The sequence below is a fragment of the Martelella mangrovi genome, assembly GCF_040545495.1.
GTDB classification, from domain to species: Bacteria; Pseudomonadota; Alphaproteobacteria; order Rhizobiales; family Rhizobiaceae; genus Martelella; species Martelella mangrovi.
In genome coordinates this window covers 1-82,759 of sequence record NZ_JBEPLY010000017.1, presented here as the reverse complement: position 1 = coordinate 82,759, position 82,759 = coordinate 1, and the positions used below count along the sequence as shown (strand labels likewise).

At 58.7% G+C, this 82,759-nt stretch carries 97 protein-coding genes, 2 tRNA genes and 3 pseudogenes; 56 read left to right on the top strand and 46 right to left on the bottom strand.

Annotation, left to right across the window (positions count from 1 at the left end):
- Positions 1-106: 106 nt before the first annotated feature.
- The 15 genes from ABID12_RS19200 to ABID12_RS19130 form a co-directional block, all read right to left on the bottom strand.
- Complete coding sequence (locus ABID12_RS19200) at positions 107-496, bottom strand: hypothetical protein (RefSeq protein ID WP_354435705.1); 390 nt, start codon at positions 494-496, stop codon at positions 107-109.
- 1,017 nt (positions 497-1,513) lie between these two features.
- Positions 1,514-1,594 carry a DUF4123 domain-containing protein gene (locus ABID12_RS19195; protein WP_354435707.1) on the bottom strand — a complete coding sequence of 27 codons (81 nt, stop codon included), beginning with the start codon at positions 1,592-1,594 and terminating at the stop codon, positions 1,514-1,516.
- The gene (locus tag ABID12_RS19190; protein WP_354435704.1) at positions 1,564-2,316 is read right to left on the bottom strand and encodes a DUF4123 domain-containing protein; all 753 of its coding nucleotides are present in this window, start codon (positions 2,314-2,316) and stop codon (positions 1,564-1,566) included. The genes ABID12_RS19195 and ABID12_RS19190 overlap by 31 nt, the downstream gene beginning before the upstream one ends.
- A 254-nt stretch (positions 2,317-2,570) precedes the next feature.
- Positions 2,571-2,759 (bottom strand): hypothetical protein, encoded by a 189-nt coding sequence (locus ABID12_RS19185; protein ID WP_354435703.1) that lies wholly within the window; start codon positions 2,757-2,759, stop codon positions 2,571-2,573.
- A gap of 13 nt (positions 2,760-2,772) precedes the next feature.
- Positions 2,773-3,282, bottom strand: coding sequence for a hypothetical protein (locus ABID12_RS19180; RefSeq protein ID WP_354435702.1), 510 nt, complete (start codon positions 3,280-3,282; stop codon positions 2,773-2,775).
- An 84-nt stretch (positions 3,283-3,366) separates the two neighbouring features.
- Complete coding sequence (locus tag ABID12_RS19175; RefSeq protein WP_354435701.1) at positions 3,367-4,074, bottom strand: metallopeptidase domain-containing protein; 708 nt, start codon at positions 4,072-4,074, stop codon at positions 3,367-3,369.
- Positions 4,075-4,083: 9 nt separating this feature from the next.
- Positions 4,084-4,332: a hypothetical protein gene (locus ABID12_RS19170; RefSeq protein ID WP_354435700.1), complete on the bottom strand. Its 249-nt coding sequence runs from the start codon at positions 4,330-4,332 to the stop codon at positions 4,084-4,086.
- The gene (locus ABID12_RS19165; protein ID WP_354435699.1) at positions 4,329-5,075 is read right to left on the bottom strand and encodes a hypothetical protein; all 747 of its coding nucleotides are present in this window, start codon (positions 5,073-5,075) and stop codon (positions 4,329-4,331) included. Before ABID12_RS19165 ends, ABID12_RS19170 begins: the two co-directional genes overlap by 4 nt.
- A gap of 50 nt (positions 5,076-5,125) precedes the next feature.
- Entirely contained in the window at positions 5,126-5,932 is an 807-nt protein-coding gene (locus ABID12_RS19160) for a DUF4123 domain-containing protein (protein WP_354435698.1), read from the bottom strand.
- A 90-nt stretch (positions 5,933-6,022) separates the two neighbouring features.
- Positions 6,023-6,295 carry a PAAR domain-containing protein gene (locus ABID12_RS19155; protein WP_354435697.1) on the bottom strand — a complete coding sequence of 91 codons (273 nt, stop codon included), beginning with the start codon at positions 6,293-6,295 and terminating at the stop codon, positions 6,023-6,025.
- Positions 6,292-6,978 (bottom strand): bacteriophage T4 gp5 trimerization domain-containing protein, encoded by a 687-nt coding sequence (locus ABID12_RS19150; RefSeq protein WP_354435696.1) that lies wholly within the window; start codon positions 6,976-6,978, stop codon positions 6,292-6,294. The genes ABID12_RS19155 and ABID12_RS19150 overlap by 4 nt, the downstream gene beginning before the upstream one ends.
- Positions 6,860-8,422, bottom strand: a complete 1,563-nt coding sequence (gene tssI, locus ABID12_RS19145) for a type VI secretion system tip protein TssI/VgrG (protein WP_354435695.1) — start codon at positions 8,420-8,422, stop codon at positions 6,860-6,862. Before tssI (ABID12_RS19145) ends, ABID12_RS19150 begins: the two co-directional genes overlap by 119 nt.
- Positions 8,423-8,457: 35 nt before the next feature.
- On the bottom strand, positions 8,458-8,859 hold the full coding sequence (locus ABID12_RS19140) for a hypothetical protein (protein WP_354435694.1): 402 nt from the start codon (positions 8,857-8,859) through the stop codon (positions 8,458-8,460).
- Between the two features lie 130 nt (positions 8,860-8,989).
- The gene (locus tag ABID12_RS19135; protein WP_354435693.1) at positions 8,990-9,505 is read right to left on the bottom strand and encodes an Hcp family type VI secretion system effector; all 516 of its coding nucleotides are present in this window, start codon (positions 9,503-9,505) and stop codon (positions 8,990-8,992) included.
- Between the two features lie 1,073 nt (positions 9,506-10,578).
- Positions 10,579-11,536, bottom strand: a protein-coding gene (locus ABID12_RS19130) for an IS630 family transposase (RefSeq protein ID WP_354435692.1) whose coding sequence is annotated in 2 segments (ribosomal slippage) — positions 10,579-11,193 and positions 11,195-11,536 — 957 coding nt in all. Because the reading frame shifts where the segments join, the coding sequence is not laid out codon by codon here.
- Between the two features lie 1,147 nt (positions 11,537-12,683).
- Here ABID12_RS19130 and ABID12_RS19125 point away from each other — a divergent pair.
- From ABID12_RS19125 to ABID12_RS19065, 13 genes and pseudogenes are all read left to right on the top strand, one after another.
- The gene (locus tag ABID12_RS19125) at positions 12,684-13,199 is read left to right on the top strand and encodes an Hcp family type VI secretion system effector (RefSeq protein ID WP_354435691.1); all 516 of its coding nucleotides are present in this window, start codon (positions 12,684-12,686) and stop codon (positions 13,197-13,199) included.
- Positions 13,200-13,340: 141 nt separating this feature from the next.
- The gene (tssI, locus tag ABID12_RS19120) at positions 13,341-15,548 is read left to right on the top strand and encodes a type VI secretion system tip protein TssI/VgrG (RefSeq protein ID WP_354435690.1); all 2,208 of its coding nucleotides are present in this window, start codon (positions 13,341-13,343) and stop codon (positions 15,546-15,548) included.
- A gap of 11 nt (positions 15,549-15,559) precedes the next feature.
- Complete coding sequence (locus tag ABID12_RS19115) at positions 15,560-16,681, top strand: DUF2169 family type VI secretion system accessory protein (RefSeq protein ID WP_354435689.1); 1,122 nt, start codon at positions 15,560-15,562, stop codon at positions 16,679-16,681.
- Positions 16,678-18,102: a DUF4150 domain-containing protein gene (locus tag ABID12_RS19110; RefSeq protein ID WP_354435688.1), complete on the top strand. Its 1,425-nt coding sequence runs from the start codon at positions 16,678-16,680 to the stop codon at positions 18,100-18,102. Before ABID12_RS19115 ends, ABID12_RS19110 begins: the two co-directional genes overlap by 4 nt.
- Before the next feature lie 86 nt (positions 18,103-18,188).
- A complete protein-coding gene (locus ABID12_RS19105) occupies positions 18,189-19,136 on the top strand; it encodes a hypothetical protein (protein WP_354435687.1) in 948 nt (315 codons plus the stop codon).
- A 53-nt stretch (positions 19,137-19,189) separates the two neighbouring features.
- Positions 19,190-19,963: pseudogene (locus tag ABID12_RS19100) on the top strand (DUF2169 domain-containing protein); the annotation flags it as partial.
- A 13-nt stretch (positions 19,964-19,976) separates the two neighbouring features.
- Positions 19,977-20,957: a type VI immunity family protein gene (locus tag ABID12_RS19095; RefSeq protein WP_354435686.1), complete on the top strand. Its 981-nt coding sequence runs from the start codon at positions 19,977-19,979 to the stop codon at positions 20,955-20,957.
- Positions 20,936-21,958 carry a type VI immunity family protein gene (locus tag ABID12_RS19090; RefSeq protein ID WP_354435685.1) on the top strand — a complete coding sequence of 341 codons (1,023 nt, stop codon included), beginning with the start codon at positions 20,936-20,938 and terminating at the stop codon, positions 21,956-21,958. The genes ABID12_RS19095 and ABID12_RS19090 overlap by 22 nt, the downstream gene beginning before the upstream one ends.
- On the top strand, positions 21,937-22,239 hold the full coding sequence (locus ABID12_RS19085) for a hypothetical protein (RefSeq protein WP_354435684.1): 303 nt from the start codon (positions 21,937-21,939) through the stop codon (positions 22,237-22,239). Before ABID12_RS19090 ends, ABID12_RS19085 begins: the two co-directional genes overlap by 22 nt.
- Positions 22,240-22,433: 194 nt before the next feature.
- Positions 22,434-22,925 carry a DUF2169 domain-containing protein gene (locus ABID12_RS19080; RefSeq protein ID WP_354435683.1) on the top strand — a complete coding sequence of 164 codons (492 nt, stop codon included), beginning with the start codon at positions 22,434-22,436 and terminating at the stop codon, positions 22,923-22,925.
- Complete coding sequence (locus tag ABID12_RS19075; protein ID WP_354435682.1) at positions 22,922-24,361, top strand: DUF4150 domain-containing protein; 1,440 nt, start codon at positions 22,922-22,924, stop codon at positions 24,359-24,361. Before ABID12_RS19080 ends, ABID12_RS19075 begins: the two co-directional genes overlap by 4 nt.
- The gene (locus ABID12_RS19070; RefSeq protein ID WP_354435681.1) at positions 24,358-25,530 is read left to right on the top strand and encodes a hypothetical protein; all 1,173 of its coding nucleotides are present in this window, start codon (positions 24,358-24,360) and stop codon (positions 25,528-25,530) included. Before ABID12_RS19075 ends, ABID12_RS19070 begins: the two co-directional genes overlap by 4 nt.
- Before the next feature lie 36 nt (positions 25,531-25,566).
- Complete coding sequence (locus ABID12_RS19065; RefSeq protein ID WP_354435680.1) at positions 25,567-26,007, top strand: polymorphic toxin type 15 domain-containing protein; 441 nt, start codon at positions 25,567-25,569, stop codon at positions 26,005-26,007.
- Here ABID12_RS19065 and ABID12_RS19060 read toward each other — a convergent pair.
- The 3 genes and pseudogenes from ABID12_RS19060 to ABID12_RS19050 form a co-directional block, all read right to left on the bottom strand.
- A pseudogene (locus tag ABID12_RS19060) lies at positions 26,004-26,512 on the bottom strand (IS5 family transposase); the annotation flags it as partial. The gene ABID12_RS19065 and the pseudogene ABID12_RS19060 overlap by 4 nt on opposite strands.
- A gap of 57 nt (positions 26,513-26,569) precedes the next feature.
- Positions 26,570-26,773: pseudogene (locus ABID12_RS20880) on the bottom strand (transposase); the annotation flags it as partial.
- Between the two features lie 142 nt (positions 26,774-26,915).
- Positions 26,916-27,989 carry a tyrosine-type recombinase/integrase gene (locus ABID12_RS19050; RefSeq protein ID WP_354435678.1) on the bottom strand — a complete coding sequence of 358 codons (1,074 nt, stop codon included), beginning with the start codon at positions 27,987-27,989 and terminating at the stop codon, positions 26,916-26,918.
- 96 nt (positions 27,990-28,085) lie between these two features.
- On the opposite strand from ABID12_RS19050, the gene dusA reads away from it, so the two are divergent.
- Positions 28,086-29,105, top strand: a complete 1,020-nt coding sequence (gene dusA / locus ABID12_RS19045; protein ID WP_354435677.1) for a tRNA dihydrouridine(20/20a) synthase DusA — start codon at positions 28,086-28,088, stop codon at positions 29,103-29,105.
- Between the two features lie 20 nt (positions 29,106-29,125).
- Here dusA and alaS read toward each other — a convergent pair whose 3' ends face one another.
- The 3 genes from alaS to ABID12_RS19030 all read right to left on the bottom strand — a co-directional run bounded on the left by alaS (position 29,126) and on the right by ABID12_RS19030 (position 34,856).
- Complete coding sequence (gene alaS / locus ABID12_RS19040) at positions 29,126-31,780, bottom strand: alanine--tRNA ligase (RefSeq protein WP_354435676.1); 2,655 nt, start codon at positions 31,778-31,780, stop codon at positions 29,126-29,128.
- A gap of 169 nt (positions 31,781-31,949) precedes the next feature.
- Entirely contained in the window at positions 31,950-33,032 is a 1,083-nt protein-coding gene (gene recA, locus ABID12_RS19035) for a recombinase RecA (protein WP_319520176.1), read from the bottom strand.
- Positions 33,033-33,191: 159 nt separating this feature from the next.
- On the bottom strand, positions 33,192-34,856 hold the full coding sequence (locus tag ABID12_RS19030) for a SulP family inorganic anion transporter (protein ID WP_354435675.1): 1,665 nt from the start codon (positions 34,854-34,856) through the stop codon (positions 33,192-33,194).
- Positions 34,857-35,021: 165 nt separating this feature from the next.
- Here ABID12_RS19030 and ABID12_RS19025 point away from each other — a divergent pair, with 165 nt between their 5' ends.
- Entirely contained in the window at positions 35,022-35,876 is an 855-nt protein-coding gene (locus tag ABID12_RS19025) for an AraC family transcriptional regulator (RefSeq protein WP_354435674.1), read from the top strand.
- A 13-nt stretch (positions 35,877-35,889) separates the two neighbouring features.
- Here ABID12_RS19025 and ABID12_RS19020 read toward each other — a convergent pair whose 3' ends face one another.
- Positions 35,890-36,747: a MurR/RpiR family transcriptional regulator gene (locus ABID12_RS19020; RefSeq protein WP_354435673.1), complete on the bottom strand. Its 858-nt coding sequence runs from the start codon at positions 36,745-36,747 to the stop codon at positions 35,890-35,892.
- A 264-nt stretch (positions 36,748-37,011) separates the two neighbouring features.
- Between ABID12_RS19020 and murQ the strand changes: the two genes are divergently transcribed.
- From murQ to ABID12_RS18980, 8 genes are all read left to right on the top strand, one after another.
- Complete coding sequence (gene murQ, locus ABID12_RS19015) at positions 37,012-37,944, top strand: N-acetylmuramic acid 6-phosphate etherase (protein ID WP_354435672.1); 933 nt, start codon at positions 37,012-37,014, stop codon at positions 37,942-37,944.
- A 62-nt stretch (positions 37,945-38,006) separates the two neighbouring features.
- The gene (locus ABID12_RS19010; protein ID WP_354435671.1) at positions 38,007-39,530 is read left to right on the top strand and encodes an ABC transporter substrate-binding protein; all 1,524 of its coding nucleotides are present in this window, start codon (positions 38,007-38,009) and stop codon (positions 39,528-39,530) included.
- Between the two features lie 33 nt (positions 39,531-39,563).
- Positions 39,564-40,523: an ABC transporter permease gene (locus ABID12_RS19005; RefSeq protein ID WP_354435670.1), complete on the top strand. Its 960-nt coding sequence runs from the start codon at positions 39,564-39,566 to the stop codon at positions 40,521-40,523.
- A complete protein-coding gene (locus ABID12_RS19000) occupies positions 40,523-41,362 on the top strand; it encodes an ABC transporter permease (protein WP_354435669.1) in 840 nt (279 codons plus the stop codon). The genes ABID12_RS19005 and ABID12_RS19000 overlap by 1 nt, the downstream gene beginning before the upstream one ends.
- Positions 41,359-43,107, top strand: a complete 1,749-nt coding sequence (locus ABID12_RS18995) for an ABC transporter ATP-binding protein (RefSeq protein ID WP_354435668.1) — start codon at positions 41,359-41,361, stop codon at positions 43,105-43,107. Before ABID12_RS19000 ends, ABID12_RS18995 begins: the two co-directional genes overlap by 4 nt.
- Positions 43,107-44,120, top strand: coding sequence for a serine hydrolase domain-containing protein (locus tag ABID12_RS18990; RefSeq protein ID WP_354435667.1), 1,014 nt, complete (start codon positions 43,107-43,109; stop codon positions 44,118-44,120). Before ABID12_RS18995 ends, ABID12_RS18990 begins: the two co-directional genes overlap by 1 nt.
- Positions 44,120-45,247: an anhydro-N-acetylmuramic acid kinase gene (locus tag ABID12_RS18985; protein WP_354435666.1), complete on the top strand. Its 1,128-nt coding sequence runs from the start codon at positions 44,120-44,122 to the stop codon at positions 45,245-45,247. Before ABID12_RS18990 ends, ABID12_RS18985 begins: the two co-directional genes overlap by 1 nt.
- Positions 45,248-45,715: 468 nt before the next feature.
- A complete protein-coding gene (locus ABID12_RS18980) occupies positions 45,716-45,889 on the top strand; it encodes a hypothetical protein (RefSeq protein WP_181190721.1) in 174 nt (57 codons plus the stop codon).
- Between the two features lie 287 nt (positions 45,890-46,176).
- Here the strand turns inward: ABID12_RS18980 and ABID12_RS18975 are convergent, their stop codons facing one another.
- From ABID12_RS18975 to ABID12_RS18960, 4 genes are all read right to left on the bottom strand, one after another.
- The gene (locus ABID12_RS18975; protein ID WP_354435665.1) at positions 46,177-46,590 is read right to left on the bottom strand and encodes a GNAT family N-acetyltransferase; all 414 of its coding nucleotides are present in this window, start codon (positions 46,588-46,590) and stop codon (positions 46,177-46,179) included.
- A 156-nt stretch (positions 46,591-46,746) separates the two neighbouring features.
- Positions 46,747-46,821, bottom strand: a tRNA-Asn gene (locus tag ABID12_RS18970).
- A 180-nt stretch (positions 46,822-47,001) separates the two neighbouring features.
- Complete coding sequence (locus tag ABID12_RS18965; RefSeq protein ID WP_354435664.1) at positions 47,002-47,670, bottom strand: hypothetical protein; 669 nt, start codon at positions 47,668-47,670, stop codon at positions 47,002-47,004.
- A gap of 49 nt (positions 47,671-47,719) precedes the next feature.
- Positions 47,720-49,645, bottom strand: a complete 1,926-nt coding sequence (locus tag ABID12_RS18960; RefSeq protein ID WP_354435663.1) for a mechanosensitive ion channel family protein — start codon at positions 49,643-49,645, stop codon at positions 47,720-47,722.
- A 472-nt stretch (positions 49,646-50,117) separates the two neighbouring features.
- Here ABID12_RS18960 and ABID12_RS18955 point away from each other — a divergent pair, with 472 nt between their 5' ends.
- Positions 50,118-50,981, top strand: coding sequence for an aldo/keto reductase (locus ABID12_RS18955; RefSeq protein WP_354435662.1), 864 nt, complete (start codon positions 50,118-50,120; stop codon positions 50,979-50,981).
- 273 nt (positions 50,982-51,254) lie between these two features.
- Here the strand turns inward: ABID12_RS18955 and ABID12_RS18950 are convergent, their stop codons facing one another.
- The 17 genes from ABID12_RS18950 to ABID12_RS18870 form a co-directional block, all read right to left on the bottom strand.
- The gene (locus tag ABID12_RS18950; RefSeq protein WP_354435661.1) at positions 51,255-52,511 is read right to left on the bottom strand and encodes a hypothetical protein; all 1,257 of its coding nucleotides are present in this window, start codon (positions 52,509-52,511) and stop codon (positions 51,255-51,257) included.
- Between the two features lie 8 nt (positions 52,512-52,519).
- Positions 52,520-52,759, bottom strand: coding sequence for a hypothetical protein (locus tag ABID12_RS18945; protein WP_319520162.1), 240 nt, complete (start codon positions 52,757-52,759; stop codon positions 52,520-52,522).
- Positions 52,756-53,307, bottom strand: a complete 552-nt coding sequence (locus ABID12_RS18940; protein WP_354435660.1) for a hypothetical protein — start codon at positions 53,305-53,307, stop codon at positions 52,756-52,758. The genes ABID12_RS18945 and ABID12_RS18940 overlap by 4 nt, the downstream gene beginning before the upstream one ends.
- On the bottom strand, positions 53,304-53,735 hold the full coding sequence (locus tag ABID12_RS18935; protein ID WP_354435659.1) for a hypothetical protein: 432 nt from the start codon (positions 53,733-53,735) through the stop codon (positions 53,304-53,306). Before ABID12_RS18935 ends, ABID12_RS18940 begins: the two co-directional genes overlap by 4 nt.
- Positions 53,732-54,145, bottom strand: a complete 414-nt coding sequence (locus ABID12_RS18930) for an ASCH domain-containing protein (protein WP_354435658.1) — start codon at positions 54,143-54,145, stop codon at positions 53,732-53,734. The genes ABID12_RS18935 and ABID12_RS18930 overlap by 4 nt, the downstream gene beginning before the upstream one ends.
- Positions 54,138-55,070, bottom strand: a complete 933-nt coding sequence (locus ABID12_RS18925; protein ID WP_354435657.1) for a hypothetical protein — start codon at positions 55,068-55,070, stop codon at positions 54,138-54,140. Before ABID12_RS18925 ends, ABID12_RS18930 begins: the two co-directional genes overlap by 8 nt.
- 9 nt (positions 55,071-55,079) lie before the next feature.
- A complete protein-coding gene (locus ABID12_RS18920; RefSeq protein WP_354435656.1) occupies positions 55,080-55,322 on the bottom strand; it encodes a hypothetical protein in 243 nt (80 codons plus the stop codon).
- A complete protein-coding gene (locus ABID12_RS18915) occupies positions 55,319-55,573 on the bottom strand; it encodes a hypothetical protein (protein ID WP_354435655.1) in 255 nt (84 codons plus the stop codon). The genes ABID12_RS18920 and ABID12_RS18915 overlap by 4 nt, the downstream gene beginning before the upstream one ends.
- Positions 55,570-55,824 carry a hypothetical protein gene (locus ABID12_RS18910; protein WP_354435654.1) on the bottom strand — a complete coding sequence of 85 codons (255 nt, stop codon included), beginning with the start codon at positions 55,822-55,824 and terminating at the stop codon, positions 55,570-55,572. Before ABID12_RS18910 ends, ABID12_RS18915 begins: the two co-directional genes overlap by 4 nt.
- Entirely contained in the window at positions 55,821-56,492 is a 672-nt protein-coding gene (locus tag ABID12_RS18905; RefSeq protein WP_354435653.1) for an HNH endonuclease, read from the bottom strand. The genes ABID12_RS18910 and ABID12_RS18905 overlap by 4 nt, the downstream gene beginning before the upstream one ends.
- Positions 56,489-56,848 carry a hypothetical protein gene (locus ABID12_RS18900; RefSeq protein ID WP_354435652.1) on the bottom strand — a complete coding sequence of 120 codons (360 nt, stop codon included), beginning with the start codon at positions 56,846-56,848 and terminating at the stop codon, positions 56,489-56,491. Before ABID12_RS18900 ends, ABID12_RS18905 begins: the two co-directional genes overlap by 4 nt.
- Positions 56,845-57,066 carry a hypothetical protein gene (locus ABID12_RS18895; RefSeq protein WP_354435651.1) on the bottom strand — a complete coding sequence of 74 codons (222 nt, stop codon included), beginning with the start codon at positions 57,064-57,066 and terminating at the stop codon, positions 56,845-56,847. Before ABID12_RS18895 ends, ABID12_RS18900 begins: the two co-directional genes overlap by 4 nt.
- Positions 57,059-57,613, bottom strand: coding sequence for a phosphohydrolase (locus tag ABID12_RS18890; RefSeq protein ID WP_354435650.1), 555 nt, complete (start codon positions 57,611-57,613; stop codon positions 57,059-57,061). The genes ABID12_RS18895 and ABID12_RS18890 overlap by 8 nt, the downstream gene beginning before the upstream one ends.
- Positions 57,614-57,616: 3 nt before the next feature.
- The gene (locus ABID12_RS18885) at positions 57,617-57,772 is read right to left on the bottom strand and encodes a hypothetical protein (protein WP_354435649.1); all 156 of its coding nucleotides are present in this window, start codon (positions 57,770-57,772) and stop codon (positions 57,617-57,619) included.
- Positions 57,769-58,359: a hypothetical protein gene (locus tag ABID12_RS18880; protein ID WP_354435648.1), complete on the bottom strand. Its 591-nt coding sequence runs from the start codon at positions 58,357-58,359 to the stop codon at positions 57,769-57,771. The genes ABID12_RS18885 and ABID12_RS18880 overlap by 4 nt, the downstream gene beginning before the upstream one ends.
- Complete coding sequence (locus ABID12_RS18875; RefSeq protein ID WP_354435647.1) at positions 58,356-58,802, bottom strand: hypothetical protein; 447 nt, start codon at positions 58,800-58,802, stop codon at positions 58,356-58,358. Before ABID12_RS18875 ends, ABID12_RS18880 begins: the two co-directional genes overlap by 4 nt.
- Before the next feature lie 66 nt (positions 58,803-58,868).
- Positions 58,869-59,099, bottom strand: a complete 231-nt coding sequence (locus ABID12_RS18870; protein WP_354435646.1) for an Acb2/Tad1 domain-containing protein — start codon at positions 59,097-59,099, stop codon at positions 58,869-58,871.
- A 291-nt stretch (positions 59,100-59,390) separates the two neighbouring features.
- On the opposite strand from ABID12_RS18870, the gene ABID12_RS18865 reads away from it, so the two are divergent.
- Positions 59,391-59,708 carry a hypothetical protein gene (locus ABID12_RS18865; protein ID WP_354435645.1) on the top strand — a complete coding sequence of 106 codons (318 nt, stop codon included), beginning with the start codon at positions 59,391-59,393 and terminating at the stop codon, positions 59,706-59,708.
- On the opposite strand, the gene ABID12_RS18860 is transcribed toward ABID12_RS18865, so the two are convergent.
- Positions 59,705-60,052 (bottom strand): helix-turn-helix domain-containing protein, encoded by a 348-nt coding sequence (locus ABID12_RS18860; RefSeq protein WP_354435644.1) that lies wholly within the window; start codon positions 60,050-60,052, stop codon positions 59,705-59,707. The two genes, ABID12_RS18865 and ABID12_RS18860, sit on opposite strands and share 4 nt — an antisense overlap.
- On the opposite strand from ABID12_RS18860, the gene ABID12_RS18855 reads away from it, so the two are divergent.
- The 3 genes from ABID12_RS18855 (at position 59,984) to ABID12_RS18845 (ending at position 60,949) form a co-directional block, all read left to right on the top strand.
- Positions 59,984-60,352, top strand: a complete 369-nt coding sequence (locus ABID12_RS18855; protein ID WP_354435643.1) for a transcriptional regulator — start codon at positions 59,984-59,986, stop codon at positions 60,350-60,352. The two genes, ABID12_RS18860 and ABID12_RS18855, sit on opposite strands and share 69 nt — an antisense overlap.
- Positions 60,349-60,534 carry a hypothetical protein gene (locus ABID12_RS18850; protein ID WP_354435642.1) on the top strand — a complete coding sequence of 62 codons (186 nt, stop codon included), beginning with the start codon at positions 60,349-60,351 and terminating at the stop codon, positions 60,532-60,534. Before ABID12_RS18855 ends, ABID12_RS18850 begins: the two co-directional genes overlap by 4 nt.
- 142 nt (positions 60,535-60,676) lie before the next feature.
- Complete coding sequence (locus ABID12_RS18845; protein ID WP_354435641.1) at positions 60,677-60,949, top strand: hypothetical protein; 273 nt, start codon at positions 60,677-60,679, stop codon at positions 60,947-60,949.
- Here the strand turns inward: ABID12_RS18845 and ABID12_RS18840 are convergent.
- Positions 60,906-61,253, bottom strand: coding sequence for a hypothetical protein (locus tag ABID12_RS18840; RefSeq protein ID WP_354435640.1), 348 nt, complete (start codon positions 61,251-61,253; stop codon positions 60,906-60,908). The genes ABID12_RS18845 and ABID12_RS18840 overlap by 44 nt on opposite strands.
- 376 nt (positions 61,254-61,629) lie before the next feature.
- On the opposite strand from ABID12_RS18840, the gene ABID12_RS18835 reads away from it, so the two are divergent.
- From ABID12_RS18835 to ABID12_RS18720, 24 genes are all read left to right on the top strand, one after another.
- A complete protein-coding gene (locus ABID12_RS18835; protein WP_354435639.1) occupies positions 61,630-61,992 on the top strand; it encodes a hypothetical protein in 363 nt (120 codons plus the stop codon).
- A gap of 82 nt (positions 61,993-62,074) precedes the next feature.
- Positions 62,075-62,329: a hypothetical protein gene (locus ABID12_RS18830; protein WP_354435638.1), complete on the top strand. Its 255-nt coding sequence runs from the start codon at positions 62,075-62,077 to the stop codon at positions 62,327-62,329.
- Positions 62,330-62,391: 62 nt separating this feature from the next.
- Positions 62,392-62,673, top strand: coding sequence for a DUF2312 domain-containing protein (locus tag ABID12_RS18825; protein ID WP_435528263.1), 282 nt, complete (start codon positions 62,392-62,394; stop codon positions 62,671-62,673).
- Positions 62,670-63,206, top strand: a complete 537-nt coding sequence (locus ABID12_RS18820) for a GcrA family cell cycle regulator (RefSeq protein WP_354435636.1) — start codon at positions 62,670-62,672, stop codon at positions 63,204-63,206. The genes ABID12_RS18825 and ABID12_RS18820 overlap by 4 nt, the downstream gene beginning before the upstream one ends.
- Positions 63,206-64,486 (top strand): DNA-methyltransferase, encoded by a 1,281-nt coding sequence (locus ABID12_RS18815; RefSeq protein WP_354435635.1) that lies wholly within the window; start codon positions 63,206-63,208, stop codon positions 64,484-64,486. Before ABID12_RS18820 ends, ABID12_RS18815 begins: the two co-directional genes overlap by 1 nt.
- Before the next feature lie 5 nt (positions 64,487-64,491).
- The gene (locus ABID12_RS18810; protein WP_354435634.1) at positions 64,492-65,307 is read left to right on the top strand and encodes a hypothetical protein; all 816 of its coding nucleotides are present in this window, start codon (positions 64,492-64,494) and stop codon (positions 65,305-65,307) included.
- A 159-nt stretch (positions 65,308-65,466) separates the two neighbouring features.
- Positions 65,467-66,864: a helix-turn-helix domain-containing protein gene (locus ABID12_RS18805; RefSeq protein WP_354435633.1), complete on the top strand. Its 1,398-nt coding sequence runs from the start codon at positions 65,467-65,469 to the stop codon at positions 66,862-66,864.
- Positions 66,865-67,004: 140 nt separating this feature from the next.
- Complete coding sequence (nusG, locus tag ABID12_RS18800; protein ID WP_354435632.1) at positions 67,005-67,502, top strand: transcription termination/antitermination protein NusG; 498 nt, start codon at positions 67,005-67,007, stop codon at positions 67,500-67,502.
- Positions 67,503-67,683: 181 nt separating this feature from the next.
- A tRNA-Met gene (locus ABID12_RS18795) sits at positions 67,684-67,760 on the top strand.
- Positions 67,761-67,791: 31 nt separating this feature from the next.
- Positions 67,792-68,220: an HNH endonuclease gene (locus ABID12_RS18790; protein WP_354435631.1), complete on the top strand. Its 429-nt coding sequence runs from the start codon at positions 67,792-67,794 to the stop codon at positions 68,218-68,220.
- Between the two features lie 90 nt (positions 68,221-68,310).
- A complete protein-coding gene (locus ABID12_RS18785; RefSeq protein WP_354435630.1) occupies positions 68,311-68,808 on the top strand; it encodes an AraC family transcriptional regulator in 498 nt (165 codons plus the stop codon).
- Entirely contained in the window at positions 68,808-70,520 is a 1,713-nt protein-coding gene (locus tag ABID12_RS18780; RefSeq protein WP_354435629.1) for a terminase large subunit, read from the top strand. The genes ABID12_RS18785 and ABID12_RS18780 overlap by 1 nt, the downstream gene beginning before the upstream one ends.
- On the top strand, positions 70,517-71,764 hold the full coding sequence (locus ABID12_RS18775; RefSeq protein WP_354435628.1) for a phage portal protein: 1,248 nt from the start codon (positions 70,517-70,519) through the stop codon (positions 71,762-71,764). The genes ABID12_RS18780 and ABID12_RS18775 overlap by 4 nt, the downstream gene beginning before the upstream one ends.
- The gene (locus ABID12_RS18770; RefSeq protein WP_354435627.1) at positions 71,742-72,608 is read left to right on the top strand and encodes a head maturation protease, ClpP-related; all 867 of its coding nucleotides are present in this window, start codon (positions 71,742-71,744) and stop codon (positions 72,606-72,608) included. The genes ABID12_RS18775 and ABID12_RS18770 overlap by 23 nt, the downstream gene beginning before the upstream one ends.
- Positions 72,609-72,617: 9 nt before the next feature.
- The gene (locus tag ABID12_RS18765) at positions 72,618-73,889 is read left to right on the top strand and encodes a phage major capsid protein (RefSeq protein WP_354435626.1); all 1,272 of its coding nucleotides are present in this window, start codon (positions 72,618-72,620) and stop codon (positions 73,887-73,889) included.
- An 80-nt stretch (positions 73,890-73,969) separates the two neighbouring features.
- Positions 73,970-74,407 carry a hypothetical protein gene (locus ABID12_RS18760; RefSeq protein ID WP_354435625.1) on the top strand — a complete coding sequence of 146 codons (438 nt, stop codon included), beginning with the start codon at positions 73,970-73,972 and terminating at the stop codon, positions 74,405-74,407.
- 59 nt (positions 74,408-74,466) lie between these two features.
- A complete protein-coding gene (locus ABID12_RS18755; protein WP_354435624.1) occupies positions 74,467-75,057 on the top strand; it encodes a head-tail connector protein in 591 nt (196 codons plus the stop codon).
- Positions 75,058-75,124: 67 nt separating this feature from the next.
- Positions 75,125-75,250: a hypothetical protein gene (locus ABID12_RS18750; RefSeq protein WP_354435623.1), complete on the top strand. Its 126-nt coding sequence runs from the start codon at positions 75,125-75,127 to the stop codon at positions 75,248-75,250.
- Positions 75,231-75,593 carry a head-tail adaptor protein gene (locus tag ABID12_RS18745; RefSeq protein ID WP_354435622.1) on the top strand — a complete coding sequence of 121 codons (363 nt, stop codon included), beginning with the start codon at positions 75,231-75,233 and terminating at the stop codon, positions 75,591-75,593. The genes ABID12_RS18750 and ABID12_RS18745 overlap by 20 nt, the downstream gene beginning before the upstream one ends.
- Positions 75,593-76,027 carry an HK97-gp10 family putative phage morphogenesis protein gene (locus ABID12_RS18740; protein ID WP_354435621.1) on the top strand — a complete coding sequence of 145 codons (435 nt, stop codon included), beginning with the start codon at positions 75,593-75,595 and terminating at the stop codon, positions 76,025-76,027. Before ABID12_RS18745 ends, ABID12_RS18740 begins: the two co-directional genes overlap by 1 nt.
- 1 nt (position 76,028) lies before the next feature.
- Positions 76,029-76,448, top strand: coding sequence for a DUF3168 domain-containing protein (locus tag ABID12_RS18735; RefSeq protein ID WP_354435620.1), 420 nt, complete (start codon positions 76,029-76,031; stop codon positions 76,446-76,448).
- A gap of 69 nt (positions 76,449-76,517) precedes the next feature.
- Positions 76,518-76,961, top strand: coding sequence for a phage tail tube protein (locus tag ABID12_RS18730; protein ID WP_354435619.1), 444 nt, complete (start codon positions 76,518-76,520; stop codon positions 76,959-76,961).
- Positions 76,961-77,314, top strand: a complete 354-nt coding sequence (locus ABID12_RS18725) for a gene transfer agent family protein (protein WP_354435618.1) — start codon at positions 76,961-76,963, stop codon at positions 77,312-77,314. Before ABID12_RS18730 ends, ABID12_RS18725 begins: the two co-directional genes overlap by 1 nt.
- A gap of 26 nt (positions 77,315-77,340) precedes the next feature.
- The gene (locus ABID12_RS18720; protein ID WP_354435617.1) at positions 77,341-77,529 is read left to right on the top strand and encodes a hypothetical protein; all 189 of its coding nucleotides are present in this window, start codon (positions 77,341-77,343) and stop codon (positions 77,527-77,529) included.
- On the opposite strand, the gene ABID12_RS18715 is transcribed toward ABID12_RS18720, so the two are convergent.
- Positions 77,526-77,918: a hypothetical protein gene (locus ABID12_RS18715; RefSeq protein ID WP_354435616.1), complete on the bottom strand. Its 393-nt coding sequence runs from the start codon at positions 77,916-77,918 to the stop codon at positions 77,526-77,528. The genes ABID12_RS18720 and ABID12_RS18715 overlap by 4 nt on opposite strands.
- A gap of 100 nt (positions 77,919-78,018) precedes the next feature.
- Here ABID12_RS18715 and ABID12_RS18710 point away from each other — a divergent pair, with 100 nt between their 5' ends.
- From ABID12_RS18710 to ABID12_RS18695, 4 genes are all read left to right on the top strand, one after another.
- Positions 78,019-81,132: a tape measure protein gene (locus ABID12_RS18710; RefSeq protein WP_354435615.1), complete on the top strand. Its 3,114-nt coding sequence runs from the start codon at positions 78,019-78,021 to the stop codon at positions 81,130-81,132.
- On the top strand, positions 81,132-81,761 hold the full coding sequence (locus ABID12_RS18705) for a hypothetical protein (protein WP_354435614.1): 630 nt from the start codon (positions 81,132-81,134) through the stop codon (positions 81,759-81,761). Before ABID12_RS18710 ends, ABID12_RS18705 begins: the two co-directional genes overlap by 1 nt.
- A gap of 1 nt (position 81,762) precedes the next feature.
- Positions 81,763-82,386, top strand: a complete 624-nt coding sequence (locus ABID12_RS18700; protein WP_354435613.1) for a hypothetical protein — start codon at positions 81,763-81,765, stop codon at positions 82,384-82,386.
- Positions 82,383-82,759, top strand: a 377-nt coding sequence (locus tag ABID12_RS18695) for a DUF6950 family protein (RefSeq protein WP_354435612.1), incomplete at its 3' end; no start/stop codon positions are given. The genes ABID12_RS18700 and ABID12_RS18695, both read left to right, overlap by 4 nt.

Below are 82,759 nucleotides of genomic sequence, written 5' to 3'. Positions count from 1 at the left end.
GATCGGAAAACTGATCGACCTCGTCGAGCCTCAAGAGGCCCGCAACTTCTTCACATCATGCGGATACGATCCAACATGAAAGGGAAACGCTCTAGAGGCATTGACCCTAGATTATCCCATAATAATTTATGGATGATTTATCAAATACACCATTTTCGAACTTGAGCGATACCGATACAGTATAATAATAAAATATCATTATTTGTTTTTCAACAATGATTGAAATTTCATATTTCGAATTGTAAGTTACGGGGATCCCGTTGCTCTCAAAAAAATCAATAACATCAGCGGCAGACCGACCGTGGAAAAGTTTGTTATAATAATTGACGGTCGCCTCTTCATCCAGTTCATAGTTGCTCGGCGTTGATGTTATTGGGTTTGGCTTTGGCAGAAAAGTAAGGTTGTCGATGGTCAAGTCTTTACTCCATGCAGAGGCGAGCAATCCAACAGCAATCACAACGCTTCCAAGCATTGCGAGCGACGGCATCATTCTCATGACGAAAATCCAAAATTCATTAGAATTGATTCCCTAGCTGATTGAAAACTTCTCCAATGGTAGGAACGTTTGTTGGCATCCCCCTTTTTATGGCTTCACGTCTTAATTGCTCCTCGACTTCACTTTCGGTTGCTGCTTTGTGAAGGTTAGTCCCCCAGCCGGGCGCAGACCCGGCAGATTTCTTTAAAGGTAAACCCAACTCATCAAGAATTGTGTAGGCCGTCGCGTTGCTATTATCAATTCTGCCTACGGATGTGGGATTATAAACTCTACCCAACTCACCTATCCGTCGCGTCTCCCGGGTGAATGCTGAATCGAGGCCGCAATATTCCGGGCCTTCTGCAATCGTTATCAAACGGGAAGGCTTACTGCCTTCAAGTGCCCATGCTTGATAGTCTGGACTCACAGTAAGAACTTACATCCGGTTGTTAATCAGCAACCTCAAAGGATATTCTATGTCGAAGTTTTAATTTCTTGGTACAATGTATAATTGTGATTTCTCATTTAACGTCCTATACGGAACTGCTTGTTCTTTAAATAACGTATATTTAAGGAATCGGTTATTTTTAAATGTTATTAACATTACCTCTTAAAATTCTTTAAGGTTCCCCATTATTTCAGGGTAAGTGGTGTGAGCATACCGCTCGGTAACACCAAAATATCCATTAATAAAAAACTATAATTTCAGGTCGTCTTCAAAAAAAACTGCCACGGATAGTCATAGGCTTCATATGTGGACCAGTCGAACGGTATGGCTTGTTCATCCGAAAACTTTTGCATAACTCGTCGGCCATGGCCGCGCACCAAAGGCGCCTGATCAAGCTGGATTGGCTTTGCCGTCTGACCGGGAGATATATTTTCAGATAAAGCATAAGAATTTAGAAACCCGCTGCTTATTGCAATGATGGTAAGCTTGGTCGCTTGTCTTCCAAACCGGTTGATAACTTTCCCCTTGTTGCGCTGCAGTTCATGCAGGTACCCCTGTGTGACACGCGGTTCGTAGAACCGGAAATAATACTACTTACCGTTTTTGTTCTGGACTCTGGTGAACCTGCGGAAATGCCTTCTTACCTCCTCGAAGGAGGCGTGGGAGCGGATGAAGATGCCGAGCTCCTTTCCCAAAGGCCCATCGCCTTTTGGCTGGTAAACAGTTTGCGGGTGAAGCTGTTTTCATCCTTTAGTTCGGCCAGATAGGGGGCCACCTCTTTCAGCTCTTCAGCGGCGTCGCCCTGAAACAGCGGCTGATAGCGTAATTCCGAACTGCCGAGATGGCTGGTCAGTAGGTACGGCATTTTCGCTGCATCGAGAATGGCAAAGGTCTTCATCTTCGGTACGGCTTCAGCGCTGCCAAAGGCGGCGATTTCAGCCTCGGTCGGCTGCGGCTGGCCAAACAGCGGTTCATAGAGCTTGTCTGGAACGGTCTTGCGCGGCCATTGCCCCATTTGCTGGTCGAGCGGTTCAACCCCCTCAATCTCGTCAATGGAAAGATAGTCCTGCTGAGCCGCGTCCACGTTTGGGTTTTCCATCGCCGTCAGTGGCTCAAGCTCAACCTTGTGGGCGGGATGGACGGCGCGGGCGAGGTTGCCGCCCACGCCGATGAGCTTCGGATTGACCTTTATCCAGTCGGTGACGGGGCGCACGTCCTGCGTCCACATCAGGATCAGGCCGAGGCTTTGGGCGTGTTCGCGCAGAACGGCGTCGAAGTCGTCGCGACTGTCGCACAGCACGGCTGCATGGGTCTCGAAGTCTTCCGAGGTTTCCATGCGGTGCAAGTGGCACCAGCCGAGCCAAGGCGAGCGCGAGGGCATGGGGGAGTTCATGGGTTCTCCTTCGCGGTTGGCGAGTCGGATGTGATCTTGCCGGTATAGGGGCCGCATCTGGTGGCTGAGCCGAGATAGGCAATCGGCATGCCGCCATCTTTCGTTTGGGCTATTTGCGCGATCTGTGGTTGCTAGGTGCAGGCGGCGAGCGCCAGAAGCACGATTGCGTATCTCTTAGCTGCCATTGACGATCTCCATCTTCGTGACCTTGAGGCCGTTGCTTTTGAGGATGCGGACCGCGTTGTAGCCGATGGTCAGCGCATAGCGCTTTCGCTTGGCGATCCCGTCGCGCCGTCGAAATAGGTGTAGCGCACCCCGCCCCGGTTGAACTGGGCCTCGAAATATTCATCGATGAGGCCGAGCATATGGCCGTATTCATGCGGTTCCAGCGTATCTGCCTTCGGGTTGCTGTCCGTTGCTGTGCGGGGGATGACAAGCGTCACCCTGTCCCGTGCATCAGGGCGTAACTTCGAAGTAGTAGGGCGGAACGGTGATGTTGCAGGGCTTCCCGTCGATACTCAGAATGTCGTAAGATTTTTGAATAAGTTTATATTTCCCGACAACAATCTGGCTTCCTGTAAATGTTGAAAATCCAGAATACGGAGCAGGGGAATAAAAATATCCTTTTTTATCAAGATCGTCGTTTATAGAAATTAATTTTTCTGGTTCGAAGGCGGAATAAGGTATTCCTGGGTCTGGGATAATGGATATTTCTTTAGAAAAGTTACCATTTTCAATTTTTAAAATATTTATCCCATTAATAAAATTAATGTCTTTGTAATTTATATTACGTTTTTTTCTATTTCCTTTTACTAGAAAGGATATGCCCTTAATGCCGCCTTTAGCTGTGTTACGGATCTGAAAATCAGAAAGAGAGGGCCTTGGATCGAAGTAAATTTCGACGTCAAAATCCTGGCATGTAGTCTTGTAGTGCAGGACCATGGCGGGATCGATCTGTGGCTGCATGGTCACCTCCTTCGTCTGGGCTGTTTGTGCGGTCTGTGGTTGCGGGGTGCGGCGGTAAGCGCCAGAAGCACGATTGCATATCTCTTAGCTGCCATTGACGATCTCCATCTTCGTGACCTTGATGCCGTTGCTTTTGAGGATGCGGACCGCGTTGTAGCCGATGGTCAGCGCATAGCGCTTTCGCTTGGCGATCCCGTCGCGCATATTGTCCATCATGCCACCATTGCCGGGCATGGCGATTTCCTTCGAGCCGTCGAAATAGGTGTAGCGCACCCCGCCCCGGTTGAACTGGGCCTCGAAATATTCATCGATGAGGCCGAGCATATGGCCGTATTCATGCGGTTCCAGCGTATCCGCCTTCGGGTTGCTGTCCGTCGCTGTGCGGGGATCGGAAACGTTGAATTTTGCTCTGGAGCTACCGGATAGTACGTAGGAACGGCCTGAGGTGATACCTTTGGCATTAGCATCAAATTTTACGCCTATCCCATTCCCTGTCTTCACGTTCACAAAGTTGACCGCATAGTGATAGGGACCGGCGGTGACGATCTCGACATTGAACACGACGGTGAACAGGTGCTCGCCGCATTTCTCGTCGGTGATACTGATCTGGTAGGGCAGCGCGTTCCATGCGGCGGCGATGGCGCGTGGAATGCGCTCGGCCCTGGCCTTCAGCGCGTCATCCGTGAGCGCGATCGTGTCGGGATATGTCGTGTCATCCGCCGTCGAATTGATCATCAGCCATTTGGTGTTGACGATGATCTTCTTGTCGGCGGAGATGGAATCGATGATCATCTCGCTCTTCTACTGGATGTCGTTATGGCCGTTGGGCGTTTCGTTGTCAGCGGCGAGCTGCTGGATCTTGCCGGTTGGCGAATGGACGCCATCCTTCTCGTAGGTACATTCGCAACAGCCCTTGGTGGCCTTGGTCGAGCGGTTGGCAATGCCGGTGATTTCCTCCGGTGTCAGTTCCAGAATCGACTTTTGCCGGGACGGGTCTTTTGGGTCCTGCATTTTCAGGTTCGGATGGGTGTAGTTGAAAAAGCCTGTCATTTCGGACCCTCCATGGTTGAAAGCAGACGTTTGCGGGCATAGCCGACAAAGATACGCAGCCGGTCTTCCGGCATCAAACTTCTGTTGGCGGTGAGATCGCGTATCCACGGGTAGAGCGGGTCTTTGTAAAAGCCGGTTCCAAGCCAGAAACCGACAGCCAGACAGGCCTTTTCCGCCCGGTTTCCGGCAAGGCCGAGTGCCTCGCCGGCCTCGCGCGCGGCGGCGCAGAGTTTTCGTTCCACATCGTCGCTGGCAATGGCCGTGTCTCCTGGAAACAGTCCGCGCAGAAATTCCGCGGCCTGATGCAGGTTGACCGTATCATCGTTGAACCGGTGCTGTTCCTCGCGGACAAATCGGTCGAGTGCCTTTTGCTGTCGCGCGCCATCCTCGCCGCGCAACGTTTTACTGCCGGCGATGAAAACGCGCCTGGCGCGGTCAGTGCGGTCATCGCAAAACTCCGGCTCTTGCGAAAGAATGGTGGTAATTGCGGCATATCGGGGATCTTCGTAGAAGAACGATCCGAGATGCAGCATCAGGAACATCACATAGGCGGTGTCGTTGAGATAGGTGATGCCATTGTCTGCGCTCCATGTAACGGCATGGCGGATGAAGGTTTCGGTATGGACATCGCCAAGGGCTCGAAACCGATGGACATCGATGGCAAGCAATGCATCCTTGTAGCGCCAGTAATTGGCTTCGAAGCGGATGGCATCCAGCATTTCCTCCCCAATCACATAGGCCATCTCAATACTTCCTTTCCAGCGTATAGAGACGCTCACCGGCAAGCGAACGGCTAGATCGGTAGATCAAGCCTGTGCTGGCCCACGAAGTCCCTGACAAAGGTGTCCTGCCTGCTCAGCAGCCGCACGGCATCAAGAACGCTTGCATCCCAGAAACGCAGAAAGAGCCAGCGGCCGTTTGCATCCTGAATTTTTGTGAACTTGCGGAGATGGCTGCGTATTTCGGCGAAGAAAGCGGTGGAGCGAATGAAGATGCCGGTATTTTTGTCCCAGTATTGTTGGAAGAAGTCCCGATGGAACGCGAGAACCCCGTCACGATCTTCCATGGTCCCAACCGGCAGGGTCATGTCGATGAGCCAGGGCGCGGCCTCTTTCAGTTCCTCGGCGGTATCGCCCTGAAAGAGGCACTGGGCAGGGACATCGATGGTATCGAGATCAAAGACGCCTGTGATGTTCTTGCGCAGGGCAGCGTCGACCAGAAAGTAGGTGCGCAGCTGCGCTTCGCCCTCCGGCTGGTCGAACAGGAGCTCTTTTAGCTCCGGCGCTATCCAGTCTCGTTCCCAGAAGGGCCTGTCCTTCTGGTCCGGTAAGGGCGGAATGTCGTGCTCCGCGATCGCAAGATAGTCCTGCTGAGTCGCTTCTGCGTTTGGGTTTTCTATCGCCGTCAGCGGCCCAAGCGCGACCTTGTTGTCGGGATGGACGGCGCGGGCGAGGTTGCCGCCCACGCCGATGAGCTTCGGATTGACCTTTATCCAGTCGGTGACGGGGCGCACGTCCTGCGTCCACATCAGGATCAGGCCGAGGCTTTGGGCGTGTTTGCGCAGAACGACGTCGAAGTCGTCGCGACTGTCGCACAGCACTGCTGCATGGGTCTCGAAGTCTTCCGAGGTTCCGGTGCGGTGCAGGTGGCACCAGCCGAGCCAGGGCGCGCGCGCGGGGCACGGGGGAGTTCATGGGTCCACCTTCGCGGTTGGCGAGCCGGATGTGATCTTGCCGGTATAGGGCCCGCATCTGGTGGCCGCGCCGAGATAGGCGATCGGCATGCCGCCATCCTTCGACTGGCTCGCCCCCTGAACGATCACCGCGCCGCAGGAACAGGTGTCGCCGACGCGGGCGACGGGTTTGCCGTCGACCTTGCCCTGGCCACCGGAGACGATGACATTCGGCGGATGGGCGGGGTTGCCGCAGACATGGCTGTCGCCGACGCGCGCCACCGGCCTCATGACTGTTCCTCTTCTTTCTGCAGCGGGCATTCCTCGGCCAGTGGCAGGGCGTCATTGGCCGTCAGGTTCAGCGTCGGCACCTGGGCCGAGCCGGAACCGCCCATATTGACGGCGCCCTTGAGGTTGATCACCGGGGCTTCGAGCGTGATCCCGCTGCTATCGATGGTGATTTTGCCGCCCGGCCCGGCGATCTCGAACTTCTGGCCCGCCATAAGCTTGTGCAGACCGCTGACATTGGTGGTCAGCGTCGAGCCGACATCGAGCTTGTAGGTGCCTGCGACCGAGCCTTCGTAATTGCGGCCGATCTCTTCCAGATGATCGGCATAAACCTGCTGCTTGAGGATGTTGCCGACCGTCTCGATCCTGTCCTTGCCGTAATTGTCGAACTGGTTGCGGCCGACCGTATAGTAAACATCCTGTCCGATGTTGTGCCGGGCATCCTGTCCGATGCTTTCGGTATGGTCGTTGCCGACGGAAATCGACTTGTTGTGGCCGACCGATTCCGATTGGTCATTGCCAACGGACTTGGAGCGGTCATGGCCGATGGAATGGCTTTCATCATTCTCAATGACCGTGTTGTGGTCCTTCTGCGCATGCATGAAGACCTCTTCGCTGTCCTTCTCGTCCTCGAACCTGAGTTCGTTGTAGCCCTTGCCCTTGTGGGTCTGGTTCTTGATGGTCATGCGGGTCTTGTTTTCCGGCAGCTTGTAGGGCGGTTTGTTCATTGCGTTGTAGGTGCGGCCGGGTGACGATCGGCTGGTCGGGGTCGCCTTCGAGGAAATCGACGATGACTTCCTGGCCGATCCTCGGGATGGCCATATGGCCCCAGGTGGCGCCGGCCCAGTTGTCGGCGACGCGGATCCAGCAGGAGGACTTGTCGTTCTGTTCGCCGCGGTGATCCCATGGGAACCAGACCTTGACCCGGCCGAATTCATCGCAATAGATTTCTTCGCCCTCCGGTCCCGTCACGCGGGCGATCTGCGGGCCATCGACCATCGGCTTTTTCGTTTGCTGCGGGCGATAGGGCAGACGGGCCGGCATGGCGGAGAAGCTGGCCGCATAGGTGGTGGCGCCGGAGCCTGCCTCTTCCTTCAAGGCCTGCGACTGTTCGCCGCTGTGGCTGACGGCCAGCAAATGCCAGTCGATGTTGCAGGCCTTGTTCGGATGGTCGGCAAGTTCCAGTCGGAAGCCCGGCATCAGGTGGATGGCATTGGTTTGGCCATCGGCTGTGGTGGCGTCGGTGCGGGTGGCTTCCATCCGGTATTGCGTGAACGGCTTGCCCGCGACATCGCGCTTGTAGCGGCCGGGATAATCGTAAAGCGCATAATCGCGCTTGGCGCCGTTATCTTCCTGCCGCTCGGCCTTGTGCTCCTGATTATAGGGTGGGTTCTTGAAGGTGTAGTCGCGCTGGGTATAAGCGGTGGAGCGCAGCCGCTGGTGAAAGGCAAAGCGGTTGCAGAACACGCCTTTCACCGCGCCGCTGGGATTGGCATTGTATTCCAGCTCCGGCATGTCGGGCAGCTTGGCGACGATCTGCGGCATGTCGATGAAGTGCAGCGTGTGCTGGCCGTTCTCGCCGTAGGTGAAGTAGTACCAGATCCCTTCTTCCGCGGCGATCCGCTCGACAAAGGCCAGATGCGTCTCGCGGTACTGGACGCAATATTCCCGCGCCACATGCTCGCCCGCCATATGCCATTGCACGTCCTCGACGCCGTTTTCCTTCAGAAGTTCGCGGATGATGTCGGGCACGCTCTTCTGCTGGAAGATGCGGCAGTCCGAACCATGGTCGAGCCGATGCAGCATCGGCAGTAACGTGACGGTGTAGAAAGTGCGGTGAAAGCCCTCATCGGCCCGCGCGATCTCGGCGATGACGCCGGAGAGATGCCGGATGCCGGCATATTTGTGGTGGATGGTCAGCGTCGCCGGCGTGTCAAGCAGGGCATTGAGGCCGATATTCGGGTCCTCGGAGACCAACTCGATATCCACTTGCGTCAGGCCGAACAGCTTCTCCTCCGCGCCGAAGCCATGCACCAGCAATTGCTGCATCGTGTCGAGCGCCGGGGCCTCGAAGGTGAAGGCGATATCCTGATCCTGATAGAGGACCGGCATGTCGATGATCGCGTTCATGACGAACTCCTTTTGCCTATCCTGTCCGCCTGGGCTTAGCGTGGCGCTGGCGCGCGCGGTCTTGCTTCCGCCGTTCTTGCCTTCATGACCTCAGGTGACGCCGTTGCAGCGGCAGCCTTTCGGGTCGCGCGGCGTTCGTTTTCGGCAAGCAGGGAATGGTCGGCAAAGCGGTCGAGGAAGCTGATGCCAGGGTCGAGTTCATCGGCGCCTGAAGCGGCATGAACACGATGCGACACGACGCCCCGCCCGCCGATCGCGACACCGACAACACCGCGTTCACCGGAAACATCGAGCGCAGCGCCGGAGGAAATGGCTGCCTCCTGTGTGCTTTCGCTGGGTTCATCGCGACCGCCGCCGCGGCGCAGGCGTGTGTGCTGCCAGAGCCCCAGCAGAAAATCGCGGGCTTTTCGGGTTTTCCCGACGGCGTAACGCAACATGTTTGCCTCCTGTCTTGCGGATTTTTTCATCCCCATAAGGGGTGTATCCACAAAGACAATTACCTATGATTGTGGCATTCGACCTACCTCCAGAGCCATTCCGCCCCGGAGGTGCTTGTCACCCGCCCGATCAGGCGGCCGGCGCGCGCCAGTCGTCGGAGCCGGATGTACCCGATGCCGTGTGTTCCCAAGTGATCTTGCGGTAGGAAAGCTCGATCTTCACCAGTTGGGTGAAATCGGCGTTCTTCGGGTCCTGGCAGTGCGGCAGCGAGCAGTCCATGTCGGTCACCAGCGCATCTTCCAGTGTGGTGGTGAAGAAATGCTCCTGCTTGCCGGCGGTGTTGGTGCGATACCATTTGACATCGCACTTGGTCAGCATTTCGCCGGTGCACAGCGCATTATAGAGCAGCGGCACGGCCTTGTTCAGCGTGCAGGTGAACTTGAACGGCGTATGCACGCGCTGACCGGCCGGCTGGCCCGACTGCGGGTCGCGGGGGATGACGACGGTGTGGTCGATGGCCTGGACCATGACCTCGTCCTCATGGCCTTCCTGCCAGACATTGCCGACCGAATCCTCGGTAAAGGCGCCTTGCGTGATCGGGCCCTGTGTTGCGCCCTCGATCGTGATATAAGCGGGTGTGGGCATGGGTTACTCCTGCCTGTTCTAGAGACGTCTGCCGGACTTTTGCCTTGCGCAATGGTAGGACGGAAAACCGGGATCTGCTTTTCCTGCCATTGCGCCTGTCGCCAAACATGCAAGATCCGGCAGGCGTCTTCGTTTCCGTGTTCTCGACCGCCGCGGCACCATACCGACGGCGGGTTCAGGCCCGCCAACATCAACTGCGGCGGGCAAGCCTTATCTGGCATAAACCGTGCCAGAGACAGGAATTCTGAATAGAAAAACGACAAGCGACTGAATAAAAACAGATTTTTATTCAAAGAACGCCGAGAATATTAGATATTCACAGATGCTTATGTAGGTGAACCTAAGAACCTTCGGCCAAAAATGGCCGGGACAAGTGCGGATAAACCGCTAAAATTATATATAACCCACTGATTCCGAATAAAAAATCAAGATATGCCAAAAATGACCAAGCTCGGCCATTTTTGGCTAGTACCGTATAGTACGGAAATTTTATATGTAATTCAGTAAGTTAAAGAGATAAAAAGTTGAATGCTGCTTAGGTGGCTTCGAAATTCAACGGTCAGAGCACCCAAAACGTCGGGTCATGAAATAATAATTTTCAACGCGAGTTTGCCATCAATCTTCGCTGGCCTATAGTGCTAAAGGCCGATTTCCGCGTCCTTCAGCTTTCTGTGAGCCATACGGTTTTGTCTCTTATGCCAAGACGAGCAGAGAATAAACAGCGCATGGTAGCCCCACAGCTGATACAGCCTCGAAACATCACGTTCAGTTGCCTTTTCCATCTCCTACAACGCCCGTATCTTCCAAGCCTAGAGTGAGGCAGCAGCATACAGTATCGAAGCGGGTACGGCCGGCCCGAGACGTGCCCTTCACCAACCTCGCCTGGGCGAAGCTTTCGGCCGATGGCTTCACCATGCGCGGTTAATAGTGCAGGGGGGGATAAAAATCGAACTCTCGCGTTTTCTTGCAAGGCCTCAGGTCAAAACCGACAGTCTCAGATGACAACCTGCAACGAATGTTGGTGTCATTGGTTGTATGCCCCGCAACCAAGTCCGTGTTAGAGCATCGGGCGCTTACTCTGCAACGCATGCTGTTGACTTGAAGTAGTTCCAGCATTCCTGTGGTGAGAACAGTGCGCACACGTGACCGACAGCTCTCCACAGGTCGTCATAGGTTCGCGCCTTTGCCTTTCTGAGAAGTGCCTTGAGCTTGGAGAACGCCTTCTCGATGGGGTTCAGGTCCGGTGAATAGCGCGGCAGAAATAGCACCCATGCGCCGCGCGCCCTGATTGCCTCGCCAGCGCGGGGGCTCTTGTGGACATTGAGGTTGTCCCAGATAACGACATCTCCCGGCGCCAGCGTCGGGGCAAGCTGGGTTGAAACATAGGTGTCGAAAGCCGTGCCGTTGATGGCGCCCTCGATCACCCATGGCGCTATCAGTTCGTCACACCGCAGACCGGCGATGAAAGTCTGGGTGTTCCACTTGCCGAAAGGCGCTTCAGCAACAAGTCTTTGTCCCGTCCGGCTGCGCCCCCTCAAGGGCGTCATGTTGGTCTTCACACTGGTTTCATCGATGAAGACAAGCCTTGCGGGCTCGGCGCGCATGGCCGGCAACCGATGCTTTTGCCATGCATCACGCTCCGCCTTCACGTCAGCGCGTTCTTTCTCCGAGGCCAGCAGCGTTTTTTTTAAAGCTGAAGCCGGCACGGCACAGCAGTTTCGACAGGTTGAACGGATCGACGCTCACCCCATGCTCGTCCATCAGAAAGGCAGCCAGATCGGGCATGGTGATATCGGGCCGCGCCTCGACCATGGCGATGATGATTGCCCGATAAGGGGCCAGCTTGCCGCCACCTTTCGGACGCCCCATGGGGCTTGGCTCCACGGAACCGGTCTCATCCAGCCGCTTCTGCAGCCGAACGGCCGTCGCTGCCGAAATCGCAAACTGTTCGGCTGCGGCGCGCCGGGATTTGCCTTGTGCGATTGCATCCGTCACACGGCGGCGAAGGTCAATGGAAAGAGCGCGGGTCATCGGAAATCTCCTTTGACCCAAAGAATCACAATTCAAACCAAAACGGAATCCCATACGATTCATTCAAGACGCCCGACGCTCTAATAATTTTGCGGTTCATCCTTCTGGTAAATTGAGATGGACTTCAAAATCCGAATTTATACATTATTTTCTCGCATTCTATACACGCGCTTTTATTCTATTTTTTTCGCATTTGTTTTCCGACTTGTGGCATTCCCGATTTCAGCAACACGCTCAGGATGATGTTCCGTCCGCAATCGGACAAAAGGCCGAGGTGACAGGCGATCCGAGCTAACAGTGTCGCATTGGTCTTGCTGGCTTCCGTTCGGGACAGGCAGAGTCTCGCATTGGCAGAACGGCAGACTTTTGCATAATTTTCGCATGCATCAGAGAAACCGCGTTTCATTTTGCGCATTTCTCGCGGGGAGCTCGGCCGTGTCAGAAAAAATGTCCGGCGGCGGTTGTTTCTTCTCATGCAGTGCTGACTGCCGGCCTCTCCTCGGGAAAGCGGAGGGGAGTGACGGGCCACGATAGCGGCCAGACCGACCATCCCAAACGCGTACTGAAGAGCCGCGTCGGCAACATTCGCGCCAGAAAAGTTAGACCTTAACAATAAATAATTCGGACTTTTCAGGATCTCTGAACCGAAGAATTTCGATCTACGTAAGTCACGAACAGCTCATGCCGGGAGTCAAGTAACTGATTTGAAACGAATATTTTCGTACTCAACGGTACTGGCCAAAAAAGGCCAAGCCTGGCCATTTTTGGCCGAGGCAGATTTGCTATTCTGGATCAAAGGGTTATGCCGGATTTTGGCTTTATGTCCGTACTTTTCACGGCCATTTTTGGCCGGAGTTTCTTGGGTTCACTTACGTAAATACTCGCTCATATGAGCTCGTTTTTGCTCATAGCAATAAAAATATCCTTTTATAATCAGTATACTGTCGTTTTCTCGCTCAGAAAAGTCATCTCTGGCACGGTTTATGCTGAGTAGACCTTGCCCGCCGCGGTTGGACGCTGACAGGTTCGATTCTGTCAACGGCATGATGTCGCGGCAATCGAGAACAAGGAAACGAAGACGCCTGCCGGATCTTGCATGTTTGGCGACAGCACCGGCAGACGTCTCTAGAACAGGCAGGAGTAACCCATGCCCACACCCGCTTATATCACGATCGAGGGCGCAACGCAGGGCCCGATCACGCAAGGCGCCTTTACCGAGGATTCGGTCGGCAATGTTTGGCAGGAAGGCCATGAGGACGAGGTCATGGTTCAGGCCATCGACCACACCGTCGTCATTCCCCGCGACCCGCAGTCGGGCCAGCCGGCCGGCCAGCGCGTGCACACGCCGTTCAAGTTCACCTGCACGCTGAACAAGGCCGTACCGCTGCTCTATAACGCGCTGTGCACCGGCGAAATGCTGACCAAATGCGATGTCAAATGGTATCGCACCAACACCGCCGGCAAGCAGGAGCATTTCTTCACCACCACGCTGGAAGATGCGCTGGTGACCGATATGGACTGCACCCTGCCGCATTGCCAGGACCCGAAGAATGCCGACTTCACCCAACTGGTGAAGATCGAGCTTTCCTACCGCAAGATCACCTGGGAGCATACGGCGTCGGGCACATCCGGCTCCGACGACTGGCGCGCGCCGGCCGCTTGACCGGGCAAGGCATAAGCATCTCCGGAGCGGAATGGCTCCGGAGGTGCGCCTGTGACGTCAATCAAGGGTTGAAAGCCATTGTTAAGCGCCCTTTTTGGATGCAAATCCGCGAGAGGCTATGCACCGCAACGGGAGTTCGTCATGAACGCCATCATCGACATGCCGGTTCTATATCAAGATCAGGACATCGCCTTCACCTTCGAAGCGTCGGCCCTGAAGGATGCGAAGCTTCTCGTTCACGGCTTCGCGGCGGAGGAAAAACTGTTCGATCTCACGCAGGTCGATATCGAACTGGTCTCCGACGATCCGCGCATCGACCTCAACGCGCTCCTCGATACGCCGGCGACGCTGACCATCCATCACAAATATGCCGGCACCCGGCATCTCTCCGGCGTGATCGCCGGTATCGACCGCGAAGATGAGGGCTTCCGCCGCACTTTCTACAAGATCACGCTTCTGCCGATGCTCTCCCGGCTTGAGCATGGCTCCGATTGCCGCATCTTCCAGCAGAAGACCGTGCCGGACATCATCAAACAGGTGCTGAAGGAATGTGGCGTCGAGGATGTCCAGTGGCATCTCGCCGGCGAACATCTGGCCCGCGAATTCTGCGTGCAATATCGCGAGACGCATCTGGCGTTCATCAAACGCATCGCCGCCGACGAGGGCATCTGGTTTTATTTCACCCATGGCGAAAACGGCCAGCACACGGCTCATTTCATCGACATGCCGCAGATCGTCGCCCAATTGCCCGATATGCCGGAACTGGAATATAACGCCAATCCGGGCGGCGCGGTGAAGGGCGTTTATTGCAACCGTTTCTCGGTCCGCGAAAAGCTGCGCTCCACCTCCTATACCCAGCGCGATTACACCTTCAAGCGCCCCGGCTATAGCCAGGAACATCGCGCCGACCGGCAGGAGGATAACGGTTCCAAGAGGAATTACGACCTTTACAGCTATCCGGGCCGTTACAAGCAAGATGCCGCCGGCAAGCCGTCCACGCAATACCGGATGGAGGCGGTTCGCGTCGAGGCGACGACAGCCAACGGCCAGACCAATGCCATCCACCTGTCGCCGGGCTTCAAGACGGCGCTCACCGATCACCAGAACGACGACTGCAATATCGAATGGCACCTTCTGTCGGTCTCCCATAAGGGCGAGCAGCCTCAGGCGCTGAAAGAGGAAGCCGGCTTAGGCCCCACCACCTATTCCAACCGGTTCACGGCCATGCCGGCGCGATTGCCATACCGTCCGCAGGAAATCGTCCCGCCCCTGATCGGAGACCAGACCGCCGTCGTTACGGGGCCTGAGGGCGAGGAGATTTACACCGACAAGGCCGGCAGGGTCATCCTTCAGTTCAAGTGGGACAGATACGGCGAAAGCGACGAACGGTCGTCATGCTGGGTGCGGGTCTCCGACGGATATGCCGGCGCGATGGAAGGCCAGGTCATTCTGCCGCGCGTCGGCGATGAGGTGATCGTCTCCTTCCTGGAGCATGAGCCGGACCAGCCGGTCGTCACCGGTCGTGTCTACAACGAACGAAACCGTCTGCCCTATGCGCTGCCTGACAACAAGACCAGATCGGTTCTGCGCTCCGACACCCACAAGGGCAAGGGCTATAACGAGCTCTCCTTCGAGAATGAAAGCGGCCAGCAGAATGTGTTCCTCCATGCCCAGAAGGACCACACCGTCCGCGTCCTGAACAATCACGCAACCCGCGTGGAAAACAACCAGGTCGAAAGCGTCGGCAGCAACAGAAACACCGATATCGGTGCCAATCATCATGAAAAGATCGGCGGTTCGAAGACGCTCGCCGTCGGCGGCGGTGCGGGAAGTGCGCTGGCCGGCGCGCTGGCGGCGATCCTTGCCGCAGGCGGCGAGGACAGCAAGATCGGCTCATCGGCCACCGGCATCGAGGCCATCGGCGAATTCGCACAGGCGCTGGCTGCGGCCGCCGCCCTTTCCGAAACCGCGGTTCTCGGCGGCAATGCAGCCTTCAAGGGCGCCGGCAACCATTTCACGGAAGCCGGCGGCGAACAGCAGGCGACCGCCGCCAGGGCCGGCGATATCCTGTCATCGGTGATGCCGCTCTCCGGCATCCTTTCGACGCTGGTGGAAAAATTCCAGTCCACCACGGTCGGGCTGGCTTCGACCGAACAGATCGGCGCCTACAAGAACACCTCGGTCGGCCATACCCACACGATCAATGTCGGCGAAGAGTTGATTATCAAGGTCGGAAAATCCCGGCTGATCATGGACAAGGAAGGCAATGTCACGATCACCGGCACCACGTTCAACTTCACCGCCTCCGGCCATGTGCAAATCAATGGCAAGGTCGTGGATCTGAACTGAGGGAAGCGGACATGCTGGATAAAAACGCAACAGGCCTTGCTGCCATCGGCTTTGAACAGACCCACCGCGACGGCGGGCCGATGGGCGTCATTGCCGTGTGCGGCCGCTATGATCTCGACCTGAACGGCACACTTGCCCTTTCTCCAAATCAAGAGCTTGTCCTTGCCGACCGGTATGAAGACGATCCGCAGAAAGCGCCGCTATTGCGCCCGGCGGACCTGATCCCGTTCAAGCCGAATGCGGATGTGACCGTGCTGATGCGCACCTATCCGCGTAAGCGGGACGTGAAGACGGGCTGGAAAACCGGGGTTAAGGTCGGGAACCATGGCTATGTTGTCGATGTGACGGGACTGCGCACATGGTCATGGTCCGGCGAGGCATGGCAACTCGGAGACCCGATCACGCTCGACAGCACATTGGTCGATTACCGTGTCGCCGCCAGCAATCTCGTTACCGGGGCTCCGCCGGCGGAGACCGTTCCGGACAATCCTCTAGGTATCGCCAATCTGGATGAGCGTTTTCTCGACCGGGAGAAGATATATAGCCACCCCATGCTGTTTTCGGAAGACGACAGCGGCGACCGCGCGAAAATGGGCGTTGCCCATGAGGTTGCCGGTTTCGCGCCGATCCCGCCCTTCTGGCGCGTGCGCCAGCAATATGCCGGCACCTATGACAAGGACTGGCTGGAGACCCGTCACCCGCGCCTGCCGGAGGATTTCGATTACGCCTTCTACCAGTCGGCCAATCCGCGGATGATCCAGACAGGCTACCTGAAGGGTGACGAACAGGTGTTTCTGGCGGCGGCACTTGCCGGAGGCAAAAACCTGACCTTCAATCTACCGGGCATCCAGCCGGTCGCGCATTACCAGTGGATCGACGGCCGCGAAGTGTTCGTCCGGCTGAACTGCGACGGCGTCCATATCGATGTCCGCGAGGAGCCTTTCACCGTCGATATCACCTGGCGGGCCTGGCTGCCGATCTGCCCGCAATTCTTCAAGATCGATCTTTCCGTCGGTACGATCGGGGAAGCCCGGAAATACCCGGCTTCGACCCTCCACGGGCTGGAAGACCTGGAAACGCCTGAAACGGCAACCGTCAGCGATAAACAGCAGGAAACGGGAGGCGCGCCATGAGCATCCCGCGCGAACTGTCCCGCGACACCGGCGACGGCCTCCTGATTTCGATCACGCCGGATGTGTGCCTGACGCCGGTGGGCAGCACAAAGGTGCCGATCCCCTATACGATCACGGCGAAACAGGCCGACGACGCCAATACCTGCCCGACCGTGCGCGCCACCGGCAAACGCGTCCACACCATGGGCTCGCTGATCACGACGTGTTCTGGCGATGAACCCGGAACGGCCAAGGGCATTAAATCCGGCACGGTCGGCTCCGTCTGCCAGCCGAAGGGGCATTCCGCCACGGTCAACGCAGGTGGCAAGCCGGTCATTCGCCACAATGACGTCTGGACCATGAACAACGGCAATACCGTCGGCAAGCTGACCTATGTGAAGGACACATCGCCGGCGCAATTCACCCCGCCGGTTGCGGCATGGAAGCAACAACAGCAGCAGATGATGGCGGCAGCGGCTAGTTCATCGCTCTCCGACATTGCTCCTGGTTTTCCGGATCACCAGTCCGGACCCGCCGTCGAAGTGGCATCTGCAGCACAGTCCTTGCCGGCGGAGCCGTCGCCAGCGCCGCCTCCGCTGAAAAAGCCAGGTCAGGTTATCCAAGGGCCGTGGAAGCAGCAGCCACCAACGCCTCCGGAAACGGAGCCTATGTCACATTGGGCGCGGTGGTTTTCCCGGGCCGGCTGGGTTTTGAATTTGCTCATGCTTTCGGGCGACACGCCCCTCTGGCAGCGGTATCTTTCACCATACCCGCAAAATGATGGGGAGCGCGAAATATTCGGCAAGGCACAAGACCTGCTACGCCCGGAGGACGACGAATACGACAGGCAGGTTGGAGAATGGTATCACAACGAAATCATGGCGCAGCGAAAGCCTGTCGTCGATTCACCACCGCAATCCGGCATCTCGCCGGAAACGGCCCGCAGCACACGTGACGAGAATAAGGACCGTGAGGACTGCGGTATCCGGCCACACAGTATAAATTCCACGCTTTGTGGCACCACAGTGCCAAATGGAATTTCCCATCATGGCATTGCCGATTTTACCCTTCGCACGGGCACAAGAAAAACCCCCGGCTTCACCGCGCCGGGCGCGCCGTCACTGGACGACGCCTTGACGGTGTGCGTGCCATCAGGTGAGCATACCAATTTACACAAATACGTAAACAGCACCATAAACAACCTTGGCAAGGCAAGCGGAACCGATACTCTGCCCTTTTCAGAAGTGGAGGCGATTTCGTTTGAAGGAATTGACGATATCGACGACGAAGCGTTGAGCCCGTTCTGCAAGGAACTTTATAAACAGGCTGTAAGGACACAATTCAGTGCTGTGCCGGCAAACCTGCCGCTGCGCGGGCGGCTGACGCCAACGGAGTTGATGATGCAAAATCTGAGCAAAGCATGGGGGTTTCCATGGCCGTAAGTGACAGGATCATTCAACCCGGCGACCCGGACTGGCAGTCCGAAGATGTCGCCAGGCTCATTTCGGGCGCCGCATTCGGCCCGGAAATGTTTGCCATCGCCACCAGCCTGGCCGGCGAATACCACTATGAATTCGACAATTATTGCCGCTTTCTGCGCTATGTCGAAGGCCAGTGGATCATGACCGAAATCGGCGACCGGATCGCCAGCATGATCCGCTATCAGGCGCCCGGCTGGAAAAGACCGGGACTGGTGACCATGTCGTGGAGCGGCCAGGTCGTTTTTCTCGGCGACACAGTCTGGGAGGAACATATACCCGATGCCGGCATCGATGACGGCAATGGCTATATCAACCGCATTGTTGACATTGATGGCGTCCTGTTCACCTGCGGCGACATGGGCCAAATATTCCGGCGCATGGAAAGCGGGGAATGGGTTCATACGGACAATGGCACTTACAGCGCCTCCGGTGTTTCAGTGCCAGAAGAGCCTTCCAGAGGCAAGTTCTTCAGTATCAACACAATAGCCAGCATTGATTTCATGCGATTTTATGCGGCAGGTAATGCGACAGCATCGATTGGCCTTTTATTCACCCGAGCCCAAAACGACCCTTGGCAGCGCGTTCCGTTGCCGGATGGGACGAAATGGCTTCTGGATATTGCCATTGAAGATGAAGAAACGATTTTTTTGTCAACCAGAGGCCATATCCTCAAGGGCAATCTGCAATCCGGCTTTGCGCCTGTGCCTTTCGCCTCGCCTGCTGATCGCAACCCCCACAACCCGGACATAACGGCGCTTGCCTTCTACAAGGGCCATCTTCATAGCGCTGACGGCGCAGGCATTTGCCGCCTCGACAGCGACGGCCTGCATCGCCTTGAAGGTTTCGATAATAGGCAGATCGGGCCCCACACTCTGCAGGTCAGTGACGGCTACCTCTGGGTTTTTGGGTATCGCGGCGTTGCCCGTTTCGACGGAACGATATGGAAATATTACCACCCGCCGAGATTGTCATCCGACCCAAACAGCGACCTTTGAGCCTGTCGCCGGAGAAGCCAAGGACGTCAAATACGGTATAGCGGGCGACCTACGAGATCGCACCCACAGACGGCGCGCTCACCCTCAAGGAGCCGCAATCGCCGATCCTTTATACCGACGCATATGACAACAAGGGCCAGCTGATCTTTCCCGCCGATTTCGTGCCGCACAAGCCGGCGACGGATGTCACGGCGCTCGCCTGGGCCTATCCGCCGGAGGGCAGGCCGGAGAAAAGCGGCACGCAATCAGGTGTGCGCATTGTGGCCGCGGGCGCGAAGGCCAGCGGCAAGAACCCCTGCGACGAGATCTGCGAGATCGCCTGCGACTGCATGAACGACCGGCAGGGCGCACAGACCTTGACCCGATGTGTGGAAAACGAGCTACGCAAACGCTATTACGACCCGGAAAACGGAACATTTCCCGACGGTACCGCCCGCTATCCCTCAACGCCTGAGTCTGACGGCCCGCGCCCGGAAGTCAGCTATGATCCGAATGTACCGAATGGTTATATTCCAAGAAACAGCTCCAGAAATCCCGGTATGCCGTCGAGCCATTATCCTTATACCGGCATGCCGCGGCCTGACATTTCCTGGTGGAAGGATGGAAAACTCTGGAAGATATTCGAGCTCAAGTTTCCGAGAGCCGGTGGCGGTGTGGATGGACAGACCAGGATGCAAAGAGATGGTGCATACAAGAGAATTGCAGAAAATCAGGGGCTAGATCCGAGGAAAGATGTGATTGAGCTTGATATTGAGAAGGACTGCACTTGTTTGTCAAATGGCGGTGGCCACTCGAAGACCAACAAATGCGAAGGCCTCAAAACCTGAATGGAGGTGAGTCATGGACATCCCAACTGATCTGAAACTCAACGTTAAAGATATCGAAACCCGTGGCATCTATCGAGATGATAGCGTTGAAAAAATTCGCTCTCGTGTCGGTATCCTTGTATCGATTTATTTCCTTGATGGCTGGACGGCCGAGAAACGGCAAGGGCTGTTCGAATGCGCCAAGGACTATATGACGCTGTTTCCCGAAGAAATAACATACTATCACTTTGATGATCTTCCACGCGGGAAAAAATGGAAGGTCGGTGTTGTTCCAGAAGACCTGAAAGACCATGTTACGGCTTCGGCTGAGGGCGACGAGGTTTATTTCGATCTTTTTCATTTCGACGAGGCCGAAGACAGTGATCCCAGCTTCTGCCGGTTCATGGCGTTCGCATTTCCAAAAGAGAAAACGTGGCACACGCTTTCAGGTATCAAAGCGCATTTCCCTCCAAGCTTCGTATTCTCCTCTCCTGATCGTTTTGTCGAGATCATCCGTCAATGGAGCGAGAGGCTCGGCGCCATCCATGGCTCGGCTGGGCTTGGTGCACTTTCCTTGCCGGGCAATGAGACATCGGCCACCGAAGCCTATTACTATCCCTGGCTGATGCAGTACCCGGCGCTGGAATATGATGCTATGGGCGACTATTGGAACGAGTGCGAAAGAAATAGGGAGGGAGACAAACCCCGCTCCTCCAACTGGCTCACGATCCTCGGCAGGCCGAATCTCGACAGACTGGGTGGCTATGTGGCCGTCGAAAGCCAGCTGACCAAGGGCATGACCATGTATTATTTCGAGGGCGGCGCTCTGATCCGGGCCTCGGAGCTTCCCGCCCTTGGCGACGAGGCCACCGGCGGCATTCCCGAAGGCTATCGCACCGCCGCCCGCATCATCAAGCCGATCCGCTTCGAAGGTTACAAATACGGCGTCATCCTCGAACCTTTCGATGTTGACGGACCTGAGATCACGCTTGAATGGATACGAAGGTTCGATTGAGCGAGATGGATATTCCGACCGACCTGAAACTCGATCCGAAAGATATCGAAACCCGTGGCATCTATCGAGATGATAGCGTTGAAAAAATTCGCTCTCGTGTCGGCATCCTTGTATCGATTTACTTCCTTGATGGCTGGACGGCCGAGAAACGGCAAGGGCTGTTCGAATGTGCAAAGGACTATATGACGCTGTTTCCCGAAGAAATAACATACTATCACTTTGATGATCTTCCACGCGGGAAAGAATGGAAGGTCGGTGTTGTTCCAGAAGACCTGAAAGACCATGTTACGGCTTCGGCTGAGGGCGACGAGGTTTATTTCGATCTTTTTCATTTCGACGAGGCCGAAGACAGTGATCCCAGCTTCTGCCGGTTCATGGCGTTCGCATTTCCAAAAGAGAAAACATGGCACACGCTATCAGGTCTGAAAGCGCATTTCCCTCCAAGCTTCGTATTCTCCTCTCCTGATCGCTTTGTCGAGATCATCCGTCAATGGAGCGAGAAGCTCGGTGCCATCCACGGCTCGGCTGGGCTTGGTGCACTTTCCTTGCCGGGCAATGAGACATCGGCCACCGAAGCCTATTACTTTCCGTGGCTGATGCAGTACCCGGCGCTGGAATATGATGCCATGGGGCGATATTGGAACGAGTGCGAGAGGAATGGCGAATGCGACCAGCCCCGCTCCTCCAACTGGCTGACGATCCTGGGGAGACCGAACCTCGACAGGCTGGGCGGCTATGTGGCCGTCGAAAGCCAGATGACCAAGGGCATGACCATGTATTATTTCGAGGGCGGCGCGCTGATCCGGGCCTCGGAGCTTCCAGCACTTGGCGACGAGGCCACCGGCGGTATTCCCGAAGGCTATCGCACCGCCGCCCGCATCATCAAGCCGATCCGCTTCGAAGGCTACAAGTTCAGCGTCATCAAGCTTCCCAAACATCTGAACACCGGCCGTGAGGCCCGGTTGGCAGAAACACTGAAATGGATCAGGCGGTTCGATTGAGCGAGATGAGAATCCCGACAGATCTGAAACTCAATCCGAAAGATATCGAAACGCGCGGCATCTACAGAGATGATAGCATTGAAAGAATTCGATCTCGGGTTGGCATCCTCGTATCAGTCTATTTTTTTAATGGCTGGGCGGCCGAGAAACGGCGAGGACTTTTCGAATGTGCCATGGACTATATGACGCTGTTTCCCGAAGACATCGAATATTGCATCTATAGCGGTCAGGAGAGTGGAAAGAAATGGAAACCGGGTGTCACTCCGACGGACTTGACGTAAGCGTTACATCCAGCCCCTTTTTTAGTGTCTTCCCATGGCGGGGTGGGTGCCGGTATATTGGCGCGTAGCGTCAATATAGAGACGGCTTCTCTGCGAGAGCCGCTTTTTTGAATCCTGTCAATCAATTGATTTAAAACGATTTTTATGTCAATAAGCACTCACTCCAACTGACTGGGGCGCCGTTAGTTCGCCGTATGCGTCAGCCGCAGGGTTTTGCGCCGGTCGCGCCGGTCTGGGGTTTTCGCCAGCAATATGCCGGCACCTATGACGAAAGCTGGCTCGAAACCCGCCATCCGTTCCGGCCGTTCGATTTCGACTACCGCTTCTACAATTGCGCCCATCCGGACATGATTTTCTCGCCCTTCCTGAAAGGCGGCGAACGGGTGGAACTCGTCAACCTGCATCCGGAACAGAAACGCATCGTTCTGAAACTGCCGACGCTAACGCCAACGGCAACCGCCACGCGCGAAAACGGCACAGAGACACATGCCGGGCTCAACCTCGACGGCGTTCACTTCAACCTCGTAGCCAAACCGCCGACGCTGCGGTTGACATGGCGGCGCGCCCTCATGTGGCAGGACGGCATCAGCCGGATCACGCTTGCCGATGCGCACCGGCAGGACGGCAAGACGACCCCGGCCATTCCCGCCAATCCCGACGGTGAAGAAACGGAGGCCGCATCATGAGCCTGCCGCCCGATCCCGACTGGACCGCAACGCCGCGCGAGGCAATCCGGGATAATGCCAGGCCGAAAATCCTGTCCTTGACGCCGGATGTCTGCAAGACGCCGATCGGCAGCTCCACCCCGCCGATCCCTTATTGTGTCGTCGGCTATCCGGACGAGGCGGCCGACAATTACACATCTTCCGTGGTCTTCACCGGCCAGAAGGCCATGGTGCTGCGTTCGAACACCACCTGCTGCCACGGCGACGAACCGGGCACGGCCAAGGGCGTCAAATCCGGTACGGTCGGCGATATCTGCGAGCCGCTCGACCATTCCGCTACCGTGCGCGCCGAGGGCTCCCCCGTCATCCGTAATCTCGACAAATATTATATGAACCGCGGCAATACATTCGGCTGCGTCTACTGGACCGAAGATACCGAGACCTACGGCGGCAAGTATCCCGATGATGACAATGGCGTTCCTGTTCAGGTTGCCCAGGCGGCAGCAGCAATGGGCGCCGGTACGATGGGGCGCGGCACTGCGCAAATACTGTCTAAGGGAGTTGCAGGAGGCGTTCTTGGCGAGCTTGCCGGGCCGGCCACGCTGCTTGCGGTCGGAGCCATGCTTGGAACGAAGGAAAACCAGCGCGCCTGGTCCGATCCCGTTGGCTATATGACCCGGGAGGCGCAAAGATTCGGCGGCGTCGACAGCTTCGATATTACCGAGAACGCCATTTTCACCGCAGCAGTACAACAATTGCAAAGCGGTGTTGCACAGGGGTTCGTGCGTGATGAATTTTACCAGAATATGGATTCATACCGGAAACAAATCAGCGAGGCGACAGCGGTTGCTGATCCGAACAGTGAGGACCGGAATAAGAAGAGACTTAACGATGCTATGGCTGTCGCTTCCATGCTGGCAGAAAATGTACGTGTATCCAGACTTGATGATCGTCCATGCATTGTGGGGCCATACAGTGAGGTTAAGCCCCTTTGTCCTAATGGAGAGGCGCATCATGTCGTTCCCGATATGGTTTACCGCCTTACCGGCCGCAAGGACGCAGTCCAGGAACGTATTCCGAACGCACCGACCGAGGGGGAAGGTATAGCAATTTGTTTGTCCAAAGGTGAGCATAGTCGTGCAGGTAACTCTGGTGGTGTGCATGAGTACATTTTGGATGAATTCGATGGTATAGATCAGCCCGGTTACCCTGGAACGGCTCCTATGAAGCGCGTTCTTAAAGCGTCTCAAGTGGCGCTATTCAGAACAAAGGGTATCAACTTTAACTGCGCAAGGCTGGCAAACAAGTTGGCCTCGATTCAGGTTATGGCCACAACCGGTCGTCAGGCACCGGGACGCATCAAAGAAAGACCACTTCCTTACGGCGAAAGCGCAGAGGTACTTCGCTTAGGGGCATATCCGAAAAAGGAAGGACCACTGGAAAGGATATTCAAGTGAACGAGATCATTGACGACGATGAAAACTTCGAAGAACTTTACGGAGAATGGAGGCCGTCTCTTTACGATGCAGCTATGGCAGATGCGCAACACTTTTCACTTTTGGTCGGTGGCCCGCGTTGGGACGATCCTTATACCATCGTCCTAATCCGCGATCTTGAGAATGAGACGTTTTCACGCCATGATGTGCGTCGTTATCTTGTCGACATCCGCGTAATGCCGGTTGACAGGACCAATGAAAAAGACCAGCCGTCTTATGTTGCCCTCAGTCAGAGCGGAGATATTTATATCTTCGGCCCTAAAGCTACAGAACATTTGATCGTACCGGGCTCACTGGCTGAATCTGACGATATGCCGGATATAAGGTTCCGATCAATCAGGCCTTACGACAAGCGATTCTTGGTGGCCGGCAGTGACGGATTTCTCAAGCTGGGGGGGGGAGATAGTTGGGAAGACGTCGCACCTCCTCTCGACATAGAATATCCCTACCGGGTGGCGCGCTGGTCTATCCTAGGCATAAACGCCAACGGAGATATCTATGTTGTTGGCAGCCAGGAGGCGGATGCGCGGCATTTTATCCTTGGGCCAGATCATCCATTGTATGATGAAAGCATGTCGGAACGTGATCGTGAAACGCTTGAAGATGATCTGTATAACAAAAAATTCACGTACCCCGCTCTTAAAACTCTTTTTATCGGCAGGCCGGGCGCTTGGAAGCGGCAGGAACTACCTGAACGAATAGCAAAATCCATGCCTCCGGATGCATTTGTTTCGTCTATGATAAGCGATGAAAAAGGAGACGATTATCTGATAGGTTCAGACGGTCTGATTTTGAAGGGAGACCCCAGTGATGGTTTTGTTGAAATCGGCTTTAGCGGAGATCGAGACAAGAATTTTTATGAGGTGACCTTGTGGGAAAACGATCTGATCTTGAGCGGGAGTACCCAGATTTATCGTTTCGATGGGCATTCGACAAGTTTGCTCAAAGTTAAAGTTAAGCAAGAGCCATACATGGTTGAAACCAGCAAGTTGGACGTGCAAGAAAACATGCTATATCTGTTTGACTACAGCCTGCGCTATTTCGCTTTCGACGGCGAGGAATGGCAGCAATATGACCTGCCGCAGGAACTGACAGAACGGCCCTTCAAGGGCAATCCGCCGAAAAAATGAGATGTAGCTCGGGCCTCAAACCATGAAAATGCGCTCGTGCTCAGTTCGTCGGCCAATCCAGTTTGGACAGATACGCCGCGCGAGGCAATCCGGGATAATGCCAGGCCGAAAATCCTGTCGCTGACGCCGGATGTCTGCAAGACGCCGATCGGCAGTTCCACCCCGCCGATCCCCTATTGTGTCGTTGGCTATCCGGACGAGGCGGCGGATAATTACACATCTTCCGTGTTCTTCACCGGCCAGAAGGCCATGGTGCTGCGTTCGAACACCACCTGCTGCCATGGCGACGATGCACTTCATGCTCTCGACATGGTGGCCGGTGGGCTTGGCGACAAGATTATCAGGTTGGGCAGTCGTATAGTAAACAGATCGCTGGGAGCGCAATGGAAAACCCGAGTCGGGAAGCTGGACGAATACGCTGAACAGGCCAAGAAAGACGGACAGAAGAAGATGAAGGTCAAATTGAAGGAATGCTAGGCCGTGTGGACGGATTTGATGAGGTTGAACGCTGCAGCGATTGAGACGATGGCTGAAAAGTTGCGTTTGGTTTTCTCACAGCGCAGGGCGACCCGTTTGAAGCGTTTGAGTTTCCCGACAGCCTGCTCGATGCGGGCACGACCTCGGTAGATGGCCTTGGCAAAGCGGGCAGGTTTATCTTTCTCGTTGGCTTTATGCGGGATCACCGGAATGGCACCGCGAGAACGGGCTGCGTTTCGGTTAGCCTTGCTGGCATAGCCCTGGTCTGCGACAGCCGCGCGAGGCGTTACGTCGGGACCGAGGTCCAGCAGAATCCGGAAATGCGGAGCATCGCCTTTTTCGCCTCCGGTCAGATCGAATGCAATTGGCAACCCGTCGAAATCCGTCTTCAGATGGATTTTGGTCGTGAAACCGCCGCGCGACCGGCCGAGCGCCTGACCTTTCTGCCCCCTTTTGCGCCAGCAGCCGATACATGAGCGCGGACGATTGTGGAATCGAACATCTGAACCAGACTGGCCGTCGAGGAAAGTGATGCCAGGTGTTCGAAAAAGAGATCGAAGGTGCCGCCCTTGCTCAGTCGGTCGAACCGTTTCCAGATGCTATTCCATTTGCCGAAGCGCTCCGGCAGGGCACGCCAGGTGATATTGTGAACTGCGAAATAATGAAGGGCTTCCAGGAAAAGTCGATCATCGCGGCCTTTGTCGCCACGTCGGGGTAGCGATGCCCGAAAAACCTCAAGCGCTACCCGCCAGTCGTCCTCTGTCATCTTCGTGCTCATGCCGACCTCCAATCAGTCGACAGCCCATGAATCAGACGAAGCTCAGAAGAGGAATCCCATTTCTTCAAACTGCGGCAATCCGTCCACACCGCCTAGGGGCACTTTGCGATGTCACGTTAGCCTTTGCATCTCATCCATTTGCAGGCATCCATTCCCAGTTCTCGTATTTGTCTCCCCGCTGTCGGATATGGGAATATCGCTTCAGGGAAACCCATGAGCGGTGGCCGGAGACTGCCGCAGCATGTGGGATGTTATAGCCGATCTCGAAAAGCCGGCTAATGCCTTCGTGACGCAGATCATGAAAGTGCAGGTCTTCGAGGCCGAGCAGCCGGCAGGCCCTTGTGAAATTGGCGCTGATGGATTCCGGCGAGTAGGGAAATATCCGTTCAGCTTTTTGCGGGGCGCGCTTGATGACAGCTAAAGCCGGCGCGGGCAGGTCGCACCAGTTGTCGTTGCCTATCTTCTGCCCCGGATTCTTCATATCCCGCACAAGAACCCGACTGTTCTGCTCGTCCAGGTCCGCCCATGAAATGCGGCAGATTTCATCCTGTCTGCGGGTCGAAAAAAGCGCGAAAAGAATGATTTCGTCCATCGGCATGGATTGTGGTGCCTGAGCTCTGCGTTGCCGAAAGAATGCCAAGAGCTCGTCCAACTCATCGAGTGTCGGCCGTCGATCGCGCTGTCGACTTTTCGAGGTCATCCCCAGCCGCTTGGCAACGATCACACCGTCCTGCATGGCCTGTTTATCAAGCGGATAGCCCCACGCGGGGCGTGCGATAGCAAAGACCGAAGAAAGGTGAGAGAGATAGTTCGCGACGGTTTGCGGATTCTTGTCGATAGAGAGCTCGCGCGCGAGTGCGACAATATGAGCGCTGGTGATCTCTTCGCAGGAGAGATCGGCGATATCGAAACTTTTCAGAGTGTGAAGGACCTGTGCCTTGGTCCTTCCCAGAGGGGCGGCGTTTTCCTTAATGTACTGGTCGATTACGTTCGCGAGCGTTACATTTCCGTGCTTCGCGCGCTCAAGCCCGCCGGGCTCGAACAGATCGCCTTCGCGCTTGTTCATCCATGCAACGGCAAGCTTCTTACGATCAAAGGTCTGGCTCTCGCTGTGGACTGTTTTGCCGTTTCGTTTTATGCGAATTTGCGCCGTATATGACATTCTGCCATTTCTGCGCTGTTTTCGAGCTGTTATGGTTCCCATCGGTGCTACACGTTTTCTCCGAATGCTACATTGTAGCACTAGCACTCCAAAAACAGCCTGAAAAGGCATAAAATAGGATAAAAATCCTAGGCTGGAATGGATAGAATTTTGGAAAGTTGCAATAAAATCAATGCTTCAGGAGAAAGGTGCTTCGCCATTGCACCGATGATCGATTGGACGGATCGGCATTGCCGGTATTTTCATCGGCAGATGGTAAGGGGCGGGCAGGTTTATACCGAGATGATCGTGGCGGATGCTGTGTTGCGTGGGGATCGGGGGCGTCTGCTGGGGTTTGATGACTGCGAACATCCGGTGGTTTTGCAGCTTGGCGGTTCTGACCCGGTGAAGCTTGCCGAGGCGGCGCGGATCGGTGCGGATTTCGGTTATGACGAGATTGGTTTGAATGTCGGCTGCCCTTCCGACCGCGTTCAGTCCGGAACATTTGGGGCCTGTCTGATGCAGACGCCCGAGATCGTGGAAAAGGCGGTTTTGGCGATGAAGGCCGCAGTGGATGTGCCGGTTTCGGTCAAATGCCGGATCGGGGTCGATGATCAGGATCCTGAAACCGTGCTGCCGGATTTTGTTGCGCGCATGGCCGGCGCCGGGGCGGATGCGGTGTGGATCCACGCGCGCAAGGCCTGGCTCAAGGGGTTGAGCCCGAAAGAAAACCGGACAATCCCGCCGCTTGACTATGGGCTGGTTCACCGCATGAAGTTGGAGTTTCCGGATCTCTTCATTGGCGTGAATGGCGGGATCGCCACGTTGGACGAAGCCGAGGCGCAGCTGGCCCATGTCGATGGCGTGATGCTGGGACGTGCCGCCTACCAGACCCCGCGCATTTTGGCCGATGTCGATCACCGGCTTTTCGGCCAGCCGGAAAAGGCGCTGGATCTTGAGGCGCTTTGCCGGACCATGATGGATTATGCCGAAAGGCAGATGGGGCAGGGTGTCCGGTTGTCCCAGATCACCCGCCATATGATCGGTCTTTTCAGCGGATATGCAGGTGCACGACTCTACCGCCAGATCCTGTCGACCGAGGCGCCGAAACAGGGTGCAGGACCGGAGGTTATCGCCGCCGCCTTCGCGGCGGTGGAATATGATGCCGAAACGGTCTGAGGTTTCGGCATCGGTTCTTCTCAGCGCTTGAGCGCCGTGCGGATCGCTTCGATCGCGTCGTCTGCCTTGTCGCCGTCCGGACCGCCGGCCTGAGCCATGTCCGGCCGGCCGCCACCGCCCTTGCCGCCAAGCGCAGCCGAGGCCTCGCGCACGAGATCGACCGCGGATACGGTGTCGGTCAGATCGGCTGTGAGCGAAACCACAACACTTGCCTTGTTGTCTTCGGCGATGCTGATGAACACCACGACGGTGCGCTCCCTGTCTTTCTTGGCGCTGTCGGCAAGGCCTTTCAGCTCCTTTGCGGCCACGCCGGAAAGAACCTTGGCGGCAAGCGAAATGTCGCCGATCATCTCCGCTTCATCGGAGGAGCCAGGGCCGCCAAGCGCGATCTGCTTGCGCGCCTCGGCAAGTTCACGTTCAAGCCGGCGCCGCTCCTCGGCAAGGGCGGAAACGCGGTTTGCCACCTCGTCGGGCTGCACCTTGAGGGTAGCGGCGAGTGCCTTGACCTTGTCATCCTGCTGGGTGAGGTAATGTCGTGCATCGACGCCTGTCAGCGCTTCGATACGGCGGACACCGGCGCCGACGGCGCTTTCGCCGACAATGCGGATCAGGCCGATCTCGCCGGTGGCGCGGACATGGGTGCCGCCGCACAGCTCAAGCGAATAGGTCTTGCCCGCCTTGTCGCCGGCCGTTGCGGTGCCCATGGAGACAACGCGCACTTCATCGCCGTATTTCTCGCCGAACAGCGCCATTGCGCCTTCGGCAATGGCATCGTCCACGCCCATCAGGCGGGTCGAGACGGGCGCATTCTGCAGCACGATTTCGTTGGCCATGTCTTCGACGACGGCAAGTTCTTCCGCTGTCATCGGCTTGGGGTGAGAAATGTCGAAACGCAGTCGCTCGGGCGCCACCAGCGAGCCCTTCTGGGCGACATGGGGGCCGAGTTTCTGGCGCAGCGCTTCGTGGATCAGATGGGTTGCCGAGTGATTGGCGCGCAGGCGCGCGCGACGCGCATGATCCACTTCAAGGCTGACCGGCTCTCCCAGCGTGAGGTCACCATCCTCGACTTCGCAATAATGAATGAACAGCCCATTGGCCTTTTTCTGGGTATCGGTCACCCGAAGACTGGCGCGATCGGTTGAAATCGTGCCGGTGTCTCCCATCTGACCGCCGGATTCACCGTAAAACGGCGTCTGGTTGACAACGACAGCAACGCTGTCACCGGCAGACGCCTTTTCCGCAGTGGCGCCGTCCTTGACCAGCGCCAGCACCACGCCTTCGGCCTTTTCCGTCTCGTAACCGAGGAACTCAGTGGCTTCGTGCTTGTCGCCAAGCTCGAACCAGATGGTTTCGGTGGCTGTATCGCCCGAACCGGCCCAGTGCGCGCGCGCTTCGGCACGCTGACGGTGCATGGCGTCCTGAAAGCCGGACAGGTCGACGTGAATGCCGCGCGCGCGCAGTGCATCCTGGGTCAGGTCAAGCGGAAAGCCATAGGTGTCGTAGAGCTTGAAGGCGGTCTCGCCGTCGAGGCTTTCACCTTCGGAGAGATTGCGTGTGGCATCCTCAAGCAGTGTCAGGCCGCGATCGAGGGTTTTGCGGAAGCGTGATTCTTCAAGCTGAAGCGTTTCCGAAATCAGGGATTCAGCACGCTGCAATTCGGGATAGGCGCGGCCCATCTCGCCGACCAAGGTCGGCAGCAGCCGATAGATGATCGGCTCTCTGGCGCCGAGCAGTTCGGCATGGCGCATGGCGCGACGCATGATCCGGCGCAGCACATAGCCGCGGCCCTCATTCGACGGCAGCACGCCATCGGCAATCAGGAAAGCGGATGAGCGCAGGTGATCGGCAATCACACGGTGGCTGGCCTGCCGCTCGCCCTCGGCTTTTACACCCGTCAGTTCTTCGGATGCACCGATCAGCTTCTGGAACAGGTCGATGTCGTAATTGTCATGCTTGCCCTGCAGGACGGCGGCAACCCGCTCCAGACCCATGCCGGTATCGATCGACGGACGGGGAAGGTCCTCGCGCCGCTCGGGCGTGAGCTGCTCATACTGCATGAAAACGAGATTCCAGATCTCGATGAAACGGTCGCCATCTTCTTCCGGCGATCCGGGCGGGCCGCCCCAGATATGGTCGCCATGGTCGAAGAAGATCTCGGAACAGGGGCCACACGGACCGGTATCGCCCATCGACCAGAAATTGTCCGATGTCGGGATACGGATAATGCGATCTTCGGGCAGGCCGGCAATCTTGCGCCAGAGATCGAAGGCCTCGTCATCTTCATGATAGACTGTCGCGAGAAGCTTGTCCTTCGGCAGGCCGAATTCCTTTGTGATCAGTTCCCAGGCCAGCGAGATCGCCTGCTCCTTGAAATAATCACCGAAGGAAAAATTGCCCATCATCTCGAAGAATGTGTGATGGCGGGCCGTATAGCCGACATTGTCGAGGTCGTTGTGCTTGCCGCCGGCGCGCACGCATTTCTGCGCGGTCGTCGCCGTCGAATAGGGACGGCTTTCAAGACCGGTGAACACGTTCTTGAACGGCACCATGCCCGCATTGGTGAACATCAGGGTCGGGTCGTTATGCGGCACAAGCGGGCTGGACGGGACGACCTCATGCCCGTTCCGCTTGAAGAAGTCGAGAAAGGTCGACCGGATTTCATTCACGCCACTCATGCTATGCCACGCCCCTTACGTATATCGGTGTTGTCTGCCGAGACTTTCACGGCTTTTAGCGACAGGCGCCGCCACTGTCCAGACAAGACAAAACAGCGGCTCCGTAAAGCCGCTGCTGATTTCATGTATCAAACGTTCCAGTCGTCCGCCGTGAGGCCGAACCGTGCGATCAATCGTCGTCGGTTCCGGTCGTCGGGCTTTCCTCTTCGGCATCGAGAAGACCTTCGGACAGCAGACCGGCATTCTGGCGCAAGGCCAGCTCGATCTCTTCGGCAATTGCGGCATTTTCCCTCAGGAACGTCTTGGCATTCTCACGGCCCTGACCGAGCCGCTGACTGTTATAGGAGAACCAGGAACCGGATTTTTCCACAATGCCGGCCTTGACGCCGAGGTCAATCAGCTCGCCCATCTTGGAAACGCCTTCGCCATACATGATGTCGAACTCCACCTGTTTGAAGGGCGGTGCCATCTTGTTCTTGACGACCTTGACGCGGGTCTGGTTGCCGACCACCTCGTCGCGGTCCTTGACTGCGCCGATGCGGCGGATGTCGAGGCGGACAGAGGCGTAGAACTTCAGCGCATTGCCGCCCGTCGTGGTTTCGGGCGAACCAAACATGACGCCGATCTTCATGCGGATCTGGTTGATGAAGATGACCATGCAGTTGGAGCGCGAGATCGAAGCCGTCAGCTTGCGCAGCGCCTGGCTCATCAGGCGGGCCTGGGAGCCGGGAAGGCTGTCGCCCATCTCACCTTCGATTTCAGCGCGCGGGGTGAGGGCGGCAACGGAGTCGACCACGATCACGTCAAGCGCGCCGGAACGCACCAGCGTGTCGGCGATTTCAAGCGCCTGTTCACCGGTATCCGGCTGCGAGATCAGAAGGTCGTGCAGGTCAACGCCAAGCTTGCGGGCATAGACCGGATCTAGCGCATGTTCGGCATCGATAAAGCCGCAGGTGCCACCACCCTTTTGCGCTTCGGCAATGGTTTGCAGCGCAAGCGTGGTCTTGCCGGAGCTTTCCGGCCCGTAGATTTCAATGATGCGGCCACGCGGCAGGCCGCCGATGCCAAGGGCGATGTCGAGGCCCAGCGAGCCGGTCGAAACGGTTTCGATCTCGACGATGCTGTCCTGAGCGCCGAGCTTCATGATCGAGCCCTTACCGAACGAACGTTCGATCTGGGAAAGTGCTGCTTCCAGCGCTTTGCTCTTGTTCACTGCCTTTTCCTCAACGAGTTTGAGTGAATTCTGTGCCATCGACTTTATCCCTTGTTTCGCCCGCCGCCTAGGTGAGGCTGTGATTTCCCTATCCGTACTCTATTTGTTCTCCTTTTTCAAGTCTTCTTGCGCCACTGTTTTTAAATTACTTTTCTATCCGTGTTCTTTTTACGTTCCGATCTCGCAGAGAGATGTGGATCACGTGTCGGCCGGCTGTGCTGCCGTGGCACCGCCGGCGGCACCGATGATTGCGGCTGCGGCGTCGAGATCGGCGCAATAGGTCACCCGGTTTTCGTCGATATGATTGGCGGTCAGGATCGCCTTGACCCTGGGGTCGACGCCGCTCAGCAAGACCCTGACATTGCGGGCGTGGGCGCGTCGGATCGTGCTTTCCAGCACATTGGCGGCCGACGAATCGATGTAGGAGACGTCCGACAGGTCGAGCACGAAATTCTTCGCGCTGTCGGCGATGCGATCGAGCACGGAGCCGACAGTGGAGGCTGCGCCGAAGAAGAAGGCGCCGGAAATGCGATAGACGATGGTGTCGGGATCGGTGTTGACGATCGGGTGTTCGGTCTTGGCGTTATAGTCGTCATAGGGGCTGACGGCGACATCCCGGCCCATGCGATCGATGAACAGGACGGCGCCGAGCGCAAACCCGGCGACAATGCCTTCGGTGAGGTCGCGGAAGACCACCAGCAGCAGCGTGACGGTCAGGATCACCGCATCACCGCGCGAACTCCTGAAGAGCGCCCGGATTGCCGGCTTTTCGACCATGCTCCAGGCCACCACCGCCAGAACGCCGGCAAGGGCTGCCAGCGGAATGAAGCGGGCGAGCGGGGCCGCCACCAGCATGAACACCAGCAGGAATGCGGCATGCAGCATGCCGGAAAACGGGCTTGTGGCGCCTGCGCGGACATTGGTGGCCGTGCGGGCGATCGTGCCGGTCACGCAGATGCCACCGAAGAACCCGGAGGCGATGTTGGCCACGCCCTGGCCGATCAGTTCCATGTTGGAGCGATGGCGGCGGCCGGTCATGCCGTCGGCGACAACGGCAGACAGCAGCGATTCGATGGAGCCCAGCAGCGCAAAAGCGAAGGCATCCGGCAGAACCGAGATCACCTTTTCGACCGACAGGGCCGGCACTGACGGAGACTGAAGGCCGCGCGGCAGGCCGCCGAACTGGCTGCCGATGGTTTCCACCGGCAGATGCAGCAGGGTGGCCGCAAGCGTGGCGACGGCAACGGCAATCAGCATGCCGGGCCAGCCGGGCCGCAGTTTTCGAAGTGCGATGATCAGGGCAATCGTGCCGACGGCAATGGCCAGTGCGGCAAAATTGGTGGTGCCGACGAATTGCGACAGATAGGCGACCTTGTCGGCAAATGGCCCCGGTTCCTTGCCCGGCAGGTCAAGCCCGAGGATTGCCGAAAGCTGGCTGGCAAAGATGATGATGGCGATGCCCGCCGTAAAGCCGACCGTCACGGGGTAGGGGATGAAGCGGATATAGGCGCCCAGCCGCAGATAACCGGCAGCGATCATGATCAGTCCGGAAATGATCACCGCCAGCATCAGCCCGTCAATGCCGTGGCGCTCCGCAGAGGCAGCCACCAGAACGATGAATGCGCCTGCCGGCCCGCCGATCTGATGGCGACTGCCGCCGAAAAGCGAGACGAAGAAACCGCCGATGATCGCGGCGTAGAGCCCGCGATCGGGCGAAACGCCGGAGGCGATCGCGATTGCCATGGAAAGTGGCAGGGCGACGATGGCGACGGTCAGTCCGGAAATGGTATCGGCCTTCAGCCGGGACAGGCCATAGCCTTCCTTGAGAACGCTGACGGTTTTGGGAACGAGACGGGTAGGCATGGCTTTGCGACCTTGCGCGGGGGGAGGAGAATGGAATCCTGTCTAACAAATCTGTTGCTTCTGGCAAGGGTAGCGTAACGTTTTTCGGTACGCGGGCAATTCCGCAAGATTTGTCAAACCGGTTCGTGCTTCAACGACAGGGCCAAATGAAAACGGAAAGAGATCATGAACAGTGAACCGGATTTTCAGACCTATCAGCAACGCCTGATGCGGGTGAGCGCCTATATCCATAACCATCTGGACGACGACCTCGACTTTGCCGGGCTTGCGGAAATCGCCTGCCTTTCGCCATGGCACTGGCATCGCATCTATCGCGGCGTTTATGGAGAAACCATTGCCGCGACGGTGCGGCGGCTGCGGCTTCACCGCGCAGCAGGCGAACTCGTCAATTCCGATGCTTCCGTCGAGGCGATTGCAAGACGCTCTGGCGTATCCAGCGTTCAGGCGTTTACGCGTGTTTTCAGGAGCACCTACGGCATCACCCCGGCGCGCTACAGAAGCGAAGGCCGGCACAGGATGTTCGATCAACCGGTCACGCAATGGGAGAGCGATATGTATGACGTCGAACTGCGTACGATGAATGAACGCAGACTTGCAGGCCTGCCGCATCGCGGCTCCTACATGGAAATCGACAAGGCCTTCGGGCCTGCCGCCGGTCTAATGGCTGCAGGCGGGGCATTCGGGCCGGAAACCGAAATGATCGGCGTCTATTACGACGATCCGGGTATAACCGAGGAGGCGGCGCTGAATTCCTTTGCCGCTCTCACCCTGCCGGATGACGCCGATGTGCCTGCGGGGCTGGAAAGCCGCAAGCTGGAGGGTGGCCGCTATTCGGTGCTGACACACACCGGCCCTTATGCCGAACTGCACAAGGCCTATAACTGGTTTTACGGAAGCTGGCTGCCGGCGGCAGGTCTCGAGCCCGCAGACGGTCCGCCCTGTGAAATCTACCGCAACAATCCGCGCGACACGCCGCCTGCCGAACTTGTCACCGAGATCTGTGTACCGCTGAAGACGTGAGGCGCGCGGGGTCCTATTTCTCGCCGCCGAGCTTCAGCGCGGTCACGGCCTCGCCGCTGTCGGCGATATAGTCGCCGGCGTCCTTCTGGCGCTGGAGCAGGAGGATGAACAGGAAGTCGGTCAGCATCAACTGGGCATCGCGGGCGGTGATGGCGGAGGAGCGCACCCGTTCCTCGTCGGCAATGGTGTAGAGCGCGATGCCGGCGCCGCGGGCGACCGGGTTTTGCTGCGGCCCTGTAATCGAAACCACGGCAGCGCCGCGCTTGCGGGCCAGTTCGGCAATCCGCACCGTTTCGATGCTGGTGCCGGAATGGGAGAGCGCAAAAAGCACATCGCCGGATTTCGAGGCGGAAACATTGGCCATCTGCACATGGCTGTCGGCATCGTGCAGCGCATAGCGTCCGAGCTTCTGCAGTTTCAGGCAGAAATCGCGTGCCACCAGCGAGGAAGCGCCGACGCCTGCCACATGGATGCGTCCGGCCGTATCGATCAGGTCGAGCGCGCGGGCAATCTCGCGCTCGTCATTGGCGGCAACCGTCTGCTGCATGGCGTGCATCTTGCTCGAAAGCATTTTCTGCGCCACCGTCGACGGGCTGTCGCCCAGTTCGATCGTGCTGTGCAGCGCGCCGGGCGGGCGCCATTCGCGGGCGCGGGCCTTGCTGACGGCGAGTTTCATCTCCTGATAGCCGGCAAAGCCAAATTTCTGGGCGAATTTCACCACGCTGGACTGGCTGCGGCCGGTTTCTTCGGCAAGGCGGGCAGAGGAAAGCCGCAGCACCTCGTCGGGATGTTCCAGAATGAAGCGGCCGATCTGCCGGTCCGCCGGTGCAAGGCTTTCAAGCTGCGCTTCGATCACGTTGAGAACGGACACGGTTTTCCTCTCGCCTGGGACGTATCGGGCGGAATAATAAATTCCTTATTTCTGGAATACAATGGAATGATTGCGAAAGTGTAACGGGTTTCCCTGTGTTGCCGAAGCCCCTGACGGGTGGCAGGTAAGCCCGTTGTCGATATGGAATAAATTATTCTGAATTGAATTTGACAAATGGAATTTACGATTATAGCGTTCGTAAAAGGCCGTCGTTACAACAATAATAAAAACAAACGCAGCCGGTCATAACGGGGAATGCACTTCATGAATTTGCTGGCTGGCGAGCTTCAAAAACTGGTGTCCGAGGGGCGCAATCCGCGCACGCTCGATCTCGACCTGCTGTCAACGCGTGAAATCATCGAAAAGATCAATGCCGAGGATGGCGAGGCTGCCATCGCGGTCGGGCGGGAAGCTGATGCGATTGCGCGCGCCGTTGACCGCATCGTCGACGCCTTCAACGCCGGCGGCAGGCTCGTCTATATCGGCGCGGGCACCAGCGGGCGGCTCGGGGTGCTCGATGCATCCGAATGCCCGCCGACCTTTTCCGTGCCGCCGGGCATGGTCGTCGGTCTGATCGCGGGCGGTGAGAGAGCGCTGACCACGGCCGTGGAAGGGGCGGAAGACGATCCGGTGCTGGGCGCGCGGGATCTCGAAGCGATAGATCTGACGGCGAAGGATGTGGTCGTCGGCATCGCCGTCAGCGGGCGCACGCCCTATGTTATCGGCGCGCTCGAATATGCGCGGGAGAAGGGAGCGGCCACCGTTGCGCTTTCCTGTAACCCGGCGTCGGCCATCGCCGCGATTTCCGATATCTCGATTGCCCCCGTCGTTGGCCCGGAAGTGCTTGCCGGGTCCACCCGGCTGAAATCCGGCACGGCGCAGAAGCTGGTGCTCAACATGCTGAGCACGGCCAGCATGATCCGCATCGGCAAGGTCTATCAGAACTTGATGGTCGATGTGACGGTGTCGAATGCCAAGCTTTATGCGCGTGCCGTGCGCATCGTCATGGAAGCGTCCGGGGTTTCGGATGAAACCGCCGAGCACTTGCTGAAGCAGACCGGAAACGACGTCAAACTCGCCATTTTGATGGCGCTGACGGATATGGACATGCAGGACGGCCGCGACCTCCTCACGGAGACGGGCGGTTTCCTGCGCCAGGCGATCAATCAGAAGACGGCGCAAAGCCGCGATAGCTGAAGTCTCTCCGGTGCCGGCGAAGGCCGCATCGGCAACACGCAATAATCTCGAGGGATATGATCATGGGTAGACCCCGTTTCAAAAATCTGGTTTCCGCGGTTGCCGTTGCCGCCGCACTCGGCGTGGCAGGGGCGGCCGTTCCGGCATCCGCTGCAACGCTCAACATGGCATGGTCGCAGGATGCGACCGGTCTCGACCCGCACAAGCAGACCGCCTTTGCCTCGCTGCGCCTTTTGGAACTCGTCTATGAGCCGCTGGTGCGCACCGATGGCGAACTCAACATTGCGCCGGCCATCGCATCGTCCTGGGAATTTTCCGAGGATGGCAAGACGCTGACGTTCAAGCTTGATCCGGATGCGAAATTCTCCAATGGTGACAAAGTGATGCCGGAGGATGTGAAAGCATCTTTCGAGCGTATCCTGAACGAGGAAACAGGGGCTGCCGCGCGTGCCAACTTTCTCTCCATCGAAAGCATCGACACGCCGGATGATGAAACCGTCGTCTTCAACCTGTCGCAGCCGGATGTGCCGCTTCTGACGGCGATGTCGTCGATCAACGCCGCGATCCTTCCGGCAAGCCTGATCGAGGCGGGGACCAGCGGCACGGAAACGCTCGGCTCGGGACCTTTTGTGCTGGAGAGCTGGGAACCCAATTCACGCGAAGTGCTCACCGCCAATGAGAACTGGGCGGGCGGCGACGTCAGCCTCGACGGTATCAATATTTCCGTGCTGCCCGATGAAACCGCGATCCTTGCCGCACTGCGCACCAGTCAGGTGGATTTCGCGCTGATCAACGATCCGCTGGTCGCAACCCTGGTGCCGAACAATCCCGGCCTGACGCTGGATCGTGAGCCGGTGCTGAACTATCACGTGCTGCAGCTCAACGCCGAAGACGGCGCGATGAAGGAAGAAAAGGTCCGCCAGGCAATCTCCTGCGCCATCGACCGTCAGGATGTGCTGGATGCCGCGCTTCTGGGCGAGGGCAAGGTGACCGGGCCGCTGACCATGCCGGCCTATGCCACCGATCCGTCCGAACTTTTCTGCTATACGCCGGATCTCGAAAAGGCCAAGGCGCTGATGGCCGAAGCCGGCTATGAGGACGGCTTTTCGGCCAAAATCATGGCGGCAACCGGCGAACCGCCGACAGCGGCATCCGAAGCGCAGGTGATCCAGTCGCAGCTTGCCGAAATCGGCATCGATCTTGAAATCGAGATGATGGAGCTGAATGTCTATATCGACCGCTGGCTGAAGGGCGATTTCGATATGACGGTGGCGCTGAATGGCGGCCGCACAGACCCCTACACCATGTATAACCGCTACTGGACCAAGGACGGCAATCTCGCCCATGTCGCCCATTATGGCGACGACACGCTGGACAGCCTGATGCAGGAAGGCCGCGTTGAGACCGATCCGGCAAAGCGCAAGGACATCTTCGCCGAATTCTCCAAACACATCACCGAGGTTTCGCCGTGGATCTGGCTTTACACCGGTTACAGCTACACGGCGTCAAACGACAAGGTGAGCGGTTTCGAGGCCAACCCGACGGGCTCGCTCTTCGGCCTTTCCGCCGTCACCGTCAGCGAATGAGCGGGCAGAAAAGAAGCAAGAGGCGCATACCCCATGAACTATCTGACCCGGCGACTGGTGACCTTTCCTGTGGTCATGCTCGGGGTATCCGTCCTCGTCTTCGTCTCTATCAGGCTGGTTCCCGGCGATGCCATCACGGCGATGCTGGGAACCGAGGCCGGTCTTCTGACTCCGGCCCAACGCGCATCACTGGAAACCTATTTCGGCATGGACCAGAGTTGGTTCGGGCAATATTGGCACTGGCTTGGCGGTGTGCTGCACGGTGATCTCGGCATTTCGGTCACCTATGGCCGCCCGGTGATGGAGGTCATCCTGCGCGTCTTTCCGTTGACGCTGGAACTGGCGCTGCTCTCCATGGTCGTCGCGCTGGCCGTCGGCCTTCCCGCCGGCATCTACGCCGCCACCCATGCCGAAAAGCCGTCCGATCTGATCGTCCGCATCGTCGCCATGGTCGGCCAGTCGACGCCGAGTTTCGTGGTCGCGCTGCTGGCGATCTATGCGCTTTCGGTCTGGTTCGGCGTTCTGCCGGCCATGGGCACGTTCACGCCGCTCTGGGACAATCCGCTGAAAAACCTCACGCAGATGATCTTGCCGGCGCTGACCCTTGGCTTTGCCTTCGCCGCCGCCGTCACCCGCATTGCCCGCTCGGCCATGCTCGATATTCTCTCCGACGATTATGTCCGCACCGCCCGCGCCAAGGGCGTGCCGGCCCGTTCGGTGATCTGGCACCATGCGCTGCCGAATGCGCTGATCCCGGTCGTTACCGTCTCGGGCGTCGAGTTCGGCTATCTGCTCGGCGGCGCGGTTATCGTCGAGCAGGTCTTTGCGCTGCCGGGCCTTGGCCGCACCGTACTGGAGGCGATCCTGCAGCGTGACTATGCACTGGTGCAGGGCAGCGTGCTGTTCATCGCCTTCAATTTCATGATCGTGAATCTGCTGGTCGATCTCGCCTATGCCGCGCTCGACCCGCGTATCCGGCTGGGAGGCAAGTAATGCACCTGCTGCGCTTAATCTTCGCCCATCCGAGCGGCCGCATCGGCGGCACCATCGTCGCGCTCTATATCGTCATCGCCGTCCTCGGCCTTGTCGGGCTGACCCCGCATGACCCGCTGATGCAGTTCCGCATCGACCGCCTGCACGCCCCGAACGCCACCTACTGGATGGGCACCGATCTTCTCGGACGCGATGTCGCTAGCCGACTGATGATCGGCGTTGCGCAATCCTTCATCGTCTCCTTTGCCTCGGTCGCACTGGCAACTGTCGCCGGCATCGTGCTGGGTCTCGCCGCTGCCTGGTTCGGCACTTACTGGGACGGCACGATCATGCGGCTGATGGATGTGCTGCTCGCCTTTCCCGCAATCCTGCTGGCGCTTTTGATCATCACCATTGCTGGCCCCGGCACATGGACGAGCGTGATGGCGATTGCCTTCGTCTATACGCCGATCTTCACCCGCGTGGTGCGTGGCCCGGCGCTGTCGCTCAAAACCCGCGAATTCGTCGATGCCGCGCGCACCTTCGGCTCCTCGCGCCGCTATATCCTGTCGCGTCACATGCTGCTCAATCTGGTGGCGCCTCTGACCGTGCAGGTGACGCTGGCGCTCGCCTGGGCGCTTTTGACGGAGGCCGGGCTTTCCTTCCTCGGCCTCGGCACCCAGCCGCCGAAAGCCTCCCTCGGGCTGATGCTGAGCGAAGCGCGCAACCTGATGGAAATGGCGCCCTGGCTGCTGGTTTTCCCGGCCTTCGCGATCATGATCGGCATTCTCGGCTTCAACCTTCTGGGCGATGCGCTGCGCGACATTCTTGACCCGCGTTCGAGGAGGGCAGTCGCATGAGCCATCTTCTGACCGTTTCCGACCTCCATGTGGGCTTCGGCAAGGACCCGGCCAAAAACGAAGTCGTCCACGGAATCGATTTCACGCTCGATCCCGGCGAGACGCTGGCCATCGTCGGCGAGAGCGGTTCGGGCAAATCCGTCACCGCGCTTTCGATCAACCGCCTCGTCGATTTCGGCGGCGGAAAGATCACCGGCGGCCGGATCGATTTTGCGCTGGGCTCCGGTGATGTGACCGATCTTGCCGCTGCACCCGAAAAGGAACTGGCGAAAATCCGGGGCAGGGAGATCGGCATGATCTTCCAGGAGCCGATGACCTCGCTCAATCCGGTCCACACCATCGGCGAGCAGATTGCCGAAAGCTTCCGCCTCCACCACGGCCTGACCGGCAAGCAGGCGATGAATGCGGCCGTCGACGCCCTGAAACGCGTACGCATTCCCGATGCGGAACGGCGGCTGAAATATCATCCGCATCAGCTTTCCGGTGGCATGCTGCAGCGGGTTATGATCGCCACCGCGCTGTCATGCAATCCGCGCCTGCTGATCGCCGACGAGCCGACCACCGCGCTCGACGTGACGGTGCAGGCACAGATCCTGGCGCTGCTTTCCGAACTGAAGCGTGAGAGCGATATGGGGCTGATCTTCATCACCCATGATATCGGTCTCGTCGCCGGCATTGCCGACAAGGTGATGGTGATGCAGCAGGGAGAAGCGGTGGAGCAGGGCGCGACTGATGACGTGCTTGACAATCCGCAGCATGCCTATACGCAGCATCTTCTGAAGGCGGTGCCGCATTTTGACGATGGCCGCGCGGTGCGCCGCGATTTCTCGCGGGCAAAGGCGGACGTCGCCAAACCGGCATTGACCGTCGAGGACCTGACGGTTCGTTTTCCCGTCACGTCGGGCTTTTTCAGACGCCGAAACGGTGCCGTCCATGCCGTGGACGGCGTCGATTTCGATCTGATGCCGGGCGAAACCCTTGGCATTGTCGGCGAGAGCGGGTCCGGCAAATCGACCACGGCGCGCGCCATCATGGGGCTGACGAAGCCCACACGCGGGGCGTTTCATCTGGGTGAGGGGGCCGGCATTGCCGCCCATGGCGACCCGATCCAGATGGTGTTCCAGAACCCCTATGCCTCGCTCAATCCGCGCCTGCGGATCGACAGCATTCTGGCCGAGCCGGTGATTGCCACAGGCGGACGGCTGAACGCCGAAACCCGCGCCCGCATGGCCGCGCTCCTGGCGCGCGTCGGCCTGCCGGAGGATGCGCTGATGCGCTATCCGCACGAGTTTTCCGGCGGCCAGCGCCAGCGCCTGTGCATTGCCCGCGCGCTGATGCTGAAACCCTCCGTCATGGTGCTGGACGAGGCCGTTTCCGCGCTCGATGTCTCGGTGCAAGCCATGGTGCTCGATCTGCTGACCGAATTGCAGCGCGACATGAACCTTTCCTATCTGTTCGTCACCCACGATATGGCCGTGGTCGAGCGCATTGCCCATCGCATCGCCGTGGTCTATGCCGGACAGATCGTCGAGATCGGCGATGCCGCGTCGGTTCTGTCAGCGCCGAAACATGCCTATACCAAACGGCTGATTTCCGCCGTGCCGAGCATCGACCGCCGCCGGCAGGATTATCGCATCGACAACAGCGAGGTGCCGTCGCTGGTGCGGCCGGCAGGCTACGAGCCGCCGAAACCCGAATGGCTAAGCTTTGGCGCCGATCATATGGCGCGCGTGGAGCAGGTGTGATGACGGCAGAGATTTCGCGACGCTTCGACAAGGCGTTTGCCGCGCTGGACGGATCGGTTGCCGAGGGGCGGATTCCCGGCGGTGTTCTGGGTTTTGTCGATCACAAGGGCAGGCGGCTGACGCGTGCTGTCGGCGCTGCGGCGCTGACACCTGAAAAGCGCCCGATGACGAGCGAAACATGGTTCGACCTCGCTTCGCTCACCAAGGTGATCTTCACTACCGAGCGCATTCTGGCATTGGCGCAGGAGGGCGTGATCGATCTCGACCAGCCGTTGACTTCCGCCATTCGCGATTTCCGCCAGTATGATCCAGCCTGCTGGGAACGGCAGGTGACATTCCGCCAATGCCTAGGCCACCAGACCCCGTTTCCGGCGGTCGAGCCGATCTACACCTATGGCGATGACCCTGAGCGGCTGCGCGCCTTCGTGCTGCAGCGCGAATGGAAACGGCTTGAAACGCCGGTCTATTCCGATATCAATTTCATTCTCCTCGGCATTGCGCTGGAGCGGCTTTCCGGCAAGCCTATCCGGCAACTGGACCCCGGCCCGGGCTTTGCCTTCTCCGCTGATCCGCAGAAAACGGCGGCGACGGAGCGCTGCACCTGGCGCGGCCGGGTGATCTGCGGCGAGGTGCATGACGAGAATTGCTATGCGCTGCAGGGTTCCGGTCATGCCGGGCTGTTCGGCACGGTCGATGCCGTGCTCGACCATGCCGCAGGCGTGTTGAAACGCGATGCCGCCGGTGATCCGGCCGTAAAGCTGATGCGTGAACCGCTGTCTGCGCGCCGCACCCATGGCTGGGAACGGCCATACGAAAACTGGCACGGCGGTGCCGCTTGTTCCGGCGCCACGATCGGCCACACCGGCTTTACCGGCACCTCGCTTTGCGTCGATTTCGAGCGCGGCCATGCCTGGACGCTGCTGACAAACCGCGTGCATCCAAGCCGCCACACGGAAAGCGGCATCATGGCGCTCAGGCGGCGTGTCAGCGACCTTATCAACGGAGCGGAATGATGGTGCAGGATTTCGAACCCGTCTGGGCCGTCGGCCTGATGACCGGAACCGTGCTTGACGGCAATATCGACGTCGCACTGTTGAAAACCGACGGCGTGACCGTGGAGGCTTTCGGCGCCTATACGCTGGCGCCTTATCCGCAGGCCACGCGCGATCTTCTGGAGGAGACGCTGGCGGAAGCCCGTACATGGAACTTCGAGGGGCCTGAGCCGGAAATCTTTGCCGAAGCCGAGACGGTGCTGACGCTGGCGCAATCCGATGCGGTGAGAAGCCTCGTGGAGGCCGAGGGGCTGACCATGGCCGATATCGGCATTGTCGGCTTCCACGGCCAGTCGGTGCTGCACCGCGCGCCGCAGAAGGGGCGCATCGGCGATACCCGCCAGCTCGGTGACGGTGCGCTGATGCATGAACGGCTTGGCTGCAAGGTGGCCTACGATTTCCGCACGGCGGATGTGCGCGCCGGCGGGCAGGGCGCGCCGCTTTCGGCTGGCTATCACCAGGCGCTGCTGAGAAGTCTCGACACCTCCGGCAGGACGGCTGTGCTCAATCTCGGCGGCGTCGCAAACGTCACCTGGTGGGACGGAGCCGAGCGGCTGATCGCCTTTGATACCGGCCCCGCCAATGCGCCGCTCAATGATTTCATGAAGGAAAACGGTCTCGGCGAGATGGACCGCGACGGCGCGCTGGCGCTTTCCGGCACGGTGGACGAGGCGCGGCTGTCAGAACTTCTCGAGCATCCCTATCTTGCCGCCCCTTACCCAAAATCGCTCGACCGCTTCGACTTTTCTTCCCGCATGGCCGAAGGGCTGGACCCGGCAACCGGCGCCGCAACGCTAACCGCCTTTACCGCTGCCGCCGTCGGCAAGGCACTCGACCTTCTGCCCGTCCGGCCTGAACGCCTCGTCGTCTGCGGCGGCGGTCGACGCAACCCGGCGATCATGGAAATGCTGAAAACCCGTGCCGGCGTCGAGGCGGTTCCGGCGGAAACGGTCGGCTGGCGGGGCGATGCCATCGAGGCGGAGTGCTTTGCCTTTCTGGCGGTCAGGGCGCTGCGTGGCTTGCCCTTCAGTTTCCCGACGACGACCGGCGTGCCCGCGCCGATGAGTGGCGGAAGAATCGCCGGCTGAAGCGGATCAATAACGATAGAAAATGTTTTCAGTTCAGGGTGTTGATTCGTTTTTCTAAACGAACCTGAAAAGCGTATTCATCCAAACGGTTCTTGCGGAAAGCCTTTCGAGGTCCGCAGTGCATGCTGTCTCCTGTGCATTCGAGAGGCAGCCGAAATCTAAACGGTGGGTGCCCGCGAGGTGCGGGACATCCTACGCCAGTCCTTCTTGATATGCGTCAACTTGTAGCGGAGCGTCGGCTTGATTGAGCCGGACCGAAAGCATAGTTGGAGAGCAACGAATGCCCGGTCCTGAAGAGCACTTCAAGTTTCGCGCGCGAAGCAGGGTCGCGACAGCGTTTCAGACTGCAAAGATGCGCCGCAAGGGTGCATGAAACAGCCCGAACTGGGTTTTCCTGACATTCACTGCCGCGCCTGAGGCAGCACGCCTCCGACACCGTAAAACAATAGCCAGCAAAGAGCGAAAACGATGAATTGGGTTCCTGTCGTCCTCGGCGTGTTCAAGATTGGTGTGCTGGGCACGGCCATGTTCTTCGCGATCAAGTCGCACCGCGATGGCGAAAAGATGCAGAAGAAAGAACGTGAAGCCAACGCACAGAATGCGTCCGCCGAGCACGCCGTCGAGGTTTCAAAGCCTGATTGAAAAGGCGGATCGGAAACCTTCTCACGCTTCGACATCGAAGCTTCAGATTATTGACAACCCCACAAGCAATCACGGTTTTGCCTCCTTCCCCGCCGTCATTCCGGCCTTGAGCCGGAATTCTGAAAGTGCAGAACAAGCGGCCCTGGATACCGGCTCAAGGCCGGTATGACGCTTCGTTATCGAAGCGCTTTATTGCACATGTCGGCTTGCAGCGGGTAGCATTCGGCAAAGGCAATGATGAAGCGGAGCTGGTGAGCGACGGAAAACGGACACATAATCCGCATCTGTCACAGTGTTTTTTGCAGAAATGTCCTGTCGAGACCGGCGGCGAACTGTTTGATCACGCCAAATTCCGTGTAGCCCTGCCGCTTGTAGCTCTTCAACGCGACGGGATTGACCGCGTCGATATAGGCACCTCTGCAGCCACGCTTTCGCGCTTCCTCTTCGGCTGCAGCAAGCATCTTGCCGGCAACGCCCTTTCCGCGATCGCTTTCGCTCACCCACAGTCGTTGCACATAAAGCCAGCCCCAGGATGTCATGCCGTTGATACCTGCCACCAGCGTGCCGTTCTCGTCATGAACAAGCACGCTCAACGGCATGCGTTCGGCCGGGCCGAATGCCGTCTCGTTGAAAGCATCGAGGTTCTTGTCGATCACCGTGGCATCTTCCGCTCTCGGCTCGGCAGTCACGCTGATATTCATGAAAACTCCGCAAAAATGCTGATGGCACAGCCCCGATCCGTCCACTGTCTTTCGACGAATGCGAAGCGCTTCCACTTTGTGGCGGATTTCACTGAACGAATAGCGCCCTGAACGGCACTTCTATTTCAGATGATAACGAGCTGAAAAAGAAAGAATTGGCTCCCCGGGTCGGATTCGAACCGACGACCTATCGATTAACAGTCGAGTGCTCTACCGCTGAGCTACCAGGGAATACCGCGCCGCTTGGGCGCTGCGGTGTGAGCGGGTTAATACAAACGGTGAGGCGATTTGCCAAGCCCTTTTCGTAAAAAAATATCATTGTCTTCGCTGCTTTTTTTGAAAGGGCCTGTTCGGGCTTGCCCGGGGACCGGCGCAAGCGATATTTCCCGGTGCCCGGAAGGGTGTCCTGCCTCAGCTTCGGCGCTGGACACCTTCACTGGTGTTGGAGTCGTTGCCGCGTTCCAGGTGATGCATTTCGCGCATCTCGTTTTCGATGCGTTTGCGGGCGCTGCTGGAGCGGATCTGGGTGGCGGAATAGCTGCGCGGCGACAAAAGCAGGTCGCCATCCTTGTGAATGATGTCGAAGCCGCGCTCGGCCGCCACCGGCTGGTCCTCGGAAGTGTAGGTGGCAACCACCGTCAGTTTGATATCCTCGATGTTTTCGAAATCATCGAAGCCTCTGGGCGACATCTTGCCGATCAGGGTTTTGAAGGAACCGAGATCGAGGTGTTCGCCTGAATCCAGTGGTCCCTGAAACCAGCGTTTGCGGGAATCAGGGGCGTTGTCTTCACCGAAATTGAGGTTGGACAGCGAGTAGCGAAAATCCTCGTGTCTCTCGTCGTCACGCAGGGTGAAGTCGAGCAGAACGGCGTCGATATAGATCGGTTTCGCGCTCATATTGGCAACAAGGCAGTGGCCGTCGAGCGAGGGGCCGGCGCCGCGATTGATCAGTATCTTGGCGCGCCGGCCTTCACGAAAGCCACGGAAGATCAGCTGCAGATAGACGGCCCAGATTGCGATCGTCAGAAGACTTGCGATCGCGCTCAGCGCGCCGGCATTTGCATTGAGCCAGTGCCACACGGCAAAACTCCCGGGTTTCCTGACGGGCGCCCGGGAGGTCGATCACAATTCAGGCCAGATCGTCGGGATCGGCCTTTGCCTCCGGGGTGTCGCCCGATTTTTCCTGTGCGTTTCCGTCATCAACGTATTCCACTGTCTTGAGTTCCGGCAAATCATCGCGTGCCAGATAGATGGTGGAGGAGGGGAAGGCGAAGCTCGAGCCATTCTCGTGCACCGCGTCGCGTATCGACATCAGCAGCTCTTCCTGTATTTCGAGGAAGACATTGATGTCGGTGGCCGAAACATTGGCATAGACATCGAGCAGAATGGAGGAATCGGCGTATTCCACCAGCCGCACGCGTAGCGGCGTTTCCAGAACGCTCTCATGCGCTTCCAGAATCTCCCGAATCGCGTCGCGAACATTTTGCAGCGTGTCGGTGTCCGTTTCGTATCTGAGGGCCACCTTGTGGCGGAACAGGAACACGTCGCGCTGGCTGTAATTGGTGATCTTGTATTTCACCAGATCGGCATTGGAGACGATGATCAGTGTCCGGTCGAGCGCGCGGATGCGGGTCGAGCGGATGCCGATTTCCTCGACCGTGCCGGCGGTGTCGGAAAACTGAAAGAAGTCGCCGACGCGCACGATCCGGTCGGCATAGAGGATCAGTCCGCTGATGAAGTTTTCAAGCGTCGGCTGGGCGGCAAGGGCGATTGCCAGACCGCCGACACCGAGACCGGCGACGACGCCGTAGATCGGGATGCCGATCCGGGTTGCGCCGTATCCGAGAACAATGACCGCGACCAGGAACGAGACAACCCTGAAGCCGGTGCGCACCAGGCTTGCATCAAGGCTTGCATTGTTGACCGTCGGATTGCGGATCGTCCACATATAGATGGTCTGAAGCACCTGATAGGTGAGCCATGCCGCGGTCATCCAGATGATCGCGCTCACCATCGTGGTCAGGATCAGCAGAAGGTCGCCGGTGATGTTGATCTGTTCCTCGCACAGATAGTGAAACAGGTTTGCCATCAGAATGATCAGGATGGGCGGCAGCAACCGGCGTGTCTGGCGCGCGGCCGGATCGAGCGGAACCGCGCGGCGGCTGTTCCAGCGGCCGTAAAGGGCAATCACCGTGATCAGGATAATGACCGAAACTGTGAGCGCCAGCCATTGCCAGACGGCCTGTCCGCCGAAGGTGTTCTGCAGCCAGTCCGGACCGTTCAGAACGTAATCATACCATTGCGGCGCAACGAGATTCCCGGGCGTGTAAATATAGTACTCGTAAAGATCCTCGCCCTTGTCGGCGATGATCGGCAACGACTGAAGTTCGTCGTAGTCATCCGGGATCTTGTTCACTGTCGCGGCGGTAAACAGATACTGGCCGGAATAGGGCCCGTCCTGCTGGCGCTCGATGGTCAGGCTCGTCCCGGGAATGATCCAGCGATCGGGCAGGGTTATATTGCGTTCCTGCGCGGAGGCACTGGAACCGGCCGGCAGGCCCGGAATATCATCCAGCGGTGGCAGATAGATACGGTCGAAAATCTCCTGAAGCTGAAGCACCGTTTCGATGCTGAACCGCTGGCGCGAGGCGGCCGGAACGTCGGAAAGGTCAAGGGTCTGAGCGGCCTTTTCGAGCAGCGACTGAACCAGAACAAGTTCCTTTTTCTCCTCCGGGGTCATAAAGAAATTGTCATTGGCGAAGAATTCGTCGCGTACGCCGAGCCACAGTTTGGTGGCAGACTGCATGATCACCAGAAAGCTTTCCAGTGTCGCGCGCGGGCTGCGGGTGTCCGGCGGTGAAATCGGGTTGGATACCAGCCGCTGGTAGCGCGATTTCAGCCCGTCATTGTTTTGGGCATCGTCAATGATTTCGTGAACCAGTTCGGACGTCGGCACCTCTTCATCATCAACGCCCGGCTGCTGGGCAAGCGCCGGCGTGATCAGGGCGGGCTGGAAGGTGGCAAGAAAGGTAAAAAGGCATGCGACGCCAAGCATTACGCATCGGCCGAGTGTCGTTCGGGAGCGGTTTTTTCGTTCCCGGTGCAGTTTGTCTGAACCCATTGCTTTTTTCACTCCCTCCGAGGCGTTTTACCTATTGGTCGATCCTTGCAGTTCCCCGCCGGATAACAAGTGTACCTGATTTTTCAGGTGATTCGTGCCGAGCCAATATGAATTGGGCTGTTTTTTGTCGGCGCGGTTAACTGGAAATACCGAAAATGGACTTGTCCTTATCGGGTTTTGACACGAGGCCGTATCGCATCGCCCGCGGACCTGTTCTCCCGATCAGCGCGTCTATTCCGATGCGATGCCATCATGCTTCGACGGTTCCTGATCGGTGAATTGATGAGCGCCGCTCATAAGTCATTTTTAATTGACCGGCCTTATCGCGGGCACTTTGCGGTCCCAGATAACAGGCACTTTCAGATAACAAGCGGCTCCTCGAGCCAGACACCAAGGGATATTCAAAATGATTCTCGACGAAACCTATACACTGTCCAACGGCGTGAAGATCCCCAAGCTGGGCCTCGGCACCTGGATGATCGACAACGACAAGGCGGCGGACGCCGTCAAGGCTGCTGTCGATCTCGGCTATCGTCATATCGATACCGCGCAGGCCTATGCCAACGAGCGCGGCACGGGCGAAGGCATTCGCAACAGCGGCGTGGCGCGCGACGAACTGTTCGTCACCACCAAGCTGGACGCCTCCCACAAGAATTACGAGGATGCCAAGGTCGCCATCGATGAATCGCTGAAGGATCTGGGCCTGGATTACATCGACCTGATGATCATCCACAGCCCGCAGCCCTGGGGTGATTTTGCCGGCGAAGAACGCTATTTCGAAGGCAATCTGGCGGCATGGCGCGCGCTGGAAGAGGCTTATGAAGCCGGCAAGCTCAGGGCAATCGGCGTTTCCAACTTCGAAAAGGCCGACCTCGACAATCTGCTTGAAAATGCTTCGGTCAAGCCGATGCTGAACCAGATCCTCGCGCATATCAGCAACACGCCCTTCGATCTGATCGACTACATCCAGAGCAAGGATATGCTGGTCGAAGCCTATTCGCCGGTCGCCCATGGCAAGATCCTCGACAATGAAGAGATCGCCGCGATTGCCGCGAAATACGATGTCAGCATTCCGCAGCTGAGCATTCGCTATTGCCTGCAGCTTGGCCTCCTGCCGCTGCCGAAGACGGCGAACCCCGATCACATGCGCTCCAATGCGGCCGTCGATTTCGAAATCTCCGCAGCCGACATGGATGCGCTGAAGAATATCGATCGCATCAAGGATTACGGCGATGCCAGCATGTTCCCGGTCTATGGCGGCAAGATTTAAGGACGCCGAAGCCGGTTGCCGTTAACGCCGCTTGCCGCATTTTCGATGACCGGCGGCGTGACGGTATTTTCAAGTCACGTGAACGAAAAAGGCCTGTCTGCGATCACAGACAGGCCTTTTTCAGAGTTTAGAAGGGGGTTTTTCGGAAATTCCCCTTGCGCCAACATGCAAATCATTCTAATTGCCCGCCAACGCTTGCTTTCCAGCGAGCTAGGGGCCTCGTGGCGGAGTGGTTACGCAGAGGACTGCAAAGCAGCGCACAATCCAATAAAATCAACGGCTGTTCTGAATTTTGGCGGAAATCTTCCGCCTTTTTGCGTTTTTGGGGGCGTTGATTTTGCTGGGTTTTTCGGCTTGTTCAGAATGGCCCATGCGCTTTTTCGTGGCTTCCAGAACGCGCATATCCGTCTCTTTGGCGTAGCCGCGATAGGCGGTGGCCGTCTTGTGTTTTGACAGCACGCGGCCCTGGCCTTCGGTTAGTCCGCGTTCTTCCAGTTCGGTCATGCCGCCGTGCCTGGCGGCGTCCAGCGTGAAGTCCGTCATGGCGAGCCTGTCGGCCATGGCGCGGACATCCTGCGATAGCCTGGTGCTGTCTCCAAAGAGCCTTCCGGATCGCTGGCAGACGATTGAAGCGCCCCGGCGCGGTGTTCTGGCCAGAACCTTTTCCGCATCCGGATAGAGCGGGACAAGGTTGCCCTCATCATCGATATATTCCAGCGGATGTTCCGCGCGCTGGCCGGTCTTCCTGTGATTGACGATGATGCGGTCAGGCGCGCTTTCGCCGCGATAGCCGCTCCATGCGGCAAAGCCCGCGCTGATCGATGACGGGCGCATCAGGAATTCAAAGGCCAGCACGGCCGCTGCCGCCAGTTCCGGCCGTTGATTTTCCAGTGCGCCTTCCGCAAAGCGATAGGTTTCGGCGCGGGTTGCATGTTTCTTGACGGCTTTCTGCCGGCGTCTGATCGTCACGCCGTCCCATGGGTTTGGCGTGTCTGTGCGAAACAGGTCGGGGTGGTGCGGTTGCATGCGCTTCCACGCGGCCTTGCAATAGATGACCAGTTTCTCCGCCGTGCGCGGCGATGTTTCGGCAAACAGGTGGTAGACCTTTTCCGCCGTCGATACGCCGACGACGTTGATCTTTGCATCGCCGAAACGCACTTCAAGCCCGTCTGAGCGGGTTATCCGGGCATCGCAGACGCGCCGGAACACGCGGCGGTAATCGTCCCGGGAAAAGCTGCCGACGCGCTCCAGAAAGCTGTCATGACGCTGATAGGCGTTGACCAGCCATTCGACGGTGGCAAAGCGTGAATTGTCTGCCTGATGCAGCGGCGATTGCTCTTTCAGCCATCCGTCCAGCCGTTCATTCCAGATCGCCGCAGCCGCATCCAGTTCCTTTTGTCCAAGATCGACGCCGAGCGCGGCCGATCGGTATGGGCTGCCCTGTTTTCGATAGCGTGCGGGGCAGTTCCAGTAGAATGCGGTGCGGCCTGAGGCGAGCGTCTTGGGGGTCACATAGCGGGGCAAAATCATCGGTATCATCACCATGCTTGCGGGTTTTCTGCGGCGTGCTGTTCGCCTATCACCCTGTCCAGATCGCTTTTCCGCCATGCCCGAAACCTTCCCTTGCCGCGCCCCTCGTCGATATAGGGTTGCGGCCATATAGTACCGACGCGAGAAAGAAACGTGTCAACCGATTTTTCGCCGACATAGCCGGCGGCCAGTTCATCGCGCAGCACGGCAGGCCATACGCCTGCGGGGATCAGGGCAGGGCGGGTCATCGTCCGCGTCTCCATTGTTCGAAGTCTTGCACCATGGCGCGCCAGCGGGCGGCGGCCGGGGCGTTTTCGTTCAGGTCCTTGCGGCTGTTCAGCGCCAGAACGAATTTGACGCGGGTGGCGGTCTTGTCCTTGTCGGTCGGCAGTTTCAGGTCGTGGCGTTCGGCCATGAAGCGCTGGAAGGCGGGTTCGTCGCATTTCATGGCGCATTCTGCGGCATAGTCCTTTGCGGGTCTGCCGCCCTTGTTCTCGATTGCCTGGCGCAGGCGCTGCACTTCGGCCCGCTCGGCCCGCAAGGCCTTGCCGGTTGCTTCCAGCATGGCAATCAGATCGGCCGGGATTTCGATATGATGCAGGATCAGTTCGCGGTTTGCCGTCGGGCAGGCATGGGGCAGGGTGCAGATGCACTCCGGCTCGCCTTGGTCCATCCCGTCGATCTCAAGGTGCATGCCGTCCGCATCCGCGAAGACGCCTGTGCTCCGCGCCGCGCCGGCCAGCATCGCGCGGTAGGATTCGAGGCGGTCTTGCGCGGAAGGGCGGGCGTTGTTCATGGCGCACTTGATCCTGCCAGTCGCACGCGGGCCTGCGCCTGAAACTTTTTGAATGTCATATCTGGGTCGACATCGGAGGCATCAAGATATGCTGAATAGCGCGCCTTTCCGGCACTTGTTGAAACCACAGTAGTGCTCATGTCCAGCCATGTGATGGAGAACAGCCGGTGACGATCGCCGATAAACTTCAGATGATCGCGCAGCGCCGCGCGGCCGGCTTGCGTGACGTGAAAAATGTCGGTGTCCTTATCGCGGTAGAATTTTTGCCAATGGGGTGACGCGGCCATTTCGCGGGCGATATCGCCATTGGCATTTGCGGCAAAATAATTCCGGTAGGTTTCGCCCATGGGGTCGACCGGGCGGCCAAGCGCGTGATCGATATGGTCGAAATGCTTGTCTTCTAGATACCGGTTGACCTGAAGGCTCATCTTTCCATCCTTTTCCGCCAGTCGAAGAGCCCCAGCGCGCCCTTGACCGGCACAAATGGCGTCGGCTGCGGATTGCGCAGCACGAAACCGAAACGGCCGAAGAACCACGGGCTTTCGCTTGTCGTCACGCAATCGACGATCTCGACCGTGCCGATGATGCCGCCGCGCGTGATGGTGCCGTAGCCGGGCACGACCGGCGGCTCGGTAAAGGGGCGGTGGACATGCACATGGCGGATCGTTTCCATGGCTTCGTCGTATTCGGCGCGCGTCATGCCCTTGGCCGCATGCAGGCAGATGCGGCCGCGCAGGTTTGTGTGCCAGTTGCGGTTTTCGATATCCTTGCCCAGGTGCATGATGCAGTGGGCCCATGGTTGGCGGATCGACAGGGCGAGTTTTGGGAGGTTATCCATTGCGGGCCTCCGGAAACAGAACAGCGGCGATGTGGTTGTCAGTTGCCTTCATGGCCTCGGTGGCGGTTGGGAAGCTTTCTTCCATCAGAAGATCTGTGAATCCGGGGATCGACCAAAAGATTTGCCATGAAGCGCCAGCATGTGTCCGTGAAACATTGATAGAGCCAAAGACCGGCGCTTTGGCGCGGTGGCAGTGCACCCCGTGGCGCTCCCATACGAGATTGAAGATTGTCGGTGTAGGCTGCCCGAAGTCCTTCAGCGCAAAGCCGCGCATTTCCTGCCGGTCATAGTCATAGGCTTCGAGGATCCATTGCGGTTCCCTGTGCCATGATGTGCTTGTGAACTTCACGCACATGGGGCGGATGCGGCGGATGGCGGTTTCGCCGCGCCAGTTTGTATAGGGCAGCACCAGCGGCGGCTCCGGCAGGCGGTCGAGCCTTGCCGCGCCCTCCTCGATGACCACGCGGAAGGTGGTGGTGTCGCCCCAGAACCACGCGCTGACCGTGGTCTCGAGAGGCGGGGTGAAGGCTTCGGGGTCGTTTTTCCGTCCGTCGGCGATGACCTCTTGCAGGGTGTTGCAAAAATCATCGGCGTCATCGTAAACGAAATGGGTGGCGTCTGCCGGAAAGTCTTCCGACAGCGTGTAGCTGCCATCCTCCGCCACCTTGATCGTGCGGCTACCGTAATGGCGGTTACTGTCAAAGTCGATCAGATCGCCATGGGTGACGGCGATGCAGAAGGATCCGGCGTCTTCGAAATCATCTTCGTGCGGCACCAGAAACCAGTTGCCATCCTTCGATTTCAGAAAGGCATTTGGGTCTGCCTGTGGCAGCGGGGTGTATTCGTCGATCCATTCCCGCGGCACGTATTTGGTGACGACCGTATCCTTGTTGTCGTCTTCCGGTGTGTTGAAAAAATTATTCATGGCGTGACCTCAATGGCATTTGACGTGGTTGTCGATCGGCATTTCGATGGCATCAATGGCGCTTTGAACGCAGGCGAGGGGATCGTCATTTTCGGTTTCCATGACGCAAAATTCGCCGGCGAGCTTATAGATCATCAGCGCGTAAAGCGGCCCGGCCGGGGTGCTGCGGCCCTTGCCGAAAATCCAGTAGTAGCCGTCAAGGTTTGTGTGCAGCAGCGAGACGGCCTGCTGAAGCTTTGCTTCATCGCTCATAGCAATCTGTCCTGTCTTGTGATGTCGCCGGCGCGGCGGCGGGCGCATGCGGGGCAATAGTGCTGCCAGCTGCCCGCGGTGCGGCGGATGATCCAGCCGCGCGCCCTGGCATTGGCGGAAACGCGCTGGCGGGCGAGGCGAAACAGGTCGTTTCGCACGGGCGCGGGTTCGAGAATGGCCCGGTCAAGATTGGCCATGCCGCAGCTGTCGCAGGTGATGTTCAACTGGCCGGCGGACGGGGCGATGGTCAATGCAGCCTCCTGCCGGTCTCCGGCGGTTCGTCGCTGCCGTCCTGATCGGCTTCGTGGATCAACATGCCGAGATTGGAACAGGCCTCATCGATATCGCCATCGAACAGGCAGCCGGAGCGGATCACGACCCAGCACAGGCCGGCCAGCACTTGGATCGCGTCGTCTTCCGAAAGGTTATGGTGGGTCAAATCCTTGATAAGGGATTCGGCAGTGCTGTTTGCCAGACGGGCGATGATGTCTTCCTGTGTCATGACCGTCCCTCCGGAAAGGCGTCATTCGGCTTTCGCGTTTCCTTCAACTGATGTTTTAGCTTGGCGACGGTGAGAATGGCGGGGCGGACTTCGGGTTCGGCGGCCTGGTAGTCCAGACCGCGATGGCCATTGAGATAGGGCAGCATGGCGCGGGGAATGAGCGCCCAGTTTTCCGGGGCGCTGTTGCGCCTGTCGCCGTCCAGGCATTTCAGGCAGTGTCCCGCCGGAATGGCGCCGTTGGCCTCCTCCCACAAAATCAAATGGATAGCGCGCCAACGCTCGTGTGCCGGTCCATCCTCACGGATCTTGCGTTCCGGGTATCCATCCTTGCTGAGACGCTCCGTGCCGATCGGCTTCAGGTTATCCTTCGCCGCGCCCGTCAGATTTCCCGGACGGTACTGCGTTTTGCGGGCGTTCGGGTGGCGTCCGCCCTTGCCGGGCGGCCAGGGCTTTCCCTTGTTATGGGGTGTCTGCCCCGGCGTGAAGCAACCTGTCCGGCTGGTCATCCAGCCCCTGCGCGTGCAAAGCGCATTGAGGTTGATCAGCGTCACGTCGTCGCGGCCGAAGCGCGCGCAAAAGGCCGCGTGCATGGCGGCGCGCGGGTCCTTCGCGTGCGCCTCGATCCATGCTAGTTCCGCCTCGCTGTAGGAAATCCCGCGCCCCTTCATTGCTTTTTCCCTTCCAGCATCGGCACCATCTTCAGAAACCGGTCGCCGTGATTGACCACCAGATGAGCGGCCTTGATGGCGGTGTCTGCGTTGGAGATGATCTGCGAGGCGACGGACACCACCGCCTCGGCGCGCTTAACCTCGACTTCCAGCTTTTCCGGCGTCTTTTCCTGATCGGACAGGCGATCGAGCTGCGAAAACAGGTGTTCGTTCAGGTCTCCAAGGCTGTGGCCCATGGTCTTTTCCTCTCTAATTCGGTTTGCTTCAGGCGCTGCCTGCACGGGCTTCATCAGCCGGTCGCGCACGGCGCGGTAACTGGTCTTGAGGTCAGCCTCGTATGCCGCGCCGTCGCTCATCGGGCCTTTTCCTTTCCGTCGGGGTGGACGGCCTTTGCGGTTGTGGGCAGGCGGCGGGCCTTGTCGGCCTTGCGGCTGAACAGCCGGAAGACCAGAGCCGTGACGGCGATGGCGGCCGCGATGTAGAGTGCGCCAAGCGCAAAGCCCGCCACCATGGCGGTGGTGGACCGTGCGAAAGCGGACAGCGCGGCGGTGAGGGCAAGGATGGTGTCAGCCATGGGTGAGCATCCGAAATTCCCGGTGGAACACTGTGCGGGCATAATCCGGTGACCACGGCTCGATCCTGATGCCGAGCGGCGGTTCCGGCAGGTGCCAGCCCATGGGCGGCCGCTGCATCAGTTGCAGGGCTTCGTCGTGAAGAATGGCATCGTCAACGCGCTTGACCTCGGCCGGCATCTCGGCGGGCATCAGGTTGAACCGCATGACGATTGCTTCCATCACGCGGCCTTCTGCGGCTTTATAGCCATCAAGAAAGGGTTTGACCGGGCGCGGCACGTCGACCAGATAGGCCTCGCTGGCATCATGCAGTAGGCCCCACAGCGCAAGGTCTGATGGCAGCGCCCTGGACACAAGCACGCTGTGCTGCGCGACGGAATAAAAGCGGCGGCAATGGCCGGCATAGCGGCACATGTTGGACAGCGCATGGGCGATATCCTCGATATCGACTTCCTCCGGGCGCGGGTCCATGGGCCAGAATGCGCGGCCCGAGGCTGTTTGCATCCAGTCGCCCTTGCGGGCTTTGGGCTCAAAATTATCCGTTGCCATGCGTTACACTCCTGTTGCCGCTGCCAGCGCCATTTCAAGCGCGACGAGCTGGTGAATTGTGAGAAAGACAAGGATCGCCGCGCCGATGATGACGGCGGGGCGCGCCAGCCGGCGCATGGCGGTGCAATCTTCCGGGGTGAGCGGATGGTGGGCGGTCATGCGTCACCGCCTTTCGCGCTGGCGCGGTCAAGGCGCTCGATTGTGGCACGTGCTTTCTCAAATATATGCCCGCCTCGCCGACCTCCCGTTCCACGACTGGACTGCTTTTCAAGAGCCATAGTGAAGGCGAGAAGGTCGCTTAGCGCCGATCGTGCCGCCTGTATCGCTCCGGTGTCTGCCGGTTCGATGGTGGAAAGAATGCGGCGCTCGTAGTCGGCTTGGGCGGCGGCTTGGGCTTCCTGTCCCGATGGATAGAGTATCGCTTTTGCCGATCCTGGCAGCGTCAAAGCATATTGGTCGGCGTAATAGGTCGCCAAGCACGGCCGAACAGAGTATGTTCCGATGATCGATTTGGCGACGCAGTATGTGCCGTCTTTCACCCACTCAAGCGGCTTGACCTTCACTTGCCACTCTGTGGTCTGTGGAGCGCGGGCGTTCCATCTATCGGCATCCTCTACCGGCCAAGCGTAGACCGAAATCGGGCACCGTTTATGGCCTTTGCCTTGATCCAGATGCTGAAGCGTTCCGCCTCGATCTGTCATTTTGTCTCCGCAAAACGGGCAAGGTTTGAATTCGGTACTATTCATGCCGCACCGCCTTTCCATGTGGCCGGGATCCATGGTTGGCCGCTGTGACGGACTTCCACGGTGATGTTGGCGTCGTGGCTCCAGCGGCGGGTGAAGGCTTCGAGGGCGGCGTGGTCGCCGCTTGCTTTATCGATTACGTTGCCGGTTACGTTGCTGACGGCGCGAAAGCGCATGATGGGCTGATCCGTCAGGGCGGCCAGTGCGTGGTCGGGCAGGGGGCTGAGTGCGGCCTGCCAGTCGCCCGTAAGCCATGCGCGGATTGCGCTGCGCAGCAGGGCGTTATCCTCGACTTGCTGCAACAGCGCGGTGACAAAGGCCTCCATGCTGCAGGGGCGGCCGTCATCGGCGGTGATCAGTATGCGGTGCGTCGTGCCGGCGCCATTGCCGGTCAGTTCAACGCCGGGCGGGATCGTGATCGATCCCCTGCAAACAAAATCGTGCATTGCATCCTCCGTTCCGTTCTGGATGCCGGTTCGGCGGGGAACCGGACACCGGAGCGGGACGGAGTGTCAGGCGGTTACGTGCTTGACGCCCCACATGACAGCTTCTTCGATCTTGGTTTTGGCCAGCGATATATCGCGGCTGGAGCCGATGCCATCCAGCATCTCAATGAATTCAAGTCCGCGATCCTTGATCGCCTTCATCTGTGCCTTTTCGTCGTCAGTGAGCACGCGGTATTCATGGCGCATGACGTTGTTGACGGTGCGGCTGTCGCTTGTTGCATTAACGTTATCAGGCATTTTTCTTCCTTCCTTGTTGCGATGCCGCCGCCGGGTGGCGCTTTGCGCCTGTGGCGGTTCCGGCGGCGGCTGTTGTCAGGCGTGGGGATTGCCTGATGGAAGGAAATATAAGTACCACTTAAATTTAATGTCAATCAAAAAATAAGTGCCACTTAATATCGAGTGTCGAATGACGCTACGACACTCGGCCAAGCGTTAGCTTTCGAGGGTGGTTCTTGCCGCAGGCATTGATCGGACGCTAATCTGTTTGTTCGGGGCCGATGGATGCAGTGATCTGGAAGGGATAGTTAAATGAGAGTTACAACTTTTGTTGCCGTTTTAGCGATTTTTGTGATGCCTGTTACCGCGGTGGCTGAAGATAGTTCGGCGGGGACTTGCCAGGCTCTAGGAAAGCTTGCGGAAAACATCATGAGGGCGCGGCAAAACGGCGTAAGCATCTCGAAGGTAATGAGTTTGGTGGAAAAAGCCGATGTGTTTAAGGACATCACAAAGCAGATGATAATAATAGCGTATGATGAGCCGCGTTGGAATGGGAAGGCCTTGCAGGACAGGGCTGTCATGGATTTCAGTAATGATATTCAACTGATGTGTTATAAGACGATTGACTAGCCGTCAGTGCCGGTTCGCGACAGTACGTAACGGGCAAAATCGATCAGCTGCTTTTGCTTCGCCGGATCAGCCTTTGATGCTTGATCCCATATCGACCACATTTCATTTTCTTCGAGCGGATTGCGCATCAAAAGGTCGCCGGGGTTGCATGAAAGCGCCCACGCGTAGGCCTCGAGCGTAGAGTCCGTGAAGCCCTGCTTCCCGTTTTCAAGTTGCGAAACACTGCTTGCAGACACGCCGATGCGTGACGCCAGTTCTTCCTGTGTGAGCCGACGATGCTTGCGCCATTCTTTGAAGAAATAGCTGGGGCGTTCTTTTTTGAAATTCGGGACAACCTTTTCCATGGCGCGATTTTAGCCTGTCTTAAAAACGGTTCCCATTCGGTGCTACTGAAAATTCAGCTTGACTTAACTTCAGTGGTGCTGAATATTTCGGACATGGAACACTTGCTTGCATATCTCAATGGTGAACGTGGCCGGCGCGTCGCGCTGGCGAACGCGCTGCACCTTCAGCCCTCTGCGATTTCGCAATGGCGGGACGTTCCGCCAACGCGCGTTCTTGCGATCGAGAAAGCGACCGGGATTTCTCGGCATTCTCTCAGACCGGACATTTACGGTCCGCTTCCCCAGGAGGCTGCGCAATGACCCGCTGGATGATGAGCATTGTTGCCGGCGCGTTTGTCGCCGCTTTTTCGGCGCTGCCGCCGATCCTCGGTTTCGTGCTCGGGGTTTCCGCCGTGTGGGTCGTGATCCTGTTTCATGAAGGCGATCGCATGGCCGCCGAGGATTTTGCCAGTGACGGACAGGATGAATGGGAGGGCTATTGATGGCGCTCCTCTCCGGTTTTTCAGGTTCCCCTCGCGCGCGGTTCTTCGGTTCGTTCTGCCGCGCGCCAATTGCCCCGCCTCTGGCCGCAGGTATTGCGTTGGCCGGGGCGGGGTCTTTTTCTTCAATCGAGGAGTCTTCGACATGGATACAATCAGGGAAGCATTGGCCGAACGGGGCCGGGTTACGGGCGGCAAGCGTCCGCTCAAGTCGCTTGGGCATGGTTTCGTCAGCCGGCGGCAGCAGGACGTGCGAAGCATCATGCGGCGGCGCAAGAGAGATGGGCTCATGCCGCTCGGCATGTTCGAGATCATGGCGCTGGAAAGCGGTCGAAAGACGGAAGCGGAGATTGACCGGGAAATGCTGGAGCGGCTCAATCGGCGCTGGGGTCGTATTCCTGAATCTGCCGCCATTTGAGCCTGGCTTCGGGCGTGGGCTCGATGCCGCTGAACTTCGCCCCTTCGCTTCGCGCCGCCTGTTCCTCGGTGATCATGTCCTTCAAGGGGGTGAGCCATTCGAGCGCGCCGGCGGCAAGATCGCGCTCGAAATCCGTCTGTTTCGGCGTTTGCGCGAAGCGGCGTTTGTACTCCACATCCTGCGCGATCTGCCACAAGGCGGGGTCCGGCATCAGGGTGATCATCGTTTCGATCACGCCTTCCAGCGCATGAATGCGTCCAAGAAGCTGCGCCGGGCGGGTCGTCAATCTTTCTGTTTCGTCCATGGTTCGTTGTCTCCTTGTTTCTGGCGAAATCAGGAAAGCACGGGCCGTGGGCGGCGTCCAGCGGGCAGGGGTGTTTTGCGTATCCTGCCCGCAGGGTCTTTTGTTTTTCTTCGCGCGCGGAAGGGGCTCTTGCTGCCTCCTGGGAACCGCGCGCGGCGCAGGGCTGGCTTCCACCTCCCGGCCGGTCTGCGCAGTCGGGGCGGCGTCTTCTTTTTGCCGCCCCGGCAAGTCCTTCCAGCCTGCCGTTTTCCCATTTCGATTTTTGCATATCGGCCTGTTTTTCCTGTTCGCATCGATGCCGACAGAAAAGCAGGTCCGGGATCGGATAACTCCGACAAGGTGTTGGAATTATCCGATTTTTTATGAGGGGTGCTTGATGACGACCGTCGAAGCATTTTGTCGCGACACTCTGCGCACGCATATCGCGCCGCCTGCCATTGGCAGCGTCAAGGCGCGCATTCGCCACGCCGCCCGCCTTCTTGGCTGGGCGCCGACCAGAACGCGGGACGCCTGGTATGCGGACCCGCGCATCTCAATCAGCGGGGAGGAGCTTGCTGATGTCGAAGCTCTATCGGGAATTTATTTCGCACGGGCGGAGGTCGACGAAGTCGAGGCCGCGCTTGCACGGGCCGCTCGGCTTCTGGCTGACCGGAAAGAGGATCGAATTGGCTTCCTTGCTGCTGCGGCGCTCGAAGCGATTGGCCTTCTTTATCGCGCCGGAAATCAGAAGCCCGAATGATGAAAACCGCCCTGACGGTCAAGCGCAGGGCGGGCAAGGCTGTGCGGCATGTCCGCGGCGCAACACCAGGGAGGATTGAGGCATGAACGCGCAAGATTTTCCTCCGCGCGCCGATTGCAAGCTGACCTCGGTGGCCGGGTTTACCAGCTGCCGCTGCGGCTGGAGCGACCACCCGCTGAACGCGATGCCCTGCGAGGCCGCCCATGACGCGGCGCAGGATGAAGCCGTGCGCAAGGACATTGAAGGCGCGGAAGACTGGCGGCCTGCTGAACGGCTTCTGAAGGGCGGTGCGCCAGCGCGGTTTGGCGCCGCGAAGACAACGGAGACAAACCCATGAGCGATTTTGACCCGATGGCTATTGGCGGCCGGACGGATGAAAACCGGGAGACGCGCGCAAAGGTGCGCGCCGGCGGGCCTGCTGTGGCGCGCGATCAACTGCGTTCGATCGTCGAGCGGATCGAGCGGCTGGAGGAAGAGAAAAAGACCATCGGCGATGACATCAAGGATGTCTATGCCGAGGCAAAGGCCACCGGTTTCGACACAAAGGCGCTGCGGCGGATTATCGCCCGGCGCAAGAAGGACCAGCAAGAGGTGATGGAAGAGGATGCCGTGTTCGAGACCTATCTGGCCGCGCTCGGCATGCAGCTTCCGCTGCCGCTTGACCGGGAGGGCGACCAATGACCGGCAAACCCTGGACGGAAACCGACATCGACCGCATGGCCGCGCTTTATGGCGATGGCATGAGCTATGCCGAAATTGCCGATGTGATGGGCTGCGGGCGCAGCGCCGTGGCCGGCATTGCCAACCGCCACCGCGACCGGTTTCGCAAGCGCAACAGCGATGACCAGTACATGGCGCGGCGGATGGCAAACGAGGCCGAACGGCAGCGCAAGGCTGAGGAACGAAAAGCCGAACGGGCGGCAGAAGCGCGCCGGCGCGCCGCCGATCTGGCCGAGGCGGAAAAGGCGAAAGCGCTGGCGGATGCCGATGCCGACAGGAAGGCGGGTGATTTTGCCGGGCTTGGCATTCCCGGTTCCGCGCCGGTCATCCTGTCCGCGCTGGGCGCCTATGATTGCCGGCTGATTTTGACGGATGTCGACGACCCGCCGCTGGCCGATCCGCCCTGCTGCGGGCGGCCGGTCAAGGACGGCAAGTCCTTTTGCGCGGCGCATTGCGCGCTACTCTATCAACCGCGCGAAAAGAGGGCGGCGTGATGGCGGATTTCACCACGTTTCTCGATGGCCGGGTTCGGCTTTTTGCGGGCGATTGCATCGAAATGATGAACCGGATGGAGCCGGACAGCGTGGATTGCGTGGTGACCTCGCCGCCCTATTGGGGCCTGCGCGATTACGGCGTGGACGGCCAGATCGGGCTGGAGCCGACGCTTGCCGAGCATCTGGAGGTCATGGTTGCCGTGTTCGAGGCCGTGCGCCGGGTGCTGAAGCCCACGGGCACGCTGTGGCTGAACTATGGCGATTGCTATGCCACCGCGCCGAACGGGCGCAGCGCTGCCGATACGAAGCTTGCTGCGAGCGATGACCGGACGTTTCGCGACAAGCCGTTTTCGACGGTGGGCGGCACGCTGAAGCCGAAAGACCTGTGCATGATCCCGAACCGGCTGGCGATCGCGCTGCAGGAAGCGGGCTGGTGGGTGCGCTCGGAAATCGTCTGGGGCAAGTCCAACCCGATGCCGGATAGCTCCGGCGCGTATCGCCCGGCCACGGCGCATGAGAAGATTTTCATGCTGACGAAAACCGGCGACGGCGATGTGTGGCGCGCGCGCGATACCGGCGAGATTTCGTTTTTCCCGGACCTTTCGGAAATGTGTGCGCTGGTGACCGATGCCGCGCGGCTGGGGCCGCGTTGGTCGCGGATCGGGGCGTATTATGATGCTGGGGCGGTGCGGGTTTCCGGCGCGGCTGGAATGACCGGCGGCGCGCATGGCCGTCATTCCCTCGGTGAAAATATCCCCGCGAAACAGCGTCGGGCAAAGGTGAAAATGCCCGATGGATGGGATACCGGTGAGGGCGGGCATGGCTCCCGCCACAGGCGTGGGCGCGAACAGGGCAAGGTGTTGGAGGTCACGCCGCGCCACCAGAACCACATCAACCACATCAACCACACCGGCCTCGACGAACTCGGGCGGGGCGAGGGGCGCTATCTGCGCAATTATGAGCCGGCGCAACTGACCGTGTGGCACATGGCCACCCAGGCCTTCAAGGAGGCCCATTTCGCCACCTTTCCGCCGGAGCTTGCCGAGCGCTGCATTCTGGCCGGCTGCCCAAAGGGTGGGCTGGTGCTGGATCCGTTCGGCGGCGCGGGCACCACGGCGCTGGTGGCGCTGCGCCATGGCCGCAAGGCCGATCTCATCGAACTCAATCCCGAATACGCAGCGATTGCGCAGCGGCGCATAGAGGCAGACTGGAAAATTGTCCGGCGTCTGCCGAAAGAGCCGGACGCATCGCCGCTGGCCTTGTTTGGAGGTGCGCTGTGACCGGAATGACCACAACGGCAAAAACCATGATGCCCGCCGGGGTGAGCGGGCCGGATGCGCTGGAGGCGCATTATGCCGCAATTCGGCGGCGGCTTTTGAAACAACCCCGTGCGCAAGCGGCGCTGCCAGCGCCGGGAAACCCCGTGCGGCGGCGGCTGGTGTTTTTGCAGCCGCCGGCGGAACCGGCGGGCAGCGGCGGGGTTTATCACGACCCGCGCCGCGCCGTTTGCCCGCCGGATGCGCTGGAACGCTTTCTGCTGGAGCGCTGCGCGGCCTGCGGGCTGGATATTGCCGAAATCCGCTCGATGCGCCATGACGCCGCGCTGATAGCGTGGCGGCGCCATCTGATTTTTGAAATGCGGCAGCGCTTTCCCGATGCCGCCTTGACCGAAATCGGCCATGCTTTCGGCCGCTGCGGCAGCGCGATATCGGCAGCACTTGCCAGGATCGAGCGCAGGCGCGCGGCGGGCATGGATATGACGCCGCCCGCGCGACCGCAGCCGGCGGGGCAGCATGCTGCGGCAAAGGCGCTGCCGGGCGAAACCCTGCACGCCTATATGCGCCGCCGGGCGCGGGCCATGGGCTTTGCGCCGGCCGCGCTGACCGCCAGCCGGGGAAGGGCTGACCAAACGCTGGCAAAGCACCTGATTGCCTGGGAACTGCGCCTGAATTTTCCGGCCGCCAGCAACCCGCAGATTGCCCGCGTGCTGGGCTATGGCGACCACACCACGGTGTTGTACGCGCTGCGCCGGATCAATGCGCTGGCGGCAAAGGGTTTTCCCGGTTTGCAGCATCTTCTGGAGGGCAATCGTGATGATTGAGGGCGCCAGACGACACGAAAACCCGCGCGGGCAACGCCTGCGCGCGCGCATTGGCGAACTTTGGGACGCAGGCCGGCACTCGACCTACGAGATAGCGGCGCTCTGCCGCCTCGACGAGGCGGACATCTGCCGGATTTTGCGGGAATTGGAGGGGGTGGGATGAGCATCGAAGTTCAGCAAAAGGTGCGCAAATCTGTCTTCGGAAGCCCGAACCGGAAGGCCGTTGCAATTCGCCTGTCGGATGCCGCCAGCGATGACGGAAGTGGGATATGGATGGCGGTTGAAACGATTGCCACGGAAACGGAACTGTCGGAACGGACCGTGCAGCGCATTCTTCATCAATTTGTCGAGGAGGGCATTCTTGTTCTCGTGCGTGAAGCCTCGGGCGTCGTCGGTATTGGCAACCACTACGATATGAGCCTTCAGGCGATTGCAAAGCTGCCGCAAATTCCACCGCGCGGGCGGCGCAACAGACCGGCAAAAGATGCCGGTTCCGATGCTGCCACGGGTGACACGGTGTCACCCGTGGGGCCAATTGTCACGGGTGACACTGACGACATGACGGGTGACACGGTGTCACCCCACGGGTGTCACGGTGACACCCGAACCGTTATAGAACCATCAATAGAACCATCAAGAGAGAGAGAGGGTGCGCGCGAGCGCGATCAATCTTTCGATCGGGAAGAAGGCCAGACCGCAGAGACCGGACCGGATGAAACGCAGAAAGGGCTTGAGAAGCGGTTTCGTGTGCTGGAATTTGGCAGCGGCGGGAAGTCGATCCCGTGGCCGAATGCTGCCGGTTCGTCCAGCGCATGGGGGCTGAAGCAGTTTGTTGCCCTTTCGCCGGAAGACCGTCGGAAGGCTGAGGAACTGCGGGATGCCTATCTGGCGATTTGCCCCAAATATTCCTCCGGGCCGAACAAGGGACAGCCAAAGCCGGTGGCGCTGGGCGTCTACCTGCGGGACCGCAAGTTTTTGCTGGTCGAGGCGATGCCCAAAAAGGCCGAAAGCACCGACAGCAAGGCGGACCGAGCGCCGCCCTTCGGCCCGGCATGGGGCGCAAAGCGCATGGCGCTGCTGCTGGAAGGGCCTGCGGAACTGCCGGCGCGCAGCGAACTGCGGGAATTGTTCGAAAACCGCTTTGGCGTTTATCGTCGCACCGACCTTGGCATGGCGCTGCGCTTTGCCGAACGCTGCGGCGTGACGGTCAGCCGGGACAACGAACTGGCCTTTCCCGATGATTTCGAGGAACGCGAACTGGCGCGGCGCACGCTGGAGGGGTTTCCGGGCGTCAACGCGCTCGACCGGGCGGCGCGCGACCGGCGGTTTGAGCCGGTGGAGGCGGGTTTTGTGGCGCTGGCCGAGGAGATGGAGCCGGTGCCTGTGGGCACGGACATGTGGCGGCGCTGGGAAGACTGGCACGCCGACAACCACCTGCCATTCGTGCCGGAGACCGGCAACCAGCGCGTGGTCTATTTCCCCAAAGGCGGCCCGAGCGGGCTTGAAGCATTCAAACGCGCCGCGCAAGCGGCAACCAACCAGGAGGCAGCGGAATGATGACGGCACGGATCGACGACCTTTCGAAGCGTGAACAGGCAGCCTTGGCCCGCTGGGCTGAGGTGCGGGCGATGTCCGTGCACTTCATCGACGCAGCAGCGCGGCGGCACTGGCAGAACTGCCCGGAGCGGGCGCGGTGGGTGGTGCTGGCCATCGACGGGCGAAAGGCGCAGGCCGTGCGTGATTCGCTGGAAGAAGCTGATGTTGAAACGCTGATGCCGATGGAAAAGCGGATCGTTATACACAGACAGACCCGGAAAAAAATCAGAAAGGATCGGCCGGCACTTCCGGGCTATTTGATGGTGCGATGCCTTGTCGGCCCGGCGGCCATCATGGGCATGAACGGTGTCGACGGCGTGCGCCATGTGCTGCATAGGGCGGATGGTGAGCCTTATCTGGTCAGCAATGATGTTGCCATGAAATTCATGGCGATGAGCGAAATTGTTGATGAGACAGATGAAGAAGATAGTACGGTTTTGGCGGGTGATTTCGTCGAAATTATGCGCGGTCCGTTTGAAGGTATTTGCGCGCATGTCAGGTCTGTCGACCGGCGCAAGCGCATTGCCGTGATCAAGGCGACGATGTTCGCCGGAAAGCTCGATATTCCGATACCCCTTGCATTTATCGAAAAGCTGTGAACTATTTATCAGCGGACGAGGCGTCGTACCTAAGCTACCGTTGCTGCCCTTGGCAGCTGACCCCCGGCGGGGGCGATCACGGCAAGCCCTTCGCCCCCAGCCCTGACGACAGCCGATATGGCGGACGCGATTCATGGCCGGTGCGTAAGCTATGCGTAAATCACGACACGACAGAAATTCAGGCAGGGTGGAGCAGCCAGGTAGCTCATCAGGCTCATAACCTGAAGGCCGCAGGTTCGAATCCTGCCCCTGCAACCAGAATACCAGAGCGCGGTTGCCGACAGGCACAATGGAAAAAGGCCAGCTGCAGCGGCAACGCGGCTGGCAGACTTCGAAGGGCGGATCGCCCGATCAATCGGACATGGCAAGACTTCACAAGCTCGCACCACGCATCACGTCGTCGTCGCCGCGCATCGGCTCGACCGTTGGCGACAGCCGCGCGCATGATCGCAATCGCGAAGCGCGGGCGCCGTGGCGCAAGTGGTACCGGACGGCGCGATGGTCGCGGCTGCGGCTCAAGATATTCGAGCGCGATTTGTTTCAATGCCAGATGCCGGGTTGCGGTCATGTCGAGGGCAATCTGTCCAAGCTCGTTTGCGACCACAAGAAACCGCATCGTGGCAACGAGCGGATGTTCTGGGACGAAGACAACCTGCAGACCCTCTGTAAGCCTTGCCATGACAGCCTGAAGCAGCGGCAGGAACGCGCCGACGGCTGACCGCTTCCGGCTGGGCAGGGGGGGGCAAAAAGTTCAGAGGGGCGGCCCGGCCTGAACCGGCGGCTCTCTCATTCGGAGATTTTTTTCGACATGACCGAATATTTCGACCTCTTCGGCAACCCGGACACGTTGCCGTCCGGGCGGCGGGGGCGGCCTGCGCATAAGCCGACGCGGGAAAGTCGCAATAAAGTCAAGATGTTACTGGCACTTGGGTGGGCGAATGACCTTATCGCCCAGGCACTTTGCCTGTCGCTGCCGACGTTGAAGAAGCATTATTTTTCAGAGCTTCGCGAACGGGATGCCGAGCGGGTGAGAATGCAGGCATGGAAGTTCGAAAGGCTTTTTGCCGAGGCCGGAAAAGGAAATGTCGGCGCTCTCAAGGAACTGGAAAAGCAGGTCGAAAAGAACGATCGCATGCTTGCGGCGAAAGCCATGCGCGACGTTCAAAGTGACGACGAAGAGGATCACGTCCCGGCCGAGAAGGTCGGCAAGAAGGAAAAGGCCCGCCGTGAGGCCGCCGCGCTGGTGAACGGCGATGATGCCGGCGACGGCTGGGAAGACCTGATCCGGCCGGGGTACAAGCACTGATGTCGAAGATGCTCGATGCGGCCCGCGCGAAGACCTGGTCAACGGCAGTGGTGGATTGGGAAGAGCGGCTTCTGTCGCAACAGTCGCTGATCCCGGACCTTCCGCTGTTCGATGCTCCGGCCGAGAAGGCGCTTCGGATATTCAAACGGCTGAAAGTTCCGGACCTTATCGGTACCCCTACTTTTGGAGAGGTATGCGAGGAGTGGGTGTTCGACCTGGTTCGCGTGATCTTCGGCTCCTACGACCCTGAGACAAAGCGGAGGATGATCCGAGAATTCTTCGTTTTGATCCCGAAGAAAAACGGAAAATCGGCTATCGCCGCGGGGATTATCGTAACGGCCGCGATCCTGAATGAGCGCCCGGAAGCTGAGCTTATCCTGATTGCGCCGACGCAGAGGATTGCCGGTATTGCCTTCAAAACGGCGCTCGGCATAATCCGCCTCGATCATACGCTGTCGAAATTGTTCAAGCCCCAGCAACATCTGAAGCAGATCACGCATCACGACACGCTGGCCGTGATCATGATCCTTTCGGCCGATGGCGATGTCATCACCGGGTCAAAGGGCACCTTCATCCTTGTTGATGAGACCCATGTGCTGGCCAGCAAGGCCAAAGCTAGAGAAATCTTCGTCGAGCTTCGCGGCGGTCTGGCATCGCGAGACGAGGGGTTTCTTCTGCAAATTACGACGCAGTCGAAGACGCCGCCGACCGGGCAGTTTGAGCGTGAGCTGCAGCAGGCGCGGGACGTTCGCGACGGAAAGCTCGACCTGCCTTTGCTTGCGGTGCTCTATGAGCTGCCGAAGAAACTGCAGGAAGACGAGACCTGGAAGGACGAAAGCGTCTGGCCGCTGGTCAATCCGAACCTCGACCGATCCGTTTCGCTCGAATATCTGCGCGACGAGATGCGCAAGGCCGAGCGGGAGGGTTCCGACGCGATGACGCTGTTCGCCTCGCAGCATCTTAACGTTCAGGTCGGCGTGGGTCTCGGGACCGGGGCATGGGCCGGCGCCGATTACTGGCTGAAGGCGGCGCGTGACATCACGTTCGAAACGATCGTTGAAACCTCCGACGTCTGCGTTATCGGCGTCGATGGTGGCGGGCTTGACGATCTTCTCGGCTTCGCGGTTCTCGGTCGCCATGCCGAAACGAAAGTCTGGCAGCACTGGGGCAAGGCCTGGGCTGACAAGGATGTTCTGAAACTGCGCAAGAGCATCGCGCCGGAACTGCAAAAGCTTGTCGATGCGGGCGAACTGACGCTGGTCGATAACCTCGAGGAAGAGGCGAACACCGAAATCGTTGATCTTTGCGTCCAGCTTCGCGATGCCGGAAAGCTACCGGAACAGCGCGGGATCGGCATGGACCCGGAGGGCGTTGCCAGCATCATTGACGCGCTGATCGATGCCGGTTTCGAGATCGACGACATTGAAGCCGTGTCTCAGGGATATCGTCTGAACGCTGCAATCAAATCCGTTCCGGTCAAGCTGAAAAACCGGTCATTCGTCCATTGCGGCCAGCGGATCATGACGTTTTGCGTCGGCAACGCCAAGGTCGAAAAGCGCGGCAACGCCGTGATCGTCACGAAGGCGCAGAGCGGGACGGCAAAAATCGACCCACTGATGGCACTGTTCAACACTGTGATGATCATGAGCCGCAACCCGGAAGCAGTCGGCGTCTCGGTTTACAACGAGCGCGGCATTGAGGTTATCGGATGAAACTCTTTTCGGGGCTGTTCGGCTCCAGACCGAAAGCCGCGACGCAATCAGCTTCCGGTGGTCGCCAGTATTCCGCTGACGACCCGAGGCTGCTGGAGGAAATCCGCCGGTCGGTGAACGGATCTGTTTCCGCCGACGTGATGAAGAACGACGCGATCAACCGTGCGATGCGGCTGCTTTCCGAAAGCATCGGCATGCTGCCGGCGCATCTCGTTTACAAAGACAAATCGCAAAGTAGCGATACGAACGGCAGGGCTGTCAATCACCCGGTTGACCGTCTGCTTCACCGCAAGCCGAACAATTGGCAGACACCTCTTGAATTCAAGCGGCTGATGCAGGCCTTGCTTTTGCGGGACGGTATTGCCTGCGCCCAGATCGTTCGTTCCGGCGACCGGATCATTCAGCTCCAGCCTCTGGCAAAGTTCGTCGTGGAGCCGAAGCAGAATATCGACTGGTCGATGTCCTACGATGTCACCAACAGGAACGGCGTGAAAACGACGTTACAGCAGTCCGATATTTTCGCGATCCGCGACCTTGATCTTGTCGACGGCGTGAAAGGATCGTCGCGGCTCAAGCAGGCAAGTGATGCAATCGATCTCGCGAAGGCTATCCGCACCGCCGCGAAGAAACTCTTCGACAACAACATGCAGCCCGGTGGTTCGCTGAGCACCGAAAAGTCGCTATCGCCGGAGGCGCGCAACAACCTGAAAACCTCAATGCGCGAGCGTGAGGGGGCGGACAATGCCGGCAAATGGCTTCTCCTAGAAGAGGGGCTGAAGGCTGAACTGTTCGGCAAGACGCTGGAGGAAAGCCTTCAGACGGAAAACCTGTCGGCGCAGATCGAGGCGATTGCCCGGATTTTCGGGACGCCAAGGCCTCTTCTGATGATGGATGAGACGAGCTGGGGGTCCGGCATCGACTCTCTGGCTATTTTCTTCGTCACTTATGGTCTTCTTCCTCAGTTCACCAATTGGGAACAGGCGGTCGAGCGCGATCTGCTGACCGACGAAGAAGTCGATGAATACCAGTGCAAGTTCAACGAAGCCGCGCTTCTTCGCGGATCAATGAAGGACCAGGCGGAATTCTTCGCAAAGGCGCTCGGCAGCGGCGGACATCAGCCGTGGATGACCGTCAACGAGGTACGCGGCTATTCCGACTATTCGGATGTCGAAGGCGGCAACGATCTGCCGGAACGGGCCGGGGCAAAAACGGGAGCAAGCAATGAGCCTGCGCAAACTTCCTGAGGCAAAGCGTTTCGAGCGTCCTCAGAATTTCCAGTTCGACCCGCCGAGCGATGTCTTCGCCAAATGGGCAGAACAACCCATTGCCGCCGAAAGCAGCAGCGACAATGTAATTTCGATCTTCGATATCATCGGCGAGGATCCGTGGACCGGTGGCGGTTTTACCGCCCGCCGCACGTCTGCCGCCCTGCGCTCGATCGGCGAGCGTGATGTCAAGGTTCAGATCAACTCGCCTGGTGGCGACATGTTCGAAGGGATGGCGATCTATAACCTTCTGCGCAAGCACAACGCCAAGGTGACCGTCGAAGTCTTCGGCATGGCGGCCAGCGCAGCATCGATCATCGCCATGGCCGGCGATGAAGTCGTAATGGGCGGCGGTTCGTTCATCATGGTGCACAAGGCCTGGGGACTTGTCATCGGCAATGAATTCGACTTTGCGGATGCGGCCGAAACTTTCGCGGGATTTGACGGCGCGCTGGCCGACATCTACGAGGCGCGCACCGGCCTGAAGCGGGATGAAATTGTGGCACTAATGTCGCATTCACGCGGAGACGGCACATGGCTCGGCGCGACCGCTGCCGTCGAAAAAGGCTTCTCCGACCGTGTCGACGAAGGCATGGCGGCGGATACCGCGAATGCCAGCAACGACAATCGACAGATCATGGCGCGGCGACAGACGGAAGCCGCGCTTGCTAAGGCGGGGTTCACCCGCGCTCAACGGTCCGACATGCTGTCGAACCTGATTTCCGATGATCCGGCCCAGCGCGATGCAAGCCGGGACGCCGCGCGCGATGCAGGCGATTTCACGGTTGCTGCAAGGCAGCTTATCGACATTCTCAAAAACTGAGGTTCAATCATGAACATGGTTCTCAATCACCGTGCGCGCGGTATTCACGGCGTGCGCGCCGACGGCGGAAATGCACCTGCCGTCTTCGCTGAACTCAAAAAGACGGTCGAGGAATTCAAGGCCGCTCACGAGGAAGAAGTGAAGGGTCTCAACGCCAGGTTCGACGACGTCGTGAGCAAGGAAAAGGTCGAGAAGATCAACGCCGAAATCTCCAAGCTGCAGAAGACGCTCGACGACATCAATGCTTTCCAGCAGGCGATGAAGCTGAACGGTGGCAATGGCGACGGCCCGACGCCGGAACAGCGCGAGCATGGCCAGGTATTCGACAAGTGGTTCCGTCGCGGTGCTGATGCCGGTCTTTCGGAGCTTGAGGTCAAGGCCGGCCTGACAACCCAGTCCGACCCCGACGGCGGCTTCTTGGTGCCGGTCGAAACCGAGCGGACCATCGACCGGGTACTTGGCGTCGCCTCGGTGATCCGGCAGCTGGCAACGGTCATGCCGATCGGGACCGACACATACCGCAAGTTCATCAACATGGGCGGCGCCGGCGCGGGATGGGTTGGCGAGGAAGAGGCGCGACCGGAAACGGCAACTCCGACGCTTCGCGAGCTCGTTTTCGCGGTCATGGAGATGTACGCCGATCCGGCAACGACGCAGAAGATGCTGGATGACGGCATCATCGATATTGCCGCCTGGCTGGCCGATGAGGTACAGACGACCTTTGCCGAGCTTGAAGGCGCCGCCTTCGTTTCCGGTAGCGGCGTGAAAAAGCCGCGCGGCATCCTGTCTTATGACACGGTTGCCAATGCCGATTATGAGTGGGGCAAGCTCGGCTACAGCGTTTCCGGTGCAGCCGGCGCTTTCGCGTCGGGTACGGGCGGCTATGACGCTCTTCTCAATCTCTACTACAGCCTCAAGTCCGGCTATCGCAATAATGCGTCCTGGGTGATGAGCGATCCGACCATGCTTGCGATCCGCAAGTTCAAGGATGCCGACGGCAACCTCATCTGGCGCGCGCCGGATGCAGCTGCCGAAATGGCGACAATCCTCGGCAAGCCGGTTTATACCGACGACAACATGCCAAAGATCGAGGCTGGCGCATTCCCGATCATCTTCGGCGATTTCCGCCGCGGCTACATGGTTCTCGACCGGCAGGGTATTCGCGTTCTTCGCGATCCCTTCACCGACAAGCCGAGGATCCATTTCTACACGACCAAGCGCGTCGGCGGCGGTGTGGCGAATTTCGAGGCCCTGAAGCTGCTGAAGGTCGGGACGTCCTGATCGCAAGTCTGAAGCCACAATATCGGCGGTGATCCGTCATCGCCGATTTTCTTAAACACCTTTCAGATGGAACATGAACGATGAAAGACCTTCATTCCAAACTGATGTTCGTCACAGCGATCGGCGCTGCAGTGCTTACCGCCGACAACACGCCGGCGGCGCTCGACCTGCAGGGGTACGAGAGCGCGGAAATCCTTCTTGCGATCGGGGCGGGCGGCATCACCTTCTCGGGCACCAACAAGATCGAATTCAAGCTGTCGCATTCGGATGATGATCAGACCTATACCGATGTCACCGCCGCCGACATGCTTGGCGTCGAGACCGTGACGGACGGCATCATCAAGGCCCTGACGGCAGAACATGCGGGCGCCGCGACCTATCGCTTCGGCTACAAGGGCGGAAAGCGTTACCTGAAACTGCTGGCCGATTTCTCCGGCACGCACGGGACCGGAACGCCGATCAGCGCCACGCTGATCAAGGGCAACGGGTTTTCCAACCCGCAGGCCGACCAGGCGTAACAAGACATCATTTCCGGGCCGTTTGCGCGGCCCGGGTTTCATTTACCGGGAGCATCATCGTGTATCTTACGCCGAAGCGGATCGCGGAGCCTGTCGCTCGCATTCTTACGCTCGATGACGTCAAGGCGCATCTTGCCGTTGATTTCGATGATGATGATGATCTGATTTCGGCTTATATTCTTGCGGTCGAGCAGCACCTTGACGGCTATGGCGGGATTCTCGGGCGATGCCTGATCAATCAGGAATGGGAGCAGTATTTTTCGTTCTGGACCGGCGCGCGGATGATCCTGTGCTTTCCTGATGTCTCGGCCGCCAGCGTGACCTATTTCGATCAGGACAATGTTTCGCGGACGCTTCCGGCCGATCAGTACATTCTGCTGAATTCGGCGCGCGGGGCATATCTCCAGTTTCTCGACAGTTTCGCTGTCCCGTCGCTCTACTGCCGCGATGACACAATCACCGTGCGGTTCACGGCCGGATACGGCGCCCAGCCGGAAAACGTGCCGGCGGAAGTCAGGCAGGCGGCGAAGATGATCGTTGCGGCCTGGTACAAGGTGCGCGCGGAGGTGTCTCACGCGGCGCTTTCCGAATTGCCGGATTCTATCGCCATCCGCGCGCTGCTGAGCAAGCGCCGGCGCCTCGGACTCTAAGGGGGAAGTCATGGTTTGGGTCAAATTCAGCCGGCGCTTTCGATGGTCGCCACCGGAGAATCCGCGCGTGACAATCGCCTATCGGGCCGGCGGCGACTACAACGTCCGCGCCGCGTGTGCAGATGCTGCGGTAAAGGCCGGTGCTGGGGCGCGCAAGCAATCGGAAACCAGCGATGACGAAACCGGTGACTGATGGCGGCGCGTTGCGCCACAGGCTTGAGTTTCAGAAGCGCGGCGTAACCGATGACGGCTTTGGCAATGACGTTGCCGGGCCTTTCGAGACAGTGTTTAGCCAGCGCGCGCAGATGATCGCCAGAAACGGCACAGAGACCGTCATGGCGGCGCGGCTGCAAGGTGTGCAGCCCTACACCGTTCGTATCCGGTATAGCGCCCAGGCATCGGCGGTGACAGCAGACTGGCGGATTGTCGATGCGCGGAACCCTTCGCGGGTGTTTGCGATCACCGCGCCACCGGTCAATGTCGATGGCATGAACCACTGGATTGAGATGCTGGTCAAGGAAGGTCAGCCGAGCTGATGGCGCGAAAGACAACGGTCCTTGGCCGCGCCAAGCTGCAAAAGAAGTTGGACAGGCTACCCAAAGTTGCCAAGACGATGATCCGCGATGCGATGGCCGAACAGGCCGACGATATCGTACGGATGATGAAATCGCTTGTGCCGGTCGATAACGGCGACCTTCGAGACAGCATCGGCTGGACGTGGGGCCGCAATGTGCCAAAGGGCGCGACGGTCGTTGCTGCCGTGAAACAGTCGCTTGGCGGTGATCTGACAATCACTGTCTATGCCGGCAACGAGAAAGCCTACTACGCCCGCTGGATCGAGTTCGGAACGGTGAAAATGAAGGCGCAGCCTTACTTCTATGTTTCCTGGCGAGCAAACCAGAAAAACGCGAAACGCAAGATCAGGAAAGCCACGCGGAACGCGGCAAAACGTGTAGCGAAAGGCGGCTGATATGGATGCCAGTTACGAGCTTGCCTTTGCCGTCATGAACCGGCTGAAGGCTGATGCGGCGGTTTCCGCGTTTGTGGCGGGCCAGGTCTTTGATCGTGTCCCGGCTGAACCGAAGCCGCAGTCGCCTTACACTTCACTCGGACCGACCGACAGCGTTCAAGACGACGCGGAATGCATCGCAGGTCAGGAAATCAGCTTTCAGGTTGATTGCTGGTCATGGGGTGCGGGAGAGGCCTATGGGTCGGCAGAGGTTCGCAAGCTGGCCGGCGCTGTTCGCCAATGCCTGCATGGTGCCGAGTTCACGCTGGCGGAAAACGCCTTCGTGATGCTCGAGCACCGCGTAACCCGCATCATGCGCGACCCCGACGGCGTGACAAACCACGCTGCCATGACATTCTCGGCTTTTGTCGAGACCGACTGAAACCAACGACAACTTGAAACTGCAACCGCTGCCCGGGTGTCCGGCGGCGCAACCATGGAGCATGTCAAAATGGCAAAACCTGTAACCGCCCGGTTCGGAAAGATGCTGATCAAGCTCGGCGATGGCGCTGATCCCGAAGTGTTTTCCGCACCCTGCGGATTGACCTCCAAGTCGATCACCTTCTCGAAGAACCTGAACGAAATCGATATTCCCGATTGCGACGATCCCGACGCGGCGGCATGGCTTGGCCGCGATGTCCAGAGCCTGTCGGCATCGATCTCCGGTGATGGCGTTCTTGCAGCCGCGGCGGTTGAGACGTGGTGGAACGCCTTCCAGAGCACGGATTCGATCAACGTCGAAGTGTCGATCGAGTTCTCGACCGGCACCATGCTTTGGGAGGGCGCGATGCATCTGGAAAGCTTCGAGCCGAATGCTGAAAACGGTGGGCGTGTTCAGTCGTCGATCGGCATGCAGAGCGACGGCGAGATGACTGGCACCTGGACCGCAGCCTGATGCGCGATGCAATGATTGAACAACCCTTTGCCGATGGCGACTATCAGTTTCGCCTCGGCTGGGGGGCGATTTCGGAGCTTCAGGAAAAGACCGGTTGCGGTCCATATTTCCTTCTGTCTCGCATGGAAACCGGCGAATGGCGCATTGAGGACATCTCCGAAACCATCCGCCTCGGGCTGATCGGCGCCGGTATGGTTCCGAAAGATGCGCTTGGCCTTGTGAAGCGATATGTGCTGGAGCGGCCGCCGATGGAGAACCTTGCCCTTGCGCAGGTCGTCTTGATGGCCGGTTTGATGGGCGCACCGGAGGAGCCGCCGGGGGAGCCAAAAGCGCCAGCCGGGGAACCGAACTAGACGATCTTCCAAACGGAAAGATCAGAATGGCAAAGGTTTACGGGGCTGGCGCAGTCATGGGGTTCACGCCGCAACAGGTCAACGAGATGTCCATGTGGCAGTTCAACGCGGCTCTGGAAGGCTATGTTGAGGCAAACAGCGCCGATGAGAGCGCTGGCAAGCTCAGTCAAAGCGAGGCCGATGAGATATGGGAATGGATGCAGGAAATGGGCTAATCTGAAAGGTATTCCATATAAGCAAATGCGTTTTCAAATTCGCGCAATTTGTCAGAAATATTATCAGAACAGTCGCTTACATCACTATGCGCCGTATCGCCATAGTATTGTTCAACTGTGTATTCCATGCCTTCATAAACTTTCGAAGCATACTCTTTTCCGGCCAAGGAACTGTAGGTCCTGATTATCGACCTTTTTGCTCTCATCATCGCGTAGCCAATGTCTTCCGGCGGGGCATTTCTGCAAAGATAGATTTCTGCGACCGTCAAAAGGGCGAGGTCGCGAGCTTTTTCAGAAGCCTTTCCGATGTCACTGGTGTCGTCAGCGGCCATTACGTTGCCGCCAGATAGGGCCAGAAAAAACACCAATAAAATCGAAACTTTCTTCATTTTTGCTCTCCCGCTTGGCCAGCAACGAAAGTTGCGCGGACAGGTGGGGGGAGTCAAGCGTCAATCAGGCAGCCCTTGCGGGGCTTTTCGTAGGTGAAGCATGGCGACACAAGACCTTGAGAAGCTGGTGGTTCAGATGTCCGCCGAGTTTCGCGGCTATCAAAACCAGATGGCCAAGATCTCCGGCATAACCGCGCGGTCTATGCGCAAGATCGAAAAGCGCGCCGCCGATATGGACCGTAGGCTTTCAAACGTCGGTCGCAACGCTTTTCGCGGCTTGCTCTATTCCTCAACGGCACTCGGTTCGGCCCTGTCGGTCCGAGAGGTCGCACGCTATGCCGATGCATGGACGGGAGCGAAAAACTCCCTTTCTGTTGCCGGTGTTGTCGGTGAAAAGCAGGTTGGTGTCTTGAACAGCTTGTTTGATGCCGCTCAGAAGAATTCCGCCCCGATTACAGCCCTTGCCGATCTGTTCGGAAAAGCAGCACAGGCAAATGACAATCTTGGGCAGTCGCAGGAAAGCCTGCTTGATTTTACCGAAGGCGTAGCAACATCTCTAAAGGTTGAGGGAAAATCCGCGCAGCAGGCATCTGGCGCGCTGACGCAGCTAGGGCAGCTATTGGGGCAGGCGAGGGTCCAGGCTGAGGAATTCAACTCGATCAATGAAGGTGCACGGCCGATCCTGATTGCTGTTGCCAACGGTCTTGATGAGGCAGGCGGTTCGGTTTCACGGCTCAAGCAGCTCGTCAATGACGGGAAGGTTTCCGGTCGCCAGTTTTTCGAGGCCTTCCAGCGAGGATTGCCAACAATTGAAAAGATGGCAGAAAATGCCACGCAGACCATCGCACAGGGTTATACGAGGATCAACAATGCGCTGACCCGCTATATCGGGGAGACTGACGAGAGTTGGAGCGCATCGCAGCGCCTCGTTGCCGGGCTGAACGCTCTTGCCGACAACTTCGATCAGACGGCTGACACGGTGCTGGCGCTCGCCGGCGTCATTGCAGGGGCGCTTGTCGGGCGTTCATTGACGGGAATGATCAGGACGCTCGGGCTTTCCGGCGCGGCATTGGTGCGCTTCGCGGCTGCGGTTCGCACTGCTACGTCTGTCTCTGGTCTGGCAACCGCCTTCGGTGGACTTTCAGCTGCTGCCGGCCCCATCGGTCTGCTGCTTGGCGGTACTGTTGCTATTGCTCTGATGGAATATTCCAAGCGCTCGGCAGAGGCCAAGGCGCAGACAGAGCTTGTCAATGCTGAGTTGAAGCGCCTCGGCCTGATCTCAGAAGACATTGCGCCCAAGGTCGATGGTGTCACGGAAGCCATTGACGACCTCACCGACGGCGAACGCTATCGAAAAATTAAGTCGCTGGCAGATGAATACGATCGTCTTAGCAAGACGGGAGAAGGCTTTTTCGGATGGTTCCGCGATGACGATACGCTAGGCGGAGTAATCGATAAAGCGAAAGAGCTGACACATCAGTTTGAGCGCGGTTCAGTCGATCTGAATGCTGTTTTTGGCATTCAGGATATGGCGCGCGATCTTGAACGCGGACGTGTCGGGTTCCAGGATGTCATCAACAGGATGCGGGAAATCCGAGCAACGGAGGTTTCGCAGCCTGTCGCCGATTTGGCCTATCAGGTCGAGCAGACTGCGCAGAAGCTTCAGAGCCTCGAGGGCGCAAAAGCTGCCAGCGAGGTAAATGACCTGAATCGCGAGTTGCAGCAAGCCCGCGACAGTCTGTTGGACTTCAGCCAGGCGATGCCGATATCGCTCGATCAGCGCGAGGCGATTGCTGACATTATCGATGACTTCGACGGAACGAAAGAAGGGGCTGCCGAGGCCCGGCGCGCACTTCAGGAAATGGCGGACGCCAATCCTGATGCCGCTGGCTATGTCGCCAAGCTGGCGCCGATCTTCGGCATGCTCCAGAAACTTGTCGATAAATCGCGGGAGTTCATGACGCTTCTGGATACCGTCAATGTCAGCCAATCCGGTGACCTCAGCGAGCGACAGGTTTCAGCATATACGGGGTATTCCGACGCCCGCCGCGAAGGCGAGGCCATGCTTCAGGTCGGCGAGGCCTATGCGGCTCAGCTTGATCGCGAAAACAGCCTGACGAAAGAGGCCCTTGCCCTTGAGAACGAAAAGGCCAAGATCAGGAAACAGCTTGAGGCTGATGGCGGCTTCCTGCCCGATGACCGCATTGAACAATTGGCACGGTCATCGCTTGAGGCCAATGAACGTCGGAACGCGAGCGGTAAATCTGCCGGCGGTGGCGGTGATGACGAATATACCAGCGCCATCGAAATGATGATGCAGCGCAAGGCGGCGCTTGAAGCCGAAACGGCTGCGCAGGCATCGCTCAATCCTTTTGTCGATGACTACGGATATGCGCTGGAAAAGGCTCGTGCATCCCATGATCTGCTTGTTCAGGCTGAAAAAGCCGGGCTTGAGATCACGCCGGCCCTCCGCGCCGATATTGAACGGCTGGCCGATGGCTACGCCACAGCGGCGGCTGAAGCTGAAAAGGCCGCTGCATCAAACTATCGGCTCTACCAGTCCATCGACGATGTGAAGCAGACCGGCAAGGATGCGATGGGCGGCTTTATCTCCGATCTTGTTGCGGGTGAGTCCGCTGCCGATGCGCTCGGCAATGCGCTTGGCCGCATCGGGGACAAGCTTCTTGACCTGTCACTGAACACGCTTTTTGGCACTGGTCCGGGCATCGGTGATTTTTTAACGGCGCTTTCGGGTCTTGGCCGTGCGAACGGCGGCGCGGTGCATGCTGCCAGGGGCGGGCGGATCGACGCGACGGGCGGCGGCAAGCTCACGGGTCCCGGCGGGCCGCGCGGGGACAGGATACCGGCGTGGTTGTCAGACGGCGAGCACGTTATCAACGCGCGCGCCGCGCGGGCCAACCGTCCGTTGCTGGAGGCGATCAACAGCGGCAAGGCGCTCAAGCTCGCCGATGGCGGACTTGTCGGGCGCTTTCGCATGCCGACATTGCCGTCCATGCAGGGCGTGCGCCAAGCCGGGACGGCGAACACCGCGATCAATCTCGGCGGTGTCAACATCACCATGCCGGAAGGCACGAATGCCAGCGATGCGCAGGCCGTCGGCGCGGAGGTATCCAGACAGCTTGATAAGTTCTCGCGCTTTGTGTTGCCAGGGCGCATTCAGGAGATCCAGCGCAACCCGAATAGGGTGGGCTGATGAAAACATTATCTGATTTCTTCGACCATTTGCCGCTATTGCCGATGCGTTGGGTTATTCAGCGCAATGATGAGTTGTCGGGCGCAGGCGAGGGTGTTTACTGGCAAGCCGAACTGGCGCCGCCTCTCTGGGGCGCCGAGGTTTCCGTGCGGCCGGTCCGCTTGCCGCAGGCATCGGAGATTTCGGCATTGGTCAACCGGCTTCACGGTGCGCAGGAACCTTTCCTGTTTCGCGATCCGTTCATCTGCGGTCCGCGTCGTGATCCGTCCGGCAACCAGCTCACCGGCGCCTCGGTGACGGTGGCTTCGGTCAGCGGGTTTTCGCTGGGGCTATCGGGCCTACCGGCAGGCTATCAGCTGTCGATTGGCGACAAGTTGCAGATCACGTCGAGCGGTAAAACCGCCTTTGTCGAGGTCTCGGAAAATGTGGTTGCCACGGCTGGCGGGACCACGGGCGCGTTCGATGTGTTCCCGCGGCTTCCGGCGCTTGTCAGTGCCGGGGATGTGGTCACGCTGGTGAAGCCTGCCTGCCCGTGCGTAATCGTGCCAAAGTCATACAAGTCTGGCAGTGCCAGTGGCAACATTGTGCGCGGCATATCGTTTTCAATTATCCAGAAGCGGGGTGTGTGAGATGAAAAACGTCTCGGCATCCTTCATGGATGCGCTGGTCAATGCGCGGGAGCGGGGACTTGTGGCGCGGTCGCTGGTCTATGTGACGGCGCGGGATCGTGACACGGGGGTGCCGGTTGCGCTTGGGTTCTGGAATGGTGGCGAGGATATCGACATCTATGTGATCGATGGCGAAAGCGGGTCCGTGGTCACGCGGACCTATGTCAGCGGCGTCAATCTGGAGGTTCCGGAAATCCCGCGCGTTTCCGACATGACCATCCAGACGGTGGATATCAAATTCTCGCAGATCGCACCGGCCGTGCAGCAGCTCGTGCGTGGCTGGGATGTTCGCCTGGCGCCGGTCGAGGTGCATCAGCTGCTTCTCGACCCCGAAACAGGGCAGGCGGCGGGGCCGGCAGAGGTTTCCTTTCTCGGCATTGTCGATGGTCAGCCGGTGGAAACGCCGGCGGCGGGCGAGGAGGGGGCTATCACTCTCAATCTGATTTCGTCGGCCATTGCCATGCTGGCACGCACAAACCCTCTGAAATCCTCTCATGAGGGGCAGAAGCGGCGGGATGGCGATGAATTTGGCCGCTATTCCGGCGTTGTCGAGAATTGGGACATTCCATGGGGCCAGAACACATGAAACCGCTTGTCAGAATGGATGGCTGGCGTGGCCGGTTCGATGCGGCCTGCGATGCCATGCGCCGGACGCCGTTTTCGTGGGGCGACAATGATTGTTTCGTTGGGCTTGTCGGCGGTCTTTCCGAGGCGCTGACCGGAGCGGATATCGTTGCCCCATGGCGCGAACGCTATACAACCGGCGTCGGTGCGCTGCGGGTAATGCGCAATGACGGCTTCGGCAATCTTGCCGACCTCGTTGCCAGTGTTCTGCCGGAAATCCACATTTCGCGCGCCCGTGTCGGCGATGTCGCGGCGATCCCGTCCAACGACGGTTTCGGTTTTACCCTCGGCATTGTCAATGGCGAGCGCATTTTCGTGCTGCGGCCGGAAGGCTT

Bases quoted from the DNA above. Each gene is read 5' to 3' on its own strand.
- ABID12_RS19170 (WP_354435700.1), bottom strand. From the start codon at position 4,332: ATGACAGGCTTTTTCAACTACACCCATCCGAACCTGAAAATGCAGGAC.
- ABID12_RS18955 (WP_354435662.1), top strand. From the start codon at position 50,118: ATGATTCTCGACGAAACCTATACACTGTCCAACGGCGTGAAGATCCCC.
- ABID12_RS18960 (WP_354435663.1), bottom strand. From the start codon at position 49,645: ATGCTTGGCGTCGCATGCCTTTTTACCTTTCTTGCCACCTTCCAGCCC.
- ABID12_RS18835 (WP_354435639.1), top strand. From the start codon at position 61,630: ATGACGACCGTCGAAGCATTTTGTCGCGACACTCTGCGCACGCATATC.
- ABID12_RS19140 (WP_354435694.1), bottom strand. From the start codon at position 8,859: ATGTTGCGTTACGCCGTCGGGAAAACCCGAAAAGCCCGCGATTTTCTG.
- ABID12_RS18705 (WP_354435614.1), top strand. From the start codon at position 81,132: ATGAAAACATTATCTGATTTCTTCGACCATTTGCCGCTATTGCCGATG.
- ABID12_RS18975 (WP_354435665.1), bottom strand. From the start codon at position 46,590: ATGAATATCAGCGTGACTGCCGAGCCGAGAGCGGAAGATGCCACGGTG.
- ABID12_RS18725 (WP_354435618.1), top strand. From the start codon at position 76,961: ATGCGCGATGCAATGATTGAACAACCCTTTGCCGATGGCGACTATCAG.
- ABID12_RS18905 (WP_354435653.1), bottom strand. From the start codon at position 56,492: ATGAAGGGGCGCGGGATTTCCTACAGCGAGGCGGAACTAGCATGGATC.
- ABID12_RS18815 (WP_354435635.1), top strand. From the start codon at position 63,206: ATGGCGGATTTCACCACGTTTCTCGATGGCCGGGTTCGGCTTTTTGCG.
- ABID12_RS19005 (WP_354435670.1), top strand. From the start codon at position 39,564: ATGAACTATCTGACCCGGCGACTGGTGACCTTTCCTGTGGTCATGCTC.
- ABID12_RS18935 (WP_354435659.1), bottom strand. From the start codon at position 53,735: ATGAGCCTTCAGGTCAACCGGTATCTAGAAGACAAGCATTTCGACCAT.
- ABID12_RS19085 (WP_354435684.1), top strand. From the start codon at position 21,937: ATGGATCAGGCGGTTCGATTGAGCGAGATGAGAATCCCGACAGATCTG.
- ABID12_RS18820 (WP_354435636.1), top strand. From the start codon at position 62,670: ATGACCGGCAAACCCTGGACGGAAACCGACATCGACCGCATGGCCGCG.
- ABID12_RS18710 (WP_354435615.1), top strand. From the start codon at position 78,019: ATGGCGACACAAGACCTTGAGAAGCTGGTGGTTCAGATGTCCGCCGAG.
- ABID12_RS19105 (WP_354435687.1), top strand. From the start codon at position 18,189: ATGTTTGCCATCGCCACCAGCCTGGCCGGCGAATACCACTATGAATTC.
- ABID12_RS19165 (WP_354435699.1), bottom strand. From the start codon at position 5,075: ATGGCCTATGTGATTGGGGAGGAAATGCTGGATGCCATCCGCTTCGAA.
- ABID12_RS18715 (WP_354435616.1), bottom strand. From the start codon at position 77,918: ATGAAGAAAGTTTCGATTTTATTGGTGTTTTTTCTGGCCCTATCTGGC.
- ABID12_RS18930 (WP_354435658.1), bottom strand. From the start codon at position 54,145: ATGGATAACCTCCCAAAACTCGCCCTGTCGATCCGCCAACCATGGGCC.
- ABID12_RS18785 (WP_354435630.1), top strand. From the start codon at position 68,311: ATGACCGAATATTTCGACCTCTTCGGCAACCCGGACACGTTGCCGTCC.
- ABID12_RS18830 (WP_354435638.1), top strand. From the start codon at position 62,075: ATGAACGCGCAAGATTTTCCTCCGCGCGCCGATTGCAAGCTGACCTCG.
- ABID12_RS19115 (WP_354435689.1), top strand. From the start codon at position 15,560: ATGCTGGATAAAAACGCAACAGGCCTTGCTGCCATCGGCTTTGAACAG.
- ABID12_RS18760 (WP_354435625.1), top strand. From the start codon at position 73,970: ATGAAAGACCTTCATTCCAAACTGATGTTCGTCACAGCGATCGGCGCT.
- ABID12_RS18770 (WP_354435627.1), top strand. From the start codon at position 71,742: ATGAGCCTGCGCAAACTTCCTGAGGCAAAGCGTTTCGAGCGTCCTCAG.
- ABID12_RS18995 (WP_354435668.1), top strand. From the start codon at position 41,359: ATGAGCCATCTTCTGACCGTTTCCGACCTCCATGTGGGCTTCGGCAAG.
- ABID12_RS18980 (WP_181190721.1), top strand. From the start codon at position 45,716: ATGAATTGGGTTCCTGTCGTCCTCGGCGTGTTCAAGATTGGTGTGCTG.
- ABID12_RS18700 (WP_354435613.1), top strand. From the start codon at position 81,763: ATGAAAAACGTCTCGGCATCCTTCATGGATGCGCTGGTCAATGCGCGG.
- ABID12_RS18765 (WP_354435626.1), top strand. From the start codon at position 72,618: ATGAACATGGTTCTCAATCACCGTGCGCGCGGTATTCACGGCGTGCGC.
- ABID12_RS19150 (WP_354435696.1), bottom strand. From the start codon at position 6,978: ATGACCATCAAGAACCAGACCCACAAGGGCAAGGGCTACAACGAACTC.
- ABID12_RS18790 (WP_354435631.1), top strand. From the start codon at position 67,792: ATGGAAAAAGGCCAGCTGCAGCGGCAACGCGGCTGGCAGACTTCGAAG.
- ABID12_RS18865 (WP_354435645.1), top strand. From the start codon at position 59,391: ATGAGAGTTACAACTTTTGTTGCCGTTTTAGCGATTTTTGTGATGCCT.
- murQ (WP_354435672.1), top strand. From the start codon at position 37,012: ATGAATTTGCTGGCTGGCGAGCTTCAAAAACTGGTGTCCGAGGGGCGC.
- ABID12_RS19155 (WP_354435697.1), bottom strand. From the start codon at position 6,295: ATGAGGCCGGTGGCGCGCGTCGGCGACAGCCATGTCTGCGGCAACCCC.
- ABID12_RS18745 (WP_354435622.1), top strand. From the start codon at position 75,231: ATGACGAAACCGGTGACTGATGGCGGCGCGTTGCGCCACAGGCTTGAG.
- ABID12_RS19135 (WP_354435693.1), bottom strand. From the start codon at position 9,505: ATGCCCACACCCGCTTATATCACGATCGAGGGCGCAACACAGGGCCCG.
- ABID12_RS18845 (WP_354435641.1), top strand. From the start codon at position 60,677: ATGGATACAATCAGGGAAGCATTGGCCGAACGGGGCCGGGTTACGGGC.
- ABID12_RS18925 (WP_354435657.1), bottom strand. From the start codon at position 55,070: ATGAATAATTTTTTCAACACACCGGAAGACGACAACAAGGATACGGTC.
- ABID12_RS18890 (WP_354435650.1), bottom strand. From the start codon at position 57,613: ATGGCAACGGATAATTTTGAGCCCAAAGCCCGCAAGGGCGACTGGATG.
- ABID12_RS19175 (WP_354435701.1), bottom strand. From the start codon at position 4,074: ATGATCATCGATTCCATCTCCGCCGACAAGAAGATCATCGTCAACACC.
- ABID12_RS18990 (WP_354435667.1), top strand. From the start codon at position 43,107: ATGACGGCAGAGATTTCGCGACGCTTCGACAAGGCGTTTGCCGCGCTG.
- ABID12_RS19090 (WP_354435685.1), top strand. From the start codon at position 20,936: ATGGATACGAAGGTTCGATTGAGCGAGATGGATATTCCGACCGACCTG.
- ABID12_RS19180 (WP_354435702.1), bottom strand. From the start codon at position 3,282: ATGCAGCCACAGATCGATCCCGCCATGGTCCTGCACTACAAGACTACA.
- ABID12_RS19000 (WP_354435669.1), top strand. From the start codon at position 40,523: ATGCACCTGCTGCGCTTAATCTTCGCCCATCCGAGCGGCCGCATCGGC.
- ABID12_RS19050 (WP_354435678.1), bottom strand. From the start codon at position 27,989: ATGGGAACCATAACAGCTCGAAAACAGCGCAGAAATGGCAGAATGTCA.
- tssI (WP_354435695.1), bottom strand. From the start codon at position 8,422: ATGAACGCGATCATCGACATGCCGGTCCTCTATCAGGATCAGGATATC.
- ABID12_RS18870 (WP_354435646.1), bottom strand. From the start codon at position 59,099: ATGCCTGATAACGTTAATGCAACAAGCGACAGCCGCACCGTCAACAAC.
- ABID12_RS19075 (WP_354435682.1), top strand. From the start codon at position 22,922: ATGAGCCTGCCGCCCGATCCCGACTGGACCGCAACGCCGCGCGAGGCA.
- ABID12_RS18885 (WP_354435649.1), bottom strand. From the start codon at position 57,772: ATGACCGCCCACCATCCGCTCACCCCGGAAGATTGCACCGCCATGCGC.
- ABID12_RS18950 (WP_354435661.1), bottom strand. From the start codon at position 52,511: ATGATTTTGCCCCGCTATGTGACCCCCAAGACGCTCGCCTCAGGCCGC.
- ABID12_RS19190 (WP_354435704.1), bottom strand. From the start codon at position 2,316: ATGAACTCCCCCATGCCCTCGCGCTCGCCTTGGCTCGGCTGGTGCCAC.
- ABID12_RS18810 (WP_354435634.1), top strand. From the start codon at position 64,492: ATGACCACAACGGCAAAAACCATGATGCCCGCCGGGGTGAGCGGGCCG.
- ABID12_RS18775 (WP_354435628.1), top strand. From the start codon at position 70,517: ATGAAACTCTTTTCGGGGCTGTTCGGCTCCAGACCGAAAGCCGCGACG.
- ABID12_RS19110 (WP_354435688.1), top strand. From the start codon at position 16,678: ATGAGCATCCCGCGCGAACTGTCCCGCGACACCGGCGACGGCCTCCTG.
- ABID12_RS18920 (WP_354435656.1), bottom strand. From the start codon at position 55,322: ATGAGCGATGAAGCAAAGCTTCAGCAGGCCGTCTCGCTGCTGCACACA.
- ABID12_RS18855 (WP_354435643.1), top strand. From the start codon at position 59,984: ATGCTTGCGCCATTCTTTGAAGAAATAGCTGGGGCGTTCTTTTTTGAA.
- ABID12_RS19095 (WP_354435686.1), top strand. From the start codon at position 19,977: ATGGACATCCCAACTGATCTGAAACTCAACGTTAAAGATATCGAAACC.
- alaS (WP_354435676.1), bottom strand. From the start codon at position 31,780: ATGAGTGGCGTGAATGAAATCCGGTCGACCTTTCTCGACTTCTTCAAG.
- tssI (WP_354435690.1), top strand. From the start codon at position 13,341: ATGAACGCCATCATCGACATGCCGGTTCTATATCAAGATCAGGACATC.
- ABID12_RS18900 (WP_354435652.1), bottom strand. From the start codon at position 56,848: ATGAGCGACGGCGCGGCATACGAGGCTGACCTCAAGACCAGTTACCGC.
- ABID12_RS19010 (WP_354435671.1), top strand. From the start codon at position 38,007: ATGGGTAGACCCCGTTTCAAAAATCTGGTTTCCGCGGTTGCCGTTGCC.
- ABID12_RS18985 (WP_354435666.1), top strand. From the start codon at position 44,120: ATGGTGCAGGATTTCGAACCCGTCTGGGCCGTCGGCCTGATGACCGGA.
- ABID12_RS19125 (WP_354435691.1), top strand. From the start codon at position 12,684: ATGCCCACACCCGCTTATATCACGATCGAGGGCGCAACGCAGGGCCCG.
- ABID12_RS18730 (WP_354435619.1), top strand. From the start codon at position 76,518: ATGGCAAAACCTGTAACCGCCCGGTTCGGAAAGATGCTGATCAAGCTC.
- recA (WP_319520176.1), bottom strand. From the start codon at position 33,032: ATGGCACAGAATTCACTCAAACTCGTTGAGGAAAAGGCAGTGAACAAG.
- ABID12_RS18720 (WP_354435617.1), top strand. From the start codon at position 77,341: ATGGCAAAGGTTTACGGGGCTGGCGCAGTCATGGGGTTCACGCCGCAA.
- ABID12_RS18805 (WP_354435633.1), top strand. From the start codon at position 65,467: ATGAGCATCGAAGTTCAGCAAAAGGTGCGCAAATCTGTCTTCGGAAGC.
- ABID12_RS18850 (WP_354435642.1), top strand. From the start codon at position 60,349: ATGACCCGCTGGATGATGAGCATTGTTGCCGGCGCGTTTGTCGCCGCT.
- ABID12_RS18840 (WP_354435640.1), bottom strand. From the start codon at position 61,253: ATGGACGAAACAGAAAGATTGACGACCCGCCCGGCGCAGCTTCTTGGA.
- ABID12_RS18875 (WP_354435647.1), bottom strand. From the start codon at position 58,802: ATGCACGATTTTGTTTGCAGGGGATCGATCACGATCCCGCCCGGCGTT.
- ABID12_RS18910 (WP_354435654.1), bottom strand. From the start codon at position 55,824: ATGACACAGGAAGACATCATCGCCCGTCTGGCAAACAGCACTGCCGAA.
- ABID12_RS19200 (WP_354435705.1), bottom strand. From the start codon at position 496: ATGAGAATGATGCCGTCGCTCGCAATGCTTGGAAGCGTTGTGATTGCT.
- ABID12_RS18740 (WP_354435621.1), top strand. From the start codon at position 75,593: ATGGCGCGAAAGACAACGGTCCTTGGCCGCGCCAAGCTGCAAAAGAAG.
- ABID12_RS19080 (WP_354435683.1), top strand. From the start codon at position 22,434: ATGCGTCAGCCGCAGGGTTTTGCGCCGGTCGCGCCGGTCTGGGGTTTT.
- ABID12_RS18780 (WP_354435629.1), top strand. From the start codon at position 68,808: ATGTCGAAGATGCTCGATGCGGCCCGCGCGAAGACCTGGTCAACGGCA.
- ABID12_RS18945 (WP_319520162.1), bottom strand. From the start codon at position 52,759: ATGACCCGCCCTGCCCTGATCCCCGCAGGCGTATGGCCTGCCGTGCTG.
- ABID12_RS19030 (WP_354435675.1), bottom strand. From the start codon at position 34,856: ATGCCTACCCGTCTCGTTCCCAAAACCGTCAGCGTTCTCAAGGAAGGC.
- ABID12_RS18735 (WP_354435620.1), top strand. From the start codon at position 76,029: ATGGATGCCAGTTACGAGCTTGCCTTTGCCGTCATGAACCGGCTGAAG.
- ABID12_RS18860 (WP_354435644.1), bottom strand. From the start codon at position 60,052: ATGGAAAAGGTTGTCCCGAATTTCAAAAAAGAACGCCCCAGCTATTTC.
- ABID12_RS19025 (WP_354435674.1), top strand. From the start codon at position 35,022: ATGAACAGTGAACCGGATTTTCAGACCTATCAGCAACGCCTGATGCGG.
- ABID12_RS18940 (WP_354435660.1), bottom strand. From the start codon at position 53,307: ATGAACAACGCCCGCCCTTCCGCGCAAGACCGCCTCGAATCCTACCGC.
- ABID12_RS18895 (WP_354435651.1), bottom strand. From the start codon at position 57,066: ATGGCTGACACCATCCTTGCCCTCACCGCCGCGCTGTCCGCTTTCGCA.
- dusA (WP_354435677.1), top strand. From the start codon at position 28,086: ATGGATAGAATTTTGGAAAGTTGCAATAAAATCAATGCTTCAGGAGAA.
- ABID12_RS18880 (WP_354435648.1), bottom strand. From the start codon at position 58,359: ATGAATAGTACCGAATTCAAACCTTGCCCGTTTTGCGGAGACAAAATG.